This window comes from Arachidicoccus rhizosphaerae (genome assembly GCF_900107765.1).
In the GTDB taxonomy this organism is placed as follows: Bacteria; Bacteroidota; Bacteroidia; order Chitinophagales; family Chitinophagaceae; genus Arachidicoccus; species Arachidicoccus rhizosphaerae.
On record NZ_FNQY01000003.1, the window covers coordinates 57,672 to 173,014 of the forward strand.

A 115,343-nucleotide genomic window follows, 5' to 3' on the forward strand; every position below is an offset into this window, starting at 1 on the left:
GACCAGGCATTGGTCATATGCAGAAATCCAAATGTTCTTGCATATTGTGAATATAATGGCCTGTCCAGGTTCAGGAAATAAGATCTTTCATTTTTTTTATAATTATAAAGATTACGGCCAATATCAGCGTAACCGCCACTAACATTCAAGAAGCTATTAAAAACATTATATTTTTCATATCGTGCATCTATTCCATATTTAGGTTTTCTTTCCGGGTCATGTAAGCCTGTAACTTCGAGTGATTGTCCTAGTCCCATTAAATTTTCATCGCCTATAGTAATTTGCTGATGATCTAAATCCAGGCTTGACACTTCGCCAGTCAAAGAAAACAAATCCTTAGTAACCACTAGCAGATCAACAGAATCCGAGGATGGATCAATGGTCTTAACCAATATACGCGCATCTCTGATAAAATTAAGATTACGTAAATAACGTTCATTGTCCGCAATAATAGCCGGGCTTAAACGATCATCTTCATGAATAAACAGATTATTTCGGATCACCCAGCTTTTAGAATTATTATGCAGACTGTTAAGCAAATTGGTTCCGAAATAGCGGATTTTAGTAGCAGTATCGGAAAAGCTTTTCTCAAATCCGAACTGTCGCACCTCAATATGGCGAATAACCTTTCCTGCGTAAGGTTGATAATAGTTTTCAATCCTGCTATGATAGGCTATGGTTTTATCACTCGTATCTCTCGGATGGTTTCTTTTTATTGCATCATATCCTTTTTTAATCCATTTCCCAAACTTTGTTCTTTTACCCCCTTTAACCTGGGGTTTAGGGAGGGAGTCCATCCGTGGCTGTAAAAATGGCTGCAACACTATCACACTATCACCTTTCACCTTAAACGGATGGGCGGAATTTACGGAATCAATAGGCAACAAAGAGCTATCCCGGCTGACCTGAGACCATCCTTTCCCCCAGATCAGACAGCAAAACACTGTGAATACCAATAGAATAGGTATTTTCACAAAGTGCGACTCCTTTTTTATGCTATCCGAATTCAACTCATCATTTTTATACCTTCAGGCACCTCTGAAACACTTTTATCCTCCAAAATATTAAATCTTTCCCATTTTAACGCTCCGGATGTTAAAATATTAATTCCAAGGTTATTCTGACTGTACATTTTACCTTATTTCTGATTCTTAATAATTAATTTCCCAAAATCATCATATAAAATTTCTCAATATAAAATTTTCACCTTAGCTTTGCCAAAATGTTTAAAAAAGCACATACACATCACCATCATTTCTTATTCAACGGGTAAGTTGTACGGTTTTGTGTATCAATCATATAAAACTTAGTAAAAGCTTACCGGTTTCGGTAAGCTTTTTTTATGTTCTTTCATAAATCATTTGTTTAAAACACCATTAAATCAAAAAAAGATGGTCCTTAAATTAGCCATTCAAAAATCAGGCAGACTACACGAAGATTCCGTAAAACTGCTAAAAGAATGTGGCATTGAGATTAACAACAACGTAAAAAACCAATTAAAAGCTACAGCCGCTAATTTTCCGCTGGAAGTTTTCTTTTTAAGGGATGACGATATTCCTCAATATGTGGAGGACGGTGTAGCCGATATTGGTTTTGTCGGAGAAAATGTTGTTTACGAATCAAAGAAAAATGTAAAAGTCGCCGAATTGCTTGGCTTTGGAAAATGCAGGCTTTCCATTGCTACCACCAAAAACGACGACTATACAGGGCCTGAATTTTTACAAGGGAAGAAAATTGCCACCAGTTACCCCGTTCTGGTCCAACAATTTTTGTCCAAAAATAATATCCAGGCTGAAATTCATGAGATTAGTGGAAGTGTGGAAATAGCTCCTTCTATAGGCCTAGCTGATGCAGTTTGTGATCTGGTCAGCAGTGGTTCCACTTTGTTTATGAATGGATTAAAAGAAACAGAAATTATCTTACAATCTCAGTCCGCATTGATTCAAACGCCGGAACTTAATCAGGAAAAGAATCAGATTTTGCAGAAGCTGTTATTTCGCATTCAGACGGTAAAAAAAGCAAAAAGCAAAAAATACGTGCTCATGAATGTGCCAAATGACAAATTAGACAGAATTATTAAGATGTTACCTGGCATGAAAAGTCCTACCGTCCTTCCTCTGGCAGCTGAAGGCTGGAGTAGCATTCATACCGTTCTCAGCGAAAATGAATTTTGGGAGCATATCGAAGAAATAAAGGCTGCAGGTGCAGAGGATATATTGGTTTTGCCTATTGAGAAAATGATCGTTTAATCAGCTATCCTTAACAAGCATTTTATATCATTACACAAAAGATGAATACATTTATAGAACCCGAAAGATCCCAGTGGGAAAGTCTTGTCAGTCGTCCGACGCTGGATAATTTAAGTCTCGTAGACAAAGTATCTGCTGTTTTGAAAGCTGTCAAAAGCGAAGGAGACGAAGCTATATTAAGATATACTCAAGAATTTGATCAAGTTTCATTATCTGAATTTTCAGTCAGTGCTGAAGAATTAGAAAAAGCAGCAACACTTATTTCTACAGATTTAAAAAATGCAATTCAAATTGCCGCATCTAATATTGAAGCTTTTCATGCCAAACAATCCCAGGACATTCCTGCAATGGAAACCCAGCCTGGGGTATCCTGTTGGCGTAAAAGTGTAGGCATTGAAAAGGTTGGCTTATATATTCCGGGAGGATCCGCTCCTTTATTTTCCACCATCCTAATGCTAGGAATTCCTGCCAAACTGGCTGGCTGTAAAGAAGTAATTCTTTGTTCTCCTCCGGATAAAGAGGGCAACCTACATCCTGCCATATTGTTTGCTGCAAGATTAGTTGGAATTACACAAGTTTTCAAAATCGGTGGCGTACAGGCTATTGGTGCAATGGCATTCGGAACAGCCTCTGTCCCTAAAGTATATAAAATATTTGGACCTGGTAATCAATATGTTACATGTGCGAAAGAATTAATACAACGCACAGGCACGGCCATTGACATGCCAGCAGGTCCCAGCGAAGTCTTAGTACTTGCCGATGAAACCGCTAACCCTGTTTTTGTAGCGGCAGATTTGCTCTCTCAGGCGGAACATGGTCCGGACAGCCAGGCATTATTAATTACCACCTCAAAGGATTTGGCTATTAGTGTTGAAAAAGAAGTGCAGGTTCAGTTGGATCAATTACCCAGAAAGGACATCGCAGCAAAAGCATTACAGCACAGCAAATTAATTGTTGTCAAATCCATGAAGGAAGCAATTGATTTATCTAACCAATACGCATCCGAACATCTGATTATTTCAACAAATAATCCGGAAGAGGTCGCAAGCCAAATTGTTAATGCAGGTTCGATCTTTTTGGGCAACTATTCTCCCGAAAGTGTTGGAGATTATGCCAGTGGAACCAACCATACGCTTCCTACCAATGGATATGCAACTGCATACAGTGGGGTAAGTCTGGACAGTTTTGTGCGTAAAATAACATTCCAGAAATTAACCAAGGAAGGATTAGAAGGTATTGCACAAACGGTAGTTACAATGGCAGAGGCGGAGGGACTGCGCGCCCATGCGGCTGCCGTAACAAGGAGGCTGAAGGGGTAGAAGCAAGAAAATTGGCGCATACAAAATCATTATTAATTATAGTTACGCATTAAATTATGAAGCGTTTTAATATAAACGAACTGACCCGGGAAAATATTAAGAACTTGGCTCCATATAGTTCGGCAAGAGATGAATTCTCAGGCAAAGCATCTGTGTTTTTAGATGCCAATGAAAACAGCTTAGGCTCCCCATTAATCAAATGGTATAACCGTTACCCCGATCCTCACCAAGTTATTTTAAAGGAAGCAATTGGGAAAATTAAAAATATTGGTGCTGATAATATTTTTCTTGGAAACGGTTCAGACGAATGTATCGATGTGTTATATCGTAGTTTTTGCAACCCGGGTAAAGACAATATTATCATTTGTCCGCCAACATATGGAATGTATGAAGTCTCTGCACATATCAATGACATTGAAGTGAGAGAGGCTCCATTACTAGATGATTTCCAGTTAAACCTCGCTCACATTGAGAATTTAATTGATGCGAACACCAAAATCATTTGGATTTGCTCTCCTAATAATCCGACGGGTAACGCCATTAACAGGGAAGATATAGAGATGACGCTCAATAATTTTAATGGCCTCGTGATTGTAGACGAAGCGTATATTAATTTTTCCCGTCAACAATCCTTTATAAAGGAATTAATAGATTATCCAAATCTGGTAGTTTTGCAAACCTTTTCCAAGGCCTGGGGATTGGCTGGCCTAAGACTCGGGATGGCTTTTGCGGACAAAGCTATTATTGATATTATGAGTAAGGTAAAACCTCCGTATAATATCAATCAGGCTACTCAGGACCTGGCACTAAAAGCGGTAGAAGAGGTTGGCCAGGTTAACGATATGATTAAAGAAATTGTTGATATGCGGGGTGCATTAGCTGAAGTATTTGGGCGTATTCCTATTATTTCTAAAGTTTACCCATCTGATGCCAATTTTCTTCTTATAAAAATTGATCAGGCTAATAAGGTATATGATTATCTTGTATCCAAAGAAATTATTGTTCGCAATCGGTCCAAAGTAATTCTTTGTGAAGATTGCCTTAGGATCACAATCGGCACCGAGAAAGAAAACACTTTCCTAATAGACGCATTGGCCTCTTATATGGATAGCCTTTAATTATTATTCAAAAAATGCTCAAGTCATAAAAATCAAATATGAAATCAGTATTATTTATCGATCGGGATGGCACCATCATCAATGAAGTTCCGCCTACCTATCAAATAGACAGTTTTGAAAAGTTAATCTTCTATCCGGAAGTTTTTACTTATCTGGGAAGAATCGCCAGGGAATTGGATTTTGAACTTGTCATGGTGTCAAATCAGGACGGATTAGGTACTGATAGTTTTCCTGAAGCTGACTTTCACCCGGTCCAAAACTTTATAATTGACACTTTAAGAGGAGAAAAGATTGAATTTCAAGACATTATTATAGACAGAACCTTTGCTAAGGATAAAAAGCCTACCCGTAAGCCAGGAACGGCACTTTTGACAAAGTATATCAATAATCCTGAATACGATTTGTCAAACTCGTTTGTTATAGGAGATAGGATTACAGATGTTCAGTTGGCAGCGAATTTGGGCTGTAAAGCCATCTGGTTAAATAACGATGAATCACTTGGTGCTGAAGAAATCAGCAATAAAGAAGAACTGGCGCAAGTCACTGCATTATCTACACCCAATTGGGAAGCTGTTTACAGGTTTCTAAAGTTAAAAACCAGAGAAGCACACCACGAACGAATTACCAATGAGACCAAAATCTATATCGATATTAACATCGATGGAAAAGGCAATGCTCAAATCAATACAGGGCTTGGCTTTTTCGACCATATGCTGGATCAAATTGCGCGTCATGGGAATATTGATTTAAAAGTCAGGGTGGATGGAGATTTGCACATTGACGAACATCACACCATTGAAGATACCGGCATTGCCCTAGGTGAGGTGTTTCAAAAATTACTTACCGATAAAAGAGGTATGGAACGCTATGGATTCGCCTTGCCTATGGATGATAGTGAGGCCAAGGTATTAATTGATTTTGGTGGAAGAAACTGGATTACATGGGACGCAGAATTTAAAAGAGAAAAAGTGGGGGATATGCCCACTGAGATGTTCTATCATTTCTTTAAATCTTTTAGTGATGCAGCCAAATGTAATTTGGCCATTAGTTGCAAAGGCGACAACGAGCATCACAAAATAGAAGCCATCTTTAAAGCCTTTGCAAAGGCTATTAAAATGGCAGTAAAAAAAGACCCTTTAAGTGATGCTTTACCCAGCACCAAAGGTGTATTATAAGTAACAAAAGACCTATTCCTTTAAATAGCACAGCCTGAACAACATATATTGTCCAGGCTGTTTTTTTGCCAATTGCGCCAATCAGGAGAAGCGCAAAAGCGATCTGCCAATCCACATTACCGGAACCGGGTCCAGGGCCGTAATTGAACCAGAATCATCTGGTAATACCTTTTTGAGTTTTTCCGTTTTATCTTTAAGTTCTTGTTGTTGTTGATCAATGCGTTTTTGCAACTCATCTTGCTGTTGCTGCAAATTTTCACGCATTTTTTCCTTTTCTTCTTTAATTTTATTTTGCTCCTGTTCTATTATTTGTTGAGCGGATTCAATTCTTTGTTTCCGGGAATCAATATCTAAATCAGTTTGTTGTAATCCGTCTTTGGTCATTATATATTCCTTATCCAAATCCCAGTCCAGAGAGGAATGCAGTCTATCAAATCGACCCATGTTATTTAAATTATCTAAGTCCTGGAAATTGTCAAAATCCATTTCATCCCAATCATCATCCCAGAATTTTACATAAAACTGATTGGACCAACGGCGATTAGAATGCACCTCTATTTTCTTGCCAATGGGGATTCCAATCGTTACCAAAACATATTGATTTCGAAATTTATTAAGCTTACTAACAGTTATAGCACATGGAACTTGTAAGGAGCTGCCATTTTGTATAAAGTTTCCTGTTGAAATAGCCGCGGCCCTTGTGTCGGCATCCTCAATTGAACTTCCATTGGATAATTTGATGACGGAGGCAGTAAAACTATCAGTTGTGCTTGGCTGCAATATCAACCGGGTATTATTGATTCTGGCTGAATCCCCCAAAAAATGCACAGCCGAACCAAACATCGTCCATTTGCGTTGATAGCGGTTAAATGCGGGTTCTCTATTTAAATCAACAGTCAATTTATCAACATTCGCATTTACTAAGGGCACCGAACTGAGCTGCGGATTGCTTACATATTTAAAATCCTGATAAATTGAATTTAAAAATAGCCCACCTGCTATTAAACCAATAATAAATAATAATACAAATCCTATTCTCAATCCTCTGTTGCTTTGGGTTTTGGTCAATCGGCGAATAATCCATATAATAATGGCCAACACCGGCATCCAAACCAATAATAATACGGCTACCCAACCATAAATATTCTGCCAATAGCTATCCACAATGTAATCTTTGAGTGGAGAGAACCCGAATATTGCAATCCCTAAAGTCACCAAGCCGCCTACAATACCCAATAGGATGGATCCTAAAATTAAGTAACCAAAAATCTTACAAATGAGGACAATAATATCTCCAAGTGGGGAACGCTTAGGTGCGGTAACCATTACTGGTTCACTAACCCCATGCTGGCTCACTATTTTTTTTTTACCATCCTGCAAATCTTCCTGGACAGAAGACTTGATATTTTGTAAATCAACCGGTTCTCCTTTCATGGATAATTTATCAGATGAGGTAATTGCTGGCGGTATAACGATCCAAAGAATAATATATAAGGAGACAAAGAAAAAATTAAGACCCGGGAAGAAAAAACCACCTATGTGAATATTGCCAAAAACCGTCAAAGGAAAACTGATTAATGCCCCTACCACAAATAATGCCTTTGTCACTCCAATACTAACATCAAAATAATTGGCAAGTCCTGCACACACACCGCCAATGGTTTTATTAGAGATGTCCCTGAACAGCCTTTTTTGAGAACTGCCTATTACCTGGTGAGCAGAACTAGGTACGCAAATCCAAAGAATAATATATGCCAATAATCCAGTGCCATAAAAAACCAGCAAAATAAGAGCAATCAGCCTTACTATGGTAGGATCGATTCCAAAAAAATTGGCAATACCAGCACAAACACCCCCGATTTTTTTATTATTCTCATCTCGGAACAATTGCCTGGGTCTGTTCGAAGGCCCGGCTGAAGCAGACGCTGAGGAATTGTCCTGAGCCTTGCTTCCAGATTCCGAATTACCTGCAGTAGTAAAATTGCGGGATTCATGTGGGCTGGACGTAGCGCCTCCGATACCAGCATCTGCTAACTCAGCCTCTTCAAAATCTTTAGGTCGACCAATAGAATCAATTATAGCATTCAGGTCTTCTTCTCTAACACAGGGCTGGCCTTTTTTAATAACTTCTTCAAATAGTTCAGAAATCCGGCTTTCTATATCATTGATAATCTCTTCATGCCCCTCTTCTTCAGCGAAATGCAGACGAAGGCTTTCAATATAGTCTTTGAGCTGATCATAAGCCACTTCCTCGATCATGACCACCCGACCTTGAAAATTTATATTAATGACTTTTTTCATTTCCTGATTTTTAATATTTTAAAAATTATTATGCGTTATTTGATTGACGGCAAAGGAAAGTTCTTTCCATGTCGTTTCTAATTCCTTTAAAAAAGCTAATCCTTCTGGCGTAAGAGAAAAATATTTCCTCGGCGGACCAGAAACACTTTCCACCCAACGGTAGGTTAGGAGATTTGCATTTTTGAGTCTCGTTAAAAGAGGGTACAATGTTCCTTCTAAAATCTGCAGATTCGCCTCTTTCATACTAGCTGCGATATCACTTGGGTAGGCTTCTGCCTGCTTAATGATTGACAAAATGCAAAATTCCAATATGCCCTTGCGCATCTGTGACTGTGTGTTCTGAATATCCATATTGAAAATTTTATTTGCGATTACCACACAAAGATAAACGAGTTTTACAATACTATGCAATACATAGTACCTTTTATTAAAACATTTATTTATTTAACATTTGTAGTTAACTACAATTAAAGTATTTTAGTATTATTAATTTTAATATCCATATATACTTAAACTTAATTTTAACATTTAATCTTAAATAAAATGCTTTGAAGTACCCCAAACCAATCTTAAAATACCTTAAAAACATTATATTATCTTTGCAACCTATGAAGATTCTAATGGTTTGTTTAGGGAATATCTGCAGAAGCCCTTTAGCAGAGGGTGTTATGCAATCTTTGGTAGATAAATATGAGTTAGATTGGGAAGTAGATAGCGCAGGTACCAGTAATTGGCATGAAGGGGAATTGCCGCATAAGCGTTCCTTAAAAATCGCCAAAAACCATAATATCGATATTTCAAATCAACGTTCACGACCATTTAAGGCTGAAGATATAATCAAATTTGACCATATATATGTCATGGACAGTGAAAATTATCGTGAAGTAAAAAGATTAGCTGGGAAACTTTGGAACGCGGATAAAGTTGACCTAATTTTGAACGCTGTGACTCCGGGTAAAAATAAAGCGGTTCCTGATCCATGGTACGAAGATACTGATCAAGCTTTCGAGCATGTTTATCAACTACTCATGGAGGCCTGTGAAAATTTGATTAATCAGTTACAACTCCAACAACAATAAAGAAGGGTAAAATACACCATTCAATAACATTATAATTACGCATTAATTTTTAATATTACATGAAACCATCTTTACCACAAGGCACTCGTGATTTTTCTCATGAAGTGGTATATAAAAGACAATATATCCTGCAAACTATCCGGCAAATTTTTGAACGGTATGGATTCCAACCGCTGGAGACTCCTGCGATGGAAAATATTGACACTTTAATGGGCAAGTATGGAGAAGAAGGGGATAAACTAATATTTAAAATCTTAAACAATGGTTTGGACAACCCAAATAAGGAGCAGAAAACCAGAGAAGCATTAGAAGAAGTCTTCCAGGGAAAGTGGAGTAAGCAACTTACAGAAAGGGCTTTGAGATATGACTTAACCATTCCTTTTGCACGTTTTGTAGCCATGAACCATGGCAGTCTGGTTTTTCCTTTTAAGCGTTATCAGATTCAACCGGTCTGGCGTGCAGACCGCCCCCAAAGAGGTCGATACCGGGAATTCTATCAGTGTGATTGTGATGTGGTAGGTAGCAGCTCTTTAATTAATGAAGTGGAGCTCATTCATATTTACGATCAGGCCTTTACGTCTCTGCAGATTCCTGTATCCATCCAAATCAACAACCGCAAAATATTAGCAGGTCTGGCGGAAATATGCGGTGGGCAAGAACAACTTACCGATATCACCATTGCAATTGACAAATTAGACAAAATTGGGTTAGAAAAAGTAAAGGAAGAATTGACCCAGCGAGGGCTTGATCAAGCCCAGATCGAAGTCATCGAACAATATTTAAACATTAAAGGCTCTAATAATGAGCAGCTTACGCAAATAGAGCAATTATTATCCGAAAGTAAGCAAGCAATGTTAGGAGTAACTGAATTACGCTATTTACTTGACTTCGCAAAAGATAGTGTAAAATCTGTACAACTGGATTTCACGCTCGCCAGAGGTCTTAATTATTATACTGGAACTATTTTTGAGATAAAAGCAAGTACAGTTAAAATGGGTAGTATCGGTGGTGGCGGAAGATATGATGACCTTACCGGTTTATTTGGAGTAAAGGATGTTCCTGGGGTAGGAATTAGCTTTGGTATTGACCGTATTTATGATGTAATGGAAGAACTTAACTTGTTTGAAGGTAAACTTAGTCAGGGGACTGAAGTCTTATTCTTTAATTTAGGTTCCTACGAAATACAGGGTGCATATCCGGTCATTCAAAAATTACGGCAGGCCGGTATTCGGACCGAATTATATCATGAGCCAGTAAAATTTGACAAACAATTCAAATTTGCAGAAAAAAAGGGGATTCCCTATATAGCTATTATTGGCTCAGAGGAAATAACCGATAATAAAATAACGATTAAACACCTGCCAAGTGGATGGCAGGAGCAGATGGATAGCACTAATATAGATCATATTGTCCAAGCTTTACATACCCAAAGAGAAGACAAGTGAAATAAAAAAAAATAATATGAGAAAATTGAAGTACACTTCACTGATTGTTGGACTAGCCTGTATTATGATGGCCTCCTGTGGTCGAAGAAACATTCCTTCCAAGTCAGCAGAGGTAAAAAAATTACCTCCGAAGGTGACACCAGACAGAGCCAGACCCGGACATGAACAGTACGTAAAAAAAGCAACTATTATTGATTCCAATCAAGTAGGCCAACTGGGCAAATTGCCCAACCAACAATACAATAACCATGGCAAAGTCATTACGGATTCTTATGGGCAGCCATTAGATTCAGCAAATACTGCAGCCATAAATGACGATAACTCAACGGCGTCAAATTATCTAGCAGAACCGGTGGTAGTTATTGATAGTAGAGGTAATTTAATGATAGATACTTTAAATTTACCACCTACTGTGTCCCATAATCTGGATTCGCTAAACCAAGCCATTCGGGCATTTACACCCGATCAAGCAAAAAATCTGGCCTTCCGCTTTAAGCAAATCCCGCCCAGAGTTTTATATGTTCCTGACAACTTGGCCAAAAAAGGACGGAAGGGTTATTATTACAAATACAATGACAAATTCTGGTACTGGAAAAAAGATGATGGCTACTTTTATTTAGACGAAAACTATTATAAATAAAGTCAATATCATTCAAATCATTTATGTTTTTATAAATAAAAGCCCAGATCATTCATTCAAGATCCGGGCATTTATTTATAAGTCGCAAAAATTATTATTCAGTACCAGCCGTTATTCTGCTGCATTGCTGCCGTTATTGATTTTTAATAATTCTATTTCAAAAATCAAAGTAGCTCCGGGAGGAATTGCACCGCCGGCACCGCGATCTCCATAAGCTAAATCTGAAGGCACATAAATTTTCCATTTTGCCCCCTCATGCATTAATTGCAATGCTTCCGTCCATCCTTTGATAACCTGATTCACATTAAGATCCAGTGGTTCACCTCTTTTATAAGAATTATCAAACTCTGCACCACTGAGTAACATACCCTTGTAATTTACTTTTACATTGCTGGTATCTGATGGCAAAGGTCCGTTTCCTTCACGCATTACTTCATATTGTAAGCCATCGGGCAAAGTTGTTACCCCTGGACGTAACTTATTTTTTGCTAAAAATGCTTCTCCCTCTTTTTTAGCTCCTGCCGCCTTTTCTGATGCAAATCTTTGGTCTGCACTCATTAAAATTCCAGCTATTTGCTGATCCGTAAAAAGGATACTATCCTTATGGAAGACAGCGTCCACTGCCTGGCTGAGCAATTTGGAATTAATACTGGTAGCCCCTTGTTCCTGATAGAACTTGGCAAGGCTAAGTCCCAGTGCATAACTGATGGTATCATTATAATTTGCCAGAGTAGGGGTGGAAGCTTTTACCAGTGATTTTACAGGCTTATTCGGCTGACTTTTACTTTGAGCATAAATGCCCCCCGAACAAAGCATACAAAGACCACAGGAAAGAAACAAAATTTTGCGCATAAAATTAAAATTAATAAAACGCGAATGTAATTGATTCGGTTCAAGTATTTTTGTAATTCCTGTTAATTTCGTATCTTATAGAGCCTATTTATAGGATATTTAAATATAATATGTATGAAATCGCTTTTAACACCAGGACAGGTTAATTTAACCATCCAAAGATTAGCACATCAAATTTTGGAAAATCATCTCGATTTGACCAATACTGTTATAATTGGGCTTCAACCCCGGGGGATATTTGTTAGTAATCGGATTGTAGAAGTGTTAAAAACAATCGTAGATAAAAAAAACATCCAATATGGCAAACTGGATATCACTTTTTACAGGGATGATATTCGCAGTTCTATTCATATTGCTAACGAAACTGATATAAGTTTTTCTATTGAAAATAAATCAGTCATATTAATTGATGACGTATTGTGGACAGGCAGAACTATTCGAGCAGCATTAGACGCCTTACTAGATTTTGGCCGGCCTGCAAATGTTGAATTATGTGTGCTGATAGATAGACGATTCAGCCGACAACTACCCATTCAACCTGATTACATAGGCAGGTCTATAGACACTTATGATGATCAAAAGGTAAAAGTATATTGGGAAGAAAAAGACGGCAGAAATGCGGTAGAGCTTCTGAGTATGGAGGAAGCGGCAGAAGTCTAAAAATCCAAGTTATTTCATCCAAATAAAACAAATTATTACATTATTGCAAATGTAATACCCTAAAAAGTACCAGGCAAAGCAGGAGCGTCACTAAAAGAACTAGTAAAACTCTGTAGCGGTCCCAAAACCATTTTTGCTTTTGTTTTTTGATAAATTTTTCAATGGTCTGATTGGACTGCGAAGGCAATCTTTCTAAATTTTCGATTATGATAAGTTGCTCGTTTTTAGGTAGATAATTAATGACACCTAAACAGTTAGCCGTAATCTGTTGAGTAAGGGCTATATTATTTTCTTTTTTAAGGACGGACAAATGGTATGCACTGAATAATGATTCTAATTCCTCAAATACAGCATCAGTATTCATCCTATAGGGATCAGTCTCATCCAGCGCCTTTCTCATATGGCCTAGTTTTACTAAAAGTAACTCGGCACTGAAAAAAACGGTGTGCCCCTGACTAAATCTTTTACCTTCTGCTTCAAAATTACGGTGATAATCTGCCCTGGAAGTCTTATCAGATAGTACTTGGTAAGCCTCATTTATCTCCTGAAAAACATAACTACTGGTTGGGTCATCACTATTTTTGTCAGGATGATAGATTAAAGCCAGACGGCGATATGCAGCCTTGATTTCTGCATTGCTCGCTCCAGGATGAACACCAAGAATCTGATAATAGTTCTTTTTTTGCACCGGGCAAAAATAACTGATTCAGCCTAAGAAAAAACACGAGGAATAGATGCGAATAGTATAATGAATAACGTAATATATTATACAATGATAAATAATTAATTAAACATTATATAAATAACAGCATCCAATCGACTATAACCTTGATTATTCCATTATTTAACGAATCTTTTACGGGTTATACACGATAAACAATTGTTTTTCCACCTTTTACTCACCACAGGCATTTTTAGCCTTTAAATTAGCGGTTTTTACGTATGTTCGCAGTCTATATAAAAAGCAGTACACGTGCGTTTAAAACAACTAGAAGTAAAAGGATTCAAAAGCTTTGCTGACAAAACCGTTGTCAATTTTGACCAGGGTATCACTGGAATTATTGGTCCGAATGGCTGTGGTAAGAGTAATATTATTGATAGCATCCGGTGGGTTATTGGGGAGCAAAAAATTTCTGCCTTACGTAGTGAAAACTTAGAGGCATTGGTGTTCAATGGAAGTAAAAGCAGAAGTGCTAGCGGACTGGCAGAAGTTAGCCTTACATTTGAAAACACAAGAGGATTACTCCCGGTAGAGTTTACAACAGTCACCGTAACCAGAAGATTTTATAAGAATGGCGATAGTGAATACCGACTCAATGATGTTACCTGTCGCTTGAAAGATATCCAGAATTTATTTATGGATACCGGTATTAGTACAGACAGCTATGCAATTATTGAGCTTGGAATGGTGGATGATATCATTAAAGATAAAGAGCACAGCCGAAGAAGAATGCTGGAACAAGCTGCCGGTATTACTATCTATAAAACAAGAAAAAAAGAAGCAAAACAGAAACTTGACGCTACTGAACAGGATCTGAACAGAATCGAAGACTTACTTTTTGAAATAAATAACCAATTAAAAAGCCTGGAAAGTCAGGCAAGAAAAGCCGAGAAGTTTTTTGAAATCAAAAAGGATTACCGCGAACTTTCCATTGAACTCGCAAAGGCAGCTCTTGAAGGTTTTAACTTACAATATAAGGAGCTGAATGACAACCAGGCTGAAAGTGCTGAACAGCGCAACCTATTGGAGTCCGAGGTACAAGCATTAGAACTTGCTTACGAAAATGAGAAAGCAAGCCACCATGATCAGGAAAGAGATTTGCAACTTAAACAACAGGCATTCAACGAATTACAGCAATCTCTGCGTACCAAAGAAAATGACCGCAATCTGGCTAACCAGAAATTACTATACCTGAAAGAAAAACAACAAAGTCTAAAGGACTTTTTGGCACAATCAGAAGTAAAAGTAGCGACCCTGCAAGAATCCATTGAATTCACAAAAGAGCAATTGGAAGAAGCGGAAAATGCGCAGATCTCATTACAGGAAAAAGCAACGGATGCCAAGGATAGTATTGAAGAAAAGAAAATCATTTTTGAGGAAAAAAGAGAAAAGGCAGAATCATTACGTTCAGGCCATTTAGCAGTTCAGCGCAATCAGTTTGACGCTGAAAAAAAAGTGGCAGTTGCTGATACTTCCATTCAAAACCTCACCAGATCTCAGGCACAAATTTCTGAGGAGATTATTCATCGCAAAGATCAACTGGGGCAATTAACCAGGGAGCTGGAAGAAAAGCAGGAGCAGCTAGAGATTCAGCAAGACCAGCTTACCAGCATGCAGGATCAGCACGAAGCTGCCAAAGCAGCAATCTTTTCCACTCAATCAGAGCTGGAAGATATGCGCAGTGAACTCGCCTCTGAAACTAGAACACTGGATTCCAAACGCAATGAGCATGACCTGCTTAAAAGCCTGATTGATTCCATGGAGGGTTATCCTGAGAGCGTTAAATTCTTACATAACAATAAGGACTGGGATCATAGTGCACCTATATTATCAGATATCATTTATGTAGAAGAAGAATATCGTGCAGCCCTTGAAAATGTACTGGAGCCATATTTGAACTACTACGTGGTCAATGATATGGAACAGGGACTGAAGGCCATTTCCTTACTGGATGATAATAAAAAAGGCAAGGCTAATTTTTTCTTATTGGATAAAATTGCAAGCTATGAAGCCAAAACAGAAGCCCTGCCCAATACTGTTCATGCAATGGATGTTATTGAAGTGGACGAGCCGTATCAAAAATTAGCATCTTATCTTTTACAGCATGTATACATAGCAGAAGACAGTAATGCATTAAAAAATGCAGATATTGCTTCAGTGGTATTACTTGATAAAAACGGCAAATTTGTAAAAGGAAAATTTACGTTGTCGGGGGGCAGTGTAGGGTTGTTCGAAGGAAAGAAAATTGGTCGTGCTAAGAACTTGGAGAAGCTGGCCGATGAAATTGTTTTTCAAGACGCTGTTGTAGGTGCGCTTAAAACTGAAATTCAAAAAAAGCAGCAGGATGTATTACGCTTCAATGAGCAATTAAAAGAAAAGGAGATCAAGATTGCAGAAAACGAAATCAATCAACTCTCTAATCAAATTTTTGCCATTCAAAATAAAATTGAAAATCTACAGGCGACTCAACAAAACGCTACCGCCAGATTAGAAGATATTGAAGCAAGACTGGAAGAGGAAAAAGACGCCATTTCTTCTACAAGAGAAGGATTGGATGAACTCAATAAAAATTTAAAACAGATTTCAGAAGAGATTCAACTCATTCAGAAAGATTATTATCAAGCAGAACAAGACTTTAATTTTGCCTCTGCCAGTCATAATGACGTCAATTTACAATTAACAAGACAACAAAGTAAAATTGATGCACTTAAACAGGAACAAGTATTCAAGGAAAACCAATTAGTTGAATTAAAATTACAGGTAACGAGCAATGCAGATCAGCTACAACACTCCAGTCAGGAAATTGATGAAGCTGAAGAGTTACTTCAGGATGCTATCCAGGTGGTAGAAGACCTTACGGAGAAAAAAGAAGTTGACAAGGAAGCCCTTGATATTGCTGACCGGAATTTTTATGGCATTCGAACCGCACTTGAAAAGCAAGAAACGGAAATTCGTCAGAAGACAAAGTTAAGAGAGCAGCTGGATATGCAACTGGGTCAGTTAAAAGACAAACTCAATGAACTGAAATTGCATTTAGCAGGAATGAAAGAACGGTTAAATGTTGAATTCAAAGTGGATTTAGATGAAATTTTGGATGAACCAAGACAAACAAATACTCCACTTGAGGAACTTCAGGCCAATACGGAAAGATTGAAAAAGCGTTTGGATAATATGGGTGAAGTCAATCCTACAGCAATTGAGGCTTTTACAGAAATGAAAAAGCGTTACGAGTTTATCCTTGAGCAAAAAAATGACCTGGTTACGGCTAAAGATAGTCTGCTGCAGACCATACAAGAAGTGGAATCCGCAGCTAATCAGCAATTTTTAACCACTTTTAACCAGGTCAGAGAAAATTTTCAAAGAGTATTTAAGGCGCTTTTTACGGAAGAAGATACTGCAGATATGGTACTTATGGATCCCGAAAATCTGGCAGATACCGGTATTGATATTATGGCAAAACCAAAAGGGAAACGCCCATCTTCAATTACCCAGTTAAGCGGTGGAGAGAAAACCCTTACAGCAACAGCATTGTTGTTTGCTATTTATCTCATTAAACCCGCGCCTTTCTGTATTCTAGATGAGGTAGATGCACCATTGGATGATGCGAATGTGGGAAAATTCACACAAATGATTCAAAAGTTTTCAGAGAATTCCCAGTTTATTATTGTCACTCACAATAAACAAACCATGAGCGCAGTGGATGTCGTTTATGGTGTGACAATGCAGGAACCAGGGGTAAGTAAGCTTGTGCCCGTAGATTTCCGCAATCTTAATTAGGCTGGTCAGGATACCTGCGGCAATCATGATTTCCAAAGTATCCGAGACTGTAAAAGTTAGAAAAGTTAAAACAGAGATAATGAAAAAGATAACTAAAGGGATTAATTTATTAGCTATCATCTTTTGCCTGTATTTCATTACAAGTTGTAGTAGTTCAAAGAATATGGCAATGGAAAAAGAAACATTATTAAACAATTGGATTTTACAAACAAAAGATGGTAAAGACCAAACAGGCTGCAATGTCAAAAAACCTTTGAATATCACATTTTCTGAAAAGGGAGTTAATGGATACTCCGGGTGTAATACCTATTTTGGTCCTTTTAAAATTGGCAAAAAACACCATTTAAAATTGGGGCCGCTTGCTTCCACAATGATGGCTTGCGTAGGGGAGGACTGCGGAAGGGTAGAAGTTGGCTTTATCCGTAATCTGGATTTGGTAAATAAATATAAAATAGAAAACGATCATCTTTATTTTTATCAGGACAATCAACTTTTACTGACGTTCAGAAAGGCTGACTAATGCAACAAAATTTCCCTCCTATGATTTTAAAAGCAAATGCGTTATCTAAATTTTTAGATAGCGCATTTACTTTTAAATTGAATTCTCATTGAAATAACAAAAGGCTGTTTCTATTTCTTTGAAGAAGCGACCACAAAGGTAGCTGAATACGCTGGCAGATTAAATTTCATTCCATCACTTATTTTGGCGGCGTTTGCCTTTATGGAAGAATAACTTAAGGGACCACCTGTAGAACCAGAGGGAGCCGTCCCGTTAATATAAACCTGCGTAGAAAAATCACCATTGTCAGTACCTCCATTTAAAGTATACCAATAATAATTATCGCCAGGTAGGAAATTATCAAGTTTAACCGAAACCGTCTTTGCAGTACTTCCTTTATTAATTAATATAACACCGCATTCACCAGAAGCAAAAGAGGATCCATATGCTAAAATTGAAGCATCTGCTGAAACAGTTGCATTTACCATTCTATCCCCAAAACATTTCTGGAAATAGTACATATAGTAAAATGCTGGCCTGGGGTTCCAGTCAGAAGCTCCTGGTTCAGCACCTCCGGCTGAATTACTAAACATCCCCATATCATCTCCATTATTCCAACCATTAGCCAGATCCCATCTGCTTGCTTCTCCAAATTCATTTTTAATAAATTCTGCTAGAGTAATTACAGCATGCACTCCGGCAATATTTGACACCTGCTGTTTAGATCCCACTGCTTGTATATTCCATTCGGTCATGGCAATTGGCTTATCTGCAATGCCATAGGTAGATAGCTGCGATTTCAAGTAAGTCATGGCTTTACCAGGAATAGATGTAGCAGAAGCTAAAATATCAGCAGCAGATGAATTGGTATTATAATCCGTAAAATAATCATGAACAACAAAAAAATCAGCATCGGCACCAGCTGTCGTGAATACTTCCTGATTCCATGTCTGATTGGTATTATCCGCCCATGAAGCAGGCGCTGCATCCAAAACGACGGCGCCAATATAAATTGTTTTGCCAACTTCAGCAGCAGCAACACGCATAGAATCAGCAAAAACCTTAAAATGATTCCCATAAAGTTCACCAGTTATGATTTCTGGTTGACCATCTTTATTTTTAGAAGGATCAATTCTATAACCAGCCTCCCAACTTCCGTAACACTCATTTCCAATTTCCCAATATTTAGTTCGACCATTATCATAACGTACCCAATCTGCCGCTAAATGAGCTGCAGCTGCTACCGGATCCGCGCTAGTTCCATACCTGGCATATCCATAATTAACGGTCAGAATACCTTCACTGGAAGTTTCACTTAAAACATCATAATAGTTATCTAAAGAGAAAGTCCAACTTTGTGTATTCTTGCCATACCAGTAACCATAATCAGAAAGTACATTATTCTCATAAATTTCTTCTGGCGCATCTGCTGGTGGCTCATTCCAAAGCGCATTAAAAAAATAAACATCACTATTGCTACCCGCTGGCCCTCTTAAAATATGAGGTGCTAGGTCCGTAATATAATTTAATAACGTGGGCTGGGTTACGAATTGCCCCATCCATAAATTCGTATTGTTGCCATAAATATTATTGGACACTTTGGTTAGAACTTTGCTCATATCAACAGTAACTGTAGATGTATTTGTACCTACGGCAACGGTGGCAGTAACAGAGTTCGGAACTGAGAAAGTTTTTGCGGTCCAACTATCCCCAAAAAAACCAATCGTTTTTGCAAAATCGGGATTATTAGGGGTTGCAATAATAGTATCCGTTACTGACCCCGTTTTTGTTGAATCACCCGAAGTATTTGGATCTCCCGAATTTAAAGAACCACTCTTAGAACAACTAAAAAAGGCCACAGGGACGATTAAAAATAATATGGCCGGGAACTTACATTTTTTCATTTTTTTGATTTTTAGTGGATTTAAAGATTGATAGACCAACCGTGTAAGTTCAGAAAAATTAAAACATTTAAAGGGCTTCAGTAAATTCATCAAATCATGCCGCTGAATTAATAAGCCGTTATGAATCCATCCATAAACATGTCGATGGAGAAACAAATAATGCTCCTCCACCTCTCATGTTGCTTAAAGATTGACATCCAAACCCAAACTATAAACATCTTTATATGGGTCAAGTAGATCATAATGCATGTTAACCAATTCAAACCTATTGCATTAAGATCCAGACTCGCCTTTATTATTTAACAACCATAATGTCATCAAAATAGTAAACTTCATCATCGTCATTACTCTTCATAAAGAAACCTACAGTATTCAATTTAGATCCCTTGTTATCACTCCAGGTCGTACTAGTTGTATTCCATTTTAAACTGGAAATAGGGATTTTAAAGAATTGCCATTTATTTGCAGCTATGGTAATATCATTTACAGCATTTTGACCTAGACCACCGTCCCCCCATTGGATATATGCAGTCTGAGCTTTGTTTCCGCCTTTAACCCAAAATACCAAATATTGCCAATCCGCGGAATAAGCAAGGCCGTCTGATGCTCCTCCACCGCCTTGTCTCAAACCATCAACTTTCCAACCACCTCCTGAGAATTTCATAGAGAAGGTTTTGGTTCCGGATTTAGCATAATCCGTACTTATACCTGCAGCGTCCCAAGACCAGCTTCCCCAGCCATTCTGCGTATTGTCATTTGCAAAAATCTGATATGCCTTATCAATATTATTAAAGACTGTAGAGGAAATTGCAGTATCCTTACTTCCGTCAGTCTGAGTGTAGGCAAATAGTAGATTTCCTTGTGTTATTTTCGAATCCGGAAACTTCACTATCATCACAGAATCATTAACAGATAGAATATCCACTTGATCCATCAAACCTTTGGAGGCAGAAGAAGAAGACACGCCCTTAATGTACAAATTATCCGTACTTGCAAATCCGACACCATATAAAGTATCAACGCTTCCATTTTTAAAGTTATAATTTGATACCCCATTAGATACTTGAATTGTCGGAGCCGGGGCAATAATCATAAAAGGATAAGAAGCCTTGCCATACAGATTGACAACAGTTAAAGAATCAGTCGCTCTTGGCTTGCGATATGGAGTCGTTGAGGGAATTTGTACTATGATGGTTTCATCTGTTCCTAGTGCCCTATTAAAATATGCCTGTGTGCCATTAAAATACACTTCGGTCGCAGAACCTAAATTTTTACCATGGATAACGTAGTACTCACCCAGATTACCATAACTGGTAGCAGAGTCAAGACCAATTAAAGTATTACCAATAGTAGTATCAGTGTAAGTTGTCAGATTGCCTGACGTATCATAAGAAGAGTGCGTAGTTATAGTCGTGTCATTATATTTATACTGACTATAAGTATAGACCGACGTAATAGAGGGCGAACCTTTTCCAGGAGTATAGGCCATATAATCATCTTTTTTATTACAGGAAAGGATTATTGAACCTATCATTAAGGTAAGAATGCCTATTATATATGAATGTTTCATTTTTGTAATTGTTTTTCGTTTACCAAGTAAAATCATAAGGAACGGGCGATGCTGTCAGATTGGGATCAGATGCGACTTCATTTGCCGGTACCTGAAAATAAAACTCATTATCTGAAACAGTCAATTTTGAAGAATAAATCACGGATTGGTCTGGATAACCATTCGCATAAGTGCCTCTTTCCTGTTGGGCAATAAGCGCTCTTCCAACTGGATGTGCAGCAGTTTGAATCCCATTTGTAGTTGTAGTTGCTTTAAATCCATCCACTCTACCTAAATCAAACCAATAATCCATTTCCAGAGCAAATTCAAGCCTTCTCTCGTTTAATAATTCTCTATAGGTAAAGGATTTAACCTGTCCCGCACCAGCACGTTTTCTAACCATATTATAATACTTTAAAGCAGTAGCATCCGATGTAGAGGCGGATGTATCAATACCTTTACCAGATGCCGGTTTGGCTTCCTGGCCTAATATCGCTTCAGCAGCAATTAATAATACATCCGCATATCGCATAATATATGTATTATTTCCACCTGCCTGAGCTGCAGTACCATAAGAACTATTATCTGGATCATTCGGCCCTCCAATTACATACTTTTTAGCTTGAGCCTGCGTACCTTGGGAACTGGCATTTGTCGGTAAGGTATAACCACCTGCACTCGAATTAAGTTCAGAATAATACTCTCCTGGCAACATAATAGTATAATGGCGTCTAACAGTATCCCCACCTTCTTTTTCAAAAGCTCTAACCAAATCAATAGTCGGAGCGGCAGAGCCATAACCATCACCTGTTTGGGTAATCGCGCTACTATATGCCCAAGAGGCTTGAATTGAATTACCATAGTCATAGCCACCATTTGATATCCATTGCATAGCTAATATTGACTCCTTATTATTATTATTATTACCTCTGAACAAATCTCCGAAATTATCCATCAGCGCAAACTCTCCGCTATTAATTACCTTTTCTGCTTCAATTCTAGCACTATCATAATTTTGCATATATAAATAGACCTTAGAAAGCATAGCAGATGCTGACCCACTTGACCCATGACCGGTCGCGGCTACTCCTACGGAACAATTCGCCTCAGCATACTTCAAGTCTCTTACAATAAATTTATACACATCGGGAATGGACCTGGTGGGCACACTATCTGAATTATTCAAAAAGTCAGACGTATTTTCAATCAAAGGAAGATTCCCAAAGGTGCGTACCAGATAGAAATAAGCAACAGCTCTCATTAAATGCGCCTCACCTAATGCATTATTCAATGCAGCCTCCGAAACTCCGGATGTATTTGCCGTCGCAATATTATTAATTAAAGCATTACATTGGGCTACAACCGTAAATGGAGAATTCCAAAGTGTTCTTTCTTCAGTATTGGCATTTGATACCGGCAGCGATCCAAACATGGAAATATCTGAAGACCAAGTCCGCATATTACCACCTGTAATCTCTGTCATTGCCCAACCGCACTTATTATTAAAACCAAACCAAGGCGTTCCGTACAGTGGGGCAGTAGCCGCCATTAATTGTGCATCTGTTTGATAATAGGATGCGGTTGTAACCGAAGTCGACGGCACCCGATTAAAAAAGTCTTTGCTGCAACCGGACAATAATGCTCCGGAAATTAAAGCAAATCCTAATATTTTATTTATTTTAAATTTCATGACTTGTCAAATTAAGTAAGGTTAAAATTGTGCATTGATACCGAAAGTGAATACTCTTGGTGCAGGATACCTACCTACATCAATATTCTGCATTGTTGGATCCTGATTATAGGAGCCTATTTCAGGATCTAAGCCGGAATAGCCGGTAATTACAAATAAATTTTGTCCGCTTACATACAGCTTTAATTTCTTCATCGAAATTTTCTTGGCAATTCTGTCAGGCAGATTATAACCTAGACGTACATTTTGAATTCTCAAAAATGATGCGCTTTCCAGCCATCTATCAGACATTACAACGTTCGCATTACCTAAGCCACCATAAGGAGCAGGGATATCAGTCTTTGTATTTTCAGTAGTCCAGTAATTAGAAGCAGAGGCTAACTGGTTCTGATACATACTATTCAGCCCTTGCAGTTGGATAGCCAGAGCATTCAAAATCTTGCCACCCTGAGAGCCGTAAATAAACACGCTCAGGTCCCAATCTTTATAATTAAAGTTATTGGTCAATCCATAAGTAAAATCAGGATTAGGGCTTCCGAGTGCGTATTTTGTATTTTCAGCACCATCATTATTGCCTTCATACATCATATCACCATACCAAATATGGTTGGCATTTGTTCGATCACTGGTTACTGTTTGAGCAGTTCCTGTTACATTCTGTGGATGTTGAGCCAACCATTTCAAATCATCCTCTGTCTGAACCAGCCCCTTAACCTTATAACCATAAAATTCACCAACCGGGTGCCCTACAATCGTCCTGGTAATATCAGCAAGTGTTATATAAGCCAGAGATTTCGATTGAGTAATAGCAGGTGCGCCGTTTAAGGATACAACCTTGTTTTTATAACGAGAGAAGGTTAAGGTTGTATTCCATTGGAATTTATCATTGGAAATATTGTGGCTATTAATTGTAAACTCAAAACCTGTATTTCTGATATTTCCTGCATTCACATAAGGAGAGGAGATAACAGCTGTCTGGTCGTCATAATCATTAGGTCCGCCGACCAAAAAAGCTGGTAATGGTTGGTGAAATAAAAAGTCTTTTGAAGTTTTAATATAAAAATCTGCACTTCCTGATAACCTTTCATTAAACAAACCGAAATCAATACCTAAATTGGATTGAATGGCAGTTTCCCATTGTAATTTCAAATTAGCAACATTAGAGGCTACAAATCCTACTCCACTTGCAGTCTGAACTGTTTTTAAAGAAGATCCATAGGCATAGGCAGGAACACTTGAATTACCCGTTGTGCCATAACTTAATCTTAGCTTTAAATTATCCACTGTTTCTTTAGCTTTTGCGAAGAATGGCTCACTGGAAATTTTCCAAGATGCGGCCACACCAGGGAAATAGGCAACATTATATCCATCTGCAAAGTTTGATGATTTATCACGTCTTATATTTGCAGTTAAGCTATATTTATTATCAAAGGAATATATAGCACGCGCCAGATAGGATTCCATCGTGGTAGTAGAATTGGATTCTGTAGCCGGATTCTGAGTTGTAGCTAGAGCGATACTTTTCAGATCGTCCCCCGCAACAAATCCAGTTCCTGAAAATCCCAGCTGATCCCAGTAAGAGTACCAGACTTCACGACCAGCCATAGCACTAAGAGAGTGTTTACCCCAGCTATGATTATAGTTTAATAATTCCTTCCAACTCCAGTAAATGCTATTAGAAGTCCTTCTGCCCATTGTTGCGGTCTGATTGGACAACCATTTGGATTTATCCGTACCTGTTAAACCATAACTATAAGTTGGGCTAAAGGTTAGATTATCAGACCAATGAAAATCTCCATTCACCTCTGAACGTAAAGAAAGGTCTTTTGTAAAATGGATGTCTGCGTAAAGACTTCCACTAACCTGATTTCTAATTAAGTTATTGGTTTTAGCCAATGCTTGCTGCACTGGATTCACGCCTCCAAGCAGTGTACCATCTGAAGAAATTGAAGGTCCGGCAAAAGATCCATCCGCATTATAAACAGGTTGATCGGGAGCTGCCTGTAAGGCATAATAAATTACCCCTGTATTGTCACCCATACCTGTATTCTGTTCGCTGCGCATGCCTCCAAATGTACCTCCCATTTTTAACCAATTGGTTACCTGGGAGTTTAAATTCGCCCTTACAGTATAGCGTTTAAAGTCGAAGCCCAATACTGTACCGTCCTGATCGAAAAAGCCTCCTGATAAATAATAATCCGTTTTATTGGCATTGCCTGAAACAGAAATATTATGGCTATTCTCCATAGCAGTTTTAAAAATTGCTTTTTGCCAATTGGTTCCTTGGCCCAATGCATCAGGATTTGCAAAATCAGAACGAGGAGACATGCCAAAAGCCTTGGCTAAATCGTTCTCAAAACGGGCATATTGTTGCAAATTCATGACATCCAAAAATTTACCTTGTTTTTGTGCTCCGACAAATCCATCATAGGACAATACGGCGGAACCTCTGCCACGCTTAGTTGTAATAAATACAACCCCATTAGAACCACGGCTACCATAAATAGCCGTTGCAGCTGCGTCCTTTAAGATATCTATAGATTCAATATCATTAGGATTTAGCAGCGCTAAAGGGCTGACACCAGTTTCCTGTTGGGAACTTCCAGGTGTAGTTTGTTGTTCACCACCTTGTGAACCTGTCATTTCTACTCCATCTATAACATATAATGGTTCAGAGCCACCAAAACTAGTTATCCCCCTGATATGAACAGAAGTATTACTTCCTGGCTGACCAGAGTTTTGGGTGATGGTTACACCAGCAGCCTTGCCTTGCATCATCTGATCAACACTTGCTTGCGGCAAGTTTTGGATATCTTTGGCTGTAATAGAGGAAGCAGCAGCATTTAAATCGCCCCGCTTTTGCGTACCATAACCAATAACTACCACATCATTTAATTTAGAATCCGAGGAAACCATTTCGATATTTAATGGTTTACCTATGACGAATCCTTTTACCACATTTTCTTTTCCTGTATAGGCAAATTGTAAAAATTTAGTATCAGGAGACACTTCAATACTAAAATCACCATTTTTCTCGGTTAGGGCCTGGTGTGTACCGCCCACTTCTGAGACCGATACCAGCTCTAATGGCTGGCCATTCTCATCTTTTACATTCCCCTTAACTGTCTGGGTCTGTGCAAACACAGTTCCGGTAATCAGGATGAATGAAAAGAACGCCAATAATTTGTAATACTTTTCCTTAATCATTGTTTGTAAGTTTTAACCAAAATTAGCAGATTGCCTCTTCAAATTGTAATACTTTCTTAACTATTCGTTGTCGATTCTTAACAATTATTAGCAATTGCAATCGATAACAAAAATATGCGCAAAAGAACAGTATTAACAAATAAAAGATACAAAAATTCAATATTGATTAAATATCAATGACTTATAAAATCAATGATTAAGATTGTTAACAGCAAAAGGCGGTCTAATATTTTTTTAATAAGATTTTAGTGTGAATCCCAGATGCTTTGAGGTCATTTTGGGACCAGCCCCCCATAGAATTGGCTGATTTCTTTAACATTGAGCAAGTTTCATCTTTATCAGATATGGACCAGATTATCCAGGAAATCTTACGTTTATCTGCCCATTTTATCCATTTATGCCATTGGCGGTAATCAATCTTCCCATCACCTGAGGCTTCCATCCCAGCTGATTCAGAAATAAATACAGGCAATCCTTTAGCAATAGCCTTGCTTGCTCTTTCTCTTAACTCACCTTTATGTGTTGCTGCATAATAATGCAATGTATACATCAAGTTGCTATATCCTGTAATAGGGTCCTGAGCTGGTAAATTGATCATTTGATCCCAACGAGGGCAGCCTACTAAAATGACATTCTGAGGATCATATTCACGAATAACTTCTATTATTTGCTCAGCATATTGTTTTACTTCGGGCCAACTCTCATAATCAGGCTCATTAAATACTTCATATATAATATTAGGAAAACTGTGATACTTTTTTGCTATATAAGTAAAAAACTGTTTAGCAGAGTCTAGATTAATGTTATGAGAATGCCAGTCCACAATGACATAAATTCCATTATCAATAGCTCCTTTAATAATCGCTTCAGCAGCTTGCAAAGCTCCTTGAGGATTATCAATATAACCACCTTTGGGTTCTACGCCAATTGCAGCACGTACTATTGAAACATGCCAATTTTCCTTCAACCATTTGACCGTCGATGGATTATAAAATCTTGGCCAGAAATTATGCCAACCATAGCTGACTCCATGAAGCGCAACCGGTTTACCTTGCTGATTGACTAATTGAGCTCCATCAACTCTTAAAAATCCATTTATACCAACAACTGTGGAGTTTGCAAAGGGATGCTCAGCGTCCACTGCATTTTTCACCGAGTGTAAATTCTTTTTAGGTCGCGCTATCAATTGACAGCATATAATGAAAAACAGAATTCCTAGAATCACTGTCTTTCCTAAAAATTCACACTTAAGCTCACGAAAATCATTCATTCTTTGTTTGGCCATTATTGAAATTTTTTAGATGTGCAATTAGCTAATTCAATCCCTTAAATTGTACACAATTTAGGGAAATTCATACTAATGTTTATCTCAAAAAAAATCAACAATGATTTCAATTCCAAATGGATTACTGTTTCTTAAAAGAATGTGCGCCTCGCATTATTTCAATAGGATAGAAGGTAAATGGCAATTTTCCTTCCTGGTCATTTATTTTTATTGTCAAATAAAGTTTAAACAGGTCTTGTCCAATTAGATGCATGATCCAGTCATTTTTAACCGATAACTCATCATCTTTCTCCGGATAAATATCCCTGATTGAGAGTTTCTGACCATTGACATTAATAAGTAAAAGAGGTAAAATAAAATCTTGCAAGTTTTTCCCTTTAGCAATGACGGAAGAAGGCTGAATCCTTGGATTAGAGCTCAAAGAAATACCCCCGTGAATGATTGCAGAACTATCACTCTGCTGTACCATAGCGCTTTTAGTCCAAATAATTTCTACCGGTCTTTCAGAATGATTGATTACGGAAAAATTAATACGATTATAATCCGGGGAAAAAATTATCTGGACTCCATCTTTTTGCCAAACAGCTTTTTTTCTGGAATTAGATTCTCTCATAGAAAATTTATATTGATAATATTGTCCATGGACCGCATCCATCATTTTCTGGGAAGTTATACAGCCCTGCTGTACAATTGCGCTAATTGCAACACATAGGAGCAATACTAACCTTATCACTTTGCGGTAAGAAGCTATAAACATAATCAAATCAGCTTTTATAATCAATCCTAATTCAGGTGCTTTAATATTTCAAACAAAACTAACGCTTTCTGACTAGTATCCAACTATTGGCGACAGGCCGCAATTGTTTTCCTGATGGTTGGTTACTAATTTTGTATTGTGAAGTTTTCTGATCCCATATTACCATAGTTGTGGATCCCCCTCCGTCCAAATTAACACTATTCTCAATTCCCAGCCACCGCATCAACTTTCCCAAATCGGACAGGGAAATTCCATTACTGAATTTGGGTTGACGTCCATCCACCGTTACAAAATAGACGGTATGCCTTCCTTTTAATCCGAGGGCGGTCCTCGGGTGATGAACAGTGCTCAAACTGGAATTATTTTGGGTTAATAATTGGCCCTTCTTCAGTAATATTGGTCTTGCCCCCAAAGCCTCCTTTATATCCCTGGCTCTTTTTTTAAAAAGTATAGAGTCGCCCATTATTATTTTACCGGATTTTAGCACTCCAACAAAAGCCACCATAGAACTGTCGGCATTTTTAATAATGCCCCCATCCTTGACAACAGGACCTAAGGGAATGCCATTATTCATATTAAAAAAATCTGCATTAACCCCACCCAAAACTAATCTATGAGGTGTATTCTCAGCCTTCATTTCATCAGTAACTACCTGACGACCAAATAAATGACTATTATTAGGAGTTGCCGCCTCCAACAGCAATTTGTTTTTCTTTAACCTGGCTTTTATAATTTGTACTACTACAATTTTATCATCCCCGTCAAAATATTTAATTTCCTGACGTGTAACTCTGTCACTTATGGCCCAAGAGCTATCCTTAATAATTTTCCTACCAGGAAACTGACTATCAACATGTTGACAAAAAGATGTCACAGCAAAGATTATACATACAGTTAAAAGAATCACCCGTTTCATATTGTACTATTTAGGCATTAATCCCGTGAAAATAAGACAATTCCATAGTTTAAACCGTTATAAAAATATTAACCGGCTCCTTTTTCAGAAAAATATTATCCAAAAGAACCTTTTTTTCAGATAATTCTTTCAATTGAAACAAATATGCAAAATTATGAGACAAGATAGCAGCTCTAAAATACGCAATTCAGCCAAATTTGTAGGGTATTCCGTACATGCAAGGACGCTAGAGGGAACGCAAATTATGCAATCAACTAGTAAAATATTTGCATTAAACGAATACAAAGCCCTGCTAAATAAATCACACAATTAAAAAAGAAATGCAAATCAACAAGGTCACTAAAGTAAATGGAACCATGCTAGCGATTCAAAAAAAAGTGAGACAAACATTACTAGGAAGCACTTTATTGTTTACTCTTGGCTGTTCGCAGATGGCAACGGCTCAACATGCAGATCAAATAGCCCCCAGCTATCCGCTTATAACACATACTCCTTATTTCAGTATCTGGAGCAACAAAGACATTCTAACGGATGGCTCTACTGTTCATTGGACAGGCAAACCTCAATCCCTTATTGGTATAATCAAAGTAGACAATGAATTCTATCGTTTTATGGGCAAGGAGGTAAAAGCCTATAATTCAGTAGCGCCTGCTGGAGATGAAAATGACCATGTTCAAATCCATTATACCACCCAAAACCCTGGAGAAAACTGGCAAGCCGTCCAAGCTGACACAAATGGCTGGCAATCAGGCTTATTGCCCATATCTGATGACAGCAAAACAGCGCGAACCTTATGGTCGACTGATGATATCTGGATTAGGCGTACATTCCAATATAATGGAGGAAATACAGATGGTCTAAAAATTAAATTAAAGCATGATGACAACATTGTCTTATATCTAAATGGCCATGAACTCTACCAAAAGGAGGGATGGGTAGAAGACTTCCTTTATAGTGATTTCAACGACAGACTTAAGAAGTATTTAATAAAAGGAAAAAATGTGTTGGCCGCCCATGTAAAAAATACTGCAGGAGGCAGGTATTTTGACATTGGATTATCAAAAGAACTTCATTCAGTTTATAACAGCCCGATTGCCATTGCGAAGCAAAAATCAACTCAGATAGAGGCGATGCAAACCATATATCAGTTTGAATGTGGTCATACTAATCTGAAGCTAACATTTACCTCTCCGTTATTGTTACAACATCTAGATATTCTTACCAGGCCAATTTCTTATATAACCTATCAAGTTAGCTCCACAGATGGCAAACCCCACCATGCAACTGTACTGCTAAGTGCCAGCTCGGATATTGCGGTTAATACACCAAACCAACAGGTACAGGCGGAAACCTTAAATAATAAAGATTTATCTCTGTTAAAAGTAGGCACTTTGGAACAACCAATCCTCGGTAAAAAAGGGGATGATGTCCGCATTGACTGGGGTTATTTTTATGTAGGAGCTGCAACTAAGCATGCCAAACAATCTTTAAGTCAAAATGCATTTGAAGGAATTGAATCTTTTCTTAACGGCAATCTTTCAAATAATAACCTGAAAATTAGTGGCAAACAACTTAGCCTCAATACAGCTGTTGATTTAGGTACGACTGATGCTAATAATTTTGCGACAGGCCATATGGTGCTCGGATATGATGAGCAATTTGCCATTCAATATTTCCACACAAATTTAAGACCATGGTGGAACAGAGACGGAAAACAAAATTTTGCAGATCTAATGCAAAAGGCGTCAAAGGAATATAATCAGGTAATGACGCTCGTAAAAAAAGAAGATCAAAGAATTCGTCAGGAATTATTGATGGCAGGAGGTGCGGATTATGCAAGACTTTCCATTTTAGCTTACCGCCAAAGCATAGCTGCTCACAATATTGTACAAAGCCCACAGAACGAATTACTATTTCTGTCAAAAGAAAATTTTTCCAACGGTTCTATAAATACGGTAGATTTAACCTATCCTTCTGCACCTCTATATTTAATGTATAATACGGAATTATTAAAAGGAATGATGCGGGGTATATTTTATTACAGCGAAAGCGGGAAATGGACCAAACCGTATTCTGCGCATGACCTCGGGACTTATCCTATTGCCAACGGGCAAACCTACGGAGAAGATATGCCTGTAGAAGAAGCCGGCAACATGGTGATACTGGCCGCTGCAATCGCCAAGGTGGATGGTAACGCTAATTTTGCAAAAGAACATTGGAAAACAATCTCTATCTGGGCTGATTACCTGGCCAAAGCGGGATTTGATCCAGCAAACCAATTATGTACAGATGATTTCGCCGGACACCTGGCAAGAAATGTCAATTTATCAGCCAAGGCAATTATGGCGATACGAAGCTATGGCTATCTTGCAGAACAACTAGGAGAGAAAGCCACCGCTAAAAAATATATTGCGCTCGCAAAAAGCATGGTGCCAAAATGGATGGCTCTGGCAGATGATGGTGATCATTATAGCCTAAGCTTCGAAAACAAAGGCAGCTGGAGCCAGAAATACAATCTGGTTTGGGATAAAGTATTAGATTTCAATATATTCCCTCCCCAGGTTTATCAAAAGGAAGTCAATTATTATTTAAAACAACAAAATAGATATGGCGTTCCCCTGGATAGCAGGAAAAGCTATACCAAATCCGATTGGATTATGTGGACAGCAACGATGACCAATAATCGTCAGGATTTCGAATCTTTTATGCACCCACTTATCCGATATATCAAAGAGACTCCCAGCAGAGTTCCTTTAAGTGACTGGCATGATACTAAAGATGGCAGACAACAAAATTTCCAAGCCAGGAGTGTAGTAGGAGGATATTTTATGCAGTCATTTAATTATTGGTTACATCATAAGAAATAATCAGAGGCTGATAACCAAAGGAAACCCGGTATGCTTAGACAAATCTATATACCGGGTTTGTTTTTATAAATGTAAACAAACTTTAAACAAACAAATAATACTTTATTTTTAATTATTTTTGAACATAACTAACACAATAATTTGTTTTCATTCATTTTGAATAATTCCGTTCATCCATTCCTTTTCAAAATGCAAAATCTATATCCATGTCTAAACTCTTATATCCTGCCAAATCAACTAAAAAAAAGCCTTTTCTCCAACTAGCAAATTGTTTTTTACTGGCTGGAGCAATGTTAGGCCATATCCCCGTTATTAAAGGACAAAATAAACCCCTGGTTGACTATGTCAATACATTACAGGGTACAAATTCCTCATTCGAATTAACGCACGGCAATACTTATCCCACAACTGCACTTCCATTTGGCATGCATACCTGGACCCCGCAAACAGGCCCTAACGGAGACGGCTGGAAATACCAGTATACCAAAAATACTATCCGTGGATTCCAACAGGCTCATCAGTGTAGTTCCTGGACCAACGATTATGCCGTCTTTTCCTTTATGCCGGTAATTGACTCGCTGGTGGTTAATGAAAATAGTCGAGCCACCCAATTTAGTCATGACAACGAAATAGCTCATCCTGATTATTACAAGGTAACATTCGATAACAAAATTACCACAGAAATATCACCCACTACCAGGGGAGCCCATTTAAGATTCAGCTTTCCAAAAGGACATCCCGCCTACCTTATACTTGATGGTTACACAGGCTTAAGCGAGGTCAAGATTGACCCCGATGGAAGAACAATCACTGGATTCGTTAATAATGGTCGCGGCTTCCAAAAGGGATGGAAAAGTTTCTTTGTCGCCCATTTGGATCAACCCATTATTAGTTACGGCACTTGGGAGAATAAAGAAAATCAAAAATCTGCAGGCCAACGACAAGCTGCAGGAAAAGGAGTGGGGGCGTATTTGCAATTTGCTCCCGGAACGACGCTGCAGGTTAAAGTTGCATCCTCCTATATAAGTCTGGACCAGGCAGCCCTTAACCTAAAAAGAGAATTAGGGGCGGACAAGACCCTTGATGATACACGAAAAAAAGCAGCTGCTATCTGGAACAAGCACTTAGCGACTATTAGCGTCAAGGGAGGAAGTGAAGAAGATCTGGCCACTTTCTATAGCTGTTATTTTAGAGCGAGTTTATTTTCCAGAAAATTCTACGAAATAGACTCATCAGGCAAAGCCTATTATTTTAGCCCATATGATGGACAGATCCATTATGGTTATATATTTACGGATACAGGATTTTGGGACACCTTCAGGGCACAATTCCCTTTAAATGCGCTACTATATCCGACTCAACAAGGCCGTTATTGTGAAGAATTATTAGAAGCACAAAAACAATGTGGCTGGCTTCCGTCCTGGTCATTTCCAAATGAGCAAGGAAGCATGGTGGGCAACCACGCGATTTCTCTTTTAGCAGACGCATGGGCAAAAGGCATTCATAGTTTTGATCCTAAACAAGCACTCGATGCGTATTATCACGAAGCCAATAATAAAGGCCCTTGGGGGCCAGCCAATGGCAGAGATGGATATCAATATTATAATACCATTGGATATGTCCCATACCCAGAGGTCAGAGAAGCCACCGCCAAAACTTTAGAATATGCCTATGACGATTTTTGCGCCTATCAGTTAGCCAAGGCTACAGGACAACATGAATATGAAAAACTTTTTGCCAGTAAAATATTTAATTACAAGAATGTCTTTAATCCTTTAACTGGATTTATGCAGGGTAAAAACGCAAAAGGAGAGTGGAGTAAAGATTTTGATCCAATAGAATGGGGCGGACCTTTTACGGAAGGAAATGCGTGGCATTGGGTTTGGTCAGTGTTTCACGACATTAACGGTCTTATTCAATTAATTGGCAATGATCAGGCATTTTGCGCAAAATTAGATTCTGTGTTCTCAGTTAAAAATGATGTCAAGGTAGGCACTTATGGTGGAATGATCCACGAGATGAAAGAAATGGTGGTTTCTAATATGGGCCAATACGCACATGGCAATCAACCCATCCAACATATGGCTTATTTATATACCTACGCCGGGGAGCCTTGGAAAACGCAGTTTCATGTCAGAGATATTATGCACAAAATGTATAATAGTACTGAAAACGGCTATCCCGGTGATGAAGACCAAGGTCAGACTTCTTCCTGGTATGTTTTAAGCGCTATGGGATTTTATAGTGTTTGTCCAGGAACAGACCAATATGTCCTGGGAAGTCCATTATTTAAAAATACTGTTTTACATCTTGAAAATGGAAAAACTTTTCAAATTATTGCCAAGAACAACGACAAAGACCATGTGTACATTGCTAAGGCGATGCTCAATGGGAAATTGTTTACCAAGAATTATATTACCAACGATCAAATAATGGCAGGAGGTAAACTTGTTTTAGAGATGAGTAACCAGCCAAATATAAACAGGGGGACATCCAATGACGATAAGCCATTTTCTGTTTCAAAAACAGAAATCATAAAATAAACAAAGCCTGCTATATTTTTAAGACTTTAAGCAAAATTGATTTATAAAAATCGAATGCAGATAAAAAAGAGTAATAATATATTTAAAACCCTAGTAAGTTGGTCCTTTCACAAAAGGGCCAACTTACAGGTAAAACCTCAAAAAGGTATATTCTTTTTTTGCCTGTTTTATTTATTAATTACACTCACATCCGATAAGACTTTCGCACAATCACGTTTATCTAGACCGCTATGGACTCACCAGCTACAGTCAATGAATTTTCGCCATTATGAAACTGAAGATGGTCTTTCCAATAATACGGTTATTTGTAGCTTGCAGGATCAATTTGGTTTTATGTGGTTTGGAACACCAGATGCATTAAACCGATTTGATGGAACTAGTTTTAAAATATTCAGAGGAGATCCTACTCGTCCTCATGGACTTGGGACTGGGGGTATCACCTATTTATTTGAAGACAAATCCGGAAGGTTATGGATAGGAACAGGGAAAGGCGGCCTATACTTTTATAATCCGGACATGGATAATTTTTATGCAATCAATGCATTAAAAGATAAATATGTTAGAGCCATTCAACAAGACGCCAACGGCAGGCTTTGGGTGGTGGCTGGAGGCAGACTTTATACGCTTGAAATACCTCAGGTAAACGAGAACACCTCTTCAGGTCTTGACAGGATAACGTCTATTCAACCTACCTGGATACAATATAAAGGATCAGAATTAACTTCTATATCATTGCAAGCCAATGGAACAATATGGCTGGGGAGTATAACAGGTGAACTATTTTATGTATTAAAAAACGAAACACAACCTATTGAGGTACCCACAACTCCTGTTGAGGGTAGCTCTATTGAGAAAATTTTAAATGTCGGCACTGACAGTTTATTATTAGGCACCTCCAAAAAAGGATTAATTGCATATAATACTTCCCGCCAATCATTCGGTCCATCTTTACTTCATAATACCAATGGAAGCTCTGATATTTTTGTCCGGGATATCCTTCAATATAGTCCAGGACAATTTTGGATTACCACAGAAGAAGGGCTTTTTTGTTTTCAAACCGGGAGTGGAGAAGATCAACAAAATGTTCAAGTTGCACAAATAAGAAAAGTGTATGGGGATCCCTACAGTCTTTCTGATAATGCGCTCTATTCCATCTGTAAAGATAGGGAAGGAGGTATATGGCTTACCAGTTATTTTGGTGGTATAAATTATTTACCCAACAGCCCCATGCAATTCGAAAAATTCTATCCTGGTCCAAGGCATCCTGACTTTACAGGTAACGTGATCCGTGAAATTACCAAGGACCCTTATGGGCACTTCTGGATTGGTACAGAAGATGCAGGAATTAATAAAGCAGATTTTAAAACCCATCAATTTAAAAATATTGTCCCTGGTCCTAAAGGACAAGCTGCCCATACTAATATCCATGGAATGCTCAGTGATGGAAATCTGCTATACATCGGCACCTTCGAACATGGCATAGATGTAATGGACGTAAGAACGGGAAATTTCACGGATCATTATCATGAAGCTGACCAAAAGGGCCTTTATAGCAATTTCATTAATCTAATTTATAAGACAACCAAGGATAGCATTATGGTATGTACCTCAAAAGGGTTATACTATTTTAATGCATCTAATAAAAAATTCCAGTTAATAAAGGCTTTGCCCTTCGAAGAGTTTTATTCAGCTTTAACGGAGGATCAAAACGGAATAATATGGGTAGGCACCCATACCCATGGACTCTATTATCTCGAAAATCAGAGTTGGAAAAGACTTAAAATCAATAAAGACGGCAAAGATTTATTGAGATCTACCCGAATTTTATATTTGAAATCAGATAATCTGGGTAGATTATGGGTTTGTACAGAAGACGGGCTTTTTCGGGTAACTGAAAAGAAAAAAGTTCAGATTTTTGACAGAAATCACGGATTACCCTCTAATACCGTATATACGACCTTAATGGATAGCCTGGATAATATCTGGGCTTCCACCTCCAATGGGCTTGTTAAAATATCACCAAATGGCTCAGACATCACGCTTTATAACAAGGCCGATGGTTTGCTTAATAATCAATTTAATTATCAATCTGCCTATGCAGACACAGATGGTTATTTTTATTTTGGAAGTTTAAAAGGCCTAATCAGATTCAATCCCTATCGAAAAGTAGAGAATCAATTTAAACCTCCTTTATATTTAACTGATTTTCATATTTTCAATCAGGAGGTGGTAGTTGATTCTAATAATTCTCCTTTAAAAAGATCCATTACTACGACAAACAAAATTGAATTATCCCACAAACAGTCGACATTTAATTTTGATTTTGCAGCTCTTAGCTACAGTGCCCCCAACAATCTCCAATATGCCTATAAAATAGAAGGGCTGGAGAACAATTGGACGTCTTTAAAAGATGATCGCAGTATTTATTTTACAAATTTATCACCAGGTACTTACAAATTGTCTATCCGATCAACCAATAGTTCCGGAGAATGGATGGATAATCAAAAACTTATTGATATTATCATTTTACCGCCATGGTGGCAATCTCATATGGCATATTTTGGGTATAGTTTATTTCTTTTAGGATTAATATTTCTCGGTATTTCCTACAATAATCGTAGACATCGCATCCAAAACCAGCGTCATATGACTTTATATTCACTCAGAAAAGAAAAAGAATTATATCAGTCTAAAGTAGACTTCTTCACCCATATAGCACATGAGATTAGGACCCCTCTTACCCTCATAAAGGGCCCAATGGAGCAGATTTTAAAAGAAAAAGATCATTTACCACATCTAGAAGGCTATATTGATTTAATGCAGCGCAATACCAATAGGTTATTAGCCTTAACAAAAGACTTATTGGATTTTAGAAAAATAGAATCCAGCATGATTACCTTGAAATTAATGGATTTAGAAATGGGTAACTGGTTAGAAGACTTTATCAAACCCTATCAGGCAGGGGCTCTTGAAAAAGAAATACACTTCCTTTATTTACCGCCAATGGGGCTAATAAAGGCAAAGGTTGATGAAGCGGCCATAGCTAAAATCATGAATAATCTGTTGGATAATGCACTAAAATATGGAGAACATATCATTATGTTGAGTATAGCTCTTTGCAGTGATAACAAACATTTTATAATCCATCTTAAAAATGACGGTCATTTAGTTCCCGAAGAAATGCAGCAAAAAATATTTGATCCGTTTTTTAGATGGAATCGAAAGCGACAAATTCAGGGTTCAGGTATTGGACTATTCGTGTCTAAATCATTGGCAGAACTTCATGGTGGGTCTCTTACTTTCACTATTCAAGATGAAAAATACAACACATTTTCTCTACTGCTACCGCTGCATATAATGCAATAATCCAGTATCTTTAAAACCGGTCATGCAAAAATTATTTTAATTATGCCATCCATTCGTCTAGATCAGGACAAACCTGCCATTTTATTGGTAGATGACCAAGAAGATATTTTACTATTTTTAAGCAGTCTGCTGCAAAAAAATTACAGAGTCTATACGGCCTACGATGGTAAGGAGGCTTGCGAAATAATGGAGACAAATGGTATCCATTTGATTATCAGTGATGTAATGATGCCGGAGATGGATGGATTTGAATTCTGTGAATGGCTAAAATCTAACGATGAATATTCTCATATTCCGCTCATTCTATTAACCGCCAAAGATACACTCCAATCTAAAATTGATGGGTTGAAAATAGGAGCGGATGCTTATATAGAAAAACCTTTTTCTGCAGAGCATTTGGAGGCCCAGGTTTCCAATCTGCTTAAAAACAGAAGCCAATTACAATCTTTTTATACAAAATCCCCGCTTGCACATTTAAATCAGGAAACCATACATAAAACAAGCGATCCGTTTTTAGAAGAAATTAAGCAAATCATTTATGATAACTTGGATAATCCTCAGTTGGATGTTGTATTTGTAGCGGACCAAATGCATATTAGCCGACCTACTTTATACAGAAAGATAAAAGGATTATTTAAATTATCTCCAAACGAATTAATTCATTTTTTACGATTAAACAAAGCTGCTGAATTAATTTCTGAAGACCGGTTTCGGTTAAGTGAAATTGCTGAACAGGTTGGCTATAATTCATTAGGTCAGTTTGGCAGAAATTTCACTAAACAGTTTGACATGACACCTTCTGAATTCTTAGAGAAAATCCGCCGTTCTAGATAACTCCACTCTATCACCATATATAATTGCTGTCCACCCATCATCAGTATGAATCAAATCTGCAAATTATTGATTCATAAAAGCCCCTTGTTAGTTTTTAAATTAAACATTTTTGCTAAGAAATCACGCCACTCTAACAAGTGGTTCGGTTTCCTACTTATAAAAAATGAGATTCCAACTTATCAGCAAAATTTACATACCATTAATCGGGGTCTTTAAATATGCTGCGTATTTAAAATAATTAAACTTTTTTGGGTTTACGTGTAGTGAAGACCTCTTTAGGGCCTTGTCTGACTTACCAACAGGCAGGGCCACAGAGGGAAAATACCATAACTTAATTACGAACCACCAATAAAACCGCACCTATAAGCCAATATGTGCGGTTTTTAAATAATTTTTTATTCAGAAAGACTCATAATAACAAACAATCGTTATCTTTGTTATAGAAAAATAAAATGAGTCAACCCAATGGATAAATCCTTTCATAATGCTCAGGCTGCTATTTACGATATAAATGATGGTGACACAATTATGCTTGGCGGATTCGGGCTTTGTGGCATACCAGAATGCTCCATTAATTACCTGGTTGAATCCGGTGTCAAAAACCTGACCTGCATATCTAATAATGCAGGGGTGGATGATTTTGGACTAGGACTATTATTAAAGTCCAGGCAGGTAAAAAAAATGATGAGCAGTTATGTGGGTGAAAATGCTGAATTTGAGCGCCAATTACTTTCAGGAGAGCTGGAAGTAGACCTAATTCCTCAGGGAACCTTGGTAACCAGAATTCAAATGGCAGCAATGGGAATACCAGCCTTTTTTACCAGAGCAGGTATTGGTACTGAGGTAGCAGAAGGTAAAGAAGTCCGGAATTTTAATGGCAAAGATTATTTAATGGAATATGCACTTCATGCCAGGTTTGCGTTTGTCAAGGCATGGAAAGGAGATACCATGGGAAATTTAATATTTAGAAAAACTACCCGCAATTTTTCCATGGCGATGGCGAAAGCTGCCGATATTACTATAGCGGAAGTAGAACATTTAGTAGCTCCAGGGCAATTAGATCCCGATGAAATTCATGTAGCAGGCGTTTATGTGCACCGAATATTTCAAGGTAACAATTATATCAAACGAATTGAAAAAATAACCACGAGTAACTAAACAGCAACATTATTTGATTTTCTGTTTGGATAATTGGAGTAGAAAAATTCTCTTAATAATCGATTAAAATGGCTTTAGATAAACAACAAATTGCAATGCGCATCGCCAAAGAACTTCAGGACGGCATGTATGTTAACCTGGGTATCGGCATTCCTACTTTAGTTGCTAACTATATACCAGATGGGATGACGATAGTATTGCAAAGTGAGAATGGAATGCTCGGAATTGGTCCATATCCTACCAAAGAAGAGGTAGATGCCGATCTTATTAATGCTGGCAAGGAAACAGTTACCCTTATTCCAGGAGGAGCATTTTTTGACAGTGCAGAGAGTTTTGGAATGATCCGAGCAGGAAAAATTGACCTGACCGTACTAGGCGCTATGGAAGTCAGCGAAAAAGGGGATATCGCCAACTGGAAAATTCCTGGGAAAATGGTTAAAGGCATGGGAGGTGCCATGGATCTTGTCGCTAGCTGTGACAACATTATTGTGGCTATGCAACACACGAATAAAGCTGGTGAAAGTAAACTATTACCAACTTGCACCTTACCGCTTACAGGCATAAAATGTGTTCGTAGGATAGTTACAGATTTGGCAGTTCTTGATGTAACAGAAGATGGTTTTTTATTATTGGAGCGCGCACCCGGCGTTTCAGTTGAAGAAATACAGCTAAAAACTGCAGGTAAATTAAAGCTGGCAGCCGCAGATATACCGGAAATGCAGTTCTCTTAAAATGTCGAAAGCCGCAACCGCGATTGTAATAACGTATAACTAACAATGGAGGCTTCCCTTACAAGGAAAGGCCTCCATTTCAATTTATTGCTAGTTTTATTTCATCCCATTATCTGAAATGTAATAACCCATATATTATCATCCGTTACCAATCTTCACCATTAGCAGGCGGTGCACCGTTTTTCTTTTGAAGTTTTTTTCGTGTCTCCTTTTCTTGATTTCGTAACGCCTGTAGCAACTTATCGGCCTGTTCCTTGGTCATTTTTTGGGACTGATTTTGTTGTTGCTGTTGTTTTTTTTGCTGGTCCTGCTTATTTTGCTGATCCTGCTTGTTTTTTTGATCCTGCTTTTGATCCTTATTTTGTTTCTGTTGGTTCTTATTTTGTTGTTGCTGTTTTTTTAACTCGTTTAGCGCTTTTTGCAAGTTTTCCCGGGCGTTACTATCTTCCGGGGTATTTAATAAGGTCTTTTTAAATGCATCTACAGCTTCCTGGTATTTTTTATTTTTTGCAAGCGTTACCCCTTTATCATAGTTCAAACGAGCTTCCAATGCCTGATTATTTTTATTGGCCTTTATCGCCTCATCGAAATTTTTAACGGACTGATCGGCCACCTTTAGTTTACTTTGAGCAATGGCTAAATTAATACGAGCGACATTATTGGCAGGATTAACTTTCAGCGCTTTTTCATAATTTGAAACTGCGGATTTCAAATCACCTGCTTTATAGGCCTTATTGCCAAAATATACATCGCGATCACCTTTTTTTTGTGAAAAGGCGGAAGAACCCATTAAGAGGCATAATCCTATTAATAAAAATTTTTTCAAATTCTGCTAGGTTTTCTTTCCGTTAAAAACAAATCAATAATGAGCAGTAATAATGCCAGAGCAATAAATATGGGAAAATATTGATAGAAATTTCTTCCTCCCACCGTTCCGGATACAATAATTTTCTTTTCCATATTATTAATACGTCCTGTTATCTGGTCAATCGCATCCTGGTCATTATTAAGCAAGACATAACTGCCTCCTGTTTTAGAAGCGATGTCTTTTAATTCCTTTTCATTCAATTTAGATATGACAACATTACCGTCCTTATCCTTTTTATCCTGACCTGTGGTCGGATCAAAAATAGGAGCGCCTTTTGGAGTTCCTATACCTACCGTAAATACGGTAATTCCACTGGCATAAAGCTTATTTATGGCCGATTCAGTTCCTTTATCATGAGTTTCTCCATCTGTCATCAAAATGACAGCCTTATGTTTTTTATCCGGAGAATGTAAGGCTGCCTCCGCCGTTAATAATGCTTGTGCCACTGCAGTTCCTTGAATAGGAACCATATCAGTATTGATATTAGGCAAGAACATATTTATGGCACCAATATCGCTGGTCAGGGGCATCTGTAAAATGGCCTGCCCGGCAAATACTTCCAATCCAATCCTATTATTACCTAAATTCGAAGTAAGAGACCGAATGAGTTGCTTGGCTCTATCCAGTCTTGTTGGTTTGATATCCTGACTAAGCATGCTTTTACTGACATCAAGAGCCACTATAATATCAATACCTGCAGATTTCTCCTGTCCGTCATCCTTTGGAGACCTAAGGCCGGCAGCTGCTAAAATTACCAACGCAAGTGCAACAAAAACCAGATAAAATTTTAATTTAAACTTCCTTGCATCATAATAACGTAGCAGCCTGGCAACCAACTTTTTGTCGCCAAGTGATCTCGCTACCGATTTCTTCCATTTCAACAATGCATAAAACAAGAATGCCAATGGAATAATCCCCAGTAGCCACCAAAGAAATGTAGGGTGTGCAAATGATAACATAAATTTCTCGCCTTGCTGCCTGCAATCTATTTTAAAAAAACTACAGAAAAAAAGAGGTTAAAGGATTTTAACTTTTGCTTCGCCTATTTTTTGCCCTCAAAGAAGCCATAATACTTTAAAATCTCCTTAGCAGTTTTAAGTAAAGAGCCTTTTGTTGGAGTACCATTTGTCGGCTCTCCATGGATAACAAAAAAGTATACTCGTTTATTTTCCTCAATCCAACCTGAAATCCAACCACTGTATTTTCCTGAAGGAAGTTGATCCCAGGATGATTTATAAGCCAGGGTATACAGTGTATTTTCTTCACGAATCATTAAACTACGCACAATCTGCTGAACTCGCTTTTGAAAAGGTAGCTGGACAAAATAAAGCTTAGCCATAAAACCCAATTGTTCGTCCGGAGTCAGCCTTAAGGAATCATTATTCCATACATTTTCATCAGCACTTTGTAATCTGGCTTTACCATAATGTAGCGAATCTAACCAAAATTGAAGGGTGTCCTTACCGATACTTGCTGCAACACGCCCCATCAAACTGTCATTTCCATTTAAAAAAGCATCCCCAAGAGTGGTTGTATCGGCAACTTCATTATTTATGACCTTACTATGTTCATCCAAATATCGGCCTGTTTCTAAGGCAAGCAGCGTAGATAATACCTGGAAAGTCCCTCCTGGAGCAAAACTTGAATCCCGGTAGGCTTTAAGGTTATAAACGGTAAATTGTTCATGTACGTTATCAAGTAATGCAAACGTTCCTTTTAGATTATTTTGCTTAAAGTAAGTTTCGGCAGCATCATCCTGGTTGACATTATTTAAGGTGCAGCCAGAAAAAATTCCTGTCAGAATAATTACACTTAATAGAATGGTACCAAAAAACTTCATATTTAAATTTTCGCAAAAGTAACCATCTTTAGTCTAAAAACCGGTTCTCAAACCTTAAATCAGGCTAAAACTACATTTTATTTCCAGGATTTTGATTAGTGCACCAAATATGTCCTTCCTGCCAGGGCTTTAAAAGACGCAATCCCATCGTTAATCTGAATAGCTGAAATTGGTTGGTGACTTTCATCATAAATTTTGGAACCCAAGGGTAATAATACCCTACATAGGCCATTTTTGGAGGCATGAATTTCAGCCTGGCGAAACTTATGGTTTCGCCATAAAATATCTACCTCGTAGCCCCCTCTGGCAACTAGCCCTTTAATGCTACCTGAGGCCCAGTCTTTGCTGCAAGGCAATGCAGGCAAAAACCTAATAACACTTTCATTACCATGACTTTGTAAAAGCATCTCTGCCATTCCTGCCACTGCACCAAAATTACCATCTATCTGAAAGGGAGGGTGAGCATCAAATAAATTGGGATAGGTGCCAGCTCCGCCCTTCATCTTTAGTTCCAGATCCGTAACAGGTGTAAGTAGCCCTTTCAATAATTTAAAGGCATGATCCCCATCGCCTAACCGGGCCCAGAAGCTAATTTTCCAGGCTCTTGACCATCCTGTACCACCATCACCTCGTAGTTGCAGGGTTTTCTCAGCGGCTTTGGCTAAATCTGGCGTACTCCAGGGTGTTATCTCGTCATAGGGGAAAAGTCCAAATAATTGAGAGGTATGCCGATGATGCGGATCCGTTGAGGGCCAATCATTTAACCATTCCTGGACACCTCCATCTGCTGGGCTGATTTGGTTTGGCGCCAATTGAATAAACAATTTCTGCAAAGAATCTGCAAAAAGGTGATCCTTATTTAATATGGCCGATGCTTTGATCGTTGCAGAAAATATATCCCTGCAAATCTGCATATCCATAGTTGGACCCATACAAGTCTGCCCAATAAAGCCGTTAGGCATTTTATAAGCATTTTCGGGTGAATTAGAAGGCGCTGTCACCAACCAGCCATGTTCAGGTTCTCTGATTAATATGCTGGACAAAAACTGGGCTGCGCCTTTTAAAACCTGATAATACTGGGCTAAAAATGAAGTATCCCGTGTAAATCTAAAATGCTCCCAAAGATGATCACATAACCATGCACCTCCTGTTAAAGTAGAGCCCCAATCAGCCCCCTCTCCGGGTGAAGTAAAAAACCACGGATTGGTAGCAACATGAGCTACCCAGCCTTTAGCCCTATAATAATTCCAGGCAGTTTTTTCTCCATTAGGGACCAGATGTCTGGTAAAACTAAATAATGGATCGGCCAGAGCGGATAAATTCGTTGTTTCTGCCAGCCAATAATTCATCTGCAAATTAATATTCAGATGATAATCAGCATTCCAAGGTGCCTGATACTCAACAGCCCACAACCCTTGTAAATTTGCCGGAAGTAATCCAGGTCTGGAGGAGCTGATCAGTAAATAACGTCCAAAATTAAAATATAGAACGGGAAGCGTTGGGTCTTCTCCATTTTTATAATATCGAATCAATCTTTTTTCGGTGGAAAGCCCGGCTACACTATCGCCTTCACTTCCAGTAGGTAACTCCAGAAGACACCGATTAAATAGTTTTTGAAACGAAGAACTATTGGCTTCTTTGGCCTGATCAAAAGCTACGTTTAAATTTTGATTATCAAGATGTTTCTTTAAAAATGCCGCCTCTGTCAGGGCCTGCAGATCCAGCTCAGGTCTGCAAGTCCCCGTATTGGGATCATAATCGGTCCTGCTATCTACCCTAATTACACAAACATGGCCACCTTTGACTAAAATACAGCTGTCTTCCTTATTTACTACGCCTTTATTCGTAAATACCTGAGCCGTGTTAACAAATCGCATCCCTGGCATTTTCCCGTTCGGTAATCTGCCTTCCATTACAACTTCATTTCCTTTGATGCTAAGAGCACTTACTGCGGCAGATCTTTTAAGGGAAATTGCTAAATCCAGGCCTTCCGGGCAGTCAGTTGTAATCTTAACCCAGGTAATGTCATTAATCCTATCTGTAAAGGCTTCCTGCTGATAATGATAGCCTTTTTTACGATAAGAAACTGTTCCGGTAGCAGTACTTAAATCAAGCGTCCTTTTATAATTTGTGATATCCTCCGACTTATTCCTATATAATATAGATAAATCACCGGCTGTCTGATAAGAGCCATAAGGATCATCTGCGCCATTTCCAAAGCCCGTGCCTCTACCGGCCGCCGTAAAGTGTTGCTGTAAAAGTTCTTGTGCTTTTTGATTTTCACCTTTTAATAAAAACGATTGAATCGGTTTTAAGTACTGGTAGGCATCCTTTCTGTCTCCGTCCTGGGGACCTCCGGACCAAAGCGTTATTTCATTTAATGCAATTCTTTCTGTATCTGTTCTACCAAAAATCAGGGCACCAATCCTCCCATTTCCCAATGGGATAGCCTGAGTGAAAGCCTGTGCAGGATGATCAAATACAATATTTAAATCTGGCCGTTGTCTAACTGTATCGAGATTATTTGCCTGGACTCTGCCCATGAAAATCGTTGCCAAACCCAATAATGTCAATACCTTTTTACTCCCGGAAAAAAAATAAACGAACATTAGATATTTTTTTTAGCTTTAACCCGTTCTTTAAAACGTAAATGTACAATTTGTGTCAGGAAGTTTCCACCAATATCCTGACAATAACTAATAGAATTTTAATAATTATTTGATATGTTACCACGTAGAAGATTTTTGCAACTTAGCTCTTTAGGCCTAGGCGGTTTAATGGCTTCCAATAGTTTTGGCAAGGGCCTTTCTTTAAATTCAGTGAATAAGCCCATTGTAATCTCAACCTGGGATGCGGGAATTGCGGCCAATGTAGATGCATGGAAAGTGTTGGCAAATGGCGGAAGGGCATTAGATGCCGTTGAAAAAGGTGTAATGGTCACGGAATCTTCCATCAACTGCTGTGTTGGCCTGGGTGCGAATCCGGACAGAGATGGCATTGTCACCTTAGATGCATCCATCATGGACGAACATGGCAATGCAGGAGCTGTAGCCGCAATAGAACGAATCAAACACCCCATCAGCGTGGCTAGAAAAGTTATGGAAAACACCCCGCATGTATTATTAGCCGGCGCTGGGGCTCAGGAATTTGCAATTTCACAAGGATTCCAGCTGGAACCTCAGGATCTTTCACCATCTGCTAGAAAAGCGTACAAAGACTGGTTGAAAAAGTCTGAATATAAACCAGAAATCAATATTGAACAGGCAGAAGGGGGCAACAAAAGTGCCTTTGCACCTCTTAAACTCGATAACGGGGACTGGAATCATGATACAATTGGTATGCTGGCCCTAGATCAGGCTGGCAATCTTAGCGGGAGCTGTACAACGAGTGGTATGGCCTTTAAAGTGAGAGGCAGAGTAGGAGACTCTCCTTTAATTGGCGCCGGGCTTTATGTAGACAACGCTTATGGAGCTGCCGTGTCAACAGGCCTGGGAGAGGAGGTCATAAAATCTGCCGGTACTCACCTGGTTGTCGAGTTCATGCGCCAGGGCCTGAGCCCTGACAAAGCCTGTAAACTTGCGGTAGAACGTATTGTTAGTCGCACAGGCAGCACCAAAGCTAAAGAGTTTCAGGTTGCATTTATTGCATTAAATAAGCAAGGTCAGGTGGGTGCCTATGCTATCCAAAAAGGATTTAGTTATGCAAGGCAAGACCAAAAGGTGAATAATGAATTAATTGCATCGGCAAGTATGTTCTAGAAAATTTCACTTAATAAAAACAGCATGTTTTCCTGTTTCTTTTCTTAGGAAAACATGCTGTTTTTATTTTCCCTAAACTGAAAGCCATTGAAAAAAAATCGTCCGGATTATCAATTCAGACAATCAAAATACAACCTGTTATAAATAGTAATGATAGCTTACAATTTTCCATTGAATCCAATCATTCAATATCCTTATTTTAATTGTATAAAATTCCTAATTGTACCTAAAAAAACCAATACACCTTTTTTAAAACCTTTTCGCCAACGTTTACATGGCCTAAAAGCCGCTTAAACCTCCCCTTTACCACTCAAACTACAACCCACTGTTTTAGGGCATTTCAGCCGGTATATTTCAAACAAGTTCTTTTAAAACAGCAAATACCGTCAGGCAATAAAATGCAACCGCCTATAAAGTGAATTGACCACTAACCGAATTTCGGTTTTTTTATTAAATGTTTTAAATCAGATTTGCACTACAATTATTTTCAAGAGCACGCAACCTTTTTAAGCAAATGGTCGTCTTTAATAAAAAATTAAAGACAATAATAATAGCAGCAGCTATATATAATTATCCATGAAAACATTTATAATTATTCTTTCAAGCATTCTTATATCTTCTTCTACCGTTTTTGGTCAGAATGTCTTAAAAGGTACGGTGCAAAATACAGATCACAATCCTTTGCCCTTTTGTGCAATTTCAGTCAGCCAGAAAGATTCCACAGAGCATTATATCACTTCAAAAATTACAGATAGTCTGGGAAATTTCACCATAGAAGTCCCAGCCGTAGGCAAATACCTAGTGAGAGCCACCGCTGTTGGATATGCAGATCAGGTAATAGAGATTACAACGGGAGCATCCGGCAATTTCTATTTAAGCCATGATGCACATCAGTTAAGTGACGTGTCTGTAACTGCCAAAAAGCCTTTGATTGAAAGAAAGCCGGACCGTCTGGTCATGAATATAGAAAACAATCCGCTAGCTACGGGAAAATCCTCCATGGAAGCTATCGGACTGGCTCCTGGAGTACTGGTAAGAGATGGTCAAATAATGGTCAATGGCATGACAGGTACCAGAGTAATGGTTAATGGAAAATTGCTTAAATTATCTGGTGATGACTTAACCAATTACTTAACTTCTCTTCGCTCAGATGAAATTGAATCCATCCAGATTATTGCCCATCCGCCGGCAGAATATGACGCAGAAGGTTCTGGGGGATTGATTAATATCATTCTTAAGAAACAAACTCAGTTAGGACTCAATGGCTCTGTATACGGAAATTATGCCCAAGGAAAATATCCCGAAACTTCGCAGGGAGCACAGTTAAATTTCAAAAAAGGAAAGTTGGGGCTTTTCGCCAGTTATGCATATAACTGGGAAAAAGGATTTAATAAACTGAACCAAACCAGAAGCTTTCCTGATGACGGCATCTATTCTGCCCAAAACAGAGGAATTTCCTGGGATAAAAATCAAAGGATACACACAGGAGCCACCTTTGACATTTCCCAAAAACAGTATTTGGCAATTGATTATACCGGTTCCTTTTCCAATGATGTTGAACAATTTAAAGCCACCACGCTTATCAATTATCCAGATGACCCATCGCACAATTCAACATCAAAAGGATATTTTCCTAGCAATTATCGCAGTGATTATAATGACATTGGTTTAAATTATCAAATAACTACAGACACGCTCGGTTCCAGTTTTACATTGCTTTCTGATTATACACTAAATCATGGACAATCCAACAACGAAGCGAACAGCAGTTTTTATGACAATAACAATCAATTTGTCAATGATACCACGTTTAAAAACCAGACACCATCAAAGGCAAAAATTTTTACAGCAGATGGGAAATTTAAAAAAATCTTTAAAAATGGAAGTAGCTTAGGCTTTGGCTCTAAAGTCAGCATTACGACCATTCATAACGCAGCCTTTTTCTCCTATTTGGATCAAAATAACTGGCAGGCGAATGAAGATCAGAACTTCATTTACAATTACAAAGAAAACATAGTGGCAGGGTATGCAAATTACAATGGCCATTTATTGGGTATGGATATCCAATTGGGTCTTAGAGGTGAGAATACTTCATTAACCGGAACCCTTTCTGATACAGCAGGCATCCAAAAAAATCCCAAAAGTTATTTTTCATTATTTCCAAGTATCTATCTGGTTAAACAACTCAATAAAGAGGGCACCAATAGTTTGAACATATCTTATAACAGACGCCTTAACCGCCCGGGATTTTCTTCCTTAAACCCCCATATCAGCTATATCGACAATTACACCTCAGGAAGAGGCAATCCTTACCTGACCCCGGAATTCACTAACTCATATGAGTTAAGTTACACATTACACAACAAATATATTTTTACGGCAGCCTATACCGACAGTAAGGATGTAATCAATAACGCTATAATTCCGGAAAAAAATGATCCGGAAAAAATGACGCAACAACCCATTAATTCCGGCGCCACTAAAATCTGGATGTTTACTGCGTTTGTTCCAGTGCAAATTACCAAATGGTGGATGACTCAAAACACCTTGCAGTTAAGTAATCAGCATGCCATTGCAGAAGCTTTTGATTTGCAAGAAAATATTGCAATGCTACAGTCTTCTCAGATCTTTCAGCTAGGTAAAGGTTATAGTGTTAGCGCTTCCGCTTATTATCTGAATAAGATCATATTTGCCAATGCTGTGCTTCATCATCTATTTAATACAGATTTGGCTATTCAAAAGAAATTCTTTAACAATAAACTGACAGTAAAGTTAGCAGGAGGTGATATCTTTGGCACCTCAAAAGTAAAAGGTAAATTCTTTTATAACGATTTCCGACTGAACTTCGACCAACTACAACAAAAGCAAAAAATAACATTCGGGTTAACCTATAATTTCAATCTTGGGAAAGCATTTAAAGCAAAAGCAATACAAAGCAGTAATGCAGAAGAAAAAAGCAGATTAAAATAATTTACAAACGAATAAGAGTAGTCAATTACATTGCTACACGACCGATTTGTCTCATGTTCTTTTTTTAATGTATTATATTTAGTATATAAAAAAGGAACCCCGCTGAATGTCTATTCAGCGGGAATTTTTATTTATAACCTTCACCTTGCTTCAAGGGTAGCAAAGCTAAAGACTTAAGACAGCTGATAGTCGAATTAACTTAGAGAAAGAGACAGGTATGACAACCCATGGATTTCTTTTTTAAAATTAAATAACGTATTGATTAATAATACTTTTCAACAACTCCTAACCCGAATAGGGCAAAATCATATTTTGAAGGATCCTTAGCATCCAGTTTTTTTAAATGACCAGTCAGCTCCACAGCCGAACGCCAATCAGTTTGTTTTCTGTCCAGTAGTCCCAGCTTTCTTGCCACTTTGGCAACATGCAGATCTACAGGACAGATTAATCCAGACATGGGTATCCGACTCCACAGTCCTAAATCAACCCCCTTATTATCCTTTCGAACCATCCACCGTAAAAACATATTGAGCCGTTTACAGGTTGCCTTTTTCTCCGGCGTTGCAATATGTTTACGGGTCCGGTATGGTAGATCCGGAAGGGAGAAAAAATAATGATAAAAGTGAATCAGACTTACTTCCATTGAAAATGACTCATTATCAGGAAGTTCCATCAAAAACGCATCCTCGAGCGATTCATATAATGTATAGTGGTGGCGAAAAAACTCCACAAAATACAGTAAATCCGTATCATTAAAGGTCCGATGTTTAAACCCTAATAATCGCTTTAAATCCTGATCCTCATGCTGCAGGCAAAACTGGTAAGGTGCATTGTCCATCCGCTCCAATAGTTCTGTAGCTTTATTAATAATTATTTTTCTATTGCCCCAGGCAAAAATAGCAGCAAAAAAGCCGGCGATTTCCTGATCTTGTAACGTAGAAAAACGGTGCGGGACACAGACTGGATCTTCCTTTATAAAAGAAGGCTGGTTAAACTCAGCGACTTTACTGTCTAAAAACTTTTTTAAATCCATTTAGCGAAGTAAAGGAATTTCTGCAGGATTGCGCCTGTAATTTACCGTACATGACCGCCTTTTTCCGTTTATCTAAAAATAGTACGTATCGATTGAAAACCATATTATATTTGCTAGGCTTTTCAATTTCAGGCAAAATGGCAAAAAAAGGCCAACTTTTCCTTGTAAAAGTTCAAAATGCAAGCAAATACATGAGTAAACTAAAGCTAGTAGTCGTATTTATGATGGCCCCCATGCTAATTTTTGCCCAGCAAAATGACATTTGGGACCTGCAAAGGTGTGTAACTTATGCCCTTGATAATAATATTTCAGTAAAACAGTCTGATATCCAGGCCAGGTTGGATGCATTAAGCCTGAAACAAGCAAAAAGCGGTCAAATACCCACTTTAAATTTCAATACCCAGGGCGGTTATAATTTTGGCCGTTCAGTGGACCCTACCACCAATCAGTTTACGACCAATAGAGTCTTATTCCAGAGTTATGGCCTCCAGACAGGGGTTACGCTATTTAATTTTTTTAAGCTCCAAAATGATATTAAAAGTAAAAAAATTGAAAGTGAATCTTCCCAACAGGATATCAACAGAGCTAAAAGTGATGTAACCTTGAATGTGGCTGCTGCCTATTTGCAGTATTTATTGGCAAAAGAGCAGGTAAATATTGCCAAAGGACAAATAGAACTGACTACCAATCAGTTAGAACTAACCAAAAAACAAGTCGCCGCCGGGGCTCTTCCAGAACTGAATGCGGCGCAATTATCCGCGCAACTAGCCACAGATAGTAGCACTTATATTACAAACCAAACCACTATGGAGCAAAATAAGCTCCAATTGCTGGCATTATTGAATTTAAGTGCGGATACCCCATTTGAGGTTTCTTTACCGGATGTCGATAAAATTCCACTGGAGCCTCTAAGTGAATTAGAACCGGGTGCCCTTTACCAAAATGCACTTAATACTCAATATCAGCAAAAAGTTGATTCGTTAAAAATCCTGGCTGCCCAATATGCTGCAAAATCTGCGAGAGCATCCATGTACCCTTCTTTATCCGCCTTTGGATCTGTTGGGTCTAATTATGCCAGTTCCTATATGACTCAGTCAGGTAGTTTTCCTTATACAGACACTATTGGCAGTGTTAATATAAACGGACAAAATTACTACACTACGGCTCAGGGGCAGATACCCGTTTATAGCAAAGCGGGATATGGCAAACAAATTTTTGACATTAACCTTTCACAGGCTGTCGGACTCACTTTGAACATCCCGATTTTCAATAATCGTCAGTCCAAAACCGCCTGGGAACAGGCTAAATTAAATGTCACCAATCTGGAATTACAACAGGAACAAAACAAGCAAACTTTACAGCAGGACATCTATAAAGCTTATACCAACGCAAAGTCAGGAATTGAAAAATTTAATGCAAATTCAAAAGGAGCTTCTTACGCTCAATATGCATATCACCTGGCAGAGCTCCGGTATGATAATGGCATGTTATCCGCCTCAGATTATCTGGTTCAGCAAAATAATTTATATACTGCTAAAATCAACCAGGTAGCCGCCCGTTATGAATATATTTTCAGGTTAAAAGTTCTGGAATTTTATAAATTCAACCATATAAATTTATAAACAGCTTTTCTAGATTGTTATTTAATATTCAGTCAACAATTATTTAAAGCCTCATTCATCAACTGACCCTTTATTATATAAATACTATGAGTAAGAAGTTTAAATGGATTATCATTATTTTGGTCATTATCATTGCTCTATTAATTGCCTTAAGCAAAATGGGGGTATTTGGTAAGGATGAAGGTATTAAAGTATCCGCAGAGAAAGCTGCGAACCGTACCATAACGGAACTGGTAACGGCCTCGGGGCAAATTTATCCGGTCACTGAGGTTAAAGTTTCTTCAGACATTTCCGGAGAAATCGTAGACCTGCCGGTGCAAGAAGGAGATACGGTCAGAAAAGGACAGGTATTAGCAAAAATTTACGCCGATATCTACGCCAGTCAAAGAGATCAGGCTGCAGCTGTAGTTGCACAATCCAAAGCACAGGTTCAAAATGCGATAGACCAGTTGGCCGGATTAAAAGCCACCCTGAACCAAACGCAGGAGGCCTACAACCGTAATAAAATTTTACTGGATCAGAAGGTTATCTCTAAATCAGAATTTGAACAAGCAGAACAGGCATATTTATCTGCCAAAGCCAACTATAATGCTGCTGAGGCCACTATTAATGCCAATAAATTTAATGTTCAAAGTTCACAGGCAAGCCTTTTAAGAGCCCAAACGGACGTTGAACGTGCGACCATCGTGTCACCTATGGATGGCATTATCAGCTTAATGGATGTTAAAAAAGGCGAACGTGTAGTAGGTACTGCCCAGATGACGGGAACAGAAATGATGCGAATCGCCGACTTAGGACAAATTGAGGTCCGGGTAAATGTGGGGGAAAATGATATTCATAAAGTAAGGATTGGAGACAAAGCGAATGTTCAGGTCGACGCTTATAATCAGCGCAAATTCAGAGGCGTCGTTACACAGATAGCCAATCCGCAGCCTAATGATGCCACATCCGCTACGGCCACTGCTTCTACCACTGCAACCAATTACCTCGTTCATATTTTATTGGAACCGGACAGCTACAAAGATTTAATCGGCAAAGGCAAACCTTTCCCTTTCAGACCCAGTATGTCAGCGAGTGCAGATATAGAAACAAATACGGAGGAAGGAGTACTGGCAGTTCCCATTAACGCGGTAACCACCAGAGATAATAAAGATTTAAATAGCGCTGACACAGCAAAGTCTTCCGTTGCAAAAAAAACGGATTCAACAAAAAATAAGGAAAATTCAGACGATAATATATCTGAAGTGGTATTTGTCATAGGCCAGGACGGTAAAGTAAAACCAGTAGTGGTCACTACAGGAATACAGGATATAAATTATATCCAAATTACAAGTGGATTAAAGGCAGGAGACCAGGTAGTTACGGGCTCCTATGACACTGTCAGTAAACTTCTAAAATCTGGAGATAAAGTCAAAGTCGTGGACAAGTCGCAATTGATAGAGGCCACAAAAAAATAAAGAATTAACTACATAAAAAAAGCCGTTGTAAATGCAAAGCCTGCATATACAACGGCTTTTTTTATGCAGAATTTAGGTCAAGAATTCCCATTCATTTCAGGATACTTATCTTTCAAATAAGAACCTCGCACCGGGGGATTCCTATAAATAAAAAAAATAACATGTTTTTAATGTACTCAGTGGCATTTTTTTGCGAAATTGAGATTAAGTAAGCGAATGTAAAATCCTTATCGGCAAATTAATAAACTCCTGTATTGCAATTATTTGTAATATAGAAAAAGCTCTAATGGCTGAATACTTCGCTAGACAAAAATCACATTAAAAAAAATCAAATGAAACTAAAAAACCAGATAGCCATTATCACGGGTTCTTCCAGTGGAATCGGCAAAAGTGTGGCGGAATGCATGGCTGCAGCAGGAGCAAAAGTTGTCATCAACTATCCGTTTGAAAAAGGTAAAGCGGAGGCTCAGCAAATACTTGATGGAATAAAATCAAAGGGAGGTGAAGGTATAATATGTCAATGTGATGTCAGCCAGGAAGATCAGGTAATTGCCATGTTTGAGAGTACCATTAAAACTTTTGGAACAGTTGATATTCTGGTTAATAATGCCGGCATCCAGGTGGACAGCCCCTTTGAAAACATGACGCTAAAGCAGTGGAATGCGGTTGTCAACGTTAATTTAACGGGGCAGTTTTTATGCGCTAGGGAAGCTATCAAGGAATTTTTAAGAAGAGGAGTAGATGCTGAAAAATCATGCGCCGCAGGAAAAATCATCCATATGAGCAGCGTACACCAGGTTATACCTTGGGCCGGACATGCTAATTATGCAACAAGTAAAGGCGGCATTGATCTGTTAATGCAAACAATTGCTCAGGAATTTGCCGGCCGTAAAATAAGAGTCAATAGCATATGCCCAGGAGCTATCCAGACCCCTATAAATAAAGATGCCTGGAGTACAAAAGAAGCGCTGGATAGTTTATTGACCCTTATTCCTTATAATAGAATCGGGCAACCAGAGGACATTGGTAAGGCCGCCGTCTGGCTCGCCAGCGATGAAAGTGATTATGTAACCGGAGCCTCTTTATTTGTAGATGGAGGTATGACATTATTTCCCGGATTCAGAACGAATGGCTAAATAAATTTCTTTCACAGAAAATAGACAATTTTTAAGGCCAGCCTCTCAATAAATTGATGACAACTTCCTTAACTACCTCAACAACCAGATAAACCAACATGGCAAAATCAGCAAAAATAACCACAGACTCCAAGCCAGATAGTAAAGCAAAGGAAAGTTCATCAGGCACTCAGGAGAAAAAACAATCCAATTCAACTAAAAGCCGGTCAAAACAACCATTGCCCGTATACAATACGAATGAAGGTAAGCGCTTGCTCGAAGCTAACTGGAAAAAATGGGGTCCTTATGTTAGTGATCGCCACTGGGGTACAGTCAGAGAGGATTATAGCGCAGAAGGAGATGCATGGCGTTCCACAACTCATGATATGGCAAGATCTAAAGCCTGGCGCTGGGGAGAGGAGGCTATTGGAGGCATCTGCGACAATATGCAACATTTATGCTTTGGTTGGGCATTTTGGAACGGCAAGGATGCTATTTTGAAAGAAAGATACTTTGGCTTAAGTAATTATGAAGGCAACCACGGTGAAGATGTCAAGGAGTTATATTATTATTTAGATAATACGCCTACACATTCCTACATGAAAATGCTGTATAAGTATCCTTTTGCTGCATTTCCATATGAACAACTTCTTGAGGAAAATGCAAAAAGGACCCATAAGGATCCTGAATTTGAAATTCTGGATACCGGTGTGTTAGACAACGGCAGATATTTCGATATCCAGATAGAATACGCTAAAAATGAGCCTGAGGATATCTTAATCAGGCTCACCGTGACTAATAAAAGTGCGGATACCACCGCCCAGTTGCATATTCTTCCCACTCTTTGGTTCAGAAATGACTGGACCTGGGATCTGCAGCCCAATAAACCTTCCATTTTAAATGCAGGGCTGCATCAGTTAACCTTATTTAAGGATGTACTGGGTGAATATCAATTTTATACGGCTCCCACGGGTGCTCTGTTATTTTGTGATAATGAAACTAATAATAAGAAGCTTTATGCCAGTGAAAATGATAGCCAATATGTCAAGGATGGTATCAATGACTTTATCATTCATGGCAATAAAGAGTCCATTAACAATACAAAAGGAACAAAAGCGGCCATTCATATGCAGGTAACTCTTGAAGCTGGTGCACAAAACACATATCGTTTTCGATTATCTAAAACGCCGTTATCCGGACCTTTTAAAGACTTCGATGACATCTTCCTTCAAAGAGTAAAACAGGCGGATGAATATTACCATTCATTGCAGGATTTAGTACCCAATGATGAAGAAAGACTGATCCAAAGGCAAGCCCTGGCAGGCATGTTATGGTCAAAACAATTTTATCATTATAATGTTTCTAAATGGCTACAGGGTGATCCAGGAACACCTCCTCCTCCCAAACAAAGGGAACAGGGAAGAAACAGTGGTTGGCAACATGTGGATAATCTAAATATAATATCCATGCCAGACAAATGGGAATATCCCTGGTATGCCACTTGGGATTTGGCCTTTCATGCAGTGAATTTTGCTATGATTGACTCAAAATTTGCGAAGAACCAATTGAAAATTATTACGCATGAGTGGTACATGCATGCAAACGGTCAATTACCTGCGTATGAATGGGATTTTGGCAACGTTAATCCACCTGTCCACGCCTGGGCGACCTGGAGAGTGTACAAAATTGATGAGAAAAATCATGGTAAACCTGACACCGATTTCTTAAAACTGGTCTACCATAAGTTACTGTTGAATTTTACCTGGTGGGTTAACCGTAAGGATGCTGAAAAAAATAACGTTTTTGAGGGTGGATTTTTGGGTCTTGATAACATAGGCGTTTTTGACAGAAATGATGCGGTTGCAAATGGCGTGCAGTTAGAGCAATCTGATGCCACTGCCTGGATGGCCATGTTTGCATTAAATATGATGCGTATCGCACTGGAGCTATGCAAGACAGATATCGTATATCAGGATATGGCATCCAAGTTCTTTGAACACTTTTTATCCATTGCCTACGCTATGGAAAATGTAAAAGCAGGTGGTGACGGACTTTGGGATGAAGAGGATGAATTCTATTATGACCAGATTCATTCCAAATACGGAGAAAGTATTCGCCTGAAGCTAAGAAGTATTGTAGGCATTATTCCATTATTTGCCGTTGAAGTAATTGATGAGGCCAGTCTGCAACAGGCCCCTTTATTTATAAAGCGAATGAACTGGATATATGAAAACAAACCCGAATTAGCCAGCCTTGTTTCCAGATGGAAAGAGCAAAATAATACTTTGCATTTACTTTCCCTATTAAGGGGACACCGGATGAAAAAAATACTGCAAAGGATGCTAGACGAGAATGAGTTTTTAAGTGATTATGGAGTGCGTTCCGTGTCAAAATACCACAAAGACCATCCATACGTTCTGAAAATAGGCAATTTAATATATAACGTTGCATATACACCGGGAGAATCGGATTCTAATATGTTTGGAGGAAACAGTAATTGGCGTGGACCTATCTGGATGCCCATTAATTTCCTTATTATAGAAAGCCTTCAGCGTTTTCATTATTATTATGGGGAGGATTTTAAAGTGGAATGTCCAACAGGCAGCGGGCAGTATCTGACCATTCTGGAAATTGCTGAATTTTTAGCAGGGAGGAACCTGCAACTATTCGCAAAAGACCAAGATGGTAAGCGCGCCTTTTTAAACGGGGATGAAAAACAGCAAAATGATCCCGATTTCAATCAGTATATTTTGTTTCATGAGTATTTTCATGGCGACACTGGGAAAGGCCTTGGCGCTTCACATCAGACAGGATGGACAGGCATCATTGCTAAAATGATTCAATCGAAATATAACCAGAAAAAAAAGTGAGGTGTTCAACAAACAACATATTTAACCATTCAGCAACAAGTGCTATCGTCCCAGGCTAATTCCGTATCAGTCAGGATGGACAAAATCATTTTCATATAATTGGACAAGCCGAATTGAGAAAGCTTAAAGTCTTTTTATCTGAATTTTAAATTTCCTTTTGAATTATCCAATTCTTGCATACCTTTGCCAACGAAAATTTTTCCTCGGGGTGCTAATTCCATAACTGGAAAGCTGAGATTAAACCCGTATAACCTGAACAGGATAATGCCTGCGAAGGGAAGGCTACACCGCCCACCTGCCTGTATGCGCTGCATATTGTCTGTGTGTCCCCTCTCAAAGTCAATCTGTTCGCATTTAATTAATTATGCAAAGGTCATTTATAGTCCTATTTGTTGCTGTACTATTGTCATTGGTTATGTTGCCGGGTTTTACTTTGGCACAGCACATTCGTTTTCAAGGAAGGGTGCAAAATTCCGACAGGCAGCCGGTCGAAGGGACTACTGTTAAATATAAGGCCGTTAATAAGGATGATTCAGGCACAGTAATAGCTGATAATCAAGGAAATTTCAATATAAATTTTCAATATACTTCCAGGTACTTACTTATATTTTCTGCCGTGGGTTACGAAACGGTCCAAAGAGAAATCAAAGTTCTGGCAGAGAATCCCCTAGCAAAAACATTCATACTACCATCCATCACCACTACACTTGAACCATTGGAAGTTCGGGCAACCAGAGCCTCTGACAATGCTCCATTTGCCAAAACCAATATAAGTCAGGCAGCAATCAGCGAAAAAAACCTGGGACGGGATTTACCCTATTTACTGAATCAGACACCGGGCGTTGTTGTCAATTCCGATGCAGGTAACGGTATCGGATATACAGGAATTCATATCCGGGGCAGCGATGCGACCAGGACCAATGTCACCTTAAATGGTATTCCTTATAATGACGCGGAAAGTTCAGGTTCTTATTTTGTGGATATGCCTGATATTGCATCTTCAGTTAATTCGATTCAGATTCAAAGAGGGGTGGGGACCTCATCCAACGGAGCAGGAGCTTTTGGTGCCACCATTAATATCAGCACCAATGAAGTAAAGGAACTTCCTTATGCGACTTTAAGTAATAGTTATGGCTCCTATAATAGTTGGAAAAACACTGTTTCAGCAGGCAGTGGCTTGATCGATGGAAAGTTTACAGCAGATGTCCGCCTTAGCCACATCAGTAGCGATGGTTATATTGACCGTGCCTCAAGTAAACTGGAATCTTTGTTATTTTCGACAGCTTATATCGGTAAATCTACTACAGTCAGGTTCAATTTTATAACGGGTAAGGAAAAAACCTATCAGGCATGGAACGGGGTGCCTGAGCAATATATTAAAGATGATCCGACCTATAATGAGTTAGGTTATATAGAAAAAGACAGCAGTTATTATCCAAATCAAACCGATAATTATACCCAGAGCCATTACCAACTCTTTATCAATCACACATTTAATAAAGTCTGGTCCTTTAGTGTCGCTTCATTTTTGACCAGGGGTATCGGTTATTATGAAGAATATAAAAATAGTGCGGATTATGCCGATTATGGGATAACATCCATAGATCCTGATAATAGTTCAACAGATCTTATACGCAGAAAATACCTGGATAATTATTTTTACGGACAGACTTATTCTTTACAGTTCAAGCAGACAAAAGATTTATTAACCTTGGGCGGAGCCTGGACAAATTATGATGGCGGGCATTATGGCCGGGTCATATGGACCGCTAACGGAGGTACCCCTCAGGATTATGAATATTACAATACGCCTGCATATAAATACGACAAAAATGTCTATCTGAAATGGATGCATGATTTTGGGCAGAACTGGCATCTTTTTGCAGACATGCAGTACCGTCATGTATGGCATAAAATGAAAGGCTTCAGTGGACATCCTGATTTATTGGTTGAAAGAAAATTTGATTTCTATAATCCCAAACTGGGAATTTCATATACCAAAAATGGTTACCATGCCTATTTAAGCTATGCACTGGCCAACAAGGAACCCAATAGAGATGATTTCGAGGCAGGACTCACCCATCAACCAACAAGAGAACAGCTACATGATTTTGAGTTGGGTATCGAGAAAAAAACAGCGAAATATTTTTATGGAATCGGGCTTTATTATATGCGCTATAAGGACCAATTGGTTTTAACAGGCAAACTAAATGATGTTGGGGAGGCCACCCGGATTAATGTTCCCAACAGCTACCGGGCAGGTATTGAACTGCAGGGGAGTTACAATTTTGCCACCTGGGTGGATGCAAGTGCGAATGTTGCCTTGAGCAGAAACAAAATTAAAGAGTATACTGCCTATTATGCCAATTATGATGCCGATTGGAATGAACTTGACCCCATAGCCACTACACAAAAAAATACAGATATAGCTTATTCTCCAAATATCGTAGGTGGCTTCAGTCTGAATTTCCATCCTACCGGCCAATTAACCTTTTCTCTGGAAGGAAAATATGTGGATAAACAATATCTGGATAATACGCAAAATGATGACAGGCAGCTAAAAGGTTATTACAATCAGGATATTAGAGTCCGCTATCGTCTAGGCGGTAACTGGTTTAAAAAAATGCAACTTACCTTTCAGGTGTATAATCTGTTTAGTTCAACTTATTATACCAATGGGGCCACCTATCCTGAATATGAAGGAGGCCAGATAAACAATCTTTTATATTATTTCCCTGCGGCACCTATTCATTTTATGGCAGGTGTTCAAATTGAGCTATAAAATGGCATTAAAATATTTATATATATCATTATAAAAAAAAGGGGCAGACGCCCCTTTTTTATTATAATGATCCTGAGGTTTTCTGTAACGATAGTTAGTACTTGGATACCTTGTACCAAAGCTGTTGATTCACCGGCAAATACCTTAACTTAGCGGCATGGAAAAAAAACTATTTTTACTGGATGCTATGGCCCTGATTTACAGGGCATATTATGCTTTAATCCGTAATCCTCGGCTAACCTCCCAAGGCAAAAACACCAATGCTCAATTTGGTTTTACTAATACCTTACTTGAACTCCTAAGTAAATATAAGCCAACCCACATGGCGGTATGTTTTGATACGCATGCACCAACAGAGCGACATACTGATTTTGAAGAATATAAGGCCAATCGTCAGAAAGCGCCTGAAGACCTGCTTGATTCAATTCCTGACATTAAAAGAATCATTAATGGGTTTAATATCCCATGTATTGAATACGATGGCTATGAGGCTGATGATATTATCGGAACCTTGGCATGGCAGGCGGCGGATGTGGGCTATCAGGTTTTTATGGTGACCCCGGATAAGGATTATGGACAATTACTTACCAAAGAGAATGTTTTTATCTATAAACCTGCCTATATGGGCAAAAAAGAGGAGATATTAACCGCAGAGAAAATCTGTGAAAAATGGGATATCGCAAGAGTTGACCAGGTAGTGGATGTCCTGGGGTTAATGGGCGATGCGGTGGATAACATTCCCGGCATTCCAGGCGTAGGAGAAAAGACGGCTGCCAAGCTACTCAAAGAGTATGATACACTGGAAAACATCCTGGAGCACGCAAAGGAAATCAAAGGAGCTTTAGGAAAGAAAGTTCAGGAAGGGAAAGAAAGTGCTATACTTTCTAAGAAGCTAGCCACCATTATTACAGATGTTCCCGTCAAATTTCATGAAGAAGACTTTAGCGTAAGTGCCTTTAATCAAGAAGCGTTAGCTGAGGTTTTCTCTGAATTAGAATTTCGAACTTTAGGTAAACGCATATTAGGAGATAGTTTTAAAGTAGATGTGCAGGTAGCTGTCCAAAGGGATTTATTTGGCAATATCGTAGAATCCAGCACATCGATAACACAAGTTTCAAAATCCGGGGGAGACAGTTTCCTTCCAGAACAGGCTGAGACGGAAATGGTTGCCATGGAAGGCAAAACAATCGAAAATACACCGCATGAATATCACCTGGTTCAGGGAGATGCGGCAATTTTGGATTTAGTGGAAAAATTAGGTAAACACCATGAAATCTGTTTTGATACGGAAACAACCGGGACAGACCCCAATAATGTGGAACTTGTGGGAATGAGTTTTTCGGTTAAACCCGGTGAAGGCTTTTATGTTCCCGTCGACGCTGACCAGAAGGAGGCAAACCGCCAGGTTGCATTATTTACAGATTTGTTTCAGCGCAAGGATATTACCTGGATTGGACAGAATCTTAAATATGATCTGCTGGTCATGAAATGGTATGGGCAACAATTTCCCGGTAACATATTTGACACCATGGTTGCCGACTATGTTATTGAACCGGAAGGCAGAAGAAGCATGGATTTACTGAGTGAAAAATATCTGGGATACACCCCGGTATCCATTACGGAACTCATTGGTAAAAAGGGAAAAAATCAAGGCAATATGCGGGATGTTCCTGCTGAAAAGGTCGCAGATTATGCAGCTGAAGACGCAGACATTACCTTCCAATTAAAAGAGATATTTGTACCCCTGCTCAAAGAAAAAGAGGTTGAAAAAGTATTTTATGAAGCAGATCTGCCACTGGTAAAAGTACTGGCCGACATGGAATTTGAAGGCATTAGGGTAGATGAAGATTTTTTAAAGAACTATTCAGAAATCCTTGAAAGTGAAGCGGCAATATTTGAAAAAAGGGTATATGAGGCAGCTGGCGTACATTTTAATTTAGCGTCACCCAAACAACTAGGGGAAGTACTGTTTGAAAAGCTCAAGCTAGATCCTAAAGCCAAAAAAACAAAAACCGGCCAGTATGCCACGGGAGAAGATGTATTATCCAAACTTGCAGTACAACACCAGATTGCAGATGATATCTTAGGTTTTAGGGAATTGACAAAACTAAGAAATACCTATGTGGATGCAATTCCGCAATTAATCAATTCAAAAACAGGAAGAGTCCACACTTCTTATAATCAAACGGTGGTCGTTACGGGTCGACTAAGCAGCAATAACCCAAATTTGCAGAACATCCCCGTGCGGACAGAACGTGGGAAGGAAATCAGAAAGGCGTTTATCCCAAGAGATAACGACCACGTTTTACTGAGTGCCGACTATTCACAAATTGAGCTCCGGGTGGTAGCTGCTATCAGCGGAGACAAAAATATGGCAGAAGCATTCAAAAGCGGTGCTGATATTCATACAGCTACTGCAGCCAAGGTATTTGGTGTGGATATCGGGGAGGTAACCAAAGAACAAAGGTACCGTGCCAAAAGCGTTAACTTCGGGATTATTTATGGCCAGGGGGCTTTCGGGCTAGGTCAAAATTTAGGTATCTCCCGAACAGAGGCCAAAGAGATTATAGATAATTACAAAACTGAATTTTCAGGAATTGCAAAGTTTATGGAGGATACCATAGCACGGGCACAGCAAAATGGCTATGTGGAGACTTTGCTGGGCAGAAAAACCTGGATTCGTGACATTAATTCTGCCAACTTTACCGTGAAGGGCTTTGCAGAAAGAGTCGCAATTAATGCCCCTATACAAGGTACTGCAGCAGATATGATAAAGCTTGCCATGATTAGCATTCATAAAGAAATGCAGCAAAGAATGTTGAAATCAAGGATGATTCTTCAGGTTCATGATGAACTCATATTTGATGTTCATAAAGATGAATTAGAGGAAGTTAAAGCCTTAGTCCTGGAAAGAATGGAATCTGCGCTGCCTCTTCCCGGAGGCGTACCTGTGAAAGCAGAAATCGGTACAGGCAACAACTGGCTGGAAGCACATTAATACCATATAGTAACAATTTTTTCAACAAAAAGACGTTCATTAGAAATACGCATATTGATAAATTTAGAGACCACCGGTCCAACATAATGAGAAAAATAAAAAACTGGCCATCATTGTGCATACTGCTGCTAACCGTTTTGCTGCTTGGTTTTACAACAAGTTGTCAAAAAGATCAGCTCGTTTCCGGTAGTACTGTTTCCTTATACAATGAAACGGACTCCCTGCAATTTGATGAAGTTTTTACCACACAGCCGCAACCTACGCAACAAGTGAAAATCTTCAACGGTAGTGAAGGGACTGTATCCATCAATAACATAAAACTGGCGGGTGGTTCCAAATCCCCCTTCAAAATCAATGTTAATGGCCAGGCAGGGACTGATTTTTCAAATCTTAATCTGGCAAAAAATGACAGCCTTTATGTATTTGTCACGGTAACCCTGCCGGAGCATGACAAAGACACCCCCTTTGATGTACTGGATAGTATTGAATATCAATACGGAAATAAAACCGGAAAAATCATTTTATCTGCAACCGGAATAAATGCCTTTTATCTACCAGGTGGCAATATTTCCCACGATACGACCTGGACTGATCAGAGACCTATTGTTATAAGCGGCAATATTACCGTTGCCGAGGGAGCCACCTTGCAAATTAAGCCAGGCGCTCAAATCTATACGAAAGCGGGAAAGGGGATCCTTATTAATGGGCGGCTGGAGGCACTGGGTAGCGCAGATAGCGCAGCCCAGATATTAATGACCGGTAGTCGACTAGACGCTCCTTATAATAATATGCCGGGAAGCTGGCAGGGTTTAAATTTCGGTCCAAGCAGCAAAAACAATCATTTAACATTCGTACACCTCTACAATGCAGTAAACGCTATCAGTGATACCGATAAGCCAATATCCGGTTTTAATGTCCTTACCACTTCGGCCATATCACTGAATAACTGTATCATTATGCAAAGTGCCAAGGAAGCATTGCTTTTCAGACATAGCAGTGCCACAATATCCAATTGCCTGATTTACAATTCAGGTATGGCTATCAGGGCAATGGGAGGCAGCTATTCGCTGCAATACCTGACGCTTGCGGGTTATAGTAACGACTATATCTACCATACGAATCCATTGTTATATTTAGCCGATCATAATGGGCAAGGGAATCAGGATCCTTTACTTCTTAGCGCCACTAATTGTATTATTACAGGGGATAATGACGCTCTGGATGAACTTGCAGTGGACAATGTTTATAATCAGTTCACCCTTAGTTTTCAAAATGATTTAATTAAAGCCGTCAATCTTCCTTCCATAGGCACATTTACAAACTGCCTACTCAATGTGGATCCGGCCTTCACTTTGGTGGACAACAGAAGTTCCACCTATGATTTTCAGCCACTTAGCATTTCATCTGTCATTGCTTCAGCCAAACCAATTCAAGGTATTACTGCGGATTTATTAGGTCGGCTGAGAGATCCATCAGCCCCTACAATTGGTTGCTATGAATTTAAGGAAGCTACAACACCGTAAATTAAGCCCTTGATGTATATTTGAAAAGCATTCTTCAAATCAAAAATCATCAAGATGAAAAAATACTTTTTATTTAGCCTTTTAGCGATAGGTATGTTATGTAGCATGTCATTTAGAGATTCTGCCGGCGTACAGCAATTGGAGGTAGATACTGCTGCCATTACTACTAATTCCAACCTTATGCACCTTAAACCCAAAAAAATAATGGCAAAAAGCATTTATGATTTTAAAATAGCCTCCATTGATGGCGGAACCATTGATTTTTCAAAATTTAAAGGGAAATATATATTAATTGTCAATACTGCCTCGAAATGCGGCTTCACTCCGCAATACAAAGGATTGGAACAGTTATATAAGGATTATTCCGATAAGCTGGTAATTGTAGGCTTCCCTTCAGATAATTTCCATGATCAGGAATTTAAGGATAATAAAGATATTCAGGCTTTTTGTGAAAAAAATTACGGCGTCACTTTTCCCTTAACCACACGTGTGGATGTAAAAGGCGATAACATTACTCCTGTATTTGATTATTTAACCCATAAAGCAGAAAACGGACAACTTGACGCGGTCATTTCCTGGAATTTCAATAAATTTTTAATTAATCCAGAAGGCAAGCTACTGGCTCACTTTGATTCCAAGGTTACCCCGGAAAGCACCGAAATCATTCAATATCTGAAGCAATAAGCATCCGGCCTTTGTCCGGCCTCCTTATTCAATATTTTACCTCGCCCCCCTGATTGTTTAAATAATTTCACAATCAGGGGGCTTTTTTGTTATAAAAATTTAATTCGGCCCGTTACGTGGCTCTTTCCAGAGTAGTCTATCGCCAGAATAACCAATTTATTGGCTTAAAGCATAAAAATAACAGTCAATAAATGACAAAATAAGATCAATCAACCCTATAAAACTAAAGTCCGGACAGACCATTACATTAAACTATTTTATTATTTTATATATCTATAATATAATAAATACAATATACAAGGTCTAATTTTTGATAAAATTCAACGAATTTTAGACTTTATTGAATTTCCTGCAAAGATGTAGGCTCTTAACAAACATTAGTTTAAACATCTTCAAATTTTTTTGATGATTTTTTAGAAAATTTAAAATTTATTGTCTAATTTTATGCCTGTTCATTAAAAATGACGATTATATTCATTCACTATTTGTTGTAGATATGTCAAGACCAGAAAATCAGCAGGGACTATATGACAGCTCCTTTGAGCATGATGCGTGTGGTGTGGGGTTTGTAGCTAATATTAAAGGCAGAAAATCTCACCAGAATATTGCTGACGCCCTCACCATATTAGAGAATATGGAACACAGAGGGGCTTGTGGCTGTGAACAGAATACCGGAGACGGAGCCGGTATCATGATTCAGACACCTCATGAATTCTTTTTTGAGGAATGTTTGAAATCGGGCGTCCACCTGCCATCCTTTGGGAAATATGCAGTGGGCGTTTTGTTTTTTCCAAGAGACCTTAGATTAAGAGAAGAGTGCCGTGGAATTTTCAACCGTGCAGTTGAAACCTTGGGCCTGGAAATTCTTACCTATCGAAAGGTCCCGGTAAATACGGCAGGTATCGGTAATACCGCACTTTCTGTAGAACCTGAAATGGAACATGTGTTTATTGCCTGTCCGGATCACATCACAGATCCAGAAGCTTTCGAGAGAAAACTCTTTGTATTGCGCAACTATGCGGTACATACCATTCTAAATACAGTAAAAAACGATGAGATCGGTTTTTATATCGCATCACTATCTTATAAAACGGTCATTTATAAAGGGCAACTGACCAGTGGTCAGGTTCGTTCTTATTTTAATGACCTGAACAACAAAAAAGTTGTTTCTGCATTTGCACTGGTTCACTCCAGATTTGCAACCAACACCTTCCCATCCTGGAAACTGGCTCAGCCATTCCGCTATATCGCTCATAATGGAGAAATCAATACGCTGCAGGGTAACCTGAACTGGTTGAAAGCAGGAGAGGGCGATTTCGTGAGTGATTATTTTACGGAAGAGGAAGTAGATATGCTTTTACCTATTGTTACTTCTCAGCAGTCTGACTCGGCCTGCCTGGACAACATGGTAGAATTGTTGACATTGACTGGTCGTAGCCTGCCTCACGTCATGATGATGCTGATTCCTGAAGCATGGGATGGTAATGATCTGATGGATCCGGTCAAAAAGGCTTTCTATGAATACCATAGCTGCCTGATGGAACCATGGGATGGTCCTGCTACCATTTCTTTTACCGATGGTAAGATTATCGGTGCAACACTGGATAGAAACGGGCTTCGTCCGTCTCGATTCTGCCTGACTAATGACGATCGCGTCATTATGGCCTCAGAAACCGGTGCCTTAATCGTGGATCCAGCCACCATTATTAAAAATGGCCGTCTTCAACCGGGCAAGATGTTCGTTGTAGATATGGAACAGGGAAGAATCATCAGTGATGATGAGCTGAAAACTGAAATCTGTTCTGCCAAACCTTACGGGGAATGGCTGAATAAATATAAGATCCGCATGGAAGAACTTCCAGAGCCAAGAGTACAGTTTACGCACCTGGAAGATGCACAAATCTTTAAGTACCACAAAGCCTTTGGGTATTCCCAGGAAGATATCCATGATATCATTTCACCCATGGCTGTCGGAGGAAAGGAACCGATTGGTTCAATGGGTTCAGATGCTCCGCTGGCCGTACTTAGTGATCAGCCACAGCACTTGAGTGCCTACTTTAAACAATTATTTGCCCAGGTCACCAATCCACCGATTGACCCAATTAGAGAGCGTATGGTCATGAGCCTTGCTACCTTCCTGGGGTCTTCCGGAAACATTCTTAAAGAGGAGCCTGAATATTGTCATACACTTGCTTTAAAAAACCCAATTCTTAATAATATTGAGCTGGAAAAAATCCGCTCAATAGACACTGGTAGTTTCCAGGCCAAAACCCTACAGACTTATTTTAGAGCTAACGGAGAGCCTGGTTCGCTGAAGGCAGGTATCGACAGACTATGTCGTTATTCCGTTGATGCGGTCAATGATGGATTTGAAGTGTTGATTTTAAGCGACCGTGCCATTGACAGTGAACATGCTGCCATACCTTCTCTTCTGGCAGTTTCTTCGGTACACCACCATTTGATTCGTAAAGGTATGCGTGGAAAGGTGGCTCTTGTAGTGGAAGCGGGAGATATTTGGGAAGTTCATCACGCAGCTTGTCTTATCGGATTTGGCGCCACCGCCCTTAATCCTTACCTGGCACTGTCCACCATTCGTTCTCTAAAAATAACCGGCCGTCTTAAAACAGACCTCACTGTTCATGAGCTGAAAAAGAATTATGTGAAAGCCATTTGCGAAGGCCTATACAAAGTCTTCTCTAAAATGGGTATTTCTACCTTACAGTCATACCAGGGAGCGCAGATATTCGAAATCATTGGTATCAATAAAGAGGTAGTCGATCGCCACTTCACCGGCGCTACATCCAGAATTGAAGGGATGGGCCTGGATGAGATCGCTAAGGAAACATTATATAAACACCGTTTTGCTTTCAGTAAGACAGAAATACCGATTGATAGATTACCTGAGGGCGGTCTTTATCAATGGCGCAGAAAAGGTGAAGTACACTTATTTAATCCTTCCACTATTCACCTGTTACAGTATTCTACCAGGATGAATGATTATAAGATTTATAAGAAATACGCCAAATTAATAAATGAACAAGGTAAAAAAGCTGTAACGCTCCGTAGCCTGTTTGCGTTAAAACCAAACAGACCATCTATTTCCATAGATGAGGTGGAACCAGCGGAAAACATTTATAAGCGCTTTGCAACAGGAGCGATGTCATTTGGTTCTATCTCCTGGGAAGCACACACAACACTGGCAATTGCCATGAATCGTCTTGGCGGTAAAAGCAATACCGGTGAGGGTGGGGAAGACGAAATTCGTTATCAGCCAATGGAAAATGGCGATTCCATGCGTTCTGCAATCAAGCAGGTGGCCTCTGCCCGTTTTGGCGTTACCAGCCAATACCTGACTGAAGCTGATGAACTTCAGATTAAAATGGCCCAGGGGGCAAAACCAGGCGAAGGTGGTCAGCTACCAGGACATAAAGTAAATGACTGGATAGGCAGAGTTCGTCATTCCACACCAGGGGTAACATTAATCTCTCCTCCGCCGCACCACGATATTTATTCCATTGAGGATCTGGCCCAATTAATCTATGACCTGAAAAATGCGAACCGTGCTGCAAGAATTAATGTCAAGCTCGTTTCCAAAGCAGGCGTAGGAACGATCGCTGCCGGGGTGACAAAAGCCAAAGCAGATGTTGTACTGATTTCGGGATTTGACGGAGGTACCGGTGCGTCTCCAATCAGTTCCATCAAACATGCAGGCTTACCATGGGAACTTGGTTTAGCAGAAACACATCAGACACTGGTAAAAAATAATCTGCGTTCCAGAGTTGTAGTTCAGGCAGATGGACAGATGAAAACAGGTCTTGATATCGCTATTGCTACTTTATTGGGTGCAGAAGAATGGGGCGTTGCCACTGCCGCACTCGTGGTAGAGGGTTGTATCATGATGCGTAAATGTCATTTAAATACTTGTCCTGTAGGTGTTGCTACACAAAATGAAACTTTAAGAGGACGCTTTTCTGGCAATGCAGATCACGTTGTTAACTTCTTTAAATTCCTCGTTCAGGATTTAAGAGAAATTATGGCAGAACTTGGCTTTAAAACCATTAACGAAATGGTTGGACAGGTCGATTGCCTAGAAAGAAGAGAGAACATAACTCACTGGAAATTCTCTAAACTGGATCTTTCTCCAATTCTATATAAACAACCTACCGACAATAATTGTTCAGGGTTATATCAAACAGAATTACAGGATCATGGCTTAGATGAAGTACTGGATTGGCAGTTATTAAAAGCAGCAGCACCTGCCTTAAAAGACGGTACTCCGGTACAGGCATCATTCACCATCCGTAATATTGATAGAACTGCCGGAACCATATTATCCAATGAAATTACCAAAAAGTACAAAGCAGAAGGCTTGCCTGAAGATACCATAAAGCTTCATTTTAGCGGTACTGCAGGTCAGAGTTTTGGAGCGTTCAATACACGTGGTGTAACACTCGAACTGGAAGGCGACGCCAACGATTATATTGGTAAAGGCTTGAGCGGAGCTAAGATTATTGTTTATCCGTCCAAAAAATCCAGTTTCGTTGCTGAAGATAATATCATTATTGGGAATACCGCGTTCATCGGAGCTACATCCGGGGAAGCTTATATTCGAGGCAAAGCGGGTGAACGCTTTTGTGTAAGAAACTCCGGAGCCAAAGTTGTTGTAGAAGGTGTAGGAGATCACGGTTGTGAATACATGACTGGTGGCACTGCTGTTATACTGGGTGAGACCGGCCGCAACTTTGCAGCAGGTATGAGTGGAGGGGTGGCCTACATCTATGATGTAAAAGGTAATCTGCCTTCCCTGTTTAACGCAGAAATGGCTGATTTGGAGCCTCTTGATGAAGAGGACATTCCCAACCTCAAAACGATGATTGAGCAACACCTGGCTTATACAGGCAGCAAGGTAGCCAGCTTCATTATCAGCGACTGGGAAAACCAGCTGAAAAACTTTGTCAAAGCAATGCCACGGGATTATAAGAAAGTCCTTATGGCTGCCAGACAAAAAGCAGCTGCAGCAAAATAAAAGAGGCCTTCCACTCACAGGCAAGCGTTATGGGTGGAAGCCCTTCAAATTACACCAATAATATATTATTTATAATTAGGGGACGATGGGAAAAATAACAGGATTTTTAGAGCATACACGCGAACTACCCGAAAAAAGAAGCGTAGCGGAACGTGTCAAGGACTATAAAGAGTTCAATAACCTTTATAAAGGGAACAAACTCGTGGATCAGGCATCTAGATGTATGGATTGTGGCGTTCCTTTTTGTCACAATGGCTGTCCGCTGGGCAACCTGATCCCGGAATTTAATGACGCAGTTTACCGCGAAGACTGGAAAGAGGCATTTGATATTTTATCTTCAACTAATAATTTTCCGGAATTTACCGGTAGAATATGTCCGGCGCCTTGCGAAAGTGCCTGCGTATTAGGTATCAATCAACCGCCGATTGTAATCGAGGAGATTGAAAAACATATTATAGAAAAAGCTTTTGAGCTCGGGCTCGTTAAACCCCGCACTTCAATTGTGCGTACCGGTAAAAAAGTAGCCGTTATTGGTAGCGGCCCAGCGGGTCTGGCTGCAGCTACTCAGCTGAATAATGCAGGTCACCAGGTGACTATTTACGAGAGAGACGACGCACCGGGAGGATTATTAAGATACGGCATTCCGGATTTCAAACTGGAAAAAAATGTAATTGACCGTCGCTTAGCGGTATTAGAACAGGAAGGTGTAACCTTTAAACTCAATGCAAATGTCGGCGTCAATGTCAAACTAAATGATATACTGAGGGAGAACAATGCAGTTGTATTGGCCGGCGGTTCCACCGTACCCCGGGATTTACCTGTACATGGACGTTCTTTAAAAGGCATTTATTTTGCGATGGAATTCTTAAAGCAACAAAATAAGCGTGTTGCAGGAAAAGACCCTTTGGCTAAGCCTGAGATTGAGAGCAATATCCTTTCTGAAGAAATTTTAGCCACTGGCAAAAATGTTATCGTCATTGGTGGAGGTGATACCGGTAGCGACTGCGTGGGTACCTCCAACAGACATGGTGCGAAATCTATCACGCAGTTTGAACTGATGCCCGTTCCTCCAAAGGATCGTACAGAATTCATGCCTTGGCCTACCTACCCAATGATTCTAAAGACGACTTCTTCTCACGAAGAAGGGGCAGAGCGCCATTGGGCTATCGCTACTAAAGAATTCATCGGGGATGAAAATGGGAACCTCAAAGCCATCCGGGTGGTAGATTTAGAATGGAAATCTGAAAATGGCCGTCCTTCCCAATTCTTGGAAGTAAAAGGCAGTGAAAGGGAATTACCATGTGAGCTGGCATTACTGGCTATGGGATTCCTGCATCCTTTACAGACGGGACTGATAGATGAACTAGGCGTTGATCTTGACGAAAGGGGGAATATAAAAGCTTCTGAGAAAGCATATGCGACCTCCATCCCTAAGATTTATGCTTGTGGAGATATGCGTAGAGGTCAATCACTGGTCGTATGGGCCATTAGTGAAGGTAGGGAATGTGCCAGAAAAGTAGATGAATTCTTAATGGGACACTCTGTTCTGGAGAGTAAGGATGCGAATGTAGTCGTCAATAACGACTAATAACACAACGGGACACAACAAATAGTGAATATCAAAAAGCAGCCTCCTAAAAAAGGGCTGCTTTTACCTTATATAATCATTATAAATAATATATTTTTGGTTTCCCCAAAAGAAAAAAGCCCCAGTATATCTCTATACAAACGGGGCTTTTATGTAACCAACTATCATTTATGAATCAGGGGAAATTAATTATTCCGTTGTTCTGTTTTATTATTTTAGGACATTTTATTTATCAATAAAAAAATTGTCCTGCGCGATTACTGTGTGACCAGTGTTCCTACGTTCTGACCTTCAATTACCGCCCTTAGATTACCAGGCTTATTCATATCAAAGACAATAATAGGTAATTTATTTTCCATGCAGAGAGTAAATGCCGTCATATCCATAATCTTCAGATTATTGTCAATGCACTCTTTATAACTGATTGTTTCATACTTTACGGCTTGAGGATCCTTTTCGGGATCGGCTGTATATATACCATCTACACGGGTACCTTTTAAGATCACATCCGCTTTAATTTCTATAGCTCTTAAAGAACCGCCGGTATCAGTAGTAAAATATGGATTACCAGTTCCTGCTCCAAAAATAACGACTCTGTTTTTTTCCAGGTGACGAATAGCTCTTCTACGAATATATGGTTCAGCTACCTGATCCATCTGTAAGGCACTTTGCAACCGGGTAAAAATACCTATTTTTTCAAGCATAGCCTGCATTGCCATACCATTGATCACCGTTGCCAGCATCCCCATATAATCCCCGTGTGCTCTTTCAATGCCACTTTCAGCTTCATTCATACCCCGGTAAATATTACCGGCGCCGATTACAACTGCTACTTGAACCCCCATATCGGTGATACTTTTAATATCATTGGCGTATTGTTCGATAATTTTCGGGTCAAATGGTTCAGTACTGTTTTCGGCTTTCAGTGACTCACCAGAGAGCTTGAGTAAGACACGCTTATATTTAGGGAGCATGGTGATTGATTTGTTTGAATGCAAAATAAAGGGATTTTTTTTTTAATGCCAACTGCACTTATCGCCCTGCGCATACCAAATCAGCTCCGGTGCAGAAATTGTGGAAAAGTCTACCTTATATAAGTCTTTCATAAAGAATACTTTGCCAGTTTAAAAAGATTTCCCTAATATTGTATACAGCCAGCTTAGAAAACCAAACCTAATGGCTTTTTAATAATGTCTTTTCAAATTAATGCCAGCTACTGCGAGGAATTGCACTTTGAGCATACTAAATCCAGTGAACTTTACGCATTATTATTAGAGGCCATTCAGCTGTTGGGATGGAGCAGGGGTGCTTCAAAAATTGACCAGATTACGGCCTTTCCCGGCTTTTCCCTGATACCTTTCGGTGAAGTAGTCAATATGCAGATTAATTATGACAAGGTAGTTGTCACCAGTAGTTGCATTATGCCACAAATATGGAGTTTCGGGCAAAACAAAAGAAATATTCGAAAACTGGGACGGGCATTAAATCATTTAATCCAAAACAGAACAGAAGAGCAACTGAGGCAAAAATATTTCATTGCAAGTTCTGAATTTATCGCGGATACCCAAGAAAAAGTGCAGTCAGACCGGTTTAAGGAACTAACGAGTTCTACTAGTAAAATAACCGGCGTATTTTCTATTTTCAATCCTAAGCCGGGATATTATATTACTCCGATCCTTATAAATTTAAATATTCTTTATTTTATACTGCTTGGCCTTGCAGGTGCAGGATTTTGGAACTATAATCTACATGGTTTTGAATACCTGGGAGTTAATTTGCTGGATCTTACCTTGACCCAGCATGAATGGTGGCGATTATTAACCTATCAGTTCATGCATGGTGGCATTCTACATCTGTTAGGCAATATGTTTAGCTTACTGATGATAGGGGCATATCTGGAGCCACTTTTGGGAAAGTGGCGCTTTTTAGTTTTTTACCTGATTTGTGGCACTATTGGTGGATTATTCAGTATTTATATACATCCTTTTTTAGGCTCAGTAGGTGCATCGGCGGCTATAATAGGCATGTATGGTGTATTTCTGGGACTTCTAAGCTCAGATTTAATAGAAAAACATACCCGCAATGCTATATTATCCACTCTTATATTTTTCCTTACCCTGCAGTTGCTTTTTGGCTTACAGGGGCCTGTTGATAATAGTGCCCATGTGGGTGGCCTTCTAACGGGATTTGTGCTTGGCCTTATTTCCATAAGTGCAATCCGGAAAGAAAACACCTGGAATACAGTCAAAAGACTATCAATTATCGTATTAATGGCCATATTTATAATATTTTTCACTTTGAAGGAAATGCCCAATAAGGCCAATGAATTTAGGGCTGTTATTCAAGAATTTGGACTAAACGATGATCGAGCACAAAATTATCTTCGGATGTTGAATGAGTCCTCTGATGACGCAATTGTTCAGGAAATAAAAATTCAGTCTTTAGGTTTTATAAAACAAAATGCAGAAGTGCTCGACCGACTAGACCAAATGCCCATTGGAAAAAACGGCCATTACCGGGTAAATCTACTGCGTAAATACTTGCTACTGCAGGCAAAAAGAGCCAGTAGTGAAATGTTTTGGATCTATTATGGTCGCAGGACACCCAACGACAAGAAACAAATCGAAGCCTGTGATACAGAATTGCGACGTATCACCTATGAACTATCCAATACCAGCTGGACTTTTCAATAATCAATTCAAAAAAAGTGGCCTTAGTAGTGGATTTATAAAATCCGTTACTAAGGCCACAGGCCTGTCAAACCATCTTTTACAAGGGATATTAAAAATGCTTTTCTTTTTAAAGAGTTTCTTTCAGCCAGCTAAAGAATTCCCTTTGCCAAACCAAGGCGTTTTGAGGTTGCAATACCCAGTGGTTTTCATCGGGGAAATACAAAAATTTACTTTTAATGCCTTTTAGCTGTGCAGCCTGAAATGCTCCTTGCCCTTGCTCAATAGGAACACGATAATCAATGCCTCCTTGGACAATCATTATCGGCGTATTCCAATTCTGAACAAAATTTACAGGTGATGCATCATAAGAGGCCTGTGCTGCTTTATTATCCTTTTCCCAATAAAAGCCACCTTTTTCCCATTTCTCAAACCAGAGTTCATCAGTTGTTCCGGTCATGGAAACAAAATCAAAAACGCCGTCATGGGCAATAAAGGTTTTAAATCTGCCTTCATGTTTACCTGCTAACTCAAAAACTGAATAGCCGCCAAAACTGGCGCCCACACAACCTCTTCTTGCTGTATCAACATAAGACTCTTTTGAGATATCATCAATGGCATCCAGATAGTCCTGAATAACAGCACCACCCCAATGTTTGCTTACCGCAGCATTCCATTCAGTTCCATATCCCGGCATACCTCGGCGACAGGGAACAACTATAATATATCCCTGAGAAGCCATCAACTGAAAATTCCAGCGATAAGAGAAAAACTGGGTGGTCGCGGATTGAGGACCTCCCTGACAATAAAGTAAAGTTGGATATTTTTTCGTCTTGTCAAAATCAGGAGGGTAAACAATCCACTCCATCATCTGGTGGCCGTCTTTGGTTTTAATCCATTTTCGCTCAGTTGAGACGGGTGCCAGTGATTGATAAGCCTCATCATCCACATGGGTGAGCTGTTTTAAACTTCCGGTTTTAATATTTAAACTATACACTTCAGTCGCCCTGGAAATGTCTTCTTTTTCAACAATCAGCTCATCCCCAACCTGGGACAATATGGATTTAATATCAAAATCGCCTTTTGATATTTGGCGGATCTGAGGCATCATCTTGGTCAGACCTATATCAAGAACTGAAAAAACCTGTAGGGTTCCATCAACAGGAGCCACGAAAAACAATGTCCGGTCATCATTACCCCATTTAAAGGAAGCCACGTTTATTTGGTCCTTAAAGCCAGTCAGGTTCACTGTCAAGTCACCAGTAAGAACGACCAGATCCGTTTTATCCGCTTCATATCCCGGCGTTTTCATTTGTAACCAGGCCATTTTACCTTTCTTATTAAAAGCCGGAGATAGGTCATAACCCAGATTTTTCTCAGTTAGGTTTTCTGTCTGACCGGAAGCGATATCATAGGCATAAATATCTGTGTTGGTACTCTGAGCATAGGCAGTTCCATACTCTTTTTTGCAGACATAAATGATTTTTTTACTGTCCGGCGTCCAGATGTAATCTTCAGCCCCCCCGAAAGGCTGTTGAGGACAAAAATATGGTTCTTCACCCATTATATCTTTCTTGTTACTTTCCTGGGCCTGGCCATGCTCATAGGGTGAATAAAAAACATGATCAAATTCTCCATCAAACCATTTATCCCAATGGCGATAATTCAAGGAGGTGTATACCTGAGCGGATGTTTTTGTCAATTCTGGAAACCGGTCACGACCTAAAACTTTTTCCAGTTTAACTTTCTCAGTTGATAATATATACTTCCCATCGGGAGAAACCCTGTCATTTTCCAACAATGTATTTTTCTGTTCTTCAGTTATTTCAGTAGCCTGACCGCCATTAATGGGCATCTGATAATAGACGTTATTCATTTTATTTTCCTGGATATCAGGAGTGGATACTTTGTAAATTAAAGAAGTTCCATCCTTGGAAACTCCCTGGGCGCTAACCCGCCCCAATGATAATAATCCTTCAGGAGTCATAGGAGATTTCTGCGCGTTGGCCTGTAACATGGTAAAAGCGGCTAATGTGAATAATAATTTTTTCATATAATGGAAATTTAGTTAGGCTACTCTTAAGAGCCGTTTAATTTGATTTTTAAAACGTCTGACTGTTAGCCATACGGGCAAAAATAGATAAATTTAAGGCAGTTTATCAAAACCAAATAATTCTCATATTTGTTAAAGCCAAACGGCTTACTGAATTATTAGTTAAAAGACAATTATATGACAGAGCCATTTTATGAAAATAATAAAGAGAGCTTATTTTTGCCTCAACCTGGGTAAAACACTTTTTATCAGAGGTTTACACCATTTAATCATAAAGAAAAATAATATGAGATTATTATCCCATTCCGCTGCCATTTTATTTAGTAGCTCCCTTTTATTATTAGCATCCTGTGGAGGCTCTCAAAATAGTGAAGCAGCTAAAACGCAGGAAGCTCAAAAAGTGACAGCGGCCCAAGGCAGCATAATACCTGTTGATACAGCTGACAGTAAGGTTCTTTGGAAAGGTTCCAAGTTGATAGGAGAGGGTCACTCAGGTTTTGCACCTATCTCCGTAGGTCAGGTAAGCGTTGTAGGTAACCAGATTACAGGTGGCAAAATTACCATTGATATGAAAGATTTGCAGCCCACCGATCAGGATCAGGAGGGTAATACTAAACTAAAGGGGCATTTGGGTTCTCAGGATTTCTTCTCCGTGGATTCTTTTCCTACTGCAACTTTTGAAATTACAAAAATTGAAACAGGAACTGCGCCTTCAAATCTGACACCAGACAGCGGAAAGGACACAAAAGCTGCAGGTATCAACTCCAATGCGATCGTAACCGGAAATATGACCATCAAAGGAATTGCAAAATCCATTTCATTTCCAGCTGAAGTACATGCAGATACCACTGCAGTTAATTTTAAAGCGGCATTTGCCATTGATCGCACTGTCTGGGGTATTAACTATGGATCAGAAAACTCCATCAAAGATAAAATAATTAGCAAAAACATTGATTTTCAAATAAATATAAAAGCAGGGCATTAATATGTATGACCTAATTATTAAGGGTCTTTTGCACCTTTAATCTATATTTTTTCATAATTTTATTGATTATAGCTGGTTTTGACTGTCGTTTATTTGTCTGTGCCGGCTATTTTCAGTAACTTTGCCGCCGATTTTGTGGGGAATTATGTTATAATATTGAAAATTAAAACTAATTTTGAAACAAATCGACCTTAAGGTACGTTTTATATATTCAATTAAAGCCATTAAACAATATGAGGCAGCTTAAAATTGCCACTCAGATCACCAATCGTGATTCGCAGGCCGTAGAAAAATATCTTCAGGAGATATCAAAGATTTCTATGATTACTCCGGAAGAAGAAACCACGCTGGCTCAGCGGATTAAAATGGGTGATCAATGGGCTTTAGACAAATTAGTTCAATCTAATTTGCGCTTTGTGGTATCTGTTGCTAAGCAGTACCAACATCAAGGTTTATCACTTAGCGATCTGATTAACGAGGGTAACCTCGGATTAATTAAAGCGGCACAACGCTTTGACGAAACCAAAGGTTTCAAATTTATCTCTTACGCGGTATGGTGGATTCGCCAGTCCATTTTACAGGCGTTGGCAGAGCAGGGTAGACTAGTCCGCCTGCCTCAAAACAAAATTGGCACCTACAACAAGGCTAATAAAGCCTACATGGCATTCGAACAAGAACATGAAAGAGAGCCAAGTACGGAAGAATTAGCCAGTATCCTGGAAATGAGTGAAACAGAAATCAACAACATTTTCCAAAGTAATACCAGACACACATCTCTGGATGCACCCGTGCACGAGGCAGAGGATGTTGCCATGGGAGACCTTTTGGAAGGTGCTGATGACACAGATGACGATGTCATGAAAGATTCACTCAGAGAAGAAATCCGTCGGGTACTTAAGTCACTTAGCCCAAGAGAAGCAGAAATCGTAAATGCTTATTTTGGTCTGGAAGGCGAAAACGGTATTACCATTGAACAGATTGGTCAAAAATACGATCTGACAAAGGAACGTATCCGTCAAATCAAAGAAAGAGCGATCAAACGTTTGCAAAAAGCCCGCTATAGCGGTGCCTTAAAATCCTATTTAGGTTAATAATAGGAAGAAAATTATCTCTTAGACGCCTTTGCAAAATGCAAAGGCGTCTTTTTTTGCCTGAAATTCGTCTGCCCGTCTCCCCAATATTTTCATAAATTTTATTTTCAGAACACACTGATTGTTAATTAATACTAACATTTCTTCTCAATATCCCTGTCAGGAAGTTTAAAATAATGCAAAAAAATTGCTGGTTATTAAGTAAGGTTTTGTATTTTTATATTATGTATAACATAATACTATCAATCAATTTCATTTAAAATCACCTTTTTCACCCTAGTCTTAAATTAAACAAATGTCCCTTAAAATTCCCATCCGGCAATTTGCTGTTCTAACGCTCGCCTTTGCCGTTTATAGCTTTAACGGTTGTTCAAAAAGTACTTCAGATACAACGGTTACTCCGGATCCTACGCCTGATACAACGAGTCATACCACACCAGTTACCTCACCTGCTGCTACGGCAAAGTCCAGTTATACATTAATCTGGTCTGATGAGTTTAACCAAGATGGAGATATTGATCCAAATTACTGGTCATATTGTCCAAGAGGCACAGTTGCCTGGACAACATATTTAACTGAAAATCCAAATTATGCTCATTTAAGTAATGGCAACCTTAATTTAAGACTGGACAATGCCATTATTGACGGTGACAATGCGGCCTATCATAGTGGAGGCATTAAAACTGCTGGTAAATTTAATTTTACATACGGCAAAATAGAAGTTCGGGCAAAATTCACGCAAGGCCAGGGTTCCTGGCCCGCCATCTGGTTGATGCCGGATGATCCTTCCTCCTATGGGGGATGGCCGGCCAGTGGCGAAATTGATATCATGGAACACGTGAAATATTATGATTATGTCGGTCAGACCTTACACAATAGTACGGTTACTAAATCTGATGGCGGAAGTACAGCTGGAGTTGCCGCAGACTATAATACTACAGATTTTAATATTTACGGCCTTGAATGGACACCAACCACCATTAACTTCTATGTCAATGATAAACTGACCAATACTTACACAAAAATAGCTGGTGCCGGTAGCAGCCAGTGGCCATATGACAAACCATTTTATATTATTTTAAACCAGTCGGGAGGTGCGGGTATGGCAGGCTCTATTACAGATGCTGAATTACCCTTCACAATGGATGTTGATTATGTCAGAGTATATAAAAATTCCTACCTCACGGATGGAGATTTTGAATCTGAACAACTTACAGGATGGACATCCACCGGAACAGATGCAACACTCACCACCGACAATGTTCAGGCAGGTAAAAAGGCGATACTACTCAGTGGAGAAAATGCTGGGATTGAACAGAAAATCACAGGTCTGGCAGGTAATACCCACTACCGTTTCGGAGGCTTTGGTTTAGTATCCGCAAGTGGTGTAACAGCTACCATGGGAGCCAAAGATTTTGGTGATACGGAAGTGAAGACGGATCTCACAAAATTAAATTATACACAAGGTTATGTTGATTTTACGACTGGCGTTTCTGATACAACCGTTACTGTTTATTTTCAGAAATCTGGAGGAGGTACGGCTAGTGGGGATGATTTTTATCTGGAAGTGATGCAGTAATAAAATTAATTGGCATCTTTTTAAAACAGTTCCAATAAAATAACCATAATTACAACCAGCTAACTTTTCATCACCCAAAATAAATCTAGTAATGCAAACAATCAAAAAACAAGCAATTGGTTTACTGATCACAGGTACGTTTTTTGGACTTTCCATGTCCTGTTCAAAAAACATTCAACCTACCGAGTCTACCCAAAGTTCCGATTTGACATCCGTCAGTAACTCGGCCACACTGGCTGCGCAGACCCGGATTCTTTCCACACCGGCCTACAAGCTCATTTGGTCAGATGAGTTTAATACGGATGGCCATTTTGACACCAGCAAATGGTCTTTTGCTCCAAGAGGAACGGTAGCATGGACCAAGTATTTAACCTCTGATACATCCTATGCATTTAATCAGGGAGGGGCATTATGGCTGAGAATGGATAATGCCGTTATTGCGGGCGATAATGCCGCCTACCATTCAGGCGGTATTAACAGCTCTGGTAAATTTAATTTTACTTATGGGAAAATTGAGGTGAGAGCAAAGTTTAATCAGGGACAGGGTTCATGGCCGGCCATTTGGATGATGCCTGATGAGCCTGCAGCCTATGGTGGATGGCCCAACAGTGGGGAAATGGATATTATGGAACATGTTAATAAGGAAAGTGTGGTTCATCAAACACTACACAATGCAGATGTCACCAATAGCAGTGGAGGTAGCACTGCAACACACAGTGCCAGTTATAATACTAGCGATTATAACCTATATACGGAAGAATGGACTCCAACGACAATTAAGTATTATGTGAACAATACATTACAATATACTTATACAAAAACAGCCAGCGGAGGTTCCAATCAATGGCCTTATGACCAACCCTTTTACATTATCCTTAATCAATCTGGAGGTGCGGGCTGGCCTGGAGCAATTACCGATAGCGATCTGCCGTTTACGATGCAGGTAGATTATGTCAGAGTTTACAAAAGTTCTGTACTGAGTAATGGAGATTTTGAAACTGGCAGCCTTTCTCCTTGGACGACCTGGGGGCAAACGTCAACTGTCGTTTCTACGGGTGCCAGAACCGGCAGTTATTGCATCAAAGAAACCGGAACAGCAGAGACCTCTATTGAACAAGCACTATCTGGCCTTACCCCTAATACAACCTACCGATTCGGCGGTTTTGCAAAAGTTGGCGCCCAAGGTCAGAGTGTTAGCATTGGAGTTAAAAATTATGGAGGAGCTGCCATCGGCACTGCCATAACTTCTACAGATTATACACATGGGTCCGTTACTTTTACGACAGGAGCCACGGATAGTACCGCAACCATTTATTTCTATAAAGCAGGTAATGGCACAGCCTGGGGTGATGACTTCTACGTAGAGGCTCTATAAGAAACCCGGATAATCTTACGAAAAGGCAATTTAAACAATCTAGTAAAACCGCGTATAATTCAAAAAAGGAATTCTAAAACTCCTCCTAAATTATCCGTAATAAAACAATAAAAGCGCTTCAGGCCCCAAGACAAACGGGGCCGAAGCGCTTTTTAATGGAAATGCATTTTTATCATAAATAGGTAATCCTCACAACTTACCTGTCAGCATCCAATATATTTTAAACAGGCTCCTTTCTTTCCAGACGGGCAAAATGACTGGAAAGATGCACCCGCATCCCATTTCGGAATTCCTCGGGAGTACCTTTTTCCAAAATTCCGATCAACTGTTTATGAGAGACAAATTTCTTCGGATTTTTGGCCGGTTCAATAATATCACTCTTATTAACAAAATCAAAAATAGGCAGCAATAGCTTCTGGAACTTAATCAGCGTCTCATTTTTTGATATCTGATATAATTTCCCATGAAACTGGATTTCATAGGCAGCTTCAAACTTTTCACCACTGGTGGACGCAGGTTCATTTTTTACAATCGCCTTGAGTTCTTTGATATCATCAGGCGTAACGTGTTTAAATAATAAATCAGCCATCCCGATTTCAAGAATTAAACGAATCTCGAAGATTTCCTTCAGGGTATCTTCACTCAATACATAAGGATTTAAACTCTTTGCTAAATTCCCGAATATATCTGGATTCGTTATAACACTTCCTTTTTTCTTTTTGCTGTCAATTAGCCCCATCATGCGAAGGCGCATAAGGGCTTCTCTCACTACCGTTCTGCTAACACCCAGTGCTGACGCTAGTTCCAGCTCCTTTGGAATCGTATCACCCACCTTTAATTTACGCTGATGCAGCAAATCAATCAAATTAGCTTCCACACGGTCAACTAAGCTCTGATTGTTAATGGATGTAAAAACTTCATTTTCCATTTGTTATCAATTTTTTCAAAAATATTTTCAAATATAACGAGAAAAAAACTTGGCAGAACAAAATAAAGTTTTAATTTTATTATGTCATACTTAATAATTATAAAAAATTGTCACAATGCAACACGTTTTACTTAAAAAAATGTTACTGGTGATAAGCGTATTTTTAACATTGTCATCATACGCACAATCAAATACTTACAGCGGTTCGGTTCTGGATGAAAATACGGGGCAGAACCTGGAAGGGGCAACAGTAACAAACCAATCTAACCATGCAGCAGTCATTACTGATGCACAAGGCTCGTTTACCATCAATGGGAATAAAAGCGACAGTCTGATTATCAGTTACATCGGCTACGGTTCAACAACCATCGCATTAAAGGATAATCTCCGGCTATTTATTCGCCTGACTAAAAACGATAATTCACAGTTAGACGAGGTTGTTGTCGTGGGTTATGGGACACAAAAACGAAAAGAATTTGCCGGGGCAGTAACCAAAGTTAATCCTTTAGGATTTGAGCATAGTCCTAATTCAAATGTTGCCACCGCACTTCAGGGAACAGTTCCTGGTATCATGGTCAGGCAATCTACCGGTGCTCCGGGTGCATCTCCCAATATTGTCTTTAGAGGAGGTACAGGTTTTGATGGTAGCGGCGATCCGCTTATAGTCGTGGACGGGGTAATTCTTAATTCTTTATATGGCATTTCCATGGACGATGTGGAAAGTATGGACGTTTTAAAAGATGCCGCCTCTACAGCTATTTATGGAGCTAGAGCTGCCAATGGTGTCATCCTGATTACTACCAAAAAAGGGAAAAAGGGCAGGACCCAGGTAAATTATAGCATCAAACAATCAATCAACAAACCAAGAAGTATTGCAGATGATTACCTGAACGCCGCTCAATATATACATATGAATCGCTTGGGTTTAAGAAGCAGATATATTGCAGATTCAATCACCGGATCGAACCCTCAGGCAGATAAAAATCAATTAAATGGTGCATGGGGCTGGGCATTCGGAAGTACGAATACCTCCCCGGTAGGCCTGTATACCACTCAATTAGTAACTGATTTAAACAGAGATAAATTAGGTGAGGCCGGCTGGAAACTTCTGCTCGATCCAAATCCATTTAACCCTGGTCTTATGGATAGTATCCTTTATAAGGAAAGCTCAACTCAGGAAAGAGAGGCGATGCTAATGCGACAAAGTAATTCCACAGAACAATCACTCTCGTTCTCGGGAGCTGATGAAAATGGATCTTTTTCTTTAAATCTTAATTCGGTAAAAGATAACGGAACCATTATTGAATCATGGATGAAGCGAATAAACGTGAATTTTAATGGATCCTTAAACATAGGCAAAAATCTTAATATTCAATTAATGACAAATGCCTATAGAACGACCGTTGGATCGCCTTATTCAGACCCTGGAGATGCTTTTGGTACCGCTGCAACAGGTGGACTGATGCAACGTTTCCTGGGCGTAGCTCCGACAGTGAGGTATTATAATGATACTTCAGGAGCCATGTTGCCCGGCCCCAATGATTTAACCCTTGGCAACCCTAATTACTGGAAAAATATTAATATAAATAGCGTCAATCAGGAGAGGTATATGGGAAGCCTCAAACTGACCTATAACATTCTTCCATATTTAAAATTCATAGCAAATGGTTCCGGTTATATGTTATATCAAAACAACAATGCCTTTACGACATCCTACCAGGCAGGTAGTGGCGGTGCAATAAATACGACCAGACCAAGTTCCTTTAGCAACTATAAGGACATGCAATACACCTATAATGGCTTCTTACAATTCGATAAAAACTTCAATGGTCACAACATCAGCATTATGGCAGGTGGAGAATATTATGATTACAAAAGATATACTTTTTCAGGTGCCGGGTCAGGTGCTTCCACGGATTTAATTCCATGGGTGAGTGCGGCTAATACCCCATATGTGCAAAATGGAGTAATCGTAAATGGCCAGTCGGCATCTTCCGCATTCGCCTATTGGGAGCGAATTGCATCAGCAATAGGCAGGGTTTCCTATTCTTATAAAGACCGTTATTTTGCCCAGGGAATTTTGCGACTGGATGGTTCTTCAAGGTTAGATCCCAGTAACTATTATGGCTTATTTCCCGGTATTTCTGCAGGCTGGAATATGCAAAATGAAAATTTCTTTAAAAACAGCAAGCTATCAGAATATATCAGCACCATCAAGCCACGCATCAGCTATGGAGAAAACGGAAACCTGCAATATTTTGGTTCTAATTATTACCCAACCGCACAGGTGTATGCAAATGCCGGCACCTATAACGGACAGGGCGCTTCCTATGCCAGCAGTTATATTAACCCAGGTGTCAGATGGGAGCGTACAAATTCTGTCAACTACGGCGTAGACTTAGGAATCTTACATGACCGGGTTACTTTAGTCGCTGACTATTTTGTAAGAAATGTATTTGACAAATTAGCCAGTTTAGGCATTTCTTCATGGACAGGATTCAGCTCATATAGCACCAACCTTTCTCAGTTAAGGAATAAAGGGATCGAGTTATCATTAAACGCTAAATTAGTATTGCCAAAAAGACCCGAAGGATTCTTCCTGGATTTTGGAGCTAACTTTTATTCCGTTAAAAACTATGCTGTTAAATTACCTTATAATGGACTTCCTGGCAATAGGCAAGGTACCATTCAGGTATGGGATCCAAATCATCCAGGCCAGTTAATGCAGGTCGGTGGCTTAGTTGAAGGCAAACGTATTGGAACGGACGAAGTCTGGGTGCCAAAATGGGATGGAATATACAGAACACAGGCCGAGTTAGACGCCGATGCGAATGTTGTTAATAGCTTTTTACCGTACACAGGAGCCATTGGTCAGAAATTCAAACAACTGGGTGATGCTAAATGGCATCAGGTGTATCAAAATGACACAATAGATAGCAGACAATATGTATTTGCTGGTCGTACGACACCAAAAGCATCCGGAAGTTTCTTCTTTAATACCGGTTACAAAGCATTCAGATTATACGCGGCATTTGATTACGCCTATGGATTTATCATATTAAATCAGTCCAGAATCAGAGGTTTAAGTCAGGTACAGGGATCTCAGAACAGTACGAAAGAAGTCCTGGACACCTGGACTGAAGAAAATCCAGATGCATCTCTACCTAGATTCTACTGGGCTAACCAGGGCAGAAACTACGGCATCAATGGTAGCGGGGACAATGTCGCTGCAAATCTTTGGGAAAAAGGAGATTACCTGATGCTACGAGAGGTTACTTTAAGTTATAGTTTCCCCAAAGAAGTTTTAAGCCAATGGTTCAATAACCGTATCAAAGGATTAGAACTTTCATTAACAGGAAATAACCTTAGCTATTTAACCAGCTACACAGGTATTTTTCCGGAAGTGGGAGGCATAGACAATGGTCGTTATCCTTTACCTAGAAAAATCACTTTTGGCGCAAATATCACCCTATAATATACTTCTGAAAAATACAGAAAATGAAATATAATACATATATCCAGAAAATTTTCCTCTGCTTGAGTATCTCCGTACTATTGTTTTCCTGTAAAAAACAATTAGAGGAAGTCATGCCACAGACAAGTATAAGTAAAAGCCTTGCACTAACAGATGCAGGAGCCGCACAAACCATTTATGAGGGCGTATATTCCAGATTACGGGCACAGAACAGTTTGATGTTTTACCTGGGTGAAATGCGAACCCAACTTTGGGAGGATGGCTTATTTACAGAATCAGTTGATGCAACCGCCCAAATGTTTTATACACACACGGTAAGTTATTTACTGGTACCTTATAGTGACTGGGGCGGATTATACAATCTGATTTACAATATCAATAATGTCATTGAGGTACTTCCCAAAAGCCCGCTTGACGCAGCTACCGTCAAAAAAGACGTTGCAGAAATGTATGGGCTCAGAGCATATGTTTATTACCTGCTGTTAAAAACCTGGGGAGATGTTCCACTGACTACGGAGACTATCAATAAAATTGATAATGCTGCCCAGACCTATAAAGCCAGAAGCCCCAAAGATTCAGTTATGATGCAAATTAAATCTGACATTGCTACCTCTCTGGAAATGTTTGGTTCCGATAATACTATCGAAAGCGGGAATCGTGTTTATTGGAACAGAGTGGCATCTCTTGTATTAAAGGGCGATGTGTATCTATGGTCTGCGACCAATATGGGGGGAGGGTCTGCAGATTTAAATACAGCCAAAGCAGCACTACAGGAAGTCAAAAATCTGGAAGGAACGACTCTTGGATTAGACGCAAATTATGCAGACATCTTTGATCCAACCAAAAAATCCGGAAATAAAGAAATTATATTTGCCTTAAACTACGAGATCAGTCAGGCACAACAGGCTACTTTTACCAACTTCAGAGTAAATGCCCTTCAGGCAACAGGTATGTCCTTTTCTACTACAGGATCACCGACTGTTTCTGAGGTCTATCCATACGTCTCCGGAGCAAGTCGTGTAGGCCTGTCATTGTCCATGATTAATACCCTTACTTCCGGCCCCTCAGATCAGCGTATTTCAAATTCCTTTAAGGTTATGTATAGCACCGCCGCATCTCATAGTGTCATGGGCGTTATGCTGACCAAATTTATAGGCGTCACTTCCGGCACCACTCAGGTATATAATAATGATTACCCCATTTACCGTTATGCAGATGTATTATTATTATTAGCAGAGGCTAAGGCCAAATTAGGGGAGAGCCCCGCAGCTGAAATAAATGAGATTCGTCAGCGCGCCTATGGCACCAATGCGCCTGTTTTTACAAATGGCAGCGTTAAACAAAATATGGATGCCATTTTGGATGAATACCTCAGAGAATTTATCGGTGAAGGAAAACTTTGGTGGGCGCTAAGAAGGGCAGGGGATTCATACGTATATGACCACCTGAATCCAAATTATTTTTCAGCAAACTCTACGGAAAAAATGTTATTGCCGATTACACAAACCATGCTGAATAATGACCCATTACTAAAACAAACGGAAGGCTATCCAACCATTCAATAATGGCCAATTATACTTCCTGAACGCTTTCATAGGTTTCTGTTAGGATAGAAAGTGGGAGGCGCGCTGATTTTATTCAGTGGCGCCTCTTTTTATGTTAGGATATATGTACAACTTCTAAACCACTACCTGAAACAAATTAGAGGTTTCTATTATCTATCTGCTTAAATAATAAGTTGTTGTGTTATCCATCATTAATGGAAATTCAGATAATGCTAAAGAATCCTTTGACAAGTTTCTTATCACATAGCCTCGACGACCCTGATTCAAAAATAATACCCAGGCAGTATCCTTTGCCGGCATTGCCGCCTGATTTCCTGTAGCCGGCACAAAATGATAATGATCCTTTCCAGATTCATCGCCTTCCGTAATCCAACTTATCGTTCCCAACGAATCCAGTTGCCAGTTCTGTTGAATAGATGTATCGCATTTAAGGCCTGCAAACCCTGAATGGCACATTTTATTTAAAGTCCAATTGCCCGCTAAAAAAGATCGTATAGCTAGGGTATCATGATTATGCTGTGCAGTTTTCAAGTTAAATGGACCCTTTTGTTTAAGTTGAGCAGTATTATTATTCGTACTTTTTTTTAAGGGGCCACAACCCGTTAAATTTCCTAAAATCATTGACAAGGCTGCGATAGAACAGATTCCAGCAATTCTAGCATATTTTACACCAAAAGGGTTAGTATTAACAGGTAAAAATTTCATAGGTATTAAAAATTTATTTAGGGATATAACTACAATAGCAATACCACATAAATCGTTCCAGCAAATGATGTGGTATTGCTAATGTATACACTAAGCCCCCGGTATTTAACTTTGGCATATCTGACCAAATACTAAATACCAAGGGCTTATGCATTGATGTATACTAAATATTAATTGCCTAATTAAAACCAGCTCCCTGTAAACGCATCATTCGTGGTCTTGTTATCTGCATTTTTCCTTCTTCTTCTGACTTCTTTTCTATGCTTAAACATAGTGTAAAACACCATAGGCAAAAATAACAGGGTTAAAGGAGGTATGCCCATAAAAGAAACCCATGTTCCCCCGAAATGCCGGCGCATAGGGCGCTTTAATCTTTCCGCAATCAAATACATGCCGGGCAATATAAATAGGGTCATAAAGAAGGCGAATGCCAGGCCAAATATAATGGTCCAGGAAAGCGGCTTCCAGAATGAAGCATTATCACCGCCAAAGAAAATATGAGGATTTAAGTCAGAAAATAACGTCATAAAATTGATATTGAATCCTACTGCCAGTGGAATTAAGGCTAATATTGCGGCTAACGCAGTTAACATGACAGGAATAATTCTCGTTTTGCCAGCCTGTACTACCGCCTCGTGGATTTTAAGGCCTCTTGATCTTAACTCATCGGCAAATTCAATAACCAGAATACCGTTTTTCACGACAATACCTGCCAGTCCAACAATACCAATACCCGTCATAACCACTGAGACCTCCATGCCCGTAATGGCATAGCCCAGGATAACCCCAATTACACTAAAGAGAATTTCAGTCAGAATAATCACTGATTTGCTAACAGAATTAAACTGCAGGACCAACAGGAATACAATTATCATTAAAGCAATCAATAATGCTTTGCCTAAAAATGCACCTGTTTCCGCCTGTTGTTCTCCTTCTCCGGTTTGCTGAATAGTAACACCATCCGGCTTATGCTTAAATTGTTGGATATGTTTTGATAGATCCAGATTAACCGCTGTTGGCGTAAATCCTTGTAATACATTTGAGGTCAGCGTAATCACTCTTTTCTGATTTTTCCGTTTTACACTTCCCAATGTGTTGGTATAATCTACATTCACCAGAGAGCTAATTGGAATAGATTTAAACTGACCAGAGGCCATATCTGTAAAACTTATATTCATATTCATTAAATCGCTCAGATTATTACGCTGGGTCTTTTCATTCCTTAATTGAATTTTATATTCATCTTCTCCATCTTTCACCTTAGAGACTTCAAGCCCGAAAAGCGCAGTTCTGATTGCCTGCCCCACCTGAGCAGTGGAGACTCCCTCACGCATTGCTCTTTCTCTGTCGACTGTAAAACTAATCTCAGGATTTGTCAGATCAACATCCATCTTCAATTCCTCCACACCGGGCGTCTGGATTGAATCCAGGTAGTTCTTTAAAGAAACGGCAGTAGAGATCAAATCATCAAAGTTTTCACTGGCGATTTCAATATTTACCGGAGGTTCTGTAGGTGGGCCATTCTGTTCTTTATTCACTGTAATTTCTGCGCCCGGGATTCCTTTTACCGCGGCCCTGATGGAATCCAGATAAGGCCCGGTGGATATGCCATTACGTTCACCAAACTCAACAAAACTTACCTGAATCCGACCCAGTTCTGGTTTGGTACTTCTGTCACCACTAGTCGGATCAGCAGCTCCAATAGCAATATTGGTAATTACACTTTCAACGACCGGATTTTTCTTTCCGTTCTCCATGCCCAAAACATGATAGACTTTCTTCTCCAGGGTTTTTGTTACAGAGTCTGTATAATCCACATCCGTCCCCACAGGCATTTTAAGATAGACATATATTTGATTTGGCTCACTATCCGGGAAAAATACAACGGGGACCTTGCGGGCTAAAAAGAACATAAAGGCGACAATCATCAGCGCAAACGTAGACACCAATAACCAGACCGGTCGCCATCCTTTTAATGCCCAACGCAGTAATTTTTCATAGCTACGCATAATTGCCGGCAGCACTTTATGTTGAAAAGTATGAATCCATCCGTCTAATATATATTTATTCAGAATAGATAATAAAACAATAAAAATGATCAAATTTCCTGCAAACGGCTGCCCGATCAGATCTAATAATAACCCGATTCCAATAGCGACCCAAAAAATGGGTTGCTTAAAAATAGCAGATTTAGGAGGTTTATTTTCAGTCTCTGCATGATTCATAAAATCAACTGCAAATACAGGGTTCATAATAAAAGCAACCACCAGGGAAGCAGCCAACGTAAAAATCAGCATAGTGGGTAAGTAAATCATAAACTTACCGATAATCCCCGGCCAGAACAGTAAAGGGAAAAACGGCGCAAGCGTTGTCAGCGTACCTGCCAGAACAGGAATAAATACTTCTCCTGCCGCCATTTGTGCTGCCTTTACAGCCGAAACTTTGCCTTTGTTTTCAGAGAAAATTCTATGGGTATTTTCAATAACCACAATAGCGTCATCCACAATTATCCCCAATCCAAAGAGCAGGGCAAATAATACAATAAAGTTTAAGGTTACTTCCGACCCCACAATCAAATTAGCCCCCGGTAAAAATACAAAAGCAACGAACATACTTAGAGGTACGGATAATGCTACAAAAAATGCATTAGTGACGCCCATAAAAAACATCAGAATAATCAGTACCAGTACAAAACCGATTACGATGGAGTTAACCAGATCTGTAAAAGATGTCCTGGTTTTATTACTGGAATCACCCGTAATACGAACATCCAGATCTTTAGGAAAGACTTCCTGTTTTACCTGATCGGTAATATCTTTTACCTGGTCAGAAGTCTCAATCAGGTTCTCCCCGGATCTTTTAATTATATTAAGCGTAATGACATTTTTACCATCAAGGCGAGCATAGCTTTCGTGTTCTTTAATCGTATCCTTGATATCAGCGATATCTTTCAGATAAATAGGAGCTCCCTTTGAGTTTCTAAGCACAATCTGACTTAACTGCTGCGCGGTTTTAATTTGGCCCTTAACCTGTAAAGTCCTTTTCATATTACCTACGCGAAGCAACCCTCCAGAAATATCCAGATTTTCCCCTTGAACTGCTGAGGCAATATTGCTGAAAGTAATACCTGCGGCCTGCATTTTTAAATTATCTACATTGATCTGGAACTCCCTTTCCGGAGCACCCACCATATCCACACGGTTGATCTCAGGCAACTCTTCCAAACGATCCTGTAATTCGTCTGCATATGACTTCAAACGCATCATGTCATAATTGCCACTAACATTAACATACATAATGGGCTGATCAGAAAAGCTCACCTCCATGGTGGTAGGCTCTTCGGTCAAATCAGTTGGCAGATCCTGTTTTGCCTTATCCACGGCATCTTTTACTTTCTGGAGTGCCACATCTGTTTTTACATCAGTACCAAATTCGACGACAATAGCCGAATAATCCTGTACAGAAGAACTGGTTACTTTATTTATTTTAGCACCGGTAATCCCTTTAATCTGTTTTTCAATTGGTTGTGTAACCAGGTTTTCAATATCCTTTGGGGAATTGCCTACATAAATTGTCTGAACATAAATAGTAGGGATGACAATATCAGGAAACTGCTCTTTGGGCAGGGTAACAAATTGAAAGATACCTGCAATTGATACAAATAGCATCAACAGATAAATGGAGGTTTTATTTTTAATACTCCAGCTTGTCGGTTTAAATTGCTTGAAGTTTTCGCTTAAATTCTCTAATGAAGGCATAATGCTTAATTGATTCGTGATTGATTTAGCTTCAAAACAGCCATTGACTTGATTATAACCCAACCAATATTGGCTGTCCGTCATACAGCCCCTGATATCCTTCACTGATGATTATATCTCCTGCCTCCAGGCCTGATGTAACCTGCAATCTGTCATGATACATCTGACCTATGGTGACATATCTTTTTTTGGCCATCATTTTGTCTCCCTGGCCACTGACCACCATGATATACTTGCCCTTTTCGTCATTTTGAATGGTATTAACAGGAATCGTTATAGCTTTAGGATCTTCATAGTCCTTAATTCTGGCTACAGCAACCTGGTTGGAACGCAGCACCTGATCCTGTGGCACTTTACCCTCAACATAAAAAGTTCGGCTTATAGGGTCAATGAGTTTACCAACTACGTTTACCGTAGTAACCATTTGCTTACCTCCCAAATCCGGCAGGGTCACATGGAGTTGGCTTCCAACCTTTATTTTTCCCGAATAGTTTTCCGGAACATTGACCGTGACTTTTAAATCATCATTATTTACAATCTGCACCTGCGTACCAGCCGAAAAGAATTCACCAACCTTTATATCCATGGTATTCACAGTACCGCTGATTCCCGCTCTGACAGCCGTATTATTTACCTGTTCTTCTGCTATTTCCATATTCGCCCTGGCTGCCTTATACTGACTTTGAACACTCTCCAGGGACGTTTTGGCATTTAATACCTGTAGTTCTGTCCCGATATTTTCTTTCCAGAGATTCTGTTGCCTTTCAAATACAGTTTTGGCTTGTTCCAGCTGCGCAGCTAGACCAGCCACCTGCTGTTGGGCAGCTACCAGGGATTGCCTTTGAGAGGCATCATCAAGTTTTAATAAAATTTGTCCTTTACTGACATGGTCACCTTGTTTTACATAAACTGCATTTACCACTCCGCCCTGACCTTTAGGTGCCACATAGGCAACATTCTGAGCGTCAATTTTCCCTTGTAAATCAATATAATGTTCAAAACTACTTACGGCAACAGTATCTAAAGCGACCAGTTTGCGTTTCGCTTCCACCGCATTGGGATCAATAGCTTTAATTTCCTTTTGCAATTTTTCAATTTGCGAAGTCAGTTTGTCCTGTTCACTCTGAAGCCTGGACAGTTCCTTCTGCTTTTCTTTTAAAACTTTAGACTGATCCTTACTTTGTCCGCATCCCACCGTTATAATCATGGCAATGATCAGCAGAATCGCTGCCAAATAATTACGGTTCAATTGTCTTAGGGGAAAAGACGGGTAGATGGAGGTCTTTTTGTTTGCGTTGGAAGAAAGATTCCTGTTACTTTTCATCTGTAGATTATTTAAATCGCTGATAGCGGGTAGTCGTAATTTGCTTGTTATAATGTAGAATTCCTGTTTCAATTAGAGGCTACCGGTAGCCTTTAAAAAATCAACTTTAGCAATCACTGCATCATAAAGAGCACTGATATAGTTTGCCTCAGCCGCTTTCAAATCTGTTTGTGCCGTATTAATCTCCGTCTGGGATCCAGCACCCACTTCATATTTTTTCTTTGTCTGATTATACACTTCTTCAGCCAAATTCATATTTTTCTTTTGGTAATCCATAATAGAAATAGCTGAAGTAAAATTATTCTTCGCAGTGACTATTTCATTATCGATCGTCTGCTTGAGTTCAAACAATTGATTGTCCGCTTGTTGTAATTCAAAGCCAGCCTGTTTAATTTGTGCATTTTTAGCAAAACCTGAGAATATCGGAATATTCAGACGGAGGGCCAGAAAGGAAGATGTAAACCAGTCTCCACTAAATGAAAGTGTATTTTGCTGGTTTTGTTTTGAATAGGAGGCTGCCAGGTTAAGTGTCGGCAGCTTGCTATATTTATAACGTTTCACATTAAACTCATCGAGTTCTTTCATCAGCTGGAGGCTTTTATAATCGTTGCGCTTTTCATAATTAAAATCGGCCTCGACCAGTATACCGGATTTTATCTGATCTTCACTGAGCGTATCGGTTAAAACAAGCTGGTCAGCTACCGGCATGCCCAACAGCACTTTTAGACCATTATAACCATTGGCTATGGTAACCATGGTTTTTTGTTTTTCCGTATTTAAATTGACAAGTTGAACGTCAATTTTATCCACATCCAGTTTTTCTGAAACCCCGTTTTCATACATCAGCTGCGTATCATGACGAAGCTTACTTATCCGGTCAATATTAGCCTGAATGAGTTCCATTTGTGTACGGCTGACTACAAGTTGATAATACAACTTATAAATATTAGTACGGATTCCTTCTTTGGTCACTTCCGCCTGGGCTTTTTTCCAATCCATTGAAGTCCTTCTGGCTTTAAGTCCAATAAATACCTGTCCGTCAAAAAGAACCTGGTTTGCATCCACACCCGCTGTGGTATTATAAGTAGTCCCAAAAGTCACAGGGACAAAGGTTCCGGCCGGCTGGCCCAGGAATTCACCCGGCAGCAAAGTGGTCTGTAGTTTCAAATTATCAGTCAAAGAACCACTGGCGCTGACAGATGGCATCGCTGCAGCAGCCACACCTCGATTGGTCTGCTCCTGAATCAGGATATCCAATAATGCATTTTTAACCTGAGTATTATGCTGCTGGCCATATTGCAAAGCTTCATCCAGACTAAATCTGTGAATGGTGCCTGCGGGCAATGAAACCGAATCACTAATGGCATCCGATGCATAAATACTTTGAGCATGCAAAGGTTGATTTTGGGTCAAAAGCAACAAACTCCCTACAAATGCCAGCGATCTAAAAAGATGCTTCATAAAAAACTTCAATTATTGTTTAAAAAACTCCGATCTCTATTATTCAGTGATAAAGTCAACTGAAATCTTAGACAAAAAAACAGCATTAAGGTCCCATCAATTTCCTGCACCTACTGCATACAGTACCCACACTGTTGCCTTTTCATTCAATTGCCTATTTCTAAATTTATATGTGGCTGATCTGCCCACATATTAAACATCTCTCTGATTTGTTTTTCTTAATAGATCAGCTATTCACATTTCAGTGTTTCCCGTTCAGCGGAAAATACTTACCGGCTACAACTTAAAACCATATTTATTCACTCAAGGAAGCGCTCTCCTTTTTCTGAATTAAATATAAATTCTCCGTAAAAATAGGGGCAATCCTTGGTATAGCCTATGAAAGTGAAGGAAATAAGGTAAATTTTTCGACAAACGGCTCTTTACCATCGGTAAACCGGAATACCGGTAAAAGGGGCGTATTGTACCTGTAAGCACATTGAGCATGCGCTATCATCTATACGGGTAAACAAAATCGCCCTGCCACTTAGTTATCACTAATCTGACAGAGCGAAATTTCATCCAATCACATTACAATCACCCAACAATCTTCTCTACCCGTTAAAACGACAATAAGACATTATAAGTCAACATTTTAATAAAATTCCAGGTAAATTATTTCATATTTACGGTCTTGCCCACCTTATGGCCTTTGATCGCAAAAAACAAGATAAATAAATAACAGGGAATCAGAATCCAGAATGCAGACTGCATACCCGTATAGGAACTAATCATAGTCCAGATTTTAGGCAATATTGCCCCGCCGGCTATACCCACAATTAACAATGCTGACCCTGTTTTTAAAAATTTGCCTAATCCATCTATGGTCAATGGCCATATAGAAGGCCACATGGGGGCATTGGCCAAACCTAAAAGGGCAAGAGACGCAATGGAGTAGTAGCCTGGTAAAAAGATTACACCAAAGGAAAAGATCAGTCCTAAAATTGCAGATATTTTAAGCGCCGTGGACTGATTAATATATTTGGGAATCAACACAATGCCTGCCAAATAGCCTACCAACATACAAATCATAGTAAAAGAGGTAAAGTGTTTGGCCTGCTCAATGGGGATGTGTAATCCGGTATTTCCATAAAGTTGAATCGTGTCACCGGCAATAACCTCTACGCCAACGTATAAAAACAGGGTGGCAAATCCCAGCCATAAATAGGGGTAATTAAAAATACTGCTCCGATCTTTTGTCTGGTGATCGGGATTGGTCTCGTCCTCATTTTTAATATCGGGCAGGCTCGAAAAATATATAGCAATGGCTAATATTATAAATACGACTGCGATAAAAATATAAGGGCCAATAATTTTACCAGCCAGCTGATCCAATAATGCATTTTTCTGATCCAAAGCCAGATGGCTCAGGTTATCGGATGAATAAGCATCCATACCATTCAGTAATAAAGCGCCCATGATCATAGGGGCAATAGCGCCGGCCCCTTTATTACAGATTCCCATTACACTCATTCTTTTGGCCGCACTTTCAATCGGTCCTAAAATAGTAATATAGGGATTGGCAGCAGTTTGCAATAAGGCCATTCCAATGCCCATTACAAATAATCCGGTTAAAAACATACCAAATGTCCTGGAATTAGCCGCCGGAATAAAAAGTAAGGCTCCCAGCGCCATAATCCCCAATCCAAGCATCATTCCTTTTTTAAACCCTGTATATTTTAAAATACCCGCAGAAGGAAACGCCATCACTGCATATGCTATATATGAAGCAAAGGTCACCAGGATTGCCTGATTGGGCGTTAGTTCGCAGGCAGTCTGCAAATATGGAATAAGCGTACTGTTTACCCAGGTGATAAACCCGAATACAAAAAAGAGTACCCCAATAATCAGGGTAGGAATAAGATAATTCTTGGATGAGTTCTGTTGCATGTTAACATTTTACAATTGAAATGCTAACATAAATAAATTCAGGGCAATTGCGGGTGTCTGACGGCTCAAAATTTCATGCAAACGTTTGATAAATCAACTTTCAGCTGCCCCTTGGCCTTAAAAAAGGCAAAAAATCGAATAAAATACGCGGGCTTCCTAATAGATTCCTTCACGAATCAAATCATGCACATGCAAAAATCCCAGGTATTGTCCGTCACTTGAGGTTACAATTAATTGTCCTACGTCCCATTTTTTTATCATCTCCATAGCAGTAATGGCCAGCATATCAGGAGTAATCGTCTTTGGGTTCTTAGAACTTATATCCTGTGCCTGTATACCGCTCAGACTATCGGTTCTCTCCAGCATTCTTCTTACGTCCCCGTCCGTTACAATGCCAATTACCTTATTGTCCTGGTCCAATACCGCTGTTGCGCCTACCCGGCCTTTGGTAATTTCAAAAATCACTGATTTCAATTCTGTCTGAGCATGAACGGACGGGTTGGCATTATTAATATATAAATCTGCCACTTTTAAATGTAATTTTTTACCTAAATCGCCTCCAGGATGGAGTCTGGCAAAATCGGACGGTTTAAAATCACTTAATCGCATTAAACAAACGGCCAGTGCATCTGATAACACCAACTGGGCAGTGGTGCTGGAAGTGGGCGCCAGATTATGCGGACAGGCTTCTTGTGTTGGCCCGGTTAAAAGCACATAATCACTTTGTTGAGCTAAAAAGCAATGGGCGTTACCCACTAGTGCAATTAATCCCTGGCAAAGCTCCTTTACTAAGGGAGCCAACACCTTAATTTCCGCACTCTCCCCGCTATTGCTGATAATCAGCACCATATCTTCTTTACTAATCATCCCCATATCTCCGTGGATAGCATCTGCTGCATGCAAAAAAGTTGCTTTAGTGCCGGTGGAGTTAAGGGTAGCCACCAATTTTTGAGCAATAATGGCACTCTTACCAATTCCAGAAACAATAAGATGGCCATTACAAGCACTAATAGCTTTGACCGTCTGTTCAAAACGATCATCAATAAATTCCAAAATCCCTGATACAGCCTGTATCTCCGTTAATATAACGTCTTTTGCAATTTGTTGCAAGTCAAAGGTTGCTGATGGCTGTTGGCTATTATTCTGCTGCTTTTCACTCATGGCTCAAAATTAAGAAATCCCATGTGATAACGACATTAAGCATTAAATATTTATATAATAATTGACATCCATACCTTCTTAAACCATTCATAAGCAGGAAGGCTTCTATTGAGTTTTTTACAGAAATGCGGATTCTTTTGCCTATTGAAAATCCTTTAGATTTACCTTTTAGCAGGCCTTTAGTAACCTGGGCGCAAAGCTATAGCAACAACTGTTCGTCAGTGTTAAAATATATATACAATGCCCCAAATATTAGGTTTGTGTAGTAACTTCGCCTACCTTAAAACAGGGAGCAGCTAGTCAAAGTAAATTGCAAGATCCTAAGGAAATCTGAGATATTCTTCGTAGATTACTGCTCTATTTATTCAATATAGATGTAAAAATGGCAAAAAGCACAACTACTTCTAAGAAGAAGGCACCGGGTACTGCAATAAAGATTAATAAACACAAACATACACACGATATTTCTGCTGGCCTACAGTCCAGCTTTGGGTTCGATCAGTTCAAGGGAAGGCAAGAAGAAGCCATACACAGTCTTTTGGACGGGCATGACACCTTTATTATTATGCCCACTGGTGGTGGTAAAAGTCTTTGTTATCAATTACCGGCCATGATGCTTGAAGGTTCTGCCATTATTGTCAGCCCATTGATTGCGCTGATGAAAAATCAGGTGGATTTAGTCAGAGGTTATAGCGAAAATGAGAATGTCGCCCATTTTCTAAATTCATCTTTAAACAAAAGCCAAATAAAGACGGTCCGGGACGATCTTACAGCCGGAAAGACTAAACTCTTATATGTTGCTCCGGAAACGTTGACCAAACAGGAAAATATTGATTTTTTTAAAAGTATAAAGATTTCCTTTTTTGCAGTGGACGAGGCACACTGTATTTCTGAATGGGGACATGATTTCAGACCTGAATATCGCAGACTCAGGGAAATGATGGATATGATAAATCCGGATTTGCCCGTTATTGCATTAACAGCAACCGCTACCCCTAAAGTTCAAAGTGATATTATCAAAAACCTGGGCTTAAAAGATCCCAACATATATATATCTTCTTTTAATAGAAAAAACCTTTATTATGAAATTCAGCCAAAAGTCAAGCTGGATCAAACCATAAAAAGCATTGTCAGGTTCATTTCCCAAAACAAGGGTAAAAGTGGTATTATTTATACGCTAAACCGTAAAACAACGGAAGAACTGGCGGATATCTTAAACGCCAATAATATAAAAGCCGTAGCGTACCATGCAGGACTTGATGCCAAACTCCGGGCCAGTCGTCAGGATGCTTTCCTAAAAGAAGACGTTCAGGTCATTGTTGCCACCATTGCCTTTGGAATGGGGATTGACAAACCTGATATCCGTTTTGTAATTCACTACAATGTTCCCAAATCCATCGAAAACTATTATCAGGAGACAGGCCGTGCCGGCAGGGACGGGCTCGAGGGAAAATGTATTCTTTATTATTCACACAAGGATGTCGCTAAGCTGGAACACCTGATGCGGGACAAACCACTATCCGAAAGAGAAGTAGGTGCCCAGCTGATCAACGAGACACTTGCCTTTGTGGAAACATCCGTATGCCGACGGAAAGTTCTGATGCATTATTTCGGGGAAGAATGGCATGATGAAAATTGCGGACAATGCGACAACTGTCTGAATCCCAAAGAAAAAATAGAGGCAAAAATAGAAGCTGTTCAAGTCTTGAAAGTTGTTCAGGCATTGGATGAGCGCTTTAATATCGACTATTGCGTAAACGTATTAACGGGCAGACAAACGCCGACCGTTACCATGTACCGCCACGAGCAATTGCCTGTTTTTGGAATTGGTAAAGAACAGGATGCCCATTTTTGGAATAGCCTGATTCGTCAGATGCTGCTGGAAGATATCCTTAGAAAGGATATTGAAGATTATGGAGTGCTTAAATTTACGCCCAAAGCAGAAAAATTCCTTAAAAAGCCGGTGAGCTTCAAAATCGTCCTCAATAACAATTATGATGATGCGATTGCAGATGACGAAGAAACAGATACCGGTGGGGGTGGAGCTCATTCCACCGATGAACATCTCTTTGAGATGCTGAAAGACCTCAGGCAAAAGGAAGCCAAGAAAAAAAGCCTTCCTCCCTTTGTGATTTTTCTGGAAAGTTCGTTACATGATATGGCCACCGTCTATCCAACGACCCTGGAAGAGTTGGAAAAGGTATCAGGCGTCTCCAAAGGCAAGGCAATTAAATATGGTAAACCTTTTGTAAACCTGATTTCGCAATATGTAGAAGAAAATGATATTACCCGTCCAGATGACTTTGTCATGAAAAGCGTGGTAAACAAAAAAAGCAATAAAATCTACATCATCCAGAACGTTGATAAGAAAATACCTTTGGATACCATTGCCAAAAACAAGGACTTACGCTTGGATGAACTTCTGGAAGAAATGGAAACAATCGTTGCCAGTGGCACCCGTCTGAACCTGGATTATGCCATTGACGATATGTTAGATGAGGATGAACAGGATGAGGTTATGGATTATTTTCGCAGTTGCGAAACTTCTTCACTGGATCTGGCCAGAGAAGAACTCGAAGAAAGCGATTATAATTGGGAACAGCTTAAGATAATGCGCATCAAATTCCTGGTTGAATACGGTAACTAGGATTAGTCACAATAATTTATGATAGGGCCCGCAGTAAAAAACGGGCCCGTTTTTTATAAAATTATTACCTTTCCGGCTGGCAGGAGCTAAAACAGGCTTCCAGGTCCGGTAAAATAAAATAAATATTGTTTGAATGGGCATCGTACGCAGACAGAGTACTTATTCCACCATCTTTACCTATTTAGGATTTGCCATTGGTGCCTTAAATACCATGATCCTATTCCCCCGGTTTTTCAGTACGGAAGCCTTTGGTCTGACCAGGATTATGATTGACTTTTCCCTGTTTTTTTCCGCACTGTCCACCATGGGCAGCCTCAATGCCCTTTATAAATTCAATCCATTTTATAAAGATTTTCTGCCCAAAGGGAAAAACGATCTGCCTTACCTGACGCTAATGGCTAATCTGATAGGCTCCATTTTATTTTTAATAGCCGCAGTAGGTTTTGAGCCTTTCTGGGAAAAGCACTTCGGTCACGGGTCGCCACTATTTGTGACTCATTTCAGATTGGTGATTCCTTTTACGATTTCTTATACAGCCATCATGGTTCTGGAGGCTTACTGCTGGGTCATCAAAAAAACCATTATCTCCAATATAGTGAAGGAACTCTTTTACAGATTAACCACTACGCTTTTTATATTCTTCTATATTATGCATTGGATTAGTCTGGAAACCTTTTTTGTTCTGTTTAGCTATTCCTATGTACCAGCCATATTAGTACTGATGTATGTCGTTTATCAAAACGGAGGGGTAACACTGTACCGGACAATCAGTCGGGCGACTAAAAGACTATATAAGAAAATTCTTGTTTTCACTTCCTACCATTATACAGGGATGCTTATCGGGGTTCTCCCCCGCACTGTGGACGGGTTATTAATTGCGGGACTAACGGACAAAGGGCTGGAAAACCTGGCCATTTACAGTATTCCTGTCTATCTGGCCAGCATCATGGACGGTCCCTATAGAAGCATGCTGGGGATCACAACTACGCTGATATCTGAGGCCTGGAAAAATAAAGATATGGCCAAAATAAAAGAGCTGTACCATAAAACATCCATAAACCTGTTGATAATCGGCCTTTTAATTTTTGGGGTTCTCATGCCCAATATTGACAATCTCATCCGATTTAATCCGGAATATAGTCTGGCAAAGGCCATTTTTATTGTAGCCGGGTTGGCCAAAATTATCGATTTAGGGATGGGCATGAATGCGCAAATACTACTTTTGTCCAAATATTGGCGGATGGATTTTTATTCCAGCCTGCTGTTTATTTTCATAAATATTATACTGGATTATTTTATGATTCGTCATTATGGCGTAATGGGGGCAGCCTATGGTAGTGCCATCGCACTAATCTTTTATAATATTATCCGCTTTACTTATCTGTGGTGGCTCTTTAAATTACAGCCCTTTGACCGCAAAACCCTATATGTCCTTCTGATTGCGGCCGCTGCCATCTTTATTACCTGGGTAATTCCTTATTTGGGCAATCTTTATCTGGACGCGATTGTCAGAAGTCTGGTTTTTACCATCCTATACCTTCCGACTGTTATTTATTTTAAAATTTCGGAAGACATAAATGCCATGTTTAAAGGTATGCTGCAAAAAATACTTCCCAAATCCCGCTAACCTAACGACAATTTGGTTAAATTGCTCTGGTTTTCCTTATAATCCTTACATTGAAAGGTTTACAAACAGGGCAGATAACTAAAGTCAATGAGATACATATTATAAATTATTTGAATTATGGGAATTAAGCTGCGGTTGATTTTTATGAATTTTCTCCAGTATTTTATCTGGGGATCTTGGTTGATTACCATTGCTGTATATTGGTTCCAGAATAAACACTGGTCCAGTACAGAATTCGGGGCCATTTTTTCCACCATGGGCATTGCATCTGTGTTTATGCCTGCAATTACAGGTATCATTGTCGACCGTTTTATTCCTGCACAAAAAATGTATGGTTTCATGCATCTATTAGGAGGATGTACATTATTGCTAATACCTTCCATCGGAAGTCCTGCACTTTTCTTCTGGGTATTATTGGTGAACATGATTTTTTACATGCCGACAATTTCATTATCCATTACGGTCGCTTATAATGCATTAAAAAAAGAAAATCTGGACGTGGTAAAAGATTACCCGCCCATTAGAATCTGGGGCACCATCGGGTTTATTGCTGCTTTATGGGTTGTTAGCCTTTCTCATAATGAAGCCTCTGCCAATCAGTTTTATATTGCCAGCGGCACTTCATTTTTATTGGGAATCTATGCCTTTAGTTTACCCAATTGCCCACCACTTGGCAGGGACACAAAAGGGAAAAGTTTTTCAGAAGCACTGGGACTAAATGCATTTAAACTCTTCAAAGATAAAAATCTCGCTATCTTTTTCTTTTTTGCCATGTTGTTGGGCGCCGCTCTGCAACTGACCAACGCATATGGAGACACCTATATTCACGATTTTGCTGATATTGCAGCTTATAAAGACAGTCTAGCTGTTAAGTATCCAGCTATTATCATGTCCATATCTCAGATTTCTGAGACACTGTTTATATTGGCCATCCCTTTTTTCTTAAAACGATTTGGCATCAAATACGTGATGCTGATTAGTATGGTGGCCTGGGTGCTCAGATTCGGGCTGCTCGGTATGGGCAATCCCCAGGAAGGCCTATGGATGATTATTCTCTCCTGCATCATCTATGGTATGGCCTTTGACTTTTTTAATATTTCTGGATCTCTGTTTATAGAGACGCAAACAGACCCAGGCATCAGAGGATCTGCCCAGGGTTTATTTATGATGATGGTAAACGGTTTTGGCGCCCTGCTGGGCAGCTATGGAAGCGGTGTTCTAATTGATCACTTTTTTACCAATCCCGACGGTTCTAAACAGTGGTTTGGCATCTGGATGACCTTTGCAGCCTACGCTTTAATACTGGCTTTGATCTTCCCCTTTATTTTTAAAGGAAAACCTCTTACTGCTAGTCAACAGGAGGTGTTGCTCAAGGCTCCTCATTAAATCAAAAGTAACCTCATCATTCAAAGGACAATGCCAGGCAATTTTTTTTTATTGCCTGGCATTGTCCTTTGAACATGTCTGTCTATTAATCAATTCATTTGCATAATTTTAAAATGGTTATCTAAAGTAATAATGTACTCAAATTGTGGATAAACGGACACAAAACTTAACAAAGCAGTTGACATAAATTGTTAATCTATCCATCTACCTTGCCAATCTTCAAAATCTTTCGTAAATTTCACTAAATTAATTATTTATACAGTGCATTTTAGCTGTATAGATAATGATTTGTACCGTCCCCAGCCTTTAATCTCTAGAAAATTATCCTATCTACCCATTAGGCTGAGAACCACACACAGTATTTGCAGTACGATTCCGTTTACCGAACACGAAATGGAAGTTCAGTTCTGTAATAAAAAGGAGGCAAATGAAAAAAAAGATTTCTACATCCGGCAGCGGGTTACTGCTGCGTATGCGCTCATATTTTCAAGGAGAAAACGTCCTTAAAAAGACCTATAAAGAAGAACAGCCTTTAAGAGCCGCCCTGTTCAGCACCTGGCAAATGCAAAAGCATGGCGCCAAGGTCGCTGCCGCTCATCGGGTCATGAATGGGAAAAACAGCGATAAGCTCCTTAAAAGGCTGGATAAAAATGAAGACGTTTTAATTCAGGTCCGGGATCTGCTGGTCAGTGCAGTAAGAGACAAACTACCATTAACTCCTGCCAGCGAATGGTTGTTGGATAACTTTTATCTGATTGAAGAACAGATTTCTACCGGTCGCAAACATTTACCTAAAGGCTACAGCCAAAATCTTCCTCATTTGCTTTCGGGACCCAGTGCCGGCTTTCCACGGGTCTATGACATTGCGCTGGAAATCATCTCCCATAGTGATGGGAGAGTAGATCTGATGAATCTCAGCAGTTTTATTAATGCCTACCAGAAACAGGACAATCTTACGCTGGGAGAGCTATGGGCTATCCCCATTATGTTAAGACTGGCCCTCATAGAAAACTTAAGAAGGGTAGCGGTCAGTATAGCGCTGGACCGTATTGATCAGAATATGGCCGGATATTGGGCCGGAAAGCTGTTGGATGAGGCAGAGACCCATCCCAAAGACATTATTCTGACAGTAGCAGATATGGCGAGAACAGGTCCCGTTCTATCCAGCTCCTTTGTAGCAGAATTTACTAGACGGCTACAGGGAAAAGGAGCCGGTTTATCTTTGCCTCTAAGCTGGATAGACCAACAACTGGTCGAGACTGGTTATACCAGCTCTGAGTTGATTCATATGGAAAATCAATCCCAGGCTGCTGATCAGGTATCCATGCGTAATAGCATAGAAAGTCTACGACTGCTAAGGACTACAGAATGGCGGGATTTTGTGGAAAGCATCAGTTCTGTGGACCGGATTTTAAAAAGTGACGAAGTGTATGCGAGTATGGATTTTACAACCAGAGACAGTTATCGCCACGTCATTGAATCAATTGCGCAGAAAAGCCCCTTACCGGAATCCGATATCGCTGCAATTGCCATCAAACTCGCTAATAACAGCAAAGAAAACAAAGAAGACTACAGAAAAAGACATGTTGGCTATTATCTCATTGACAAAGGGGTAGAACAGACTCGCAAGGAAGCCCGTATGGCCAAGCGTTTTTCAGATCAGCTAAAAGGCTTAATCGGAGGACACCGGCTATTTTATTACAGTGGAGGAACATTTATTTGTACCCTTGTTTTTTGTTTCCTGGTCTCCATTTTTGCTTATCGTCATCAGGTTCATTATGGTATTATCCTTCTTGTTTTTATCTTAAGTTTTATTGGTGCCAGTCAACTGGCCATAGCCCTAGCCAATTGGGTGGTTACCAGAACGGTCAAGCCGAGACTACTACCCAAAATGAATTTTAACAATGGGATTCCGCAATCCGAGGCCACCCTGGTGGCTGTTCCATGCATGCTCACAAGCTTAAGCAGTATAGAAGAGCTCGTGGAAGCGTTAGAAGTACGCTATCTGGCTAATCCTCATATAAACATTTTTTATAGTTTAGTGGCAGATTACAGGGACGCAGACAAGGCGGTATTGCAGGAAGATCAGGCCTTATTACAACATGCAGTTAAAAACATTGAGGCACTTAATAAAAAATACAGTTCACCAGATCAGCAAGAGCCTGATATTTTCTATTTATTTATCCGCAATAGACAATGGTCAGAGGCTGAAAAAGTTTGGATGGGGTGGGAGAGAAAAAGAGGAAAACTAGGCATACTTAATCAGCTACTGCTTCGTCTTAAAAAACAAAAAAGTGACTCCGAAGCAATTTCGTCTTCAGTTGATATCAAAGAGGGCCAGCCATCAGAGCATCTTTATGCTGATCTTTTTGCACATATCACGGGTGGTGTCCAGTTATTGCCACCCATAAAATACGTCATCACTTTAGATGCCGACACAAAGCTACCCAGACAGTCCGCAGCACAGATGATCGCCACAATGGCTCATCCGTTAAACCGACCTTTGTATGATTTAACCAAGGGCAGGGTGGTTGCCGGTCATGGGATTTTACAACCCAGGGTGGCTGTATCGCTACCCAAATCAGATGATTCTCTATTTGTCAGAATGCATAGCATGGATTCAGGCCTGGATCCCTATACACGTGTAAGTTCAGATGTTTATCAGGATTTATATGCCGAAGGTAGTTTTATCGGCAAAGGCATCTATCAGGTGGATGTTTTTGAAAAAGCACTAAGCGGCCGTTTTCCAGACAACCGTATTCTGAGTCATGACTTGCTGGAGGGATGTTATTTACGCAGTGGCCTCATCAGTGATGTTGCGCTCTTGGAAGACTATCCTGACAGGTATTTACTGGATATGGCCAGGCAGCACCGCTGGATCAGGGGAGACTGGCAAATTGCCAGCTGGGCCTTTGCGTGGGCTCCGGACAAAGAAGGCCGTTTACGGAAAAACCCTTTATCCGGCCTCTCTAAATGGAAAATCGCTGATAATCTCAGAAGATCTTTAGTCGCTCCTTCCCTGGTTATTTTACTATGTATAGGATGGCTTTTATTGCCCTATCCCTGGCTTTGGACCACTTGCGTTATTGCCGTTTTTGTTATTCCGATTCTACTCAATTCTGTCTGGCATTTAGTGCACAAACCTAAAGATGTGGATATGAAACCACATCTAAGGGAGTTTGCCTGGAAGACCTGGGAGAATTTTTTAATTGAACTGTTCTACATTGCCTGTCTGCCTTTTGAGGCCTGGCAGCACCTGGACGGTATTGGCCGAACCCTGTGGCGTATGACCATCAGCAAAAAACATTTGCTCCAATGGACGCCTTCCGGCCTGTTAAAAAAAAGAAAGCGCCCCACACTTTCCGGTGTTTATACCGCTATGTGGACGGCTCCTGCAGCAGCATTGATTATAGGCGTTTTTCTCTATCAGATATCACTGGATTCATTTTTGGTAGCCCTTCCGGTTTTACTTTTATGGGCGCTTGCTCCGGCACTGGTCTGGCGAACCAATCAGCCTAAAAAACAAAATACAGAGACGCTGTCCGCTGAACAACTTGCTTTTCTGCATCGAATCAGTCGGAAAACCTGGGCCTTTTTTGAGACATTTGTCACCAAGGAAGAGAATTTTTTACCCCCGGATAACTTTCAACAGGAACCCAGAAGTGTCATCGCCCACAGAACATCTCCGACGAACATGGGACTCTCGTTACTCGCGTCTTTATCAGCCTATGATTTTGGCTATATAACTGTGTCTAACCTGCTGAGCCGTACCAGGGATACGCTGCATTCCATGGATAACCTGGAAAGGTATCAGGGACATTTTTATAACTGGTATGATACGCTGACCTTAACGCCCTTGCCGCCTCGCTATATTTCTGCTGTAGACAGTGGCAATCTGGCAGGGCACTTAATTACCCTCAGGCAGGGTCTGTTACAACTGAGTTATGAACCGTTAATTACGCAGCAGGTCTTCCAGGGCCTGCTGGATACCTTACAAATGGAACTTGATTCATTGGGAGGACAACTGCTCCGCGCGACCGGAGACTCCGTAAATAAAAAAGCAAAAGAACAGCGTGATAAATCCTATAAAAAATACTATTATGAATTAGAAGGTAAGCTGCAGTCAGCTATTATAAACGTCGCTTCACATCATCATAATTTATTATTTTATTATCGAAGCTTTAGAGAACTACTGGCTTTATCAAAGACCTTTGTCGAGTCCCAGAAAACACCTGTAGAACAATCGGCAGAACGCAAATTAAATAAAATCGAAAACAATAAAGCCAGTGCACCCCAGCCGCACATCACGGAGGCGACCGCTAAGCTCCATGAGACGGGCAGCGACGCCCATGCAAGCCCCTTGCAAGTACTCCCTACATCCGGTGCTACCAGGATGCACCAGGAGCTGGAAAGTCTGGTCGAGCTGATGGACACTACGACACCTTGGATAGCCAGGCTGGACAGTATATCCCAACTGGAGCAAGAGAAAATCACGCAAAATCATCCATGGCTTCTGCAAAACGCCTCCTTAATCAAAATCAAGAATTACCCAAAAAAACAGACCATTAACAGGCAGGATCATTTTTTAAAATCAGAGTCGCCCGCTATAACTTCCAATTCCATTCAGGGAGCGTACAGCGTCTCTGACTTATGGAATGACATACAGGCCGGCAGTCTGGCAGCAAGCCGGTTAATCGCAACTGCGGTAGACCTCTCCGATATATCAGAAAGGCTCTCGGATATGGACTATAGCTTTTTATATGATAAAGAAAAACATTTACTCAGAATTGGCTATAACGTGCAGGAAGGACAGGCGGATAAAAGCTATTATGACCTGCTTGCCTCGGAAGCGAGACTGGGCATATATGTCGCCATCGCACAAGGGAAGATTCCACAGGACAGTTGGTTTGCATTAGGCAGATTACTTACGGGCGTCGGCAAAACTCCCGTCTTATTATCCTGGAGTGGTTCTATGTTTGAATACCTGATGCCTCAGCTGGTAATGCCTACTTATGAAAATACCCTGATAGAACAAACCAGTAAAGGCCTCATCAAAAGACAGATGGCATTTGCCGGCAGTCAAAATGTACCTTGGGGTATTTCTGAATCCGGATATAATGCCGTAGATGCCAGTTTAAATTATCAATACAAGGCATTCGGCGTACCGGGGTTAGGCCTTAAAAGAGGGCTGGGAGAGGACCTGGTTATTGCACCTTATGCTACTATGCTGGCGCTGATGATCCGGCCTTCAGCTGCGACCAACAATTTACAAGTAATGGCTGAAAAAGGTTACACCGGTGAGTTTGGTTTCTACGAAGCCATTGATTATACCAAAAGCAGACTTCCCAGAGGAGCCGATCAGGCGATTATCCGCTCCTTTATGGTCCATCATCAGGGCATGGGATTTTTAGCGCTGGCTTGTGTATTAAGACAGGCCCGGATGCAAAGAAGATTTGAGACAGATCCGGCCTTACAATCCTCTTTATTATTACTTCAGGAGAAAATTCCTAAGGCCACAATTTTCTATGCACATACCCCGGATAATGCACAAACGGGCCCTGTTACCGAGCCGTCCAGCATTGAAATTATAAGAACACCGTTTACCAGACATCCAGAAATCAAACTTCTTTCCAATGGTCATTACCATGTAATGGTCTCTAATGCAGGAGGGGGCTATAGCAGACTCAATGATCTGGCCGTTAACCGTTGGCGGGAAGACGGCACAATGGATAACTGGGGCACTTTTTGCTATATTAAGGATATTGAACAAGGGGCGTATTGGTCCAATACCTATCAACCGGTAGGTGGTACTACCGACTTATATGAAGCTGTTTTTTCTCAGGGACATGCAGAATTCAGAAGAAAAGATGATACCATTGAGACAAGAACAGAAATTGTTGTGTCCCCTGAGGATAATGTGGAAGTCAGAAGAATCCGTATTACCAATAGGGGCAGTTCGGTTAAGACCTTGGAAGTCACAAGTTACAGCGAAGTTGTATTGGCCCCTCAAAATGCAGATGAAGCGCACCCTGCTTTCAGTAATCTCTTTGTGGAAACAGCCATCCTAAAGCAGCAGGAGGCCATTTTATGTACCAGAAGATCCAGATCCGCAGATGAAATGCCTCCTTGGATGTTTCATCTGATGTCCTTAAACGGTACAGGCATGCAGAACGCCACCATATCCTACGAAACGGACAGAGCCAGGTTTATAGGCCGTGGAAGAAATACAACGCGCCCAATTGCGCTGGACAAACCAGGCATGCTGTCCAATACAGAAGGATCCGTATTGGATCCTATTGTTGCCATTAGAAGGACTTTTGAACTAAAAGCAGGACATACTGCCACCATCGATTTAATCATCGGAGTTGCCGCCCAAAAAGAGACCTGTCAGGCTTTACTGGATAAATACCAGGACCGCCATCTAAAAAACAGAGCTTTCGAATTATCCTGGACCCATAGTCAGGTGCTGCTGCGTCAAATCAATGCTACCGAGCAGGAAGCCAAACTTTATAGTAAAATGGCAAGTTTTATTCTATATCCAAATGAACAATTCAGGGCGGCACCCAGCATTATTGCCAGTAATTATAAGACGCAGTCCGGTCTTTGGGCTTATTCTATTTCAGGAGACCTACCCATTGTGCTGTTAAGAGTGCAAAGCGAAGAAAATATTCAGCTGATTCGTCAACTCATCAATGCACATACCTACTGGCGATTAAAAGGAATTAAAGCAGATTTGATTATCTGGAATGAAAATTTTGGTTCTTACAGGCAAGATCTGCATGAACAGATTCAGAGTCTGATTGCCCTGGCAGGAAGTGTTTCCATTAACCAGCAGTATGGTGGAATTTATCTGAGAAGTGCGGATCAAATACCCACAGAGGATCGAATTTTAATGCAGACCGTTGCCAGAATTATCATCGATGATCAACTAGGTAGCCTTGAAAAGCAGATTCTTCAAGCCCAAAAGCCTAAATTACTGCCACCTGTATTAGAGCCAGCCATGGAGTCGGGCACCCGGCAGGATAAGACAATTATCTCTACCAGAAAGCTCCTGCCTAATGGCCTTGTCTTTAACAACGGACTAGGTGGTTTCACCAAAGATGGAAAAGAATATATTATCCGTACCTCCGCTGCACTGAGAACACCGATGCCCTGGTCCAATGTGATCGCCAGCGAACAACTTGGCTGCGTTATCACAGAAAGCGGCAGCTGCTATACATGGTATGGAAATGCGCATGAATACAGGCTCAGCCCATGGATGAATGATCCGGTACAGGATAATCAGGCAGAAGCTTTGTATATCCGCGATGAACAGACCGGACAGATCTGGTCACCGACGCCTCTGCCTGCCACGGGCAAAGGGGATTTTATCACCCGCCACGGATTTGGGTATACTGTTTTTGCTCATACAGAAAACGGTATTTCAAGTGAACTTTGGGTATTTGTGGATAAAAACTTACCGGTACGCTATCAATGGCTGAAACTAAAAAATATCAGTGGCAAAGACAGAAAGCTATCCGTTACAGGCTATGTACAATGGGTCTTGGGAGATTATCCCGGCAAAACAGCGCCTTATATCGTAACGGAAAAGGTGCCTGATCAGCCGGCGATTCTGGCTTATAACCGTTATAGCAGCAGTTATCCCAATGCCGTAGCTTTTTATAGTATTGGCAGTATTGCGCAAAACTATAGTATAACGGCCGACAGGGAAGCCTTTATCGGCCGTCTTGGATCCCTAACAAATCCGGCTGGTCTACGGCGTACCAGACTCTCCGGCAAAACGGGAGCAGGCCTGGACCCTTGTGGGGCATTACAAACCCCCGTTCAATTATACAGCGACCAGGAAATAGAACTTCATTTTTGCCTGGGTGCAGCTCAGGATAAACAGGAAGCCTTATCCTTCATTGAAAAAACGCAAAACTTAGAATTTATCCAACAGGCCTTAAGTCAAGTGCATGAAAACTGGAATCTGATTTTGGGACAAACTAAGATTACGACACCGGATGCTGCCCTTAATTTTCTTTCAGGCGGCTGGTTGACTTATCAGACGCTGAGTTGTCGTATATGGGGCAGAAGCGGCTATTATCAGTCCGGAGGAGCCTTCGGATTCAGAGATCAGTTGCAGGATGTCATGGCCCTTCTAAATACCAGGTCTGATATCGCTAAAACACAAATTCTATTATCAGCCTCCCGACAATTCAGACAAGGAGACGTCCAACACTGGTGGCATCCACCACAAGGAAGAGGTGTCCGAACACATTGTTCTGACGATTATCTTTGGTTGCCCTTTGTCGTGGCTCAATATGTATTTACAACAGGAGATGAAGCGATTTTAGAGGAGCAGGTGACTTATCTGGATGGCCGTCCGCTTAATCCGGGAGAAGACTCCTATTATGATTTGCCCGTTATTACAGAGGACAGAGAAAGTCTGTATCAGCACTGTATAAAAGCCATCAACCATGGACTAAGGATGGGCCTGCACGGACTTCCATTAATGGGAACAGGGGACTGGAACGACGGGATGGATAAAGTAGGAGAAAAGGGTAAGGGAGAAAGTATCTGGCTGGGGTTTTTCCTTTATAGTGTGCTGATGCAGTTTAAAGAAATTGCACACCGCGTTATGGATTCAAAAACAGTCCAGCTTTGTCAGATGGAAGCTGAAAAGCTAAAAACCAACCTCAATCAGCACGGCTGGGACGGGAATTGGTACAGAAGAGCCTATTTTGATGACGGCACTCCTTTGGGATCTCATCAGAACCCGGAATGTAAAATTGATTCTATTGCACAAAGCTGGTCCATTTTATCGGGTGCAGGAGGACCGGATAAAAAACAAACAGCATTACAATCTTTGGCAGAACATCTGATCCGTCCTAAAGAGGGTGTAATCCTGCTACTGGACCCGGCATTTGACAAATCCGATTTAAACCCGGGATATATTAAAGGGTATGCACCTGGCGTTCGGGAAAACGGAGGACAATACACTCACGCCGCCATCTGGGCCATGATGGCTTTTGCCGAAATGGGACACCATGATAAGGTGTGGGAGCTCTTTAATATGATTAATCCTATTGCCCATACCATGACACGTCAGGGTGTGGAAATATATAAAGTTGAGCCTTATGTCATGGCAGCCGACGTATATAATTCTCCTCAGCACAGAGGCAGAGGAGGGTGGACCTGGTATACGGGTAGTGCAGGCTGGATGCAGCAGTTTATGTTCCGTTTTATTCTGGGCATAAGGCGCAGTGGGAATCAGTTAAGTTTTAAGCCCGCTGTTCCTGGCAACTGGAAAGGGTTTAAGGTAGATTACCGGTTTGGCAAGTCGGTATTTGAGATAGAAATCAACCTGCAAGATACACAAAGACCAAAGGAAGGACTCACAAAGTATTCACTGGACGGGCAACCTCAGGACACCCCTTACGTAGTGTTGACAGATGATGGCCAGACGCACCAGGTCTTTGTCAGTTAATGGCTAAACTGTACAAAGTTGTATTCGGAGGCCCTGCCAGGTAATGGCAGGTGCCTTTATATACACCCCATTTTCATCTGTAATTTATTCTAAAAGGGAAAGTTATATATAGGATAAAACAAAATAGTTTAGTTATCCCCAATAGGGTTATTTAGCTTTTTTCTTCCTCTTTTTTTAGCGAAATTTGTCCAGTCATCCCAGAGTCGGAACCTTAAAAATAACGCTAAAGTCAAGTAATCATATGCCACAGTTTTCTCATTTGCACGTTCATTCCCAATTCTCTTTATTAGACGGAGCCGCCTCTATTGGCAGTCTATATAAAAAAGCGGAGTCAGACGGCATGAACGCCCTGGCATTAACTGACCACGGCAATATGTTTGGAGCCTTTGAATTTGTGGCGCAGGCTTGGAATAATACCAAAGTAATCGGTAAAGATGAAAACGGCAAAGATATTCTGACACCAAAAATTAAACCGATAGTCGGCTGTGAACTGTACGTCGTTGAAGACCGGTTCCAGAAAACCTTTACCAAAGAAAAAAAGGACAAGCGCTTCCATCAGATACTACTGGCTAAAAACGAGCTGGGCTACCGCAATTTGATTAAACTGACCTCAATGGGATTTATCGAAGGGATGTACAGCAAATACCCCAGAGTAGATAAACAACTGATCAGCAAGCATCATGAAGGATTAATTGCCACTACCTGTTGTCTGGGTGCCAGTGTGCCTCAGGCTATTTTAATGCATGGTGAAGAGGCCGGAGAAAAAGAGTTCAAATGGTGGTTGGATTTGTTTGGAGATGATTACTATGTAGAATTACAGCGCCATAACATTCCTGACCAGGATAAAGTAAATATCGTGCTGCTGAAACTTGCGGAAAAATATGGAGTTCCGGTCATATGTACCAACGACAGCCATTATACCAATCAGGAAGATGCCAATGCACATGACATTTTACTTTGTATCAATACCGGGGAGAAACAGACAACGCCCGGTTTTGATGACTTTGTCAATGATGACGTGATCATAAAAAACAGACGTTTTAAGTTTCCAAATGATCAGTTTTATTTTAAGACTACTGCAGAAATGGAGCAGGTCTTTAAGGACATCCCCCAGTCACTAGAAAACACACAGGCCATCGTTGATAAAATAGATGTACTGAATTTAAAAAAAGACATTCTTTTACCGGCCTTCCCGATTCCTGAGGAATTTAAAACAACAAATGACAGCAATATTAATCAGTGGAATTTCCTTCACTATCTGACCTATGAGGGAGCCAGACAACGCTATAGTGAGATTACGGAAGAGATCCGGGAGCGACTGGATTTTGAGCTGTTCACCATTAAAACAATGGGATTTGCCGGTTACTTTTTGATTGTAAG

The 115,343-nt window shown here is 39.8% G+C and carries 66 protein-coding genes and 1 riboswitch (2 of these 67 cut by a window edge); of the genes, 40 read left to right on the forward strand and 26 right to left on the reverse strand.

The window, feature by feature from the left end; genetic code table 11:
* Positions 1–974: the start of a BamA/TamA family outer membrane protein gene (locus tag BLU80_RS03945; protein ID WP_139188079.1), read on the reverse strand. It extends 1,006 nt beyond the left edge of the window; the window shows 974 of its 1,980 coding nt (coding positions 1–974); the start codon lies at positions 972–974; its stop codon lies off the left edge, out of view.
* A gap of 417 nt (positions 975–1,391) precedes the next feature.
* Between BLU80_RS03945 and hisG the strand changes: the two genes are divergently transcribed.
* Genes hisG through hisB form a run of 4 tightly spaced genes read left to right on the forward strand, consistent with a single transcriptional unit; the run spans position 1,392 to position 5,861 of the window.
* The gene (hisG, locus tag BLU80_RS03950) at positions 1,392–2,249 is read left to right on the forward strand and encodes an ATP phosphoribosyltransferase (protein WP_091393781.1); all 858 of its coding nucleotides are present in this window, start codon (positions 1,392–1,394) and stop codon (positions 2,247–2,249) included.
* A gap of 41 nt (positions 2,250–2,290) precedes the next feature.
* Complete coding sequence (gene hisD / locus BLU80_RS03955; RefSeq protein WP_091393784.1) at positions 2,291–3,568, forward strand: histidinol dehydrogenase; 1,278 nt, start codon at positions 2,291–2,293, stop codon at positions 3,566–3,568.
* Between the two features lie 56 nt (positions 3,569–3,624).
* Positions 3,625–4,686 (forward strand): histidinol-phosphate transaminase, encoded by a 1,062-nt coding sequence (gene hisC, locus BLU80_RS03960; protein WP_091393788.1) that lies wholly within the window; start codon positions 3,625–3,627, stop codon positions 4,684–4,686.
* A 38-nt stretch (positions 4,687–4,724) separates the two neighbouring features.
* On the forward strand, positions 4,725–5,861 hold the full coding sequence (gene hisB, locus BLU80_RS03965) for a bifunctional histidinol-phosphatase/imidazoleglycerol-phosphate dehydratase HisB (protein ID WP_091393790.1): 1,137 nt from the start codon (positions 4,725–4,727) through the stop codon (positions 5,859–5,861).
* A gap of 81 nt (positions 5,862–5,942) precedes the next feature.
* Here hisB and BLU80_RS03970 read toward each other — a convergent pair whose 3' ends face one another.
* Positions 5,943–8,162: a PspC domain-containing protein gene (locus tag BLU80_RS03970; RefSeq protein WP_091393792.1), complete on the reverse strand. Its 2,220-nt coding sequence runs from the start codon at positions 8,160–8,162 to the stop codon at positions 5,943–5,945.
* 18 nt (positions 8,163–8,180) lie between these two features.
* Positions 8,181–8,513 carry a PadR family transcriptional regulator gene (locus BLU80_RS03975; RefSeq protein WP_091393794.1) on the reverse strand — a complete coding sequence of 111 codons (333 nt, stop codon included), beginning with the start codon at positions 8,511–8,513 and terminating at the stop codon, positions 8,181–8,183.
* Between the two features lie 197 nt (positions 8,514–8,710).
* Here BLU80_RS03975 and BLU80_RS03980 point away from each other — a divergent pair, with 197 nt between their 5' ends.
* Genes BLU80_RS03980 through BLU80_RS03990 form a run of 3 tightly spaced genes read left to right on the forward strand, consistent with a single transcriptional unit; the run spans position 8,711 to position 11,326 of the window.
* The gene (locus BLU80_RS03980; RefSeq protein ID WP_244518722.1) at positions 8,711–9,241 is read left to right on the forward strand and encodes a low molecular weight protein-tyrosine-phosphatase; all 531 of its coding nucleotides are present in this window, start codon (positions 8,711–8,713) and stop codon (positions 9,239–9,241) included.
* Positions 9,242–9,300: 59 nt separating this feature from the next.
* Positions 9,301–10,686, forward strand: a complete 1,386-nt coding sequence (hisS, locus tag BLU80_RS03985) for a histidine--tRNA ligase (RefSeq protein ID WP_091393800.1) — start codon at positions 9,301–9,303, stop codon at positions 10,684–10,686.
* Positions 10,687–10,702: 16 nt separating this feature from the next.
* Positions 10,703–11,326, forward strand: a complete 624-nt coding sequence (locus BLU80_RS03990; RefSeq protein WP_091393803.1) for a hypothetical protein — start codon at positions 10,703–10,705, stop codon at positions 11,324–11,326.
* A 111-nt stretch (positions 11,327–11,437) separates the two neighbouring features.
* Here the strand turns inward: BLU80_RS03990 and BLU80_RS03995 are convergent, their stop codons facing one another.
* Entirely contained in the window at positions 11,438–12,178 is a 741-nt protein-coding gene (locus tag BLU80_RS03995; protein ID WP_091393806.1) for a BamJ family beta-barrel-assembly machinery protein, read from the reverse strand.
* A gap of 114 nt (positions 12,179–12,292) precedes the next feature.
* Between BLU80_RS03995 and pyrR the strand changes: the two genes are divergently transcribed.
* On the forward strand, positions 12,293–12,838 hold the full coding sequence (gene pyrR, locus BLU80_RS04000; protein WP_091393808.1) for a bifunctional pyr operon transcriptional regulator/uracil phosphoribosyltransferase PyrR: 546 nt from the start codon (positions 12,293–12,295) through the stop codon (positions 12,836–12,838).
* Positions 12,839–12,878: 40 nt separating this feature from the next.
* Here the strand turns inward: pyrR and BLU80_RS19955 are convergent, their stop codons facing one another.
* Entirely contained in the window at positions 12,879–13,526 is a 648-nt protein-coding gene (locus BLU80_RS19955) for a J domain-containing protein (RefSeq protein WP_091393810.1), read from the reverse strand.
* 285 nt (positions 13,527–13,811) lie between these two features.
* Between BLU80_RS19955 and smc the strand changes: the two genes are divergently transcribed.
* Together smc and BLU80_RS04015 are read left to right on the forward strand one after the other, a co-directional pair.
* Positions 13,812–17,336, forward strand: coding sequence for a chromosome segregation protein SMC (gene smc, locus BLU80_RS04010; protein WP_091393812.1), 3,525 nt, complete (start codon positions 13,812–13,814; stop codon positions 17,334–17,336).
* A gap of 25 nt (positions 17,337–17,361) precedes the next feature.
* The gene (locus BLU80_RS04015; protein ID WP_091393814.1) at positions 17,362–17,856 is read left to right on the forward strand and encodes an META domain-containing protein; all 495 of its coding nucleotides are present in this window, start codon (positions 17,362–17,364) and stop codon (positions 17,854–17,856) included.
* Between the two features lie 110 nt (positions 17,857–17,966).
* Here BLU80_RS04015 and BLU80_RS04020 read toward each other — a convergent pair whose 3' ends face one another.
* From BLU80_RS04020 to BLU80_RS04050, 7 genes are all read right to left on the reverse strand, one after another.
* Positions 17,967–19,829: a hypothetical protein gene (locus BLU80_RS04020; protein ID WP_091393816.1), complete on the reverse strand. Its 1,863-nt coding sequence runs from the start codon at positions 19,827–19,829 to the stop codon at positions 17,967–17,969.
* Between the two features lie 205 nt (positions 19,830–20,034).
* Positions 20,035–21,309 (reverse strand): hypothetical protein, encoded by a 1,275-nt coding sequence (locus BLU80_RS04025; RefSeq protein WP_091393818.1) that lies wholly within the window; start codon positions 21,307–21,309, stop codon positions 20,035–20,037.
* A 19-nt stretch (positions 21,310–21,328) separates the two neighbouring features.
* Positions 21,329–22,978, reverse strand: coding sequence for a RagB/SusD family nutrient uptake outer membrane protein (locus BLU80_RS04030; RefSeq protein ID WP_091393819.1), 1,650 nt, complete (start codon positions 22,976–22,978; stop codon positions 21,329–21,331).
* Between the two features lie 21 nt (positions 22,979–22,999).
* Positions 23,000–26,185, reverse strand: a complete 3,186-nt coding sequence (locus BLU80_RS04035) for a SusC/RagA family TonB-linked outer membrane protein (protein ID WP_091393821.1) — start codon at positions 26,183–26,185, stop codon at positions 23,000–23,002.
* Between the two features lie 223 nt (positions 26,186–26,408).
* Positions 26,409–27,470, reverse strand: coding sequence for a glycoside hydrolase family 5 protein (locus BLU80_RS04040; protein ID WP_244518723.1), 1,062 nt, complete (start codon positions 27,468–27,470; stop codon positions 26,409–26,411).
* A 121-nt stretch (positions 27,471–27,591) separates the two neighbouring features.
* A complete protein-coding gene (locus BLU80_RS04045; protein WP_091393823.1) occupies positions 27,592–28,227 on the reverse strand; it encodes a hypothetical protein in 636 nt (211 codons plus the stop codon).
* 58 nt (positions 28,228–28,285) lie between these two features.
* Positions 28,286–29,143 (reverse strand): phosphodiester glycosidase family protein, encoded by an 858-nt coding sequence (locus BLU80_RS04050; RefSeq protein ID WP_091393825.1) that lies wholly within the window; start codon positions 29,141–29,143, stop codon positions 28,286–28,288.
* A gap of 320 nt (positions 29,144–29,463) precedes the next feature.
* On the opposite strand from BLU80_RS04050, the gene BLU80_RS04055 reads away from it, so the two are divergent.
* The 6 genes from BLU80_RS04055 (at position 29,464) to BLU80_RS04080 (ending at position 40,642) form a co-directional block, all read left to right on the forward strand.
* The gene (locus tag BLU80_RS04055; protein ID WP_244518724.1) at positions 29,464–32,010 is read left to right on the forward strand and encodes a glutaminase family protein; all 2,547 of its coding nucleotides are present in this window, start codon (positions 29,464–29,466) and stop codon (positions 32,008–32,010) included.
* Positions 32,011–32,216: 206 nt separating this feature from the next.
* Positions 32,217–34,553, forward strand: coding sequence for a GH92 family glycosyl hydrolase (locus BLU80_RS04060; RefSeq protein ID WP_244518726.1), 2,337 nt, complete (start codon positions 32,217–32,219; stop codon positions 34,551–34,553).
* A gap of 36 nt (positions 34,554–34,589) precedes the next feature.
* Positions 34,590–37,919, forward strand: coding sequence for a ligand-binding sensor domain-containing protein (locus BLU80_RS04065; protein ID WP_139188081.1), 3,330 nt, complete (start codon positions 34,590–34,592; stop codon positions 37,917–37,919).
* Between the two features lie 84 nt (positions 37,920–38,003).
* Positions 38,004–38,753: a response regulator transcription factor gene (locus tag BLU80_RS04070; RefSeq protein WP_244518728.1), complete on the forward strand. Its 750-nt coding sequence runs from the start codon at positions 38,004–38,006 to the stop codon at positions 38,751–38,753.
* Positions 38,754–39,218: 465 nt separating this feature from the next.
* Positions 39,219–39,911, forward strand: a complete 693-nt coding sequence (locus tag BLU80_RS04075; RefSeq protein WP_091393831.1) for a CoA transferase subunit A — start codon at positions 39,219–39,221, stop codon at positions 39,909–39,911.
* 68 nt (positions 39,912–39,979) lie between these two features.
* On the forward strand, positions 39,980–40,642 hold the full coding sequence (locus BLU80_RS04080; protein WP_091393833.1) for a CoA transferase subunit B: 663 nt from the start codon (positions 39,980–39,982) through the stop codon (positions 40,640–40,642).
* A 145-nt stretch (positions 40,643–40,787) separates the two neighbouring features.
* Here BLU80_RS04080 and BLU80_RS19375 read toward each other — a convergent pair whose 3' ends face one another.
* The 4 genes from BLU80_RS19375 to BLU80_RS04095 form a co-directional block, all read right to left on the reverse strand.
* Positions 40,788–41,468, reverse strand: a complete 681-nt coding sequence (locus BLU80_RS19375; protein WP_139188082.1) for a tetratricopeptide repeat protein — start codon at positions 41,466–41,468, stop codon at positions 40,788–40,790.
* Positions 41,465–42,469: a VWA domain-containing protein gene (locus BLU80_RS04085; protein WP_091393835.1), complete on the reverse strand. Its 1,005-nt coding sequence runs from the start codon at positions 42,467–42,469 to the stop codon at positions 41,465–41,467. Before BLU80_RS04085 ends, BLU80_RS19375 begins: the two co-directional genes overlap by 4 nt.
* 83 nt (positions 42,470–42,552) lie before the next feature.
* Positions 42,553–43,350: a penicillin-binding transpeptidase domain-containing protein gene (locus BLU80_RS04090; RefSeq protein WP_091393837.1), complete on the reverse strand. Its 798-nt coding sequence runs from the start codon at positions 43,348–43,350 to the stop codon at positions 42,553–42,555.
* Between the two features lie 95 nt (positions 43,351–43,445).
* Positions 43,446–45,959 carry a glycoside hydrolase family 95 protein gene (locus BLU80_RS04095; RefSeq protein WP_211481741.1) on the reverse strand — a complete coding sequence of 838 codons (2,514 nt, stop codon included), beginning with the start codon at positions 45,957–45,959 and terminating at the stop codon, positions 43,446–43,448.
* Between the two features lie 114 nt (positions 45,960–46,073).
* Here BLU80_RS04095 and BLU80_RS04100 point away from each other — a divergent pair, with 114 nt between their 5' ends.
* Together BLU80_RS04100 and BLU80_RS04105 are read left to right on the forward strand one after the other, a co-directional pair.
* Entirely contained in the window at positions 46,074–47,108 is a 1,035-nt protein-coding gene (locus BLU80_RS04100; protein ID WP_091393839.1) for an isoaspartyl peptidase/L-asparaginase family protein, read from the forward strand.
* 576 nt (positions 47,109–47,684) lie between these two features.
* Complete coding sequence (locus tag BLU80_RS04105; RefSeq protein WP_091393842.1) at positions 47,685–50,078, forward strand: TonB-dependent receptor domain-containing protein; 2,394 nt, start codon at positions 47,685–47,687, stop codon at positions 50,076–50,078.
* Between the two features lie 262 nt (positions 50,079–50,340).
* Here BLU80_RS04105 and BLU80_RS04110 read toward each other — a convergent pair whose 3' ends face one another.
* Entirely contained in the window at positions 50,341–51,111 is a 771-nt protein-coding gene (locus tag BLU80_RS04110) for a TIGR02757 family protein (RefSeq protein ID WP_091393844.1), read from the reverse strand.
* A 191-nt stretch (positions 51,112–51,302) separates the two neighbouring features.
* Here BLU80_RS04110 and BLU80_RS04115 point away from each other — a divergent pair, with 191 nt between their 5' ends.
* The 10 genes from BLU80_RS04115 to BLU80_RS04160 all read left to right on the forward strand — a co-directional run bounded on the left by BLU80_RS04115 (position 51,303) and on the right by BLU80_RS04160 (position 72,776).
* Complete coding sequence (locus BLU80_RS04115) at positions 51,303–52,733, forward strand: TolC family protein (protein ID WP_170831133.1); 1,431 nt, start codon at positions 51,303–51,305, stop codon at positions 52,731–52,733.
* 86 nt (positions 52,734–52,819) lie between these two features.
* Positions 52,820–54,190: an efflux RND transporter periplasmic adaptor subunit gene (locus BLU80_RS04120; RefSeq protein WP_091393848.1), complete on the forward strand. Its 1,371-nt coding sequence runs from the start codon at positions 52,820–52,822 to the stop codon at positions 54,188–54,190.
* A 332-nt stretch (positions 54,191–54,522) separates the two neighbouring features.
* On the forward strand, positions 54,523–55,326 hold the full coding sequence (locus BLU80_RS04125; protein WP_091393851.1) for an SDR family oxidoreductase: 804 nt from the start codon (positions 54,523–54,525) through the stop codon (positions 55,324–55,326).
* 98 nt (positions 55,327–55,424) lie between these two features.
* Positions 55,425–58,175 (forward strand): MGH1-like glycoside hydrolase domain-containing protein, encoded by a 2,751-nt coding sequence (locus BLU80_RS04130; RefSeq protein ID WP_139188083.1) that lies wholly within the window; start codon positions 55,425–55,427, stop codon positions 58,173–58,175.
* Between the two features lie 194 nt (positions 58,176–58,369).
* A riboswitch (TPP riboswitch) is annotated at positions 58,370–58,471 on the forward strand.
* Positions 58,472–58,590: 119 nt separating this feature from the next.
* Positions 58,591–60,957, forward strand: a complete 2,367-nt coding sequence (locus BLU80_RS04135) for a TonB-dependent receptor (protein ID WP_244518736.1) — start codon at positions 58,591–58,593, stop codon at positions 60,955–60,957.
* 157 nt (positions 60,958–61,114) lie between these two features.
* The gene (polA, locus tag BLU80_RS04140; protein ID WP_091393856.1) at positions 61,115–63,955 is read left to right on the forward strand and encodes a DNA polymerase I; all 2,841 of its coding nucleotides are present in this window, start codon (positions 61,115–61,117) and stop codon (positions 63,953–63,955) included.
* A gap of 86 nt (positions 63,956–64,041) precedes the next feature.
* A complete protein-coding gene (locus BLU80_RS04145; protein ID WP_139188084.1) occupies positions 64,042–65,478 on the forward strand; it encodes a hypothetical protein in 1,437 nt (478 codons plus the stop codon).
* Positions 65,479–65,532: 54 nt separating this feature from the next.
* Positions 65,533–66,162, forward strand: coding sequence for a glutathione peroxidase (locus BLU80_RS04150; RefSeq protein WP_091393862.1), 630 nt, complete (start codon positions 65,533–65,535; stop codon positions 66,160–66,162).
* A gap of 496 nt (positions 66,163–66,658) precedes the next feature.
* Positions 66,659–71,188 carry a glutamate synthase large subunit gene (gltB, locus tag BLU80_RS04155; RefSeq protein WP_091393865.1) on the forward strand — a complete coding sequence of 1,510 codons (4,530 nt, stop codon included), beginning with the start codon at positions 66,659–66,661 and terminating at the stop codon, positions 71,186–71,188.
* Between the two features lie 85 nt (positions 71,189–71,273).
* Positions 71,274–72,776: a glutamate synthase subunit beta gene (locus tag BLU80_RS04160; protein WP_091393868.1), complete on the forward strand. Its 1,503-nt coding sequence runs from the start codon at positions 71,274–71,276 to the stop codon at positions 72,774–72,776.
* A gap of 257 nt (positions 72,777–73,033) precedes the next feature.
* Here BLU80_RS04160 and pyrH read toward each other — a convergent pair whose 3' ends face one another.
* The gene (gene pyrH / locus BLU80_RS04165; protein WP_091393871.1) at positions 73,034–73,750 is read right to left on the reverse strand and encodes a UMP kinase; all 717 of its coding nucleotides are present in this window, start codon (positions 73,748–73,750) and stop codon (positions 73,034–73,036) included.
* Between the two features lie 216 nt (positions 73,751–73,966).
* On the opposite strand from pyrH, the gene BLU80_RS04170 reads away from it, so the two are divergent.
* Positions 73,967–75,469, forward strand: coding sequence for a rhomboid family intramembrane serine protease (locus BLU80_RS04170; RefSeq protein WP_091393874.1), 1,503 nt, complete (start codon positions 73,967–73,969; stop codon positions 75,467–75,469).
* Between the two features lie 106 nt (positions 75,470–75,575).
* Here the strand turns inward: BLU80_RS04170 and BLU80_RS04175 are convergent, their stop codons facing one another.
* Entirely contained in the window at positions 75,576–77,498 is a 1,923-nt protein-coding gene (locus BLU80_RS04175; RefSeq protein WP_091393877.1) for a S9 family peptidase, read from the reverse strand.
* A 286-nt stretch (positions 77,499–77,784) separates the two neighbouring features.
* On the opposite strand from BLU80_RS04175, the gene BLU80_RS04180 reads away from it, so the two are divergent.
* The 4 genes from BLU80_RS04180 (at position 77,785) to BLU80_RS04195 (ending at position 82,528) form a co-directional block, all read left to right on the forward strand.
* Positions 77,785–78,483 carry a YceI family protein gene (locus BLU80_RS04180; protein WP_170831135.1) on the forward strand — a complete coding sequence of 233 codons (699 nt, stop codon included), beginning with the start codon at positions 77,785–77,787 and terminating at the stop codon, positions 78,481–78,483.
* 233 nt (positions 78,484–78,716) lie between these two features.
* The gene (locus tag BLU80_RS04185; protein WP_091393883.1) at positions 78,717–79,574 is read left to right on the forward strand and encodes a sigma-70 family RNA polymerase sigma factor; all 858 of its coding nucleotides are present in this window, start codon (positions 78,717–78,719) and stop codon (positions 79,572–79,574) included.
* A gap of 295 nt (positions 79,575–79,869) precedes the next feature.
* A complete protein-coding gene (locus tag BLU80_RS04190; RefSeq protein WP_091393886.1) occupies positions 79,870–81,153 on the forward strand; it encodes a family 16 glycosylhydrolase in 1,284 nt (427 codons plus the stop codon).
* Positions 81,154–81,244: 91 nt separating this feature from the next.
* Positions 81,245–82,528, forward strand: a complete 1,284-nt coding sequence (locus tag BLU80_RS04195) for a family 16 glycosylhydrolase (RefSeq protein ID WP_091393889.1) — start codon at positions 81,245–81,247, stop codon at positions 82,526–82,528.
* Between the two features lie 220 nt (positions 82,529–82,748).
* On the opposite strand, the gene BLU80_RS04200 is transcribed toward BLU80_RS04195, so the two are convergent.
* Entirely contained in the window at positions 82,749–83,456 is a 708-nt protein-coding gene (locus BLU80_RS04200; protein WP_091393893.1) for a FadR/GntR family transcriptional regulator, read from the reverse strand.
* Positions 83,457–83,571: 115 nt separating this feature from the next.
* On the opposite strand from BLU80_RS04200, the gene BLU80_RS04205 reads away from it, so the two are divergent.
* Together BLU80_RS04205 and BLU80_RS04210 are read left to right on the forward strand one after the other, a co-directional pair.
* Positions 83,572–86,931, forward strand: coding sequence for a SusC/RagA family TonB-linked outer membrane protein (locus tag BLU80_RS04205; protein WP_091393896.1), 3,360 nt, complete (start codon positions 83,572–83,574; stop codon positions 86,929–86,931).
* A 23-nt stretch (positions 86,932–86,954) separates the two neighbouring features.
* Complete coding sequence (locus BLU80_RS04210) at positions 86,955–88,496, forward strand: RagB/SusD family nutrient uptake outer membrane protein (protein WP_091393899.1); 1,542 nt, start codon at positions 86,955–86,957, stop codon at positions 88,494–88,496.
* 153 nt (positions 88,497–88,649) lie between these two features.
* Here BLU80_RS04210 and BLU80_RS04215 read toward each other — a convergent pair whose 3' ends face one another.
* From BLU80_RS04215 to BLU80_RS04240, 6 genes are all read right to left on the reverse strand, one after another.
* Positions 88,650–89,201: a hypothetical protein gene (locus BLU80_RS04215; protein ID WP_091393904.1), complete on the reverse strand. Its 552-nt coding sequence runs from the start codon at positions 89,199–89,201 to the stop codon at positions 88,650–88,652.
* A 182-nt stretch (positions 89,202–89,383) separates the two neighbouring features.
* Positions 89,384–92,959 (reverse strand): efflux RND transporter permease subunit, encoded by a 3,576-nt coding sequence (locus tag BLU80_RS04220; protein WP_091394264.1) that lies wholly within the window; start codon positions 92,957–92,959, stop codon positions 89,384–89,386.
* A 52-nt stretch (positions 92,960–93,011) separates the two neighbouring features.
* The gene (locus tag BLU80_RS04225) at positions 93,012–94,283 is read right to left on the reverse strand and encodes an efflux RND transporter periplasmic adaptor subunit (protein WP_244518730.1); all 1,272 of its coding nucleotides are present in this window, start codon (positions 94,281–94,283) and stop codon (positions 93,012–93,014) included.
* Between the two features lie 72 nt (positions 94,284–94,355).
* Entirely contained in the window at positions 94,356–95,744 is a 1,389-nt protein-coding gene (locus BLU80_RS04230) for a TolC family protein (protein ID WP_091393907.1), read from the reverse strand.
* A 654-nt stretch (positions 95,745–96,398) separates the two neighbouring features.
* On the reverse strand, positions 96,399–97,673 hold the full coding sequence (locus BLU80_RS04235; RefSeq protein WP_091393912.1) for a sugar MFS transporter: 1,275 nt from the start codon (positions 97,671–97,673) through the stop codon (positions 96,399–96,401).
* A 156-nt stretch (positions 97,674–97,829) separates the two neighbouring features.
* Positions 97,830–98,834 carry a KpsF/GutQ family sugar-phosphate isomerase gene (locus BLU80_RS04240; RefSeq protein WP_091393916.1) on the reverse strand — a complete coding sequence of 335 codons (1,005 nt, stop codon included), beginning with the start codon at positions 98,832–98,834 and terminating at the stop codon, positions 97,830–97,832.
* Positions 98,835–99,216: 382 nt separating this feature from the next.
* Between BLU80_RS04240 and recQ the strand changes: the two genes are divergently transcribed.
* From recQ to dnaE, 5 genes are all read left to right on the forward strand, one after another.
* Positions 99,217–101,481 carry a DNA helicase RecQ gene (gene recQ / locus BLU80_RS04245; RefSeq protein ID WP_091393920.1) on the forward strand — a complete coding sequence of 755 codons (2,265 nt, stop codon included), beginning with the start codon at positions 99,217–99,219 and terminating at the stop codon, positions 101,479–101,481.
* A 133-nt stretch (positions 101,482–101,614) separates the two neighbouring features.
* Positions 101,615–103,108 (forward strand): MATE family efflux transporter, encoded by a 1,494-nt coding sequence (locus BLU80_RS04250; protein WP_091393923.1) that lies wholly within the window; start codon positions 101,615–101,617, stop codon positions 103,106–103,108.
* Positions 103,109–103,225: 117 nt separating this feature from the next.
* Positions 103,226–104,494 (forward strand): nucleoside permease, encoded by a 1,269-nt coding sequence (locus tag BLU80_RS04255; RefSeq protein ID WP_091393926.1) that lies wholly within the window; start codon positions 103,226–103,228, stop codon positions 104,492–104,494.
* A 427-nt stretch (positions 104,495–104,921) separates the two neighbouring features.
* A complete protein-coding gene (locus tag BLU80_RS04260; RefSeq protein WP_091393929.1) occupies positions 104,922–113,963 on the forward strand; it encodes a glycoside hydrolase family 94 protein in 9,042 nt (3,013 codons plus the stop codon).
* Between the two features lie 241 nt (positions 113,964–114,204).
* Positions 114,205–115,343, forward strand: partial view of a DNA polymerase III subunit alpha gene (gene dnaE / locus BLU80_RS04265; RefSeq protein WP_091393932.1) — the 5' end (the start) only. Its footprint extends 2,530 nt past the window's final position; the window shows 1,139 of its 3,669 coding nt (coding positions 1–1,139); its start codon is at positions 114,205–114,207; its stop codon lies beyond the right edge, outside the window.

What these genes read in the sequence shown, in the direction of transcription:
- hisG (WP_091393781.1), top strand. Translation starts at nt 1,392, where the DNA reads ATGGTCCTTAAATTAGCCATTCAAAAATCAGGCAGACTACACGAAGAT.
- hisD (WP_091393784.1), top strand. Translation starts at nt 2,291, where the DNA reads ATGAATACATTTATAGAACCCGAAAGATCCCAGTGGGAAAGTCTTGTC.
- hisC (WP_091393788.1), top strand. Translation starts at nt 3,625, where the DNA reads ATGAAGCGTTTTAATATAAACGAACTGACCCGGGAAAATATTAAGAAC.
- hisB (WP_091393790.1), top strand. Translation starts at nt 4,725, where the DNA reads ATGAAATCAGTATTATTTATCGATCGGGATGGCACCATCATCAATGAA.
- BLU80_RS03970 (WP_091393792.1), bottom strand. Translation starts at nt 8,162, where the DNA reads ATGAAAAAAGTCATTAATATAAATTTTCAAGGTCGGGTGGTCATGATC.
- BLU80_RS03975 (WP_091393794.1), bottom strand. Translation starts at nt 8,513, where the DNA reads ATGGATATTCAGAACACACAGTCACAGATGCGCAAGGGCATATTGGAA.
- hisS (WP_091393800.1), top strand. Translation starts at nt 9,301, where the DNA reads ATGAAACCATCTTTACCACAAGGCACTCGTGATTTTTCTCATGAAGTG.
- BLU80_RS03990 (WP_091393803.1), top strand. Translation starts at nt 10,703, where the DNA reads ATGAGAAAATTGAAGTACACTTCACTGATTGTTGGACTAGCCTGTATT.
- BLU80_RS03995 (WP_091393806.1), bottom strand. Translation starts at nt 12,178, where the DNA reads ATGCGCAAAATTTTGTTTCTTTCCTGTGGTCTTTGTATGCTTTGTTCG.
- pyrR (WP_091393808.1), top strand. Translation starts at nt 12,293, where the DNA reads ATGAAATCGCTTTTAACACCAGGACAGGTTAATTTAACCATCCAAAGA.
- BLU80_RS04015 (WP_091393814.1), top strand. Translation starts at nt 17,362, where the DNA reads ATGATTTCCAAAGTATCCGAGACTGTAAAAGTTAGAAAAGTTAAAACA.
- BLU80_RS04020 (WP_091393816.1), bottom strand. Translation starts at nt 19,829, where the DNA reads ATGAATTTACTGAAGCCCTTTAAATGTTTTAATTTTTCTGAACTTACA.
- BLU80_RS04025 (WP_091393818.1), bottom strand. Translation starts at nt 21,309, where the DNA reads ATGAAACATTCATATATAATAGGCATTCTTACCTTAATGATAGGTTCA.
- BLU80_RS04030 (WP_091393819.1), bottom strand. Translation starts at nt 22,978, where the DNA reads ATGAAATTTAAAATAAATAAAATATTAGGATTTGCTTTAATTTCCGGA.
- BLU80_RS04035 (WP_091393821.1), bottom strand. Translation starts at nt 26,185, where the DNA reads ATGATTAAGGAAAAGTATTACAAATTATTGGCGTTCTTTTCATTCATC.
- BLU80_RS04040 (WP_244518723.1), bottom strand. Translation starts at nt 27,470, where the DNA reads ATGGCCAAACAAAGAATGAATGATTTTCGTGAGCTTAAGTGTGAATTT.
- BLU80_RS04045 (WP_091393823.1), bottom strand. Translation starts at nt 28,227, where the DNA reads ATGTTTATAGCTTCTTACCGCAAAGTGATAAGGTTAGTATTGCTCCTA.
- BLU80_RS04050 (WP_091393825.1), bottom strand. Translation starts at nt 29,143, where the DNA reads ATGAAACGGGTGATTCTTTTAACTGTATGTATAATCTTTGCTGTGACA.
- BLU80_RS04055 (WP_244518724.1), top strand. Translation starts at nt 29,464, where the DNA reads ATGCAAATCAACAAGGTCACTAAAGTAAATGGAACCATGCTAGCGATT.
- BLU80_RS04060 (WP_244518726.1), top strand. Translation starts at nt 32,217, where the DNA reads ATGTCTAAACTCTTATATCCTGCCAAATCAACTAAAAAAAAGCCTTTT.
- BLU80_RS04075 (WP_091393831.1), top strand. Translation starts at nt 39,219, where the DNA reads ATGGATAAATCCTTTCATAATGCTCAGGCTGCTATTTACGATATAAAT.
- BLU80_RS04080 (WP_091393833.1), top strand. Translation starts at nt 39,980, where the DNA reads ATGGCTTTAGATAAACAACAAATTGCAATGCGCATCGCCAAAGAACTT.
- BLU80_RS04085 (WP_091393835.1), bottom strand. Translation starts at nt 42,469, where the DNA reads ATGTTATCATTTGCACACCCTACATTTCTTTGGTGGCTACTGGGGATT.
- BLU80_RS04090 (WP_091393837.1), bottom strand. Translation starts at nt 43,350, where the DNA reads ATGAAGTTTTTTGGTACCATTCTATTAAGTGTAATTATTCTGACAGGA.
- BLU80_RS04095 (WP_211481741.1), bottom strand. Translation starts at nt 45,959, where the DNA reads ATGTTCGTTTATTTTTTTTCCGGGAGTAAAAAGGTATTGACATTATTG.
- BLU80_RS04100 (WP_091393839.1), top strand. Translation starts at nt 46,074, where the DNA reads ATGTTACCACGTAGAAGATTTTTGCAACTTAGCTCTTTAGGCCTAGGC.
- BLU80_RS04105 (WP_091393842.1), top strand. Translation starts at nt 47,685, where the DNA reads ATGAAAACATTTATAATTATTCTTTCAAGCATTCTTATATCTTCTTCT.
- BLU80_RS04110 (WP_091393844.1), bottom strand. Translation starts at nt 51,111, where the DNA reads ATGGATTTAAAAAAGTTTTTAGACAGTAAAGTCGCTGAGTTTAACCAG.
- BLU80_RS04115 (WP_170831133.1), top strand. Translation starts at nt 51,303, where the DNA reads ATGAGTAAACTAAAGCTAGTAGTCGTATTTATGATGGCCCCCATGCTA.
- BLU80_RS04120 (WP_091393848.1), top strand. Translation starts at nt 52,820, where the DNA reads ATGAGTAAGAAGTTTAAATGGATTATCATTATTTTGGTCATTATCATT.
- BLU80_RS04125 (WP_091393851.1), top strand. Translation starts at nt 54,523, where the DNA reads ATGAAACTAAAAAACCAGATAGCCATTATCACGGGTTCTTCCAGTGGA.
- BLU80_RS04130 (WP_139188083.1), top strand. Translation starts at nt 55,425, where the DNA reads ATGGCAAAATCAGCAAAAATAACCACAGACTCCAAGCCAGATAGTAAA.
- BLU80_RS04135 (WP_244518736.1), top strand. Translation starts at nt 58,591, where the DNA reads ATGTTGCCGGGTTTTACTTTGGCACAGCACATTCGTTTTCAAGGAAGG.
- polA (WP_091393856.1), top strand. Translation starts at nt 61,115, where the DNA reads ATGGAAAAAAAACTATTTTTACTGGATGCTATGGCCCTGATTTACAGG.
- BLU80_RS04145 (WP_139188084.1), top strand. Translation starts at nt 64,042, where the DNA reads ATGAGAAAAATAAAAAACTGGCCATCATTGTGCATACTGCTGCTAACC.
- BLU80_RS04150 (WP_091393862.1), top strand. Translation starts at nt 65,533, where the DNA reads ATGAAAAAATACTTTTTATTTAGCCTTTTAGCGATAGGTATGTTATGT.
- gltB (WP_091393865.1), top strand. Translation starts at nt 66,659, where the DNA reads ATGTCAAGACCAGAAAATCAGCAGGGACTATATGACAGCTCCTTTGAG.
- BLU80_RS04160 (WP_091393868.1), top strand. Translation starts at nt 71,274, where the DNA reads ATGGGAAAAATAACAGGATTTTTAGAGCATACACGCGAACTACCCGAA.
- pyrH (WP_091393871.1), bottom strand. Translation starts at nt 73,750, where the DNA reads ATGCTCCCTAAATATAAGCGTGTCTTACTCAAGCTCTCTGGTGAGTCA.
- BLU80_RS04170 (WP_091393874.1), top strand. Translation starts at nt 73,967, where the DNA reads ATGTCTTTTCAAATTAATGCCAGCTACTGCGAGGAATTGCACTTTGAG.
- BLU80_RS04175 (WP_091393877.1), bottom strand. Translation starts at nt 77,498, where the DNA reads ATGAAAAAATTATTATTCACATTAGCCGCTTTTACCATGTTACAGGCC.
- BLU80_RS04180 (WP_170831135.1), top strand. Translation starts at nt 77,785, where the DNA reads ATGAGATTATTATCCCATTCCGCTGCCATTTTATTTAGTAGCTCCCTT.
- BLU80_RS04185 (WP_091393883.1), top strand. Translation starts at nt 78,717, where the DNA reads ATGAGGCAGCTTAAAATTGCCACTCAGATCACCAATCGTGATTCGCAG.
- BLU80_RS04190 (WP_091393886.1), top strand. Translation starts at nt 79,870, where the DNA reads ATGTCCCTTAAAATTCCCATCCGGCAATTTGCTGTTCTAACGCTCGCC.
- BLU80_RS04195 (WP_091393889.1), top strand. Translation starts at nt 81,245, where the DNA reads ATGCAAACAATCAAAAAACAAGCAATTGGTTTACTGATCACAGGTACG.
- BLU80_RS04200 (WP_091393893.1), bottom strand. Translation starts at nt 83,456, where the DNA reads ATGGAAAATGAAGTTTTTACATCCATTAACAATCAGAGCTTAGTTGAC.
- BLU80_RS04205 (WP_091393896.1), top strand. Translation starts at nt 83,572, where the DNA reads ATGCAACACGTTTTACTTAAAAAAATGTTACTGGTGATAAGCGTATTT.
- BLU80_RS04210 (WP_091393899.1), top strand. Translation starts at nt 86,955, where the DNA reads ATGAAATATAATACATATATCCAGAAAATTTTCCTCTGCTTGAGTATC.
- BLU80_RS04215 (WP_091393904.1), bottom strand. Translation starts at nt 89,201, where the DNA reads ATGAAATTTTTACCTGTTAATACTAACCCTTTTGGTGTAAAATATGCT.
- BLU80_RS04220 (WP_091394264.1), bottom strand. Translation starts at nt 92,959, where the DNA reads ATGCCTTCATTAGAGAATTTAAGCGAAAACTTCAAGCAATTTAAACCG.
- BLU80_RS04225 (WP_244518730.1), bottom strand. Translation starts at nt 94,283, where the DNA reads ATGAAAAGTAACAGGAATCTTTCTTCCAACGCAAACAAAAAGACCTCC.
- BLU80_RS04230 (WP_091393907.1), bottom strand. Translation starts at nt 95,744, where the DNA reads ATGAAGCATCTTTTTAGATCGCTGGCATTTGTAGGGAGTTTGTTGCTT.
- BLU80_RS04235 (WP_091393912.1), bottom strand. Translation starts at nt 97,673, where the DNA reads ATGCAACAGAACTCATCCAAGAATTATCTTATTCCTACCCTGATTATT.
- BLU80_RS04240 (WP_091393916.1), bottom strand. Translation starts at nt 98,834, where the DNA reads ATGAGTGAAAAGCAGCAGAATAATAGCCAACAGCCATCAGCAACCTTT.
- recQ (WP_091393920.1), top strand. Translation starts at nt 99,217, where the DNA reads ATGGCAAAAAGCACAACTACTTCTAAGAAGAAGGCACCGGGTACTGCA.
- BLU80_RS04250 (WP_091393923.1), top strand. Translation starts at nt 101,615, where the DNA reads ATGGGCATCGTACGCAGACAGAGTACTTATTCCACCATCTTTACCTAT.
- BLU80_RS04255 (WP_091393926.1), top strand. Translation starts at nt 103,226, where the DNA reads ATGGGAATTAAGCTGCGGTTGATTTTTATGAATTTTCTCCAGTATTTT.
- BLU80_RS04260 (WP_091393929.1), top strand. Translation starts at nt 104,922, where the DNA reads ATGAAAAAAAAGATTTCTACATCCGGCAGCGGGTTACTGCTGCGTATG.